The 115343-nt window shown below is 63.3% G+C and carries 87 protein-coding genes, 1 tRNA gene and 3 pseudogenes (2 of these 91 cut by a window edge); 39 read left to right on the plus strand and 52 right to left on the minus strand.

All coding sequences use genetic code 11. The annotated features are described in order from the left end of the window. The 7 genes from urtE to EWM63_RS09500 all read right to left on the minus strand — a co-directional run. Positions 1-679, minus strand: partial view of an urea ABC transporter ATP-binding subunit UrtE gene (urtE, locus tag EWM63_RS09470; protein ID WP_130186293.1) — the 5' portion only. It extends 20 nt beyond the left edge of the window; 679 of the gene's 699 nt are visible here — the first part of the coding sequence; it begins with the start codon at positions 677-679; its stop codon lies beyond the left edge, outside the window. 22 nt (positions 680-701) lie between these two features. Further along, complete coding sequence (gene urtD / locus EWM63_RS09475) at positions 702-1493, minus strand: urea ABC transporter ATP-binding protein UrtD (protein ID WP_130186294.1); 792 nt, start codon at positions 1491-1493, stop codon at positions 702-704. Further along, positions 1490-2635 carry an urea ABC transporter permease subunit UrtC gene (gene urtC, locus EWM63_RS09480; protein ID WP_130186295.1) on the minus strand — a complete coding sequence of 382 codons (1146 nt, stop codon included), beginning with the start codon at positions 2633-2635 and terminating at the stop codon, positions 1490-1492. The genes urtD and urtC overlap by 4 nt, the downstream gene beginning before the upstream one ends. Beyond that, positions 2632-4242 (minus strand): urea ABC transporter permease subunit UrtB, encoded by a 1611-nt coding sequence (urtB, locus tag EWM63_RS09485; RefSeq protein WP_130186296.1) that lies wholly within the window; start codon positions 4240-4242, stop codon positions 2632-2634. Before urtB ends, urtC begins: the two co-directional genes overlap by 4 nt. 132 nt (positions 4243-4374) lie before the next feature. Then, positions 4375-5622: an urea ABC transporter substrate-binding protein gene (gene urtA, locus EWM63_RS09490; RefSeq protein WP_130186297.1), complete on the minus strand. Its 1248-nt coding sequence runs from the start codon at positions 5620-5622 to the stop codon at positions 4375-4377. Positions 5623-5687: 65 nt separating this feature from the next. After that, positions 5688-6803: a porin gene (locus EWM63_RS09495; RefSeq protein ID WP_229487830.1), complete on the minus strand. Its 1116-nt coding sequence runs from the start codon at positions 6801-6803 to the stop codon at positions 5688-5690. A 159-nt stretch (positions 6804-6962) separates the two neighbouring features. Next, positions 6963-7874 (minus strand): MerR family transcriptional regulator, encoded by a 912-nt coding sequence (locus EWM63_RS09500; RefSeq protein ID WP_229487831.1) that lies wholly within the window; start codon positions 7872-7874, stop codon positions 6963-6965. Between the two features lie 177 nt (positions 7875-8051). Here EWM63_RS09500 and EWM63_RS09505 point away from each other — a divergent pair, with 177 nt between their 5' ends. After that, positions 8052-8507 carry a fasciclin domain-containing protein gene (locus EWM63_RS09505; protein ID WP_130186299.1) on the plus strand — a complete coding sequence of 152 codons (456 nt, stop codon included), beginning with the start codon at positions 8052-8054 and terminating at the stop codon, positions 8505-8507. A gap of 110 nt (positions 8508-8617) precedes the next feature. On the opposite strand, the gene EWM63_RS09510 is transcribed toward EWM63_RS09505, so the two are convergent. The 4 genes from EWM63_RS09510 to EWM63_RS09525 form a co-directional block, all read right to left on the minus strand. After that, positions 8618-9025: a type II TA system antitoxin MqsA family protein gene (locus EWM63_RS09510; RefSeq protein ID WP_130186300.1), complete on the minus strand. Its 408-nt coding sequence runs from the start codon at positions 9023-9025 to the stop codon at positions 8618-8620. Next, positions 9026-9328 carry a type II toxin-antitoxin system MqsR family toxin gene (locus EWM63_RS09515; RefSeq protein ID WP_130186301.1) on the minus strand — a complete coding sequence of 101 codons (303 nt, stop codon included), beginning with the start codon at positions 9326-9328 and terminating at the stop codon, positions 9026-9028. A 72-nt stretch (positions 9329-9400) separates the two neighbouring features. Continuing rightward, positions 9401-11716 carry a sensor domain-containing diguanylate cyclase gene (locus EWM63_RS09520; protein WP_130186302.1) on the minus strand — a complete coding sequence of 772 codons (2316 nt, stop codon included), beginning with the start codon at positions 11714-11716 and terminating at the stop codon, positions 9401-9403. Positions 11717-11851: 135 nt separating this feature from the next. Then, positions 11852-12391 carry a DUF2058 domain-containing protein gene (locus EWM63_RS09525; RefSeq protein ID WP_130186303.1) on the minus strand — a complete coding sequence of 180 codons (540 nt, stop codon included), beginning with the start codon at positions 12389-12391 and terminating at the stop codon, positions 11852-11854. Positions 12392-12463: 72 nt separating this feature from the next. Here EWM63_RS09525 and kefC point away from each other — a divergent pair, with 72 nt between their 5' ends. Together kefC and EWM63_RS09535 are read left to right on the plus strand one after the other, a co-directional pair. Continuing rightward, positions 12464-14299 carry a glutathione-regulated potassium-efflux system protein KefC gene (kefC, locus tag EWM63_RS09530; RefSeq protein WP_307720845.1) on the plus strand — a complete coding sequence of 612 codons (1836 nt, stop codon included), beginning with the start codon at positions 12464-12466 and terminating at the stop codon, positions 14297-14299. A gap of 94 nt (positions 14300-14393) precedes the next feature. Next, complete coding sequence (locus EWM63_RS09535) at positions 14394-16037, plus strand: M28 family metallopeptidase (protein WP_130186304.1); 1644 nt, start codon at positions 14394-14396, stop codon at positions 16035-16037. A 9-nt stretch (positions 16038-16046) separates the two neighbouring features. Here EWM63_RS09535 and EWM63_RS09540 read toward each other — a convergent pair whose 3' ends face one another. The 3 genes from EWM63_RS09540 to EWM63_RS09550 are packed head-to-tail and all read right to left on the minus strand — an operon-like array spanning position 16047 to position 19712. Beyond that, positions 16047-17000: a DMT family transporter gene (locus tag EWM63_RS09540; protein ID WP_130186305.1), complete on the minus strand. Its 954-nt coding sequence runs from the start codon at positions 16998-17000 to the stop codon at positions 16047-16049. A 39-nt stretch (positions 17001-17039) separates the two neighbouring features. Beyond that, positions 17040-17822 carry a helix-turn-helix transcriptional regulator gene (locus EWM63_RS09545; RefSeq protein ID WP_130186306.1) on the minus strand — a complete coding sequence of 261 codons (783 nt, stop codon included), beginning with the start codon at positions 17820-17822 and terminating at the stop codon, positions 17040-17042. Between the two features lie 48 nt (positions 17823-17870). Next, positions 17871-19712 (minus strand): SagB/ThcOx family dehydrogenase, encoded by a 1842-nt coding sequence (locus EWM63_RS09550; protein WP_165390788.1) that lies wholly within the window; start codon positions 19710-19712, stop codon positions 17871-17873. Between the two features lie 139 nt (positions 19713-19851). Between EWM63_RS09550 and EWM63_RS09555 the strand changes: the two genes are divergently transcribed. From EWM63_RS09555 to cphA, 5 genes are all read left to right on the plus strand, one after another. Further along, positions 19852-21645, plus strand: coding sequence for a tetratricopeptide repeat protein (locus EWM63_RS09555; RefSeq protein ID WP_130186308.1), 1794 nt, complete (start codon positions 19852-19854; stop codon positions 21643-21645). Between the two features lie 92 nt (positions 21646-21737). Next, positions 21738-23156, plus strand: coding sequence for a hypothetical protein (locus EWM63_RS09560; RefSeq protein ID WP_130186309.1), 1419 nt, complete (start codon positions 21738-21740; stop codon positions 23154-23156). Between the two features lie 154 nt (positions 23157-23310). After that, entirely contained in the window at positions 23311-25605 is a 2295-nt protein-coding gene (locus tag EWM63_RS09565) for a putative bifunctional diguanylate cyclase/phosphodiesterase (RefSeq protein WP_229487832.1), read from the plus strand. Between the two features lie 441 nt (positions 25606-26046). Then, entirely contained in the window at positions 26047-26946 is a 900-nt protein-coding gene (locus EWM63_RS09570; RefSeq protein WP_130186310.1) for a cyanophycinase, read from the plus strand. After that, complete coding sequence (gene cphA, locus EWM63_RS09575) at positions 26943-29582, plus strand: cyanophycin synthetase (RefSeq protein WP_130186311.1); 2640 nt, start codon at positions 26943-26945, stop codon at positions 29580-29582. The genes EWM63_RS09570 and cphA overlap by 4 nt, the downstream gene beginning before the upstream one ends. A 160-nt stretch (positions 29583-29742) precedes the next feature. Here cphA and EWM63_RS09580 read toward each other — a convergent pair whose 3' ends face one another. Together EWM63_RS09580 and EWM63_RS09585 are read right to left on the minus strand one after the other, a co-directional pair. Next, a complete protein-coding gene (locus tag EWM63_RS09580) occupies positions 29743-31026 on the minus strand; it encodes a hypothetical protein (protein ID WP_130186312.1) in 1284 nt (427 codons plus the stop codon). After that, entirely contained in the window at positions 31023-32144 is a 1122-nt protein-coding gene (locus EWM63_RS09585) for a mechanosensitive ion channel family protein (protein WP_130186313.1), read from the minus strand. Before EWM63_RS09585 ends, EWM63_RS09580 begins: the two co-directional genes overlap by 4 nt. Before the next feature lie 250 nt (positions 32145-32394). Between EWM63_RS09585 and EWM63_RS09590 the strand changes: the two genes are divergently transcribed. Further along, positions 32395-34575 carry a family 1 glycosylhydrolase gene (locus EWM63_RS09590; RefSeq protein ID WP_307720846.1) on the plus strand — a complete coding sequence of 727 codons (2181 nt, stop codon included), beginning with the start codon at positions 32395-32397 and terminating at the stop codon, positions 34573-34575. Positions 34576-34682: 107 nt separating this feature from the next. Here the strand turns inward: EWM63_RS09590 and EWM63_RS09595 are convergent, their stop codons facing one another. Continuing rightward, the gene (locus EWM63_RS09595) at positions 34683-36659 is read right to left on the minus strand and encodes a hybrid sensor histidine kinase/response regulator (RefSeq protein WP_130186314.1); all 1977 of its coding nucleotides are present in this window, start codon (positions 36657-36659) and stop codon (positions 34683-34685) included. 105 nt (positions 36660-36764) lie between these two features. Here EWM63_RS09595 and EWM63_RS09600 point away from each other — a divergent pair, with 105 nt between their 5' ends. After that, the gene (locus tag EWM63_RS09600) at positions 36765-37823 is read left to right on the plus strand and encodes a hypothetical protein (RefSeq protein ID WP_207221267.1); all 1059 of its coding nucleotides are present in this window, start codon (positions 36765-36767) and stop codon (positions 37821-37823) included. A gap of 69 nt (positions 37824-37892) precedes the next feature. Here EWM63_RS09600 and EWM63_RS09605 read toward each other — a convergent pair whose 3' ends face one another. Next, a complete protein-coding gene (locus EWM63_RS09605; protein ID WP_130186315.1) occupies positions 37893-38636 on the minus strand; it encodes a YoaK family protein in 744 nt (247 codons plus the stop codon). Positions 38637-38755: 119 nt separating this feature from the next. Here EWM63_RS09605 and EWM63_RS09610 point away from each other — a divergent pair. The 8 genes from EWM63_RS09610 (at position 38756) to EWM63_RS09645 (ending at position 49394) form a co-directional block, all read left to right on the plus strand. Then, positions 38756-38831, plus strand: a tRNA-Phe gene (locus tag EWM63_RS09610). A gap of 248 nt (positions 38832-39079) precedes the next feature. After that, positions 39080-39307: a helix-turn-helix domain-containing protein gene (locus tag EWM63_RS09615; protein ID WP_130186316.1), complete on the plus strand. Its 228-nt coding sequence runs from the start codon at positions 39080-39082 to the stop codon at positions 39305-39307. Beyond that, a complete protein-coding gene (hsdR, locus tag EWM63_RS09620) occupies positions 39308-41746 on the plus strand; it encodes an EcoAI/FtnUII family type I restriction enzme subunit R (RefSeq protein ID WP_130186317.1) in 2439 nt (812 codons plus the stop codon). It begins immediately after the preceding gene. Positions 41747-41768: 22 nt separating this feature from the next. After that, positions 41769-43547: an N-6 DNA methylase gene (locus EWM63_RS09625; protein ID WP_130186318.1), complete on the plus strand. Its 1779-nt coding sequence runs from the start codon at positions 41769-41771 to the stop codon at positions 43545-43547. After that, complete coding sequence (locus EWM63_RS09630) at positions 43547-45550, plus strand: restriction endonuclease subunit S (protein WP_130186319.1); 2004 nt, start codon at positions 43547-43549, stop codon at positions 45548-45550. The genes EWM63_RS09625 and EWM63_RS09630 overlap by 1 nt, the downstream gene beginning before the upstream one ends. A gap of 1 nt (position 45551) precedes the next feature. Beyond that, on the plus strand, positions 45552-47381 hold the full coding sequence (locus EWM63_RS09635) for an AAA family ATPase (protein ID WP_130186320.1): 1830 nt from the start codon (positions 45552-45554) through the stop codon (positions 47379-47381). Beyond that, on the plus strand, positions 47378-48235 hold the full coding sequence (locus EWM63_RS09640; RefSeq protein ID WP_130186321.1) for an HNH endonuclease family protein: 858 nt from the start codon (positions 47378-47380) through the stop codon (positions 48233-48235). The genes EWM63_RS09635 and EWM63_RS09640 overlap by 4 nt, the downstream gene beginning before the upstream one ends. Before the next feature lie 619 nt (positions 48236-48854). Next, a complete protein-coding gene (locus tag EWM63_RS09645) occupies positions 48855-49394 on the plus strand; it encodes a hypothetical protein (protein ID WP_130186322.1) in 540 nt (179 codons plus the stop codon). Between the two features lie 287 nt (positions 49395-49681). Here the strand turns inward: EWM63_RS09645 and EWM63_RS09650 are convergent, their stop codons facing one another. The 3 genes from EWM63_RS09650 to EWM63_RS09660 all read right to left on the minus strand — a co-directional run bounded on the left by EWM63_RS09650 (position 49682) and on the right by EWM63_RS09660 (position 53850). Continuing rightward, entirely contained in the window at positions 49682-50551 is an 870-nt protein-coding gene (locus EWM63_RS09650) for a hypothetical protein (protein ID WP_130186323.1), read from the minus strand. Then, positions 50548-52251 carry an AAA family ATPase gene (locus EWM63_RS09655; RefSeq protein ID WP_130186324.1) on the minus strand — a complete coding sequence of 568 codons (1704 nt, stop codon included), beginning with the start codon at positions 52249-52251 and terminating at the stop codon, positions 50548-50550. The genes EWM63_RS09650 and EWM63_RS09655 overlap by 4 nt, the downstream gene beginning before the upstream one ends. Positions 52252-52899: 648 nt before the next feature. Continuing rightward, on the minus strand, positions 52900-53850 hold the full coding sequence (locus EWM63_RS09660) for a GIY-YIG nuclease family protein (RefSeq protein ID WP_130186325.1): 951 nt from the start codon (positions 53848-53850) through the stop codon (positions 52900-52902). 488 nt (positions 53851-54338) lie between these two features. Between EWM63_RS09660 and EWM63_RS09665 the strand changes: the two genes are divergently transcribed. The 3 genes from EWM63_RS09665 (at position 54339) to EWM63_RS09675 (ending at position 56388) form a co-directional block, all read left to right on the plus strand. Beyond that, positions 54339-55262, plus strand: a complete 924-nt coding sequence (locus EWM63_RS09665; protein WP_130186326.1) for a restriction endonuclease — start codon at positions 54339-54341, stop codon at positions 55260-55262. Positions 55263-55520: 258 nt separating this feature from the next. Continuing rightward, complete coding sequence (locus EWM63_RS09670; protein WP_207221318.1) at positions 55521-56219, plus strand: SDR family oxidoreductase; 699 nt, start codon at positions 55521-55523, stop codon at positions 56217-56219. A gap of 10 nt (positions 56220-56229) precedes the next feature. Then, positions 56230-56388, plus strand: a complete 159-nt coding sequence (locus EWM63_RS09675) for a DUF2256 domain-containing protein (RefSeq protein WP_130186328.1) — start codon at positions 56230-56232, stop codon at positions 56386-56388. Between the two features lie 79 nt (positions 56389-56467). On the opposite strand, the gene EWM63_RS09680 is transcribed toward EWM63_RS09675, so the two are convergent. The 5 genes from EWM63_RS09680 to EWM63_RS09700 form a co-directional block, all read right to left on the minus strand. Next, positions 56468-57997, minus strand: a complete 1530-nt coding sequence (locus tag EWM63_RS09680; protein ID WP_130186329.1) for a carboxylesterase/lipase family protein — start codon at positions 57995-57997, stop codon at positions 56468-56470. A 131-nt stretch (positions 57998-58128) separates the two neighbouring features. Continuing rightward, complete coding sequence (locus EWM63_RS09685) at positions 58129-59082, minus strand: MYG1 family protein (protein ID WP_130186330.1); 954 nt, start codon at positions 59080-59082, stop codon at positions 58129-58131. 108 nt (positions 59083-59190) lie between these two features. Further along, positions 59191-59619, minus strand: a complete 429-nt coding sequence (locus EWM63_RS09690) for a YgiW/YdeI family stress tolerance OB fold protein (protein ID WP_130186331.1) — start codon at positions 59617-59619, stop codon at positions 59191-59193. An 81-nt stretch (positions 59620-59700) separates the two neighbouring features. After that, on the minus strand, positions 59701-61056 hold the full coding sequence (locus tag EWM63_RS09695; RefSeq protein ID WP_130186332.1) for an ATP-binding protein: 1356 nt from the start codon (positions 61054-61056) through the stop codon (positions 59701-59703). After that, positions 61046-61711, minus strand: a complete 666-nt coding sequence (locus tag EWM63_RS09700; RefSeq protein ID WP_130186333.1) for a response regulator transcription factor — start codon at positions 61709-61711, stop codon at positions 61046-61048. The genes EWM63_RS09695 and EWM63_RS09700 overlap by 11 nt, the downstream gene beginning before the upstream one ends. A 328-nt stretch (positions 61712-62039) precedes the next feature. Here EWM63_RS09700 and EWM63_RS09705 point away from each other — a divergent pair, with 328 nt between their 5' ends. From EWM63_RS09705 to EWM63_RS09715, 3 genes are all read left to right on the plus strand, one after another. Next, on the plus strand, positions 62040-62810 hold the full coding sequence (locus EWM63_RS09705) for an aldolase/citrate lyase family protein (protein ID WP_130186334.1): 771 nt from the start codon (positions 62040-62042) through the stop codon (positions 62808-62810). Positions 62811-62881: 71 nt separating this feature from the next. Continuing rightward, positions 62882-63778: a 2-hydroxy-3-oxopropionate reductase gene (gene glxR, locus EWM63_RS09710; RefSeq protein WP_130186335.1), complete on the plus strand. Its 897-nt coding sequence runs from the start codon at positions 62882-62884 to the stop codon at positions 63776-63778. Continuing rightward, on the plus strand, positions 63775-65061 hold the full coding sequence (locus EWM63_RS09715; RefSeq protein WP_130186336.1) for a glycerate kinase type-2 family protein: 1287 nt from the start codon (positions 63775-63777) through the stop codon (positions 65059-65061). Before glxR ends, EWM63_RS09715 begins: the two co-directional genes overlap by 4 nt. 3 nt (positions 65062-65064) lie before the next feature. Here the strand turns inward: EWM63_RS09715 and EWM63_RS09720 are convergent, their stop codons facing one another. Both EWM63_RS09720 and EWM63_RS09725 read right to left on the minus strand, forming a co-directional pair. Further along, entirely contained in the window at positions 65065-66378 is a 1314-nt protein-coding gene (locus EWM63_RS09720; RefSeq protein ID WP_130186337.1) for a GGDEF domain-containing protein, read from the minus strand. Between the two features lie 90 nt (positions 66379-66468). Further along, on the minus strand, positions 66469-66678 hold the full coding sequence (locus tag EWM63_RS09725; protein ID WP_130186338.1) for a hypervirulence associated TUDOR domain-containing protein: 210 nt from the start codon (positions 66676-66678) through the stop codon (positions 66469-66471). A gap of 153 nt (positions 66679-66831) precedes the next feature. Between EWM63_RS09725 and uvsE the strand changes: the two genes are divergently transcribed. Then, the gene (gene uvsE / locus EWM63_RS09730) at positions 66832-67719 is read left to right on the plus strand and encodes a UV DNA damage repair endonuclease UvsE (protein ID WP_130186339.1); all 888 of its coding nucleotides are present in this window, start codon (positions 66832-66834) and stop codon (positions 67717-67719) included. Between the two features lie 17 nt (positions 67720-67736). Here uvsE and EWM63_RS32025 read toward each other — a convergent pair whose 3' ends face one another. The 3 genes from EWM63_RS32025 to pepN form a co-directional block, all read right to left on the minus strand. Beyond that, complete coding sequence (locus EWM63_RS32025; protein WP_207221387.1) at positions 67737-68045, minus strand: hypothetical protein; 309 nt, start codon at positions 68043-68045, stop codon at positions 67737-67739. Positions 68046-68182: 137 nt separating this feature from the next. Beyond that, complete coding sequence (locus EWM63_RS09740) at positions 68183-69364, minus strand: hypothetical protein (protein WP_130186340.1); 1182 nt, start codon at positions 69362-69364, stop codon at positions 68183-68185. A gap of 337 nt (positions 69365-69701) precedes the next feature. Beyond that, a complete protein-coding gene (gene pepN, locus EWM63_RS09745) occupies positions 69702-72365 on the minus strand; it encodes an aminopeptidase N (RefSeq protein ID WP_130186341.1) in 2664 nt (887 codons plus the stop codon). 97 nt (positions 72366-72462) lie between these two features. On the opposite strand from pepN, the gene EWM63_RS09750 reads away from it, so the two are divergent. Then, positions 72463-72918 carry a GNAT family N-acetyltransferase gene (locus EWM63_RS09750; RefSeq protein WP_130186342.1) on the plus strand — a complete coding sequence of 152 codons (456 nt, stop codon included), beginning with the start codon at positions 72463-72465 and terminating at the stop codon, positions 72916-72918. Continuing rightward, on the plus strand, positions 72915-73289 hold the full coding sequence (locus EWM63_RS09755; protein ID WP_130186343.1) for a nucleotide pyrophosphohydrolase: 375 nt from the start codon (positions 72915-72917) through the stop codon (positions 73287-73289). Before EWM63_RS09750 ends, EWM63_RS09755 begins: the two co-directional genes overlap by 4 nt. A 57-nt stretch (positions 73290-73346) precedes the next feature. Here the strand turns inward: EWM63_RS09755 and EWM63_RS09760 are convergent, their stop codons facing one another. From EWM63_RS09760 to tssF, 8 genes and pseudogenes are all read right to left on the minus strand, one after another. Continuing rightward, positions 73347-73601, minus strand: a complete 255-nt coding sequence (locus EWM63_RS09760) for a PAAR domain-containing protein (RefSeq protein WP_130186344.1) — start codon at positions 73599-73601, stop codon at positions 73347-73349. Further along, positions 73598-74749 carry a T6SS immunity protein Tli4 family protein gene (locus EWM63_RS31730; protein ID WP_229487835.1) on the minus strand — a complete coding sequence of 384 codons (1152 nt, stop codon included), beginning with the start codon at positions 74747-74749 and terminating at the stop codon, positions 73598-73600. The genes EWM63_RS09760 and EWM63_RS31730 overlap by 4 nt, the downstream gene beginning before the upstream one ends. Next, a complete protein-coding gene (locus EWM63_RS09770) occupies positions 74740-76593 on the minus strand; it encodes an esterase/lipase family protein (protein ID WP_130186345.1) in 1854 nt (617 codons plus the stop codon). The genes EWM63_RS31730 and EWM63_RS09770 overlap by 10 nt, the downstream gene beginning before the upstream one ends. After that, positions 76590-77408 (minus strand): DUF2345 domain-containing protein, encoded by an 819-nt coding sequence (locus EWM63_RS32320; protein WP_229487940.1) that lies wholly within the window; start codon positions 77406-77408, stop codon positions 76590-76592. The genes EWM63_RS09770 and EWM63_RS32320 overlap by 4 nt, the downstream gene beginning before the upstream one ends. Continuing rightward, positions 77409-77600: pseudogene (locus EWM63_RS32325) on the minus strand (type VI secretion system Vgr family protein); the annotation flags it as partial. Between the two features lie 71 nt (positions 77601-77671). Beyond that, positions 77672-79198, minus strand: a pseudogene (locus EWM63_RS32330) (type VI secretion system Vgr family protein); the annotation flags it as partial. 91 nt (positions 79199-79289) lie between these two features. Further along, positions 79290-80210, minus strand: a pseudogene (gene tssG / locus EWM63_RS32335) (type VI secretion system baseplate subunit TssG); the annotation flags it as partial. Beyond that, positions 80174-81991 carry a type VI secretion system baseplate subunit TssF gene (gene tssF, locus EWM63_RS09785; protein ID WP_130186347.1) on the minus strand — a complete coding sequence of 606 codons (1818 nt, stop codon included), beginning with the start codon at positions 81989-81991 and terminating at the stop codon, positions 80174-80176. The gene tssF and the pseudogene tssG, both read right to left, overlap by 37 nt. A 125-nt stretch (positions 81992-82116) precedes the next feature. Here tssF and tssK point away from each other — a divergent pair, with 125 nt between their 5' ends. Continuing rightward, the gene (gene tssK, locus EWM63_RS09790) at positions 82117-83451 is read left to right on the plus strand and encodes a type VI secretion system baseplate subunit TssK (RefSeq protein WP_130186348.1); all 1335 of its coding nucleotides are present in this window, start codon (positions 82117-82119) and stop codon (positions 83449-83451) included. Between the two features lie 4 nt (positions 83452-83455). Here the strand turns inward: tssK and EWM63_RS09795 are convergent, their stop codons facing one another. The 7 genes from EWM63_RS09795 to EWM63_RS09825 form a co-directional block, all read right to left on the minus strand. Next, the gene (locus EWM63_RS09795; RefSeq protein ID WP_229487836.1) at positions 83456-84283 is read right to left on the minus strand and encodes an alpha/beta hydrolase family protein; all 828 of its coding nucleotides are present in this window, start codon (positions 84281-84283) and stop codon (positions 83456-83458) included. 88 nt (positions 84284-84371) lie between these two features. Next, positions 84372-86843, minus strand: coding sequence for a TonB-dependent receptor plug domain-containing protein (locus EWM63_RS09800; RefSeq protein ID WP_130186349.1), 2472 nt, complete (start codon positions 86841-86843; stop codon positions 84372-84374). 130 nt (positions 86844-86973) lie between these two features. Next, positions 86974-87480 carry a RidA family protein gene (locus tag EWM63_RS09805; protein ID WP_130186350.1) on the minus strand — a complete coding sequence of 169 codons (507 nt, stop codon included), beginning with the start codon at positions 87478-87480 and terminating at the stop codon, positions 86974-86976. 12 nt (positions 87481-87492) lie between these two features. After that, positions 87493-87891, minus strand: a complete 399-nt coding sequence (locus EWM63_RS09810; RefSeq protein WP_130186351.1) for a c-type cytochrome — start codon at positions 87889-87891, stop codon at positions 87493-87495. Then, positions 87888-89477, minus strand: coding sequence for a flavin monoamine oxidase family protein (locus EWM63_RS09815; RefSeq protein WP_130186352.1), 1590 nt, complete (start codon positions 89475-89477; stop codon positions 87888-87890). The genes EWM63_RS09810 and EWM63_RS09815 overlap by 4 nt, the downstream gene beginning before the upstream one ends. A 443-nt stretch (positions 89478-89920) precedes the next feature. Continuing rightward, on the minus strand, positions 89921-91702 hold the full coding sequence (locus EWM63_RS09820) for a TnsB C-terminal domain-containing protein (protein WP_130186353.1): 1782 nt from the start codon (positions 91700-91702) through the stop codon (positions 89921-89923). A gap of 188 nt (positions 91703-91890) precedes the next feature. Then, positions 91891-94140 carry a DEAD/DEAH box helicase gene (locus tag EWM63_RS09825; RefSeq protein ID WP_130186354.1) on the minus strand — a complete coding sequence of 750 codons (2250 nt, stop codon included), beginning with the start codon at positions 94138-94140 and terminating at the stop codon, positions 91891-91893. Between the two features lie 226 nt (positions 94141-94366). Here EWM63_RS09825 and EWM63_RS09830 point away from each other — a divergent pair, with 226 nt between their 5' ends. Next, positions 94367-95380 (plus strand): alpha/beta fold hydrolase, encoded by a 1014-nt coding sequence (locus EWM63_RS09830; protein WP_130186355.1) that lies wholly within the window; start codon positions 94367-94369, stop codon positions 95378-95380. An 85-nt stretch (positions 95381-95465) separates the two neighbouring features. On the opposite strand, the gene EWM63_RS09835 is transcribed toward EWM63_RS09830, so the two are convergent. After that, on the minus strand, positions 95466-98267 hold the full coding sequence (locus EWM63_RS09835; RefSeq protein ID WP_130186356.1) for a bifunctional diguanylate cyclase/phosphodiesterase: 2802 nt from the start codon (positions 98265-98267) through the stop codon (positions 95466-95468). A 213-nt stretch (positions 98268-98480) separates the two neighbouring features. On the opposite strand from EWM63_RS09835, the gene EWM63_RS09840 reads away from it, so the two are divergent. Continuing rightward, positions 98481-99176, plus strand: a complete 696-nt coding sequence (locus tag EWM63_RS09840) for a dienelactone hydrolase family protein (RefSeq protein ID WP_130186357.1) — start codon at positions 98481-98483, stop codon at positions 99174-99176. A gap of 64 nt (positions 99177-99240) precedes the next feature. After that, positions 99241-99684 (plus strand): thioesterase family protein, encoded by a 444-nt coding sequence (locus EWM63_RS09845; RefSeq protein ID WP_130186358.1) that lies wholly within the window; start codon positions 99241-99243, stop codon positions 99682-99684. A gap of 161 nt (positions 99685-99845) precedes the next feature. Here EWM63_RS09845 and EWM63_RS09850 read toward each other — a convergent pair whose 3' ends face one another. Then, complete coding sequence (locus EWM63_RS09850) at positions 99846-100340, minus strand: DUF3016 domain-containing protein (protein ID WP_130186359.1); 495 nt, start codon at positions 100338-100340, stop codon at positions 99846-99848. A gap of 347 nt (positions 100341-100687) precedes the next feature. Between EWM63_RS09850 and EWM63_RS09855 the strand changes: the two genes are divergently transcribed. Both EWM63_RS09855 and EWM63_RS09860 read left to right on the plus strand, forming a co-directional pair. Next, a complete protein-coding gene (locus EWM63_RS09855; protein WP_130186360.1) occupies positions 100688-101437 on the plus strand; it encodes a DNA-formamidopyrimidine glycosylase family protein in 750 nt (249 codons plus the stop codon). A gap of 111 nt (positions 101438-101548) precedes the next feature. Beyond that, complete coding sequence (locus EWM63_RS09860; protein ID WP_130186361.1) at positions 101549-103048, plus strand: HD domain-containing phosphohydrolase; 1500 nt, start codon at positions 101549-101551, stop codon at positions 103046-103048. Between the two features lie 221 nt (positions 103049-103269). Here the strand turns inward: EWM63_RS09860 and EWM63_RS09865 are convergent, their stop codons facing one another. Next, complete coding sequence (locus EWM63_RS09865; RefSeq protein WP_130186362.1) at positions 103270-104679, minus strand: sensor histidine kinase; 1410 nt, start codon at positions 104677-104679, stop codon at positions 103270-103272. Between the two features lie 86 nt (positions 104680-104765). Next, positions 104766-105296, minus strand: coding sequence for a hypothetical protein (locus EWM63_RS09870; RefSeq protein WP_130190297.1), 531 nt, complete (start codon positions 105294-105296; stop codon positions 104766-104768). Positions 105297-105451: 155 nt separating this feature from the next. Here EWM63_RS09870 and EWM63_RS09875 point away from each other — a divergent pair, with 155 nt between their 5' ends. Continuing rightward, complete coding sequence (locus EWM63_RS09875) at positions 105452-106531, plus strand: porin (RefSeq protein ID WP_130186363.1); 1080 nt, start codon at positions 105452-105454, stop codon at positions 106529-106531. A 198-nt stretch (positions 106532-106729) separates the two neighbouring features. Beyond that, positions 106730-107116 (plus strand): hypothetical protein, encoded by a 387-nt coding sequence (locus tag EWM63_RS09880; RefSeq protein WP_229487837.1) that lies wholly within the window; start codon positions 106730-106732, stop codon positions 107114-107116. A 46-nt stretch (positions 107117-107162) separates the two neighbouring features. Here EWM63_RS09880 and queC read toward each other — a convergent pair whose 3' ends face one another. Then, the gene (gene queC, locus EWM63_RS09885) at positions 107163-107873 is read right to left on the minus strand and encodes a 7-cyano-7-deazaguanine synthase QueC (RefSeq protein ID WP_130186364.1); all 711 of its coding nucleotides are present in this window, start codon (positions 107871-107873) and stop codon (positions 107163-107165) included. 133 nt (positions 107874-108006) lie between these two features. On the opposite strand from queC, the gene EWM63_RS09890 reads away from it, so the two are divergent. Together EWM63_RS09890 and EWM63_RS09895 are read left to right on the plus strand one after the other, a co-directional pair. After that, positions 108007-109788: an autotransporter assembly complex protein TamA gene (locus tag EWM63_RS09890; protein ID WP_130186365.1), complete on the plus strand. Its 1782-nt coding sequence runs from the start codon at positions 108007-108009 to the stop codon at positions 109786-109788. Continuing rightward, on the plus strand, positions 109788-114239 hold the full coding sequence (locus tag EWM63_RS09895; RefSeq protein ID WP_229487838.1) for a translocation/assembly module TamB domain-containing protein: 4452 nt from the start codon (positions 109788-109790) through the stop codon (positions 114237-114239). Before EWM63_RS09890 ends, EWM63_RS09895 begins: the two co-directional genes overlap by 1 nt. A gap of 96 nt (positions 114240-114335) precedes the next feature. Here EWM63_RS09895 and EWM63_RS31735 read toward each other — a convergent pair whose 3' ends face one another. After that, positions 114336-114503: a hypothetical protein gene (locus tag EWM63_RS31735; RefSeq protein ID WP_165390695.1), complete on the minus strand. Its 168-nt coding sequence runs from the start codon at positions 114501-114503 to the stop codon at positions 114336-114338. 92 nt (positions 114504-114595) lie between these two features. Here EWM63_RS31735 and EWM63_RS09900 point away from each other — a divergent pair, with 92 nt between their 5' ends. Both EWM63_RS09900 and EWM63_RS09905 read left to right on the plus strand, forming a co-directional pair. Further along, positions 114596-115120: a CcdC protein domain-containing protein gene (locus tag EWM63_RS09900; RefSeq protein ID WP_130186366.1), complete on the plus strand. Its 525-nt coding sequence runs from the start codon at positions 114596-114598 to the stop codon at positions 115118-115120. Next, positions 115117-115343 carry the 5' portion of a hypothetical protein gene (locus tag EWM63_RS09905; protein ID WP_130186367.1) on the plus strand. The gene runs 703 nt beyond the window's last position, so only the first 227 of its 930 coding nucleotides appear in the window; its start codon is at positions 115117-115119; its stop codon lies off the right edge, out of view. The genes EWM63_RS09900 and EWM63_RS09905 overlap by 4 nt, the downstream gene beginning before the upstream one ends.

Raw genomic sequence — 115343 nt, forward strand, 5'->3', positions numbered from 1 at the left:
GCACATGCTCCCCACCCATCTCGGCCGCATCCCCGCTGGCCACCACCTCCCCGCGTGACATGACGACGAACTTGTCCGCCAGCTCGTGCGCGAAATCGAAATACTGCTCGCACAGCAGGATGCCGATATCGCCCCGCTCGCGCAGCATCCGGATCACGCGCCCGATATCCTTGATGATCGATGGCTGGATGCCTTCGGTGGGCTCGTCCAGGATGATCAGCCCCGGCTTTTGCAGCATCGCCCGGGCGATCGCCAGCTGCTGCTGCTGCCCGCCGGACAGGTCGCCGCCGCGCCGGTGCTTCATTTCCTTCAGCACCGGGAACAGTTCATAGACTTCGCCGCTGATGACGGAAGCCTCGCGTGATGACAGCGTGGCCATCCCCATGGTCAGGTTTTCCTCCACGGTGAGCCTCGCGAAGATCTCGCGGCCCTGCGGCACGTAGGCGATGCCCGCCTTTGCCCGCTGGTGGGGTTTCAGCTTCGTGATGTCGCGCCCATTCCAGCTCACCTTGCCGCGCGCGACGGGCAGCACGCCCATCAGGCATTTCAGCAGCGTGGTCTTGCCGACGCCGTTGCGGCCCAGCAGCGCCATGCACTGGCCCTTTTCCACCGCCAGCGACACGCCCCGCAGCGTGTGCGAGGAGCCGTAGTACTGGTTCACATGTTCGACCTGCAGCATAGTTTTACCTTTACCTTCCCGCTTATCGTCCAAGATACACGTCGATCACGCGTTCGTCGGCCTGCACCTGGTCCATGCGGCCTTCGGCCAGCACCGAACCTTCATGCAGCACCGTGACCTTGCCCTGCTGGGCGATCTCGGTGACGAACCCCATGTCATGTTCGACGACCATGATCGAGTGCTTGCCGCGCAGTTCATTCAACAGCTCGGCCGTGCGGGCCGTCTCGGCATCGCTCATGCCGGCCACTGGTTCATCGAGCAGGATCAGCTGCGGTTCCTGCATCAGCAGCATGCCGATCTCCAGCCACTGCTTCTGGCCGTGCGACAGCAGGCCGGCCAGCCGGTCTTCCTGGCCGTTCAGGCGGATCAGCCGCAGCGTGGCGGCTATCCTGTCTTCCTGCTCCGACGTGAGCCGGGCAAACAGCGTGGGGCGCACGCGCTTGTCCATCTTCATCGCCAGTTCCAGGTTCTCGAACACCGTGTGCTGCTCGAACACGGTGGGGCGCTGGAACTTGCGGCCGATGCCGGCATGGGCGATCTCGTATTCCGTCATCGATGCCAGGTCGTAGTTCTGGCCGAAGAAGGCCGTGCCGGACGTCGGCCGCGTCTTGCCCGTGATGACATCCATCATCGTCGTCTTGCCGGCACCGTTCGGGCCGATGATGCAGCGCAGCTCGCCCACCGAGATGTCGAGATTGAGCTTGTTGATGGCCCGGAAGCCGTCGAACGACACGGTGATGTCGTTCAGATACAGGATCGCGCCGTGTGTGGTATCCAGTCCTTCCCGTTTCAGCGTACTTGTTTCCAATGTCATGCCGCCTCCTTTGATTTTTCCATGACCGGCGTTTCAACCGGCACCTTGCGCCCGATGCCTTGCAGCTTTTCAAACAGGCCGAGGATGCCCTTGCGCATGAACAGCGTGACGAGGATGAACAGCAGGCCCAGGGCGAACAGCCACAGGTCGGGGAACGTGGCGGTGAACCAGCTTTTCAGGCCGTTGACGGTGAACGCGCCGATGATCGGGCCGACGAGCGTGCCGCGCCCGCCGATCGCCACCCACACCACCATCTCGATCGAGTTGGCCGCCGACATCTCCGAAGGATTGATGATGCCCACCTGCGGCACGTACAGCGCGCCGGCGATCCCGCACAGCACGGCCGACAGGGTCCACACGAACAGCTTGAACCACAGCGGGTCGTAGCCGATGAACATCAGCCGCGATTCCGCATCGCGCACGCCCTGCAGCACGCGGCCCAGGCGCGACGTGACGATCCACCGGCACAGCAGCAGGGAGCCGACGAGGAAGGCCAGCGTGACGATGTAGAGCACCGCGCGGGTACCGGGCGCCGTGATGTCGAAGCCGAGGATGCGCTTGAAGTCTGTGAAACCGTTGTTCCCGCCGAAGCCGGTGTCGTTGCGGAAGAACAGCAGCATCGCCGCGTACGTAAGCGCCTGGGTGATGATCGAGAAGTAGACGCCCTTGATCCGCGAGCGGAAGGCAAAGTAGCCGAACACGAAGGCCAGCACGCCCGGCACCAGCACCACCAGCAGCATGCAGTACCAGAAGTTGTCCGTCATGGCCCAGTACCAGGGATATTCCTTCCAGTCGAGGAACACCATGAAGTCCGGCAGGCTGCTCTGGTAGACGCCATCGCGGCCGATCGCGCGCATCAGGTACATGCCGTGCGCATAGCCGCCCAGCGCGAAGAACAGGCCATGGCCCAGCGACAGGATGCCGGTATAGCCCCACACCAGGTCCAGCGCCAGCGCGGCCAGCGCGAAGCACATGAACTTGGCCACCAGGCCCATCGCGTAACCCGACACGTGCAGCGCATGCCCGGCCGGGAACACGAGGTTCAGCAGCGGCAGCATGGCGGCCACCACGGTGACGGCGGCCAGCGCGGTCCACGCGCGTGTCGAGAACAAAGATTTACGGGGAGTGATACCGGGTTTCATTCGACGCTCCTTCCCTTCAGCGCGAACATGCCCTGTGGCCGGCGCTGGATGAAGATGATGATGAAGACAAGGATCGCGATCTTGCCCAGCACGGCACCGGCCACGGGTTCCAGGAATTTGTTGATTTCGCCCAGCCCCAGCGCGCCGATCACGGTGCCGGCCAGCTGGCCCACGCCGCCCAGCACCACGACCATGAACGAGTCGATGATGTAGGCCTGCCCCAGGTCCGGCCCCACATTGCCGATCTGCGAGAGCGCCACGCCGCCGAGGCCGGCGATGCCGGATCCCAGGCCGAACGTCATCATGTCGATGCGGCTGGTGGGCACGCCCACGCAATCGGCCATGCGGCGGTTCTGCATCACGGCGCGCACGAACAGGCCGAGGCGCGTCTTGTTGAGGATCAGCCACACGGCGGCGACCACGAGGCCGGCGAAGACGATGATCGCGATGCGGCTGTAAGGCAGCACCAGCGAGCCGAGCACGGTCACGCCGCCGGCCATCCACGATGGATTCGCCACTTCCACGTTCTGCGCGCCGAACACGGTGCGCACCGCCTGCATCAGGATCAGGCTGATGCCCCACGTGGCCAGCAGCGTTTCCAGCGGGCGGCCGTACAGCCAGCGGATCACGGTGCGCTCGAGCAGCACGCCGACGGCGAAGGCCACGAAGAAGGCGCACGGCAACGCCGCCGCGAGGTACCAGTCCAGCGCGCCGGGGAAGTACTGGCGGAATGCCGCCTGCACCAGGTAAGTGGTGTAGGCGCCGATCATCAGCAGCTCGCCGTGCGCCATGTTGATGATGCCCATCAGGCCGAACGTGATCGCCAGGCCCAGCGCCGCCAGCAGCAGCACGCTGCCCAGCGACAGGCCGTAGAACAGGTTGCCGACGAACTCGGCGCGCGACACGCGGCTATCGATCGCGTTCAGCGTGTTGGCCGCGGCAAGGCGCAGGTCGCCGTCCGGCTCCGCGTAGCTGCCATCGGCGTTCTTTTCCAGCATCGCCTGCAACGGCGGCCGCAACGATGCGGTGCCGGTATCGGCCAGGGCGATCACGGCAGCCTTGCGCACGGCCACGTCGGGCGATTGCAGGTCGGCCACCGCCTTGGCCGATTGCAGCGTGGCCCTGATCCCGGCGTCGGTCTCGGCGGCCAGTGCCCTGGTCACCAGCGGCAACTGCTCCGGCGTCACACCGCGCTCCAGCAAGCCTCTCGCGGCGGCGTCGCGCTTTGCCACGTCCGGCGACAGCAGCGCCATGCCGGACAGCGCGCCATCGACCGCGCCACGCAGGCGGTTGTTGACGACAATGCCGTCGATCCCGTCCGGCATGGGGCCGGTGGCGCCCGTGGCCGGGTTCCATGCGCTGTCGTCGGTAACGACAAGCACGTCGCCCTCCGGCGTGGCATACAGGCTGTCATCCTTCAGCGCCTGCAGCACCTTGCGGGCATCGTCGTTCGCCAGCGCGGCAAGGCGGACGACGGCTTCGATGCGGGCATCGGGGTCGTCGCCCGCCAGGGGTTTCAGGAGAGTGGGATCGATGGCTGCGTGGGCTGAGAGGACTGTGAAGCCCAGCACCAGCAATGCAGCGATCGTTCGGAGGAAGTGCGCCATGTCGGAGTCTCGGTCGGAAAGGGGCTGGGAAAGCCAGGAACCACCCGGGATGCAAACCCCGGGGTCGGACCCGCCGGGTCCGACCCCGGCCTTTGCCGGTGGGTCTCGTCAAGGCTGCCGGGGAAGCAGACCTTACAGCTTCTGCTTGCCTTCATTCCCCTGGATGAACGGGCTCCACGGCTGTGCGCGCACCGGCTCCTTAGTTTTCCACACCACCGAGAACTGCCCGTCGCTCTTGATCTCGCCGATCATCACCGGCTTGTGCAGGTGGTGGTTCGTCATGTCCATCGTCAGCGTGTAACCGGAAGGCGCCTTGAACGTCTGGCCGGCCATGGCCGCGATCACCTTGTCGGTATCGGTGGATTTCGCCTTTTCCACGGCCTGGGCCCACATGTGGATGCCCACGTAGGTCGCTTCCATCGGATCGTTGGTCACGGCGGTGGCGGCGTTCGGCAGCTTCTTCGCCGTGGCGTACGCTTTCCACTTCTTGACGAACGCGGCGTTGGACGGGTTCTTCACGGATTCAAAGTAGTTCCAGGCAGCCAGGTGGCCCAGCAGCGGCTTCGTGTCCACGCCGCGCAGTTCTTCCTCGCCCACCGAGAACGCCACCACCGGCACGTCGGTCGCCTTCAGGCCCGCGTTGCCCAGTTCCTTGTAGAACGGCACGTTGGAGTCGCCGTTGATCGTGGAAACCACGGCCGTCTTGCCGCCGGCGGCGAATTTCTTGATGTTGGCGACGATGGTCTGGTAATCCGAGTGGCCGAACGGCGTGTAGATTTCCTGGATATCGCTGTCCTTCACGCCCTTCGATTTCAGGAAGGCGCGCAGGATCTTGTTCGTGGTGCGCGGGTACACGTAATCGGTGCCGAGCAGCACGAAGCGCTTCGCGCCACCGCCATCCTTGCTCATCAGGTATTCGACGGCGGGAATCGCCTGCTGGTTCGGCGCCGCGCCAGTATAGAACACGTTCTTTTCCAGTTCTTCACCCTCGTACTGCACCGGGTAGAACAGCAGGCTGTTGGTTTCCTTGAATACCGGCAGCACGGACTTGCGCGACACGGACGTCCAGCAGCCGAACACCGCGGCCACCTTGTCCCGGGAAACGAGCTGGCGCGCCTTTTCGGCGAACAGCGGCCAGTTCGATGCCGGGTCGACGACGACGGCTTCGAGCTTCTTGCCCATCACGCCGCCCTTGGCATTGATCTCCTCGATGGTCATCAGGGCAACATCCTTCAGCGACGTTTCCGAGATCGCCATCGTGCCGGACAGCGAGTGCAGGATGCCGACCTTGATCGTGTCGGCGGCATGGGCGGGCAGGCCGGCGGCGCACAGGGCGGCGGCGACGGCGATGGAGGTGACGAAATGGCGGCGGGTTTGCATGGTAGTCCTCATCAAGGATGGTGGTGATCAAGGGTGGTGATCAATGCGGAGCTCGAAACTGGAAATCAATACTGGAGCTGGAGGGCGACGACGAAGCGCGACTGGTCCTCGCCCCGGGTGACCTTGGTGCGCGAGTACACCGCGCCGATCTGGGCGTTGTAGCCGTCGAGGATCCAGTTCACGCCCACGTCTTCCTGGCGCGTGTCGATGCCGGTGTCGGCGTCGAATTTCTGGTAGCGCACATACGGTTGCAGGCTGCCGCGGGCGATCGGGAAGATGTAGCCGGCGCCGGCCGACCAGGCCTTGCCCTGCTCGGAAAGGATGACGTCGCCCGTGTCGTAGTCGTAATAGGCCGCTTCGACGGACACGGCGCCGGCCGTGCCGAGGCGCTTCTCGAGCAGGAAGTCGACGTTCCAGGACTGGTAGTCGCCGATGCCGCCCGTGGTCAGCACGCCGTCCTTCTGCTGGCGGCCGGCCAGGCCGATGGCGAGAATGTCCTTGCTGCCCAGGTAGGTGCCCGTGCCGTAGTAGCCCGGCTCGGCATCCCAGAAATCGTACTGCAGCCGGCCCGCGTACATGGGCTTGTCGGATGCCTTGATCCCGGCTGCCCTGGCCTGGTCGTCCGTCAGCGAGCCGATGCCGAACGTGTGGCCTTCGAATGCGCCGAACGAGTAGCCCAGCTTGCCGCCGGCAACATTGCCCCAGACGACGACGCCGTCATCGCGGCCCCGGAAGATGCCGCCGTTGTAGCCGTAGCGCGACGCCACGCCGGCCCAGTAGCCGCCGCCCAGCGAGTAGTACGGCCCGGCCATGTTGGCGCGGTCGCTCGGCGACAGCAGCCGGCCGGCCCACACGTTCAGCTCCGGGGAGATGGCGAACTGCGCCGCGGCATCGAGCACGCGGATGCGGTCGCCGTCCCACTCGGTGTTGAACATGCCCTTGATGTTCTTGTTCAGCGATGCGCCCAGGAAGATGCGGGCGCTGTCCAGGTTGAAGTCGCTGCCGTGCGAGCCGTCCGGCGCGCCGTTCTCGACGTTCGAGTAGCTGCCGCGCATGCCGAATCCCACGCTGACGGACTTGTCTTCGCCAAACGGAATCGTGGCGCCCGCCCGGGCGTCCGCGACGCCCAGCAACGTGGAGGCCAGCAGCACTCCCGTGCAGATCGTGGAAGATCCTTTCATGCGCATCCCTTTCGTTGTGTGATGTTGTGCATACATCATCACCAACCGGGAAGCGGAAGGACATACGTAAGGTGACGTAGTGGCGCGCAGCCGACACGCGCCGGGGAGGTCACCGAGGATCAGGAGGAAGACCAGCGCCAGGAGATCGGCGCCGGGAACTCAGCGCCGCGGGATCAGCGCCGGCATCGGCAAGCCTTCCGCCACCACGAGCCGCTCCATCGCCGTCTCGAGCACGCTGCGCGCCAGGCCGGCGGCGTGGCCCAGTTCGCGGTGCAGCTGCGCGTCGGCCGTGCTGCGCGATACGCATTGCGCGCTGTAGCGCTCGAAGCTGCCCACCATCAGCAGCAGGTCGGACAGGTGGCGCGGGCATTCGCACGCGATGCGGTTGCCCGCCGCGGTGATCGTGGCCAGCGCGGCTTCGTCGAAACGCACCGCCGGGACCGTGCCGGCAGGGCGGTCGACGGATGGCAACTGCCGCCCCGCCAGCGCCGCACGGCACAGCTGCGCCAGTTCACCCAGCTCCGACGGCATGCGCACGACCATGCAATCCTGCGCGCGCAACGCGCGGATCGTGGCACTGGCGCAGAACCGGTACAGCACCACCACCGCCGCGGCGCCTGCCGCCTCGCGCGCCGCGGCCACCAGCGGCACCATCGTCTCGTCGGGCTCGGGCAGCTCCACCAGCAACACGTCCACCGCCGCGCCCTGCAACGGGGCGAGATCGCCATCGAGGCGCGCCACGGCCCGCTGCACTTCCAGGCCATTGCCCGTGGCGGCGATCCGCCGTGCCAGGGTTTCCCCGACGAGCGCCACGCGCACCAGCGCCAGTGGCACGGCGGCGTGATCGGCACGCACGCCCGCCAGCTCTTCCAGTCGTTCCAGCGGCAACGTGGCCAGCGTGCCGATCGGATGGCCATTGTCCACCAGTTGCTTCAGCAGGCCGAGCCGGCGCACCTGCCCGGCCGTGTACAGGCGCTGGCCGCGCTCGGAGCGCAGCGTGTCCGACACGCCGTAGCGGCGCTCCCACACGCGCAGCGTCTCCACGCTCAAGCCCGCGAGACGCGCCGCCACACCGCTGCGATACAAAGCTTGTTGAGTAGTATTTTCCATAATTGAACCGAACTTGAACCAGTAATGTCCCCATGATAACGCGACAAGCCCTGTACATTCAATCGTGCGAACCGTAAATTTACGTCACCTGCCGCCACTAATGCGGTTCAATCATAGTTCGACCCAAGGAGCGTGAAAATGAAAAAGATCCTCTTCGCAGCAGCTTTCGGCATGGCTTTCAGCGCGGCACATGCAGCCGATATCGTCGATACCGCCAAGTCCGCCGGCACGTTCAACACGCTGGTTACCGCGGTGGAAGCTGCCGGCCTGGTGGACACGCTGAAGGGCCCGGGCCCGTTTACCGTGTTCGCGCCGACCGACGCGGCATTCGCCAAGGTGCCGAAGGCCAAGCTCGATGCGCTGCTGAAGGACAAGGCCGCCCTGACCAAGGTGCTGACCTACCACGTGGTACCGGGCAAGGTGATGGCCGCCGACGTGAAGCCCGGCGCCGTGAAGACGGTCGAAGGTGCCAGCCTGACCGTGACCGCCAAGGGCGGCAAGGTCATGGTCGACAAGGCCAACGTGGTGAAGACCGATATCGCGGCCGACAATGGCGTGATCCACGTGATCGACACGGTGGTAATGCCGAAGTGATCGGCTGACCGCCAACCATCGTTCCCCTGGCGGCATGCGCCCATGGCGTGCCGCCGGCTTGTGCCCGCGTATCGCGGGCTTTTTTTATGTCTGACGGTTGCGGGGAGTTGTTATGCCAGCACGCGCACTTCCGCCAGCAATTCGGGATGACGATCCAGGAGTTGCAGCAGCTTGAGAGTCGAGGGATGCGGCCGCGCCTTGCCGGTTTCATACCGCGAGAAACCGTTGACCCCGCCGCCGAAAAGTTCACCGGCCTCCCGCTGGCCCAGGTTCAATTTCTGGCGCACCGCCAGGATATAGGCCGGGTCGACCACTTCTCCATTGATCTTGCGGGCGAACTCCGCAATCGCCGTGCTGTAACGGTCACCGTCCTTGCGGGTGAATACCGCCTCGCCGCATGCACCGCAATAATCCCCCTCCAGCCCCTCGATGACAGTGGATCGCCCCTTGTAGGTGTATGAGACATCGCGAACTTCATGGACAGGAGACGGGGTGCCGCATTCTGGGCAATATTTCATTCACAACTCCTTGAAGGATACGATCAGCACATCGTCGATCACGGTCAGCTTTACGTACAACGGTATGCCATCAGCGGTGCTGCAATGGTAAACGTCTTGCCAGACCCGGTTATCGGCATGCGTTGTCATGCTCTTGTAGAAGTCCGTAGTCGTTAAACCCATGACAACGTCGCACATTCCCCGCAGATCATGGATGCCGACGAGGTTGGCACTATCGCGCGCGCTTCTGGTCGCGTTGACCTTATCGGCTGCGATCAGCGCTTTCACCACCGTCAGCTTGCAACTGGGCGTGCGTTTTTCCATCGATACAGGATAACCCAAAAGGTTAGAATAACCAAGTAGGTTAATCGCGTTACTGCGTAGCCCGTCGATTGACTAGGCCGCGCTCCGGTCCTGCGCCGGCGGCGCCAGCCGGAAGCAGTTCCGTCCCGAGCGCTTGGCATCGTACATGGCCTGGTCGGCCGCGCGGATCAGCGTGCGCGATGTCATGCCGGACTCGAACGACGCGATGCCGATGCTGGTGGTCACCGGCAGCGTAACGGTGCCTAGCTGGAATGGCGGCGCCATCGCCGCGATGATCTTGTGCGCGATCAGCGTGGCGGCCTGCGCCTCCTGCAGGCCTTCGGCGACGAGCACGAATTCGTCGCCGCCCAGGCGTGCCACGAAATCGGCCTCCCGCACCACGGCGCGCACGCGGCCGGCGAACATGCGGATCACGTCGTCGCCCACGTCATGGCCATGGGTGTCGTTGATGGCCTTGAAGCGGTCGATGTCGAAATACATCAGCGCCAGCGCGCCGTGGCGCTGGGCACGCGCGACGGCCTGCTCCAGGTGGCCGTTGAAGAAGCCGCGGTTCGGCAAGCCGGTCAGCGCATCGTGGTGGGCGCGGCGGAACAGCTCCTGTTCCATGTACTTGCGCGCCGTGATGTCCTCGGTGACCGCCAGCACGCCGGTCACATTGCCCGCCCCATCCTTCAGCGGGATCTTGCTGGTCTCGAACCACCGCTCGGTACCGTCGATGCTGCGATCCAGCGCCTGCATGCGCATGCGCGCGAGGCCGGATCGCATCACTTCCGCGTCGACCTGGTGATAGTGCGGCGCCTGGTCCCGCCAGTGCAGGTCGAAATCCGTCTTGCCGATCAGCTCCGCCTCGCTGTCCAGCCCCGCGTCGGCCAGCAGTGCCCGGTTGCCGCCCTCGTACACGCTGGCGGCGTTTTTCCAGAACACGCTTTGCGGAATATTGTCGAGGATGAGCTGCAGCATCTGCCGCGATGCATACAGTGCCCGCTCCGCTTCCTTGCGTCCGGTGATGTTCTCGGCAAAGCCCAGCACGTGGGTGACGTCGTCGCCGGTGCTCATCGGGATCAGCACGATCGACATGTCCACCATGCGGCCGGCCGCATCGGCGATGCGGGTCGTGTAGGCCACGACCTGCCCGGCCAGCGCCTCGTCCAGGTGCCGCCCCACCTCGACGCGGTCTTCGATGCCCACATAGGTGTCGGCCCGCGTGCCGAGCAGCGCGTGCCGCTCGACGCCCAGCTCCTTCAGCATCTGGTGGTTGGCATGCCGGAAGCGCCGCTGCCTGTCGATCGCGTACACGGCGAACGGGTGCTGTTCAAAGAAGCTGGCGAAGCGTTCGCTGAAATCGTGCATGGCGCGCCGGCGCGCACGGTAGCGGGGCCATGCCGCGATCGCCCATGCCGCCAGCAGCGACAGGACGATGCCGATCGAAACCGCCTGCGCCCCTGCGCGCAACGGCAGCGCATCGGCCGGGCCGGGCCGGGCATGGAAGTGGATCAGCCATGTCCGGTTGGCGAAGCGCACCTTCGCCTGCTGGACGAACGGCCCCCGGCGCAGGGCACTGGTGGCGGCGAAGATGTCATTGGCATCGAACAGGATGTGGCCCGGGGTCGCCGCGCCGTCGTAGGCCACCAGGTCGAACTGGCGCGCCATGCGGCCGTTATCGAAGCCGATAAACAGCGATTGCAGGTAGAGCGTCGTGAAGACATAACCTTTCAGTTCCGGCTGCCGCGTGGCCGGCGCGCCACTGCCCGGCATGCGCACGGGCGTGAGCAGCTGGATCACGGGTTCGGGCCGCGGATCGAACATGGCCGGCATGCGCCCGGTCGCCACGGGTTCGCCAAGCCGTGCCGCCTCCTGCATCGCTGTCCAGCGCTTCGGAAACGACGAGAAATCGAGTCCGCGCAGCGCATCCATGCGCGTGGTATCGAAGGCATGCCGGCCATACAGCAGCGGATAAAAATCCTGCGCGCCCGAACGGCGTTCGACAATGCGGTAACCGGGGAACCTGCGTTGCGCCTGTGCTTCGAAACCGGCGGCTTCGCCCGCGGGCACGCGCGGCACGTAGCCAAAGGCGCGAAGCCCGTCCAGCCGATCGAGCGCGCCGCTGGCGTCCACGAATCCGGAGAATTCCTCGGCCTCGATCGCGTTCGAGGCGCTGAACAGCGCCGCCAGGTCGCGGCTTGCGCCAACGTACAGGTCGAGCCGGTGGCGCAACAGGTACAGGTAATCCTCGACGGCATCCTGCTGCTCGACCAGGCGCGCCCGCCCGGCATGCTCGACGCTGGCCACCCCGGCGTACCCGGACAGGACCAGGCCGGCGGCGAATACGCCCGCTGGCAGCGCGCGCGCCGCCAGTGCCTTCCTGATCTGATGAAAAAGCGAACCCATGATGTCCTTGTGGCCGGGGAGCCGGAACTACATGGTAGCAGCCAACTAGTTTCCTAGTATCAATATCCATTGCCGAACCGGGCCCGATCGGCAGAAATGCAACACTACGTTTTCTTAATTACACGATTTCAGCGCTTACCACGTGAAATCGTCGGGGATCTTGTAGTCGGCGTAGGGATCGTCCTCTTCCACGGCGGGCGCCGCGGGCTTGCTGACGCGTACCACCAGCGCCGCGTCGCGCTCGGCGATCTTGTCCGCCACGATGCGCGGCACGAGCTCGAACGTTTCGCCCTGCCCCACGATGACCAGCCGCCCGGCCACGAGGTGGTCGCGCACGGCCGCCGACACGTGGATCCGCTCGACCTTCGTGCCATAGGTGAAGTTGTAGGCGATATCGCCATTGCCCCTGGGCTGGCGATTCTGCTTCACCAGCTGCGTGATCTGCGCCGCGACCGCCTTCTGCTGCGCCGCCGCATCGCGCTGCGCATTCAGTTCGCGCGCCCGTTCCGCGTTGCGGCGCTGCGTTTCCAGCGCGGCCGCGCGCGCTTCGTTCTCGGCCACCGTGCCGGTGCGCCGTTCATCCTTCTTTTGCTTGCTCTTGTCCTGCTGGACCTTGGCGGCCTTTTTCTTGTCGACCAGGCCGGCCTTCATCAGTTGTTCCTGCAACGAGACCATCTTCCACTCCGAAATTCATTGAACACCGCAGCATAGCAAATGCGCTGCGACCCGTGACAGGAAGACGTACCATTGCAATACCTTCAACTGCATCCGCCCGCCATGCACGACCTGCTGCTCACGCCCATCGTCTTCCTCGTTACCGCCGTGCTGCTGGTCCCGCTGGCGCAGCGCCTCGGCCTCGGCTCCGTGCTCGGCTACCTGATCGGCGGGGCGATCATCGGGCCATGGGGCCTGGCCCTGATCCACGACGTGGAAGCGATCGGCCACGTGGCGGAGATCGGCGTGGTGCTGATGCTGTTCCTGATCGGGCTCGAGCTGCAGCCGGCCAAGCTGGTGTCGATGCGCACGCTGGTGCTGGGCGGCGGCGCGCTGCAGATGGCCGCCTGCGGCATCGCGCTCGGCGCGGTGGCCTGGCTGCTCGGCATGCCGTGGGTCGGGGCACTGGTGGCGGGCGCCGCGCTGGCACTGTCGTCGACGGCGATCGCGGTGCAGAACATGAACGAACGGCACCTGGAGAACACGCCGGCCGGCAAGGCGGCATTCGCGATCCTGCTGTTCCAGGACATGGCCGCGATCCCGCTCCTGGTGGTTATCCCGCTGCTGGGCGGCGGTGGTGCCTCGACCTTCAACTGGCTGTATGCGATCGGCGCCGTGGCCTGCGTGCTGCTGGCGGGCCGCTACGCGATGCGCCCGGCGCTGCGGCTGATCGCCCGCACCAACCTGCGCGAGATCTTCACCGCGTTCGCGCTGCTGCTGGTGCTCGGCATCGCCCACCTGATGGAACTGGCCGACCTGTCGATGGGCCTGGGCGCCTTCCTGGCTGGTGTGCTGCTGGCCGGCTCGGAATATCGCAAGGCGCTGGAAACGGACCTGGAACCGTTCAAGGGCCTGCTGCTGGGGCTGTTCTTTACATCGGTCGGCATGTCCGTCAATTTCGGCCTGCTGGCCGATGCCCCGGTGCGCATCGCCGTGCTGACGATCGGCTACGTGCTGCTGAAGATGGTGCTGCTTGGCTTGACGGCCAGGGTACTGCCGGTGGCGCCGGTACAGCGATGGCCGTTCGCCGGCCTGCTTGCCCAGGGCAGCGAATTCGCCTTCGTGGTGCTGGCCGTGGCGCAGGATGCGGGCGTGATCGCGGCGCCGTGGCGCGAAACACTGGTACTGGTGGTGGCGGTGTCGATGGCGCTGACGCCGCTGGCGATGACGGTGGCCGAATGGGCGAGCCGGAAGATGTACGCGGTGCCGCCGAAGCCGGCCGACACCATCGAGCCCGATGGCGCGCGCGTGATCATCGCCGGCTTCGGCCGCGTGGGCCAGATCGCGGGCCGCATGCTGGCCGCTTCCGGCATCCGCATGACGGTGCTGGACAACGACCCGGACCTGATCGACATGCTGCGCCGCTTCGGACTGCGCGTCTTCTACGGCGATGCCACGCGCCTGGACCTGCTGCGCGCCGCCGAGGCGGACAAGGCGATCTTGCTGATCAACGCGATCGACGACATGGAATCGAGCCTGCGGCTGGCGGACCTGGTGCGCGAACATTTTCCGCACCTGAAGATGATCGGCCGGGCGCGCAACGTGACGCACCTGTTCGAACTGCGTGAAAGGGGCGTGGACCTGGTGGAGCGGGAAACCTTCGAAGCGGCGCTGCGCATCGGCGAGCACGCGATGCGCCAGTTGGGCATCGACGAAGCGAGCGCGCGGCTGGCGCGCACCAGGTTCCGCGAACACAACCTGGCCACGCTGGATACCATGTTCCCGCACTTCCGCGACGAATCGCAGAGGATCTCGATCGAGGAAGAGGCGCGGCAGGAACTGGCGCAGTCGTTCGAGCATGACAGGATCGGCCTGCGCAACAAGGCGGTGCTGCGCGAACCTGGCGCGAAGGAACCCGAACTGCCATAGGCGCCTGCGCGGCAGCGTATTTTCGCGGCACTTTACCGCCGCCGCCATTCGGACGATACTTGTCGCTTCATTGTTTTTCCCAAGGAGATCCCGAGTGAAAAAAACCCTGCTGGCCACGCTGCTGCTGGCCGCGTTCGCGGCGCATGCGGCCACCCCGACATTCGATCCGCAACGCCTGTCCCAGCACGTGAAAGTGCTCTCTTCCGATGCATTCGAAGGCCGCGAACCGCATACCGCGGGCGAAACGAAAACGGTCGACTACCTCGTCGAACAATTCAAGGCGGCCGGTGCGCAGCCGGGGGGCGACAAGGTCGGCGGCAAGCGCACCTGGACGCAGGAAGTGCCGCTGGGCCGCTTCCAGATCCAGGGCCCCGTCACGCTCACCGTCCATGCTGGCAAGGATGCCCTGACGTGGGCCCAGGGCGAGCAGATGGCCGTGCGCGCCGCGATGAACGGCAAGCCGCTGGTCGACTTCAAGAATGCGCCGCTCGTGTTCGCCGGCTATGGCGTGACCGCGCCGGAACGCAACTGGGACGACTTCAAGGGCCAGGACCTGAAAGGCAAGCTGGCGATCGTGCTGATCAACGACCCGGACTTCGAGACGGGTGCGGGCGAATTCGGCGGCAAGGCCATGACCTACTATGGCCGCTGGACGTACAAGTTCGAGGAAATGGCGCGCCGCGGCGCGCTGGGCACGATCATCGTGCATGAAACGGCGCCGGCTTCCTACGGCTGGGCCACCGTGAAGAACTCGAACACGAACGTGATGTACGACATCGTGCGCAAAGACCCGGCGAAGTCGCACGCGCCGATGGAAGCCTGGATCCAGCGCGACGCGGCCGCCGACCTGTTCAAGCGCGCCGGCCTCGACTTCGACACCGTCAAGAAAAGCGCGCAAAGCCGCGACTTCAAGCCCGTGCCCCTCGCCGGCGTAACGCTGTCGGCCCGCTACGCGGTCGATGCGCAGGTAATCAAGTCGCGCAACGTGGTGGCGCTCATTCCGGGCACCGAGCGCGCCGATGAAACCATCATCTACAGCGGCCACTGGGACCACCTGGGCGTGGGCGCTCCCGATGCGAAAGGCGACAAGATCTACAACGGCGCCGTCGACAATGGCACCGGCATGGCCGCGCTGATCGAGCTGGCGCGCGCCTATGCGAAATCGCCCGCGCCGAAACGCAGCGTGGTATTCCTGGCCGTGACGGCCGAAGAAAAGGGCTTGCTGGGTTCCGAGTACTACGCGGCCAATCCGCTCTACCCGCTGGAAAAGACTGTCGGCGTCATCAACGTCGATGCGCTGAGCCCCCATGGCCCGGCGCGCAACTTCACGATTTCGGGCAGCGCAAAGCTGGACCTGCTCGACCTGCTGGTCGACAAGGCACGCCAGCGCAACCAGGCCTACGCACCCGATCCGAAGCCGGAGGCGGGCTACTTCTTCCGCTCCGACCACTTCCCGTTTGCCAAGCGCGGCGTGCCGGCACTGTCGTTCGGCTCGGGCGAGGACTGGATTGCCGGCGGCACCGCGGCCGGCAAGGCCGAGGAAGAGAACTACACGAAGGACCGCTACCACCAGCCGGCCGACGAGTGGAATCCGAAGTGGCCGTTCACCGGCATGGCCAGCGACCTGGAACTGCTGTACGGCCTGGGCCGCGACCTGGCCGATTCGCGCACGTGGCCGAACTGGGGCAAGGATTCAGAGTTCCGCGTGCTGCGCGAAGCCAGCGCGAAGAGCCGCTAAGGAATCCTGCTATAGCGCCCGCGGTCGGGGCCTGGCGCGGCCTGCCCGCGCCGGTTCCGGCCGCTCCTTCCGGTGGGCGGCCGCGCAGGACACCACCCCGCCCACCAGCAGCGCTACCGCCGCGCTCTCGTACATCGTCGGCCAGCGCCCTTCCCACAGAAAGCCGTACAGCAGGCCGAACAGCGTCTCGAACACGATCATCTGCCCCGTCAATGCCAGCGGCAACGCGCGGCTGGCAAAATTCCACAGGGTATTGGCGAACACGGAACACAGCAGGCCGACGGCGCCGACGACGCCGATGAAGCGCCACCATGCAGCCGCCTCGTGCGTCCCTTCGGCCCACACGAAGGCCGGCACCGCCAGCACCAGCGCCTCGAGTCCCGTCACCACGCCGACCAGCAGGCTCCACTGGCCGCCCGACACCGAAGTGACCCGCGCCAGCACGCGGCTGTTCCACACCGTGTACAGCGTCCACGACACCAGCGCGCCGAGGGCGCACAGCAGGCCGGCCAGCGATCCGGGGCCGGCCAGCGCGTCGCGGCCGATGCAGGCCAGACCCGCAGCACTCAGCAGCAGCGACGGCGCCAGCCGCCGCAGCGGCACCGCATGCCGGTCGCGGCTGCCGGCCAGCGTGATGGCGATCGGCGCCAGCCCGATCACGAGCGATGCCATCGCCACGCCGCCGGCTTGCACGGCGGCGGCCAGCAGCACGTAATAGACGATGTTCCCGGCCAGGCCCAGGCCGGCCAGTGCGCGCCATTCGGCGGCACCCAGCCGCGCCGTCACGGCCCGCCACGAAGGCGCGAGCAGCAACGCGGCAATGACGCCATAGGCGAGGTAGCGGCCGGCGGACAGCTGCATGGGGGTGAAACCGGGCGCCAGCTCGGGCGCAATGAAGATCAGCCCCCAGACGGCACCGGCCGCGATGCCGGCGGCGACGCCGCGGCGGTGTTGTTCGACCATGCGACTCTCCTGAAAACCAGATTGTCGATGGCGGCGGCGCTATTTTCTTGGCGTTTCCTCGCGGTTCTTTGTGCCGTTCTCCTGGCTGGCGCGGCGATAGGCGGCGGGCGTGGTGTCGAACGCCGTGCGCATCGCCCGCGTCAGCGCGCTCTGGTCGGTAAAGCCGGCTGCCAGCGCTACATCGGCAATGGTGCGCCGGCCGGTGACCAGCCATTCGCATGCCCGGTCGAGCCGCCGTGCCATCAGCCATGCATGCGGACTGGCATCGAGTTCTTCGCGGAACAGCGCGTGCAGCCTGCTGACGCTGACGCCGGCGTGGCGCGCCATCGTGTCGGTGGTCCATGGCCGGCCCGGCTCCGCCTCGATATGCGCGCACAGTGCCGCAAGGCGCGAGGCGGCCTGCGGGGCCGCATCGGCCAGCGCGTCGAGCAGCAGCGGTATCCAGCCGTGCACGAGTTCTGCCCGAACGGGCCGGCCGGCGGTCATCAGCGCCATGTACTCGATGAGCTTGCGCGTCGCGGGACCGAGCGGCGTGAACGGCCGTTCCAGCAGCCGCTGCCAGTCGCCCCGCGCCAGAGCTTCGCTGTCCGCATCGATATCGACGACGATCGACTGGTTGGCGCCATCGCCGCATTGCGCATGCCACGCGCCCGGCGCCACCAGTGCCCCATGCAGCGGATCGAGCCGCCCTTCACTGCCCTCGATGTCGAGCAGCACGACGCCAGCCACCGGCAATACCAGCTGCGCGAACGCATGGCGATCGGCCTCGCGCTGCGCGCCATAGCTGCGCAGGTGGACATCGGTTGGCGGAAGGGCGAACATGGCGAAAAAAGCGACGAAGAAGCGGCGAAGAAGCGCCAAGTCTAGCAGTCATCGCGCCACGACGCCCAGCGCGGCGAAGTGCAGCACCCATTCCCGCCTGCCGTCCACGCCGATCAGCGCCGCGGCTTCATCGTCGTAGAACGCGCCGACCGGGCAGGCGCCGAGGCCCCGGGCGGTGGCGCCCAGCAACCACCTTTCGCCGATGAGGCCCGCTTCGATGAAGGCATGCCGGTAGCCGCGCGCACCGTCCGCAAGCGCCGTGCGGCGGTCGGCGGCGAGGACCAGCACGACGGCGGCATCGCCGATCACATCCTGCGCCAGCGCGGCCGAGCGCGCGGCGGCGGCAAATTCGCCATCCCGCACGCGCGCGAGCGAATGGCCGGGCGCATAGCGATAGACGCCTGGCGCCAGTCCCTTCACACGATTGACGACGAGGTGGATCGTGATGGCGCCGGACAGCTGCGCCGGCTGTCGCAGGTCGGCCAGCATCGATGCCAGTACCGGCAACGGCACCGCATCGTTCGTGAAGCGGCGCTTGCTGCGGCGCTCGATGATCGCGCGGCCGGCCGGCATCGCCGCCGGCCGCGGTGCCGGCAAGACGATGCCCCCACCGCCGCGCGCTTGCGGCAATTGCAGCGACGTGGCCTGCTGTATCCGGCTCGTGGCGCCCAGCCCGGCCGCCGTGGCCGCCACCGGGGCGAATACGGCCGGGGTTGATCCCGCCCTCGAGCCGGCTGCGGTGCGCAGTTCCATCACCGCCAGCGGTGCCTCGCGTACACCGTCGATGGCCAGTGCGTCGGCGAGCCTGCCTTCGTCGAAGCGCGGCGCCAGCACGGCGCCCACCCCGGCAGCATGGGCCGCCACGCGCAAGTTTTCCAGCAGGTGGCCGGCGTCCGCCACGGCATAGCGCCAGGCCCGCTCGCGGTACTTGTAGCCGGTGCGGTGGAAGATCGACGTGAGCACGATGGCGGCATCGGCATCGTGCGCCGAGGGCATGCCCGCGTTGCCGGGCAAGGCGCCCAGCAAGGCCAGCCTGGCATGCTCCGCATCGTAGTGATAAAGACCGGGCGCCAGCCCGCCGATCCGGCGCGCCACCACGTACAGCTCGCTGGGAAACAGCCCGCCGGACGATGGCGCGGCGCGCAGCGACTGGCCGCCGCGCCGCTGGGTGATCCCCGCCGCCAGGTGCAGCAAGGTGCCCAGTTCCGCCAGTTGCAACGGCCCGTTCCGGGGTGCCGGTGCCTGCAATGCGGCCGACAGGCCCATGTCCGCGACGGCAACGGTGCCGGCGGTTGTGCCAGGGCCGAGCGGAATCGACGGCGCATGCGGATACCGCTTGAACGGTGGCGGCGCATCGCCCCAGTCGATGCCGGGCGCGGTGCCGAACACGCCGGTGCGCGACAGCGACGAGTGCCGATGGAACGCCGCCACGGCGGCCAGATCTTCGTCCGGCGCGGCCGGCACCGCGGCGGAGGCGGGCACCGGCGAAGGTGCGCGTGCCGTGCCGGCCAGGTAGCCGGCTGCGAGCCCCAGCACGGCCACGGCGGCCAGCGCGGGCAATGACCGCGGTGTCGATGCGGGCCGGGCCGCTGCGCGACTACCGCCACCGCGCAGCGTGCGCCACACGACCTGCAGGTTGAACCACAGGTGCAGCGCCACCAGGACCAGCGTGCCGTAGCCAAACAGGTAGTGCCAGTCGAATACGGGCAGTTGCTGGTTGGCGACCCAAAAAATTCCCAGCCCGGCCGTGGCGAGCAGGTATACCATCAAGAGCACACTAAGCTGCACGTTCAGCGCGTGACGCGAGGGCGTCCGCCCGCGCACCCGCGCCGCGCCGAGCCACGCGCCATAGAGTGCCAGCGGCAACAGTACCCAGGCGAGCTTCGGCATCGCGCCTCCACAATGGTCCAGTCGATCGAAAATGGTTTCCTGAATTCTGGCTTGATTCCGCCTAGCCCGCAGCACGATCGCCGGAACCCGCGCCAAAGCCGTCACTCTAATCCGGGCGGATTCAAACAGGGGAATGATCATGAAGCGCAGAACGATCCTGGCGGTCGCGGCCGCCGTTGCCGCCGGCACGGCGGTCCTGGCGCCGTCGCTGGCCGAGCGGCGCGGTGGTTTCGATCCGGTACTGGCCGGCGCGCCCACGTGCATGCCGGCCCAGCCGGGCCGTCCGCCGCTGCTGGAGCGGCTGGTGCTGGCCCAGGCGGAAACGGCGCCGTTCCGGCCGTCCGGCAAGGCGGCGCCACCCCGGGCGGTGGATGCCACGCCGCCGCTGTATGACAACCTGGGCACGCTGGACGTGCCCGTCACCACGAAGCAGCCGAAGGCGCAGGCGTATTTCAACCAGGGCCTGCGGCTGACGTTCGCCTTCAACCATGCCGAAGCGGCGCGCGCATTCCGCGCGGCGCGCACGATCGACCCGGCCTGCGCCATGTGCTGGTGGGGCGAGGCGCTCGTGCTCGGCCCGAACATCAACGCGCCGATGTTTCCGCAGGCCGTGGTGCCGGCGTTCGCCGCGGCGCAGGCCGCCGCGAAACTGGCGCCCCGGGGCACGCCTGTCGAGCAGGCGCTGATCCGCGCCGTGGCGCGCCGCTACGATGCCTCGCCCACGGCGGACCGGGCGGTACTGGACAATGCGTACGCGGAGGCCATGACGGATGCCGCGCGCGCCTTCCCCAACGACGACACGGTGCAGGTGCTGTTCGCCGAATCGCTGATGGACCTGGCGCCCTGGGATTACTGGCAGGCGGCCGGCACGCGCCCGAAGGGCCGCACGGCCGAGATGGTCGACGCACTCGAGCGGGTCCTGGAACGCAACCCGCAGCACCCGGGCGCGGCCCACTACTACATCCACGCGGTGGAGGCATCGAGCCACCCGGAACGGGCGCTGCCCTTTGCCCGCCTGCTGGCGGCGCAGGCGCCCGGCGCGGGCCACCTGGTGCACATGCCGTCGCACATCTATTACCGGGTGGGCCTGTACCGCGAAGCGCTGCAGTCGAACCTGGACGCGATCGCGGCCGACGAAGCCTATTTCGGCAACGCCGCCAGCGATGCCGTCTACAAGGGTGCCTACTACCCGCACAACATCCATTTCGTGATGGTGTCCGCGCTGATGGGCGGTGACGGCCGCACCGCGCTGGACGCCGCGGCCAAGCTGGACCGCTCGCTGCCCGCGGAGCTCGTGAAGGAATTCGCGATGATGCAGCCGGTGAAGGCGGCGCCCTACTTCTCGCACGTGCAGTTCTCCAGCGCCGATACACTGCTCGCCCTGCCCGATCCCGGCAATGAACTCGTGCTGGTGAAGGCGATGTGGCATTACGCGCGCGCCGTCGGCCATGCCCGCAAAGGCGCCCAGGCGGCGGCGAACCGGGAGATCGCCGCCCTGGCGGCTCTGGAACGCACGGCCGATTTCCAGGCGATCGAGTCGGCGAACGTGCCGGCGCGCGACATCGTGCGCACGGCGCGGGCCGTGGCCACCGGCCGCGTGGCCGATGCGCGCGGCGACTTGCCGGCGGCGATGGCGGCTTACCAGGAAGCGGTCGACGTGCAGGACACGCTGCCCTACACGGAGCCGCCCTACTGGTACTACCCCGTGCGCCAGTCGCTGGGCGCGGCGCAGTTGCGCGCCGGCCGCCTCGACGCGGCCGAGGGCACGTTCCGCGCATCGCTGGCGCGCACGCCGAGCAATGGCTGGGCGCTGCGTGGCCTTGTCGAAGTCTACCGGCAGCGCGGCGACGAGGCGGCGCTGGCCGCGGCGCAGCGCCGCTTCGACACCACCTGGCTCGGCCGGGATGGGCCGCCGGCGCTGTCGCTGTTGTAGCTTGCGTGCAGGCACTGGCGCAAGGGCATTGCATTGACATTGAATTGTGCACGCCTTAGCCTGCATCCTCGTTCATCGTACGAGGATGCAGGATGCGGAAAACCCTTGCCGCCGCGGCCGCGGCCCTGCTGGCCGGCTGCTCAGGCCCGCTGGTCAAAAGCGCGATCACGTCGAACATCGTGCAGGAAGATGCCCACAACGCCTACCTCGTGCTGAACATCGCGCGCGCGCACGAACGCATGCCGATGCACTTCACCCAGGTGAACACGGTGCGCGCCACGCCGGGTGGCGGCGGGGTCGGCACGCCATTCTTGGGGCTGGACATTCCGTTCGGCGGCGCGGCGCCGGCCTACTATGCGCTGCGCCCATCGCTCGAATCCGCGTCGGCGGTCGATACCGTGAGCCTCGTTTCCCAGGAATTCATGAATGGCCTGACCACGCCGGTCGATGCGCGACTGATGGCGTATTTCGCCAGCCAGGGCTGGCCATTGCCGCTGCTGCTGTACATGTTCGTGGGGGCGGTCGAAACCTATGACAGCCACGGCACCCTGCTGCACAACCTCGTCAACAGCCCGCGCAACGAAACGTTCCCCGCGTTCAGCGCGCTGGTCGATGTGGTGGCCGGCTGCCGCCTTGTCCTGTCCGAATCCACATCGTACGAATTCCAGGGTGAGCCATTCCCCGCCGCGAAGCTGGCGGACATCGCCGTCGTCACCGCGGCCAGGACGGCCGGCCTGGTGCCGGTGGAAGTGGATGCGAACGGCAACCAGCTGGCCGGCGAGCCGGGCGCGCGCAAGGCCGGCGCAGCGCGCTACTACCGCCTGGCGCAGGTGGTGCGGGAAGCCGGGGTCAAGCTCGATTCCTATGGCTCGGGCAAGTCCGGCATTGCCGGCGCAGCCGACTGCGCGATCGATGGCAACATGTTGCAGGCCTCCGCGGCGCCTGCCGAGGTGCCTGCCAGCGGCGACGCCATGGCATCCGCCACTGGCGAACCGCCCGTTGCCGATACGCTGAAGCAGATCAGCAAGGCGCTGTCGACGCTGCCGATCTCGGTGGGCGGGCCGGGCGACAAACGCCGCCCGGCCGGCAATGCCGCGGGCAAGGCCGCCGGTCCGAAGATCGCTCCGCCAGACGGCGATGCCGGGCCAGCCATCGCCGAAGCCAGGCTGATACTGCGCTCGACGCAATCGATGATCTATTACCTGGGCGAACTCAGCCGCTACCAGAACGCATCGGACGCCACCCGCATCGACCCGGTGGCGATCCGCATCGGCAAGGAACGCACGGCGCACCTGTTCCGCATGCAATGCTGCCAGCCGGCACCCGGCGCCGCGGTCGCGGTCGCGGTGGACTACCGGGACAAGCACTTCAGCGTTGCGCCCTATTCGGACGCGGGCGGCATCGAAGACCGCAGCGTGCAGACATTGGCCCTGCTGTCGCTGGTGTACACCTTGCAGAACCGGTCGGCGGCGCCGCCGGCCATCAGCAACGTCCGCGTGCTGAATCGCTAGGCGTCAGTGGCGTCGACTGTTTTCATCCTTGCCACTTTTGTGAGCAACTCACAACAAAGTTGGCATCTGGTTTCCATCGCGCCATTTAATGGATGACTTGCCCAGCACCACACGCTATGATGTTTCCTATAGGAAACCTAACCCCGGCTGTATCGTGGCATTCAACGACATCGCGCATTGGCGCCTCCAGATCTTCACCCTGCTGCTTTCGATCGTTGCCGTCCTGGGCGTGATCATGGCGTTGCCGAGCATCGCCATTACGGCGTACCACGGCCGCTGGGATATCGTGGCCGTCGATACCGTTGCGCTGGCGTGGCTGCTGGCGCTGTGGCGCGCGCGCGGCGTGTCGTACCGCGTGCGTGTGTTTCATTTCCTGGCGATCCTGTATCTCGTCGGCGTGGCGATGATGCTCACCGTGGGGCCGATCAGCCAGGTCTACCTGCTGGCGCCGCCGGTACTGGCCGCGGTGCTGCTCGGCTCCGGCCCTGCGCTGGTGGCGCTGGCCCTGTCCGGCGCCACGATTGGCATGCTGGCGCTGACCGGCTACGCGCGCCTGTATGTGTCGGACATGCCGGGCCAGTCATCGGTGGCCACGCTGGTCGTCCTGCTGAACTACCTGGGTATCGGCATGCTGCTGACGCTGACGTGCAGCGTGCTGCTGCAACGCCTGTCTCGGTCGCTGGCGGACCTGCGCACGTTCACCGCCTCGCTGGAAGAAGGCCGCGGCCGGCTGCAGGCGGTGAACGCCGAACTGCGGCTCACGTCCGCCGCGGTTGCCCGCCTGAACGACATGGTCATGATCGCCAAGGCCAATCCGCTGCCGAACGTGGAGCAGCCGATCGTGTTCGTCAACGATGCACTGCTGCGGCGCAGCGGCTATGCCCGTGAGCAGGTGCTGGGGCAAAGCATGCGCATGCTGCACGGCCCCGAAACCGACCAGGAAGAAGTGGCACGGGTGGTCCGGGCCATGCGCAAGCTCGAACCGGTCACGGTGGAGCTGGTGAATTACACGCGCAGCGGCGAACCTTATTGGGTCGAAATGGAGATGGTGCCGTTCGCCGACGAGGAAGGCGTCAACACGCACTGGGTGCTGGTCGGGCGCGACGTGACCGAGCGCCGCAAGGCGGCCGATGCGATCCACCAGCTGGCGTTCTACGACGTGCTGACCGGCCTGCCGAACCGCCGCCTGCTGATGGACCGCCTGCAGGGGCTGCTGGATGCCGGCCCCGCCGGGCCACGCGCGGCCGTGATGTTCATCGACCTCGATCATTTCAAGAACGTCAACGACGCGCGCGGCCATGCCACCGGCGACCTGATGCTGCGCGCCGCCGCGCAGCGCCTGTCGCAACTGGCCGGTCCCGACGACACGGTGGCACGGCTGGGTGGCGACGAATTCGTGATGCTGCTGGTCACCGACGATGACGATGCCGCGTGCGGCGCACTGGCCATGGCCGCCCGCATCCGCGAGGTGCTGGCGCAGCCGTTCGACATCGGCGGCCAGTCATACCAGACGACCGCCAGTATCGGCATCACCCTGCTGCCGCGCGACGGCCAGACCGTCGACGACCTGCTGCGCGAGGCGGACATCGCCATGTACCGCGCCAAGGCTGGCGGTCGCGACGGCGTGGCGCTGTTCGAGGACACGATGCGCGCCGAAGTCGAGCATCGCCTGGCGATCGAGCGCGATCTTGGCCAGGCGCTGGCCAAGGGCGAATTGCAGATGCACGTGCAATTGCAGGTCGACCGCGACGAGCAGCCGGTGGGTGCCGAACTGCTGATGCGGTGGCGCCGGGCGGACGGCACGTCGGTACCGCCGGACGTGTTCATTCCGGCCGCCGAGGCCAGCGGCCTGATCGTCAAGCTCGGCTACTGGGCGCTGCGCCAGGCCTGCCTGGCATGGCTGCGCCTTTCCGCCGCCGGGCATGCGCTGCCGCTGTCGGTGAACGTGAGCCCCTCGCAGTTCCGCGAGCCCGATTTCGTGGCGCAGGTGCGCGCCATCCTGCTGGAGACGGGCGCACCGGCTTCGCAGCTGATCTTCGAGGTCACCGAAGGGCTGCTGATCGAAAACCTGGACGACACGATTGCCCGCATGCACGAACTGGCGCAGCTGGGCATCCGCTTCTCGATCGACGACTTCGGCACCGGCTACTCGAACCTTGCCTACCTGAAGCGCATGCCGCTGTATGAACTGAAGATCGACCGCAGCTTCATCCACGATACGCCGGGCGACGCCAACGGCACCGCGATCGTGCAGTCGATCCTGGCGATGGCGGCGCACCTGGGCCTGCGGGTGGTGGCCGAAGGCGTGGAAACGCACGACCAGGCCGCGTTCCTGGCCGCGCATGGCGGCCCCGGCATGCAGGGCTACCTGTTCGCCCGCCCGATGCCACTGCCCGACATGCTGGCACTGCTGGAAAGCCGCCCGCAGCCCGGCGCGAACGCCGCCTGACCCGGCGCGCACGCAGGCCCGGCGGCGTGCCAGCTCGTATCTGCTGAGCTCGTGTCCACCGTGGGGTCAGGCACCAAGGTGGACACGCACGCGGCCGTTATACGGATCAGCCCGTGTCCACTTTCGAGCCTGGCCCCAGGGTGGACACGGCCTCGGCACGGTGAACTCTGCAAGACGCCGTAAAAAACTGCCTCGCCTCGCCGCCATATAGCCCGTATGACACGCCTAGTTGTCCATGACATTAGCATTGTCACATCACTGTAACTTTCGCGTCATCCGAATCTTACAAATGCACGGGTTGAATACCACTGTTCCGCCGCCCCTCCGCCCGCCGATACTTGCACCAATACGTCACATGGCCGCACCGGCGGAGCGCACCCCGCACACGGGTGCACTACCGCGGTGCGGCGGCACGGCCGCCATACCAAGGAACGATTCATCATGACTACCCCCACCAAAGAGGACGGCTGCCTGCTGATCATCGGTGGCGACGAGCAGCGCCAGTGCCGGGAACGGATACTGGCCCGTTTCGTCGAACTTGCCGGTGGCCCGGGCCACCCAGACCCAAACGTGGTGCTGCTGACCAGTGCCAGCCAGGAACCGGAAGAGATGGCCCGCCCCTACCAGGAAGCGCTGGCTCGGCTGGGCGTGACGCGTTGCGACATCGTGCACGCGGCGAACCGCGAGCAGGCGAACGATCCTGCCGTCGCGGAACGCATTGCCCACGCGGACGGCATCCTGATCACGGGGGGCGACCAGAAGCGCCTGATGGCCACCATCGGCGGCACAGCCGTGGACCAGGCGCTGCATGAGGCGCTCAAGCGCCGCTGCGCCTGCGTGGCCGGCACCAGTGCCGGCGCCTCGGCCATGGCCGGCCACATGCTTGCCTCCGGCTCCGCCGAGTACGCGCCCGCGAAAGGCGCCGCCACGCTGGGCGCGGGCCTCGGCTTCGTGCAGCACATCGTGATCGACCAGCATTTCTCGCAGCGCCACCGGATCAACCGGCTGCTCAGTCTCATTGCGCAAAACCCTTACCTGTACGGCCTGGGCATCGACGAAGACACGGCGCTGGTCGTCGAGCGCGGCGTGGGCATCGAGGTGATCGGCGATGGCGGCGTCACGCTCGTCGATGGCCGCGCCATGATCACCAATGCCGCCGACATCGGCGAGGGCGAACAGGCGGAACTGATCGGCGTGCAATTGCACGTGCTGCCCGCCGGCTCCGGCTACCTGCTGCCCGGCGCGCAAGCTTCGACGCGACTGAAGCATATCGAGCGCGAGGCGCCCGCACCCATCCAAGCATTCATCAGCAATCTCACCAAGAGGAACCCGTTGTCATGAACATCATCGAGCAAAGGCTGCTGCGCGGCCGTAACCTGTATTCGCACCATTCCTGCCTGCTGACGGTGCTCGATACGGGCGACCTGAAGGATGCCCGCACCGATGCGCTGCCGGGTTTCAACGAGCGGCTGCTCAACCTGCTCCCGTCGCTGTACGACCACCGCTGCTCCGTCGGCAAGTACGCCGGCTTCGTGCAGACGCTGCATTCGGGTACCAACCTGGCCCACGTGGTGGAACACGTGACGCTGGCCCTGCAATGTCTGGCCGGCACCACGGTCAACACGGGCCGCACGCACGAGGCACCCGACTCGGGTAGCGGTATCTACCGCGTGGTCTGCGCCTATGAACTGGAACAGGTGGTGAGCGAGGCATTCGACGCCGCCGTGGCGCTGGTGACGGCGCTGGCGCGCGGCGAAGCGTTCGCGCTGGCCGACGCCTTGTCGGCACTGCGCGAAACGGCGGAAGACCATGCGATCGGCACCAGCACCGGCGCCATCGTCAAGGCGGCGAAGGCACGCGGCATTCCCGTGCTGCGGCTGACCGAGGAAGCCAACCTGTTCCTGCTGGGCTGGGGCGCGCGCCAGAAGCGCCTGCAAGCCACGATCACGGCCGATACGGGCCATATCGCCGTGGGCATCGCCAGCGACAAGCAACTGACGAAAGCCCTGTTGCAGGAAGCGGGCGTGCCGGTGCCGGAAGGCGTGACGGTGCGCACCCTGGAGCAGGCGCAGCGCGCCGCGCGCCGACTGGGCTGCACCGTGACCGTGAAGCCGCTGGACGGCAACCATGGCCGCGGCGTAACGACCCGGTGCAATACGCCGGAGGAACTGGCGGTGGCGTTCGAGCGGGCGCGCGAACACGGCCGCCGCGTGATCGTGGAACGCTACGTGACCGGCCATGACTACCGCGTGCTGGTGGCCGATGGCCGCGTGGCCGCCGCCGCGCTGCGCCGCCCGCCGGCCGTCATTGGCGATGGCGCCTTGACCGTGCGCCAGCTGGTGGAACGGGAAAACCTGAATCCCGCGCGCGGCGAAGGCCACACCAATATCCTGACGAAGATTCCGCTCGACGGCCATGCCGAAACCCTGCTGGCCGAACAGGGATTGACCTTCGACAGCGTGCCGGGCGCCGGCATTCCCGTGCAGTTGCGCGGCAACGCCAACCTGTCCACGGGCGGCACCGCCGAGGACGTGACCGACCTGCTGCCGCCCGAAACGCGCGCGCTGTGCGTGCGCGCCGCGCAAAAGATCGGGCTCGACGTGGCGGGCCTGGACATCGTCTGCGCCGACATCGCCCAGCCTTTGGCAGCACAGGGCGGCGCGATCATCGAAGTCAATGCCGCGCCGGGCATCCGCATGCACCAGTACCCGAGCGCCGGCACGCCGCGCAACGCCGGCGAGGCGATCGTCGACGGCATGTTCGGCAAGGGCGACGGCCGCATTCCCGTGATTGCCGTGACGGGCACGAACGGCAAGACGACCACCACCCTGATGCTCGAGCACAGCATCCGCCAGGCGGGCGTGCGCACCGGCTGTACCACGACCGAGGGCGTGTTCATCGACGGCACCTCCATTCGCAAGGGCGACTGCGCCGGCTACTGGTCGGCGCGCAGCGTGCTGACCGATCCGAACGTGGACTTCGCCGTGCTGGAAACCGCGCGTGGCGGCATTCTCAAGCGCGGCCTGGCGTTCGACCGCTGCGACGTTGCGGTGGTGCTGAACGTGTCGCACGACCACCTGGGCCTGGACGGCGTCAACACGCTGGACGACCTGGCCCGCGTGAAGGCGGTGGTGGCGAAGTCGGCATCGCGCGCCGTGGTGCTCAATGCCCAGGATACATATTGCGTGGCGATGGCGGGCGAGCTGGACGACCATGTGGAGCGGCTGTACTTCAGCTGCGATCCCGAGAACGCGCTGCTGCTGCGCCACCTGGAGAGCGGCGGCCGCGCCGCCTACCTGCAGGACGGCGCGCTGATCCTGGCCGACGGCACGCGCCGCCACCGCATCCTGTGGGCGGAAGAGATGCCGTCCGCGCTGGACGGCTGCGCGCGCCACAACATCGCCAACGCGCTGGCGGCAGGTGCCGCGATGCTGGCGGCCGGCCTGGAGATCGGCCAGATCGCCGACGGCCTGGCATCGTTCGTGTCCGACAACGTGCGCAATCCGCTGCGCACCAATGTGTACGACGTGCGCGGCGTGAAGGTGGTGGTCGACTATGCGCATAACCCGGCCGCCTATGCGGCGCTGGGGCAGACCGCCCGCGGCTTGAGCACCCGGCGCACGGTGGCCGTGATCACCGCGCCGGGCGACCGCCGCGACGACGACCTGGCGCTGGTGGGCGAAACCTGCGGCGCCGCGTTCGACGAGGTGATCGTCTACGAATCGCCCAGCGAACACCGCGGCCGCCGGCCGGGCGAGCGCGCGGCCCTGATGGCCGCCGGCGCTATCCGCGCATCCACCCGCGTGCACCTGGAACTCGATTCCGGCGCCGCCCTGCGCCTCGCCCTCACCCGCTGCCAGCCTGGCGACGTGATGCTGTTCGCCACCGGCACCTCGGTGTCCGAACTGGTCGACGCGCTGCGGGACTTCGACCCCGCCAGCGCGGCGAGCATCGCCCTCGCCGCCGCCGGCGGCTAAAAAACAGGGTCCGTCCTTAATGCCGTTCAGTTAGTGCTTGGCTGGCATAGTGATCCGCATGTAGACACCCCAAAAGCGAAGGGCTGGGGTCAGACCCGACGGGTCTGACCCCGGAATGTGCCTCTGGGTTTGACATACTTTAACGGATTTTTGGCAGCTTTTACCGTAGGTCGCTGGCCAGCCGGGGCGATGACAGCAAGGTCTTGAACGCGGCCCACCGCTGTGCCCGCGCCTGTTGCGGGTCGGTGGACGTCACCTGCTTCTCGACCCACGCCTTCACCAGGTCCTTGCCCAGGTTGTAGTTGATCACGTAGCCGCGCAGGGCGTCGTAGAACTGCACGCGCTGGCCGGCCTTTTCCGGCGGGTACAGCGCCACGTTGACGAGCCACTCGATTGCCTGCTCGCGTGTAAAACGGCCTTCCAGGTAGTGCATCGCATTGTCGTTGTCGGCATAGGACAGCTGCGCCAGCAGCTTTTGCAGCGCAGCGTACTGGCCCGCCAGGGCAGGATCGATACCGGCCAGCGGATACAGCACGTCGCGCTCGAAGGCCAACCGCTCCTCGTCCGGGAAAGCCATCTCGATGCCGTAGTTGGCGCTGCCCTCGGCTATCAGCGACATGGGCGAATACAGCGGGTAGACGCTGAACTCGACCCAGTTGCGGTCCTTCACCAGGTGCTGTTCCAGCAGCGCGTTGTAGACGTGGTGGCCGGGATAGCCCTCGTGACAGCCCAGGTCCACGGCACGCTCGATGTAGATGGGGAATTCGGTATTGATCTGGATGAGGCTGTGCGCGTCGCCCTTGTACCAGTTGTAGCCGGACCACGGCTTGCCGGTCACGAATTCCAGCACGAAGCTTTCGTTGGCGGGTAGCGCCAGGTGCGGTGCCGTGCGTTCGCGACAGGCGGCGATCGCCGCGTCGAAGACGGGTTTGAGCTTGTCCTTCGGGATGGCGAAGCGCGCGCGGAATGCCTGCACACGCTGCGGCAACGGCCCTTCGCCCGGCACCAGCGCATCGATCTTCTTCAGCAGCGCCTCGTAGTAGGCGCGGTCATGGTGCGGCGTAACGGCGTCGTACAGCAATGCCGTTTCCTCGTCGAAGCCGAATTTTTTACCATCGAGCATGTCCACGCGGGCACTGAGCGCCTTCAGCTGCTTGCGCAGGAAGGCGAGGCGCAGCGCCTCGTCCGGGCTGGCGGCGCGTTTGCCGGCCAGGTCGCCGAGCGCACCCGCGGCATCCTTGCGGATCGCGGCCAGGCTGCGTTTTTGCTTTTGCGCCTGCGCCTGCAGGGCCGGCGGGCCGTAATACGCATCGACATAGCTCGCATCATGCTGGCCCACGGCCAGCACCAGCTTGCGATAGCGCTCGGCCACGTCCTGCACCGAGGCGGCCAGCGCGCCGCCAGCCATCACCATTGCGAGTCCCCCCGCCACCAGTTTCTTCATGCGCCCGCCCCTTTATCCGCACCCTTGTCCATGGGGGGCCAGTGTAGGGCAGCATCCTGTGCGTTGTAAACTTCGGCGGGCCGCACATTGAGCTGGGTGGGGAAGGCGATGTCGATGCCCTGCTCCGCCAGGCCGCGCAGCACGTCGAGCAGCACGGCCTGGTTGGTATCCATGAAGACGAAATAGTCGTCGGTCTTGATCCAGTACACCACCTCGAATTCCACCGCCCACGTGGCCAGGTTGCGCAGGTGTGCGCGCTCGAACGATGCGGTTTTCTCCTGCCGTTCGATGATTTCCTTCACCATGGCCGGAATGGCTGCCAGCTGCTCCGGCGGCGTGCCGTAGCGCACCCTGAGCATGAAGGCGACACGGCGCGAAAACATGCGGGTCTGGTTGGCGATGCGCGACTTCAGCATGTCGCCATTGGCGAAGATGACCTGGTCGCCCCCGAGACCGCGCAGCCGCGTCGTCTTCAGGCCGATGTATTCGACCGTGCCGAGGTATTCGCCGACGATGATGAAGTCGCCGACGACGAAGGGTTTGTCCAGCACGATCGACAGCGAGGCCAGCAGGTCACCGAGGATGTTCTGCACCGCCAGCGCCACCGCGATGCCGCCAATGCCCAGGCTGGCCACCAGGGTCGTGATGTTGAAGCCCAGGTTATCCAGGATCATCAGCATGAACACGACCCACACGAACAGGCGCAGGATGAAATCGATGATCGCCGTTGATGCCACGCCGGCCGTACTGTCGGCGCCGCCGATGGCGGCCTGCCGGTAGCGCCGCCGCCAGACGCGCACGCCGGTGTCGGCCCAGATCGCGGTCTGCAGCAACATGGTCGTGACGGCGACGCGCCACAACGAGACTTCGTACTTCTTGGAGAACTCCAGCATCAGCGACCCCAGGTACAGCGCCAGGATCACGATGGAAAGGCTGTAGGTGTTGCGCAGCATGCGCAGGAACCAGTCATCGACCCGCGTTTCGGTACGCTCTGCCACGGCTTCGAGCCGGTGTATCAGGAATGCCCGCACAAGTATCATCAGTACCGCGGCGGCAAACGCCACGGCAAGCGCCGTAGCCCATTCCTGGATCGGATTACCCCACCAAACGTAACGCATGCACCCTCCTTTTCGCACGCGAGAGTGTACCGAAGCACCCTGTGCCGGCGCGCACACGAGGCACCCGCCAGCCCATCCATTGGCCCTGCTACCTGTTCAATGACGCCCGGCAATACGGCGACAGCGTTTTGATTTTTTCGCCATACTTCGACGCTCGTTCGACTAGCTCACCGACTATATGAAAAAAGATGACGCAATCCAAACCCGGGCGATCGAGCTTTGGGGCGGACTGGAAGGTACGGTCAACCGCGTGCGCGATCAATATTTCAGCCAGATGGATCAGAACGGGCACGGCCAGCGGATCAGCGACCTGGACCGCTTTGCGGCACTGGGCATCACGGCCATCCGCTACCCCGTGCTGTGGGAGCTGACCGCTCCCGATGGCATCGAGCAGGCCGACTGGAAGTGGGCCGACGAGCGCCTGCCGGCGCTGCGCGACCTGGGCGTGAACCCCATCGTGGGCCTCGTGCACCACGGCAGCGGCCCCCGCCACACCAGCCTCGTCGATCCCGAGTTCGGCCCCAAGCTGGCCGAATTCGCCGGCGCCGTGGCGCGCCGCTTTCCCTGGGTCGAGTACTACACGCCCGTCAACGAACCCTGCACCACGGCGCGCTTTGCCGGCTTGTACGGTGTGTGGTATCCCCACGGCCGCGACGACCTCACGTTCCTGCAGGCACTGATCAACCAGTGCAAGGGCGTGGTGCTGTCGATGCGGGCCATCCGCGAAGTCAACCCGAACGCCAAGCTGGTGCAGACGGACGACCTGGGCAAGACCTACAGCACGCCCGAGATGGCCGAGTGGGCCGACTTCTACAACGAGCGGCGCTGGCTCGCCTGGGACCTGCTGTGCGGCATGGTGGATGAAGAGCACACGCTGTTCAATTATTTCCTGAAGAGCGGCATCCCCGCCGAGGACGTGCTGTGGTTCCGCGACAACCCCTGCCCGCCGGACGTGATGGGACTGAACTACTACATCACCAGCGAGCGCTGGCTCGATCACCGCGGCGACCGCTACCCGGCCCAGTACGTGGGCCCGCATGGTTTCGCCGACATCGAAACGGCCCGTGCGCTGGCCACGCCCACCCCGGGCATCGGCCCGCTGCTGGAAGAAACATGGGAGCGTTACAGCCTGCCGATGGCGGTCACCGAGGCGCATATCGATGCCAACCGGGAAGACCAGCTGCGCTGGCTGTACGAGGTGTGGAACGCCGCGCACGACGTGCGCCGCAAGGGTGCCGACATGCGCGCCGTCACCGTCTGGTCGCTGCTCGGTTCCTATGACTGGAATTGCCTGGTCACGGAATGCCGCGGCTACTACGAGAATGGCGCCTACGACCTGCGTTCGCCGGAGCCGCGCCCCACCGCACTGGCGCGGCTGATGCGCGAACTGGCGAGCGGCCGCACGCCATCGGCGCCGGTGCTGCAGGGCCTGGGCTGGTGGCGCCGTCCGGGGCGCTTCCTGTGCCCGCCGGTGGCCACCAGCGCCACCGTGGCGGCACTGCCGGCCGAACGCAACAGCGTGAACCGCCCGGTGCAGCCGATCCTCATCAGCGGCGCCACCGGCACGCTGGGCAGCGCGTTTGCCCGCATCTGCGAAGAACGCAACCTGGCGTTCAAGGTGCTGACACGGCAGGAAATGGATATCGCCGATCCCGCTTCGGTGGAAGCGGCGATCCGCAAGCACCGGCCATGGGCGATCATCAATGCCGGTGGCTACGTGCGGGTGCACGATGCCGAGCAGGAGTCGGACCGCTGCCTGCGCGAGAATGCGCACGGGCCGGTGGTGCTGGCCAATGCCTGCGGGCGCCACGACATCCGCCTGCTGAGCTTCTCCAGCGACCTTGTCTTCGATGGCTCGAAAGGCAGCGCCTATGTGGAAAGCGATCCGGTCGCGCCGCTGAACGTGTATGGCCAGAGCAAGGCCGAAGCGGAACGCCGCGTGCTGGCCGTGAACCCGCACGTGCTGATGGTGCGCACCAGCGCGTTCTTCGGCCCGTGGGACCGCCACAACTTCGTCACGCTGGCATTGCAGGCGCTGCAGGAAGGCCGCACCTTCACGGCGGCCAGCGACCTGGTGGTGTCGCCCACCTATGTGCCTGACCTGGTGCAGACCTGCCTGGACCTGCTGATCGACCATGAGTGCGGTATCTGGCACCTGTCGAATGGCGAGGCCGTGTCGTGGGCCAGCCTGGCGCAGCGCGTGTGTTCGCTGGCAGGGCTGGACGACTCGCTGGTCGATGCGCAGCCGGCCACCGCGCTGGAAGGCCAGGCGCCGCAGCCGCGCTATTCGGCGCTGGGCAGCGAACGGGGCAAGCTGATGCCCACGCTCGACGATGCACTGGCACGCTACCTGAAGGCGGTGGAAGAAGTGCGGCGCCAGGGCGATACGCACGTGGGTGCCGCCCAGGAGGCGCATTACGGCAGCATCTGAACCCGGCGCTTGCCGCCCATGCAAAACGGCCCCGTTCGACGGGGCCGTTTTTTTATCAGGGCGTTTTTACCGTGGCTTCCTGGTGCGTACCTGGTTGGGTTGCCGGATCAGCCGGGCGCGCGCAGGTGCCGCGCCAGGTCGGCCAGGCGATAGGGCTTGCCGACGAAATCGAATTCGGACAGGTCGGCCGGCTCGCCCTGCAGTGCCTGTTGCGGATAGCCGGAAGCAATGATGATCTTCACGTGCGGCCAGCGCTCGCGCACCACGCGCGCCAGTTCCAGCCCCGTGACCCCGTTCGGCATCATCAGGTCGGTGAACAGCACGTCCACGCCGCCGTCCGGGCCATGCTGCTCCAGCAGGCGCAGCGCGGTCACGCCGTCGGGCGCGGACTGCACCTTGTAGCCCATCGTTTCGAACAGGTCGCACGCCACGGCCATCACCAGCTGGTCGTCTTCCACGATCAGCACACGCTCGGCATGCTCCTGCAAGTCGGCATCGGACTGGTTGGTATTCTCGTGCGCGGGCAGGTACAGACTGATCGCCGTACCCTTGCCAAGCTCGGTGCGGATCTGCACGTCGCCGCCCGATTGCGTGATGAAGCCATACACTTGCGACAGCCCCAGGCCGGTGCCTTTGCCGACCGGCTTCGTGGTGAAGAACGGCTCGAACGCACGCTGCACCACTTCGGGCGTCATGCCGGTGCCACTGTCGCGCACCGTCACGCGCACGTACTCGCCGGGCGGCAGCGTGCCCACTTCGTGCTCGCCCAGCCGCACGTTGCGCGTTTCCAGCGCCAGCGTGCCGCCGCCAGGCATGGCATCGCGCGCATTGACGACGAGGTTGAGCAGCGTGGCCTCGAAGCGGGCTTCGTCGACGACGATGCAGGCCAGCCGCGGCGCCAGGTCGAACACGAACGACACCTGCGGGCCGCTGGCACGCCGCAGCACCTGCTCGAAACTGCCGATCAGCGCATTGGCCTGGTGCAGCTCGGCGGACAGTGGCTGCTGGCGCGCGAACGACAGCAGCTGCTGTGTGAGCAGCGCGCCGCGGTCGATCGCGCGGCGCATGCTGTCCAGCACGCGGAGGGTGATGCTGCCGGGGCTCTGCGCATGCAGGATGTCGACACCGGACGACAGCACGGCCAGCAGGTTGTTGAAATCGTGCGCGACACCGCCGGTGAGCTGGCCGATCGCTTCCATCTTCTGCGCCTGGAACAAGGCATTGCGCGTTTGTTCGAGCGACTCGGCGGTGGCGCGCTGCTCGGTCACGTCACGCGTGATCTTGGCAAAGCCGATCAGCGTGCCCTCCTCGTCGTGGATCGCATCGAGCACGGCGTGGGCAAAGAAGCGCGTGCCGTCGCGGCGCATGCGCCAGCCTTCGCTTTCGAAGCGGCCTTCACGGGCGGCCGTTTCCAGCGCCCGCTGCGGCACGCCGGCGGCGCGGTCCTCGTCGGTGAAGAAGCGGCTGAAATGGGTGCCCAGTACCTCCTCCTGCGTATAGCCCTTGATGCGCTGCGCCCCCACGTTCCAGTTGGTGATCTCGCCCTGCGGCGACAGCATGTAGATCGCATAGTCGGTCACGCCCTGCACCAGCAGGCGGAAATGCTGCTCGCTCTGCCGCAGCGCTTCCTGCGCGTCGCGGCGATCGGTGATGTCGCGCGTGATCTTCGCGAAGCCCACGAGGACACCTTCGGCATTGCGGATCGGGTCGATGACGACGCTGGCCCAGAAGCGCGTGCCGTCATTGCGCACGCGCCAGCCCTCGCCTTCGAAACGGCCGTCATCGCGTGCCGCGGACAACGCCCGCTCGGGCAGGCCGGCAGCGCGGTCTTCGTCCGTGTAGAAACGGGAAAAGTGCGCGCCCATGATCTCGCCCGCCTTGTATCCCTTGAAACGCTCGGCGCCGGCGTTCCAGCTGCTGACGTAGCCTTCCGAATCCAGCATGTAGATCGCATAGTCGCTGATGCTGGCGACCAGCAGTTCATAGCGCTGCTGGAAGTCGGGCAGCGCCGGCTTGGTGCGGACAGGCGCAGATGCGGGCCCCGGGGCAGGCAGCGACGAACCAGGGGCTGAGGTATCGCTCATCGTGTCTTTCGCTGACGTTTATTATCCGGCGATTGTAACGCCAACCGTGCGGGCACACGGAACGGCTGCGCGTAGCATCGGGCTGTTCAGGACATGGAGGCTTTCATGTTGCTATTGACCAACATTTCGAAGCGCACGCTGGTGTTCCTGGCACTTTTCGGCATGGGTGGCACGCTTGCCGCCCCGCCGGTGCCACAGTCCGTGGCACCACCGGTGCCCAGCGTTGCGGTCACGGCAACGCGCGATCCGGTCGACAAATCCTACCGCCGCATGCTGCGCGGCATGGACCGCTTCGCGCGCGAGGCTCCGGCACTGGCGCCGGATGCATCGCTGCGCTTTCGCCTCCTGCCCCGGCTGCCGGAAACGCGCATGGAAGGCATCGAGATGAAGGTCGTCGGCGACACGCTGGCACTGCCAGTTCCTGTGGGCGCGGACAATGGCTTCACGCTGGATCGCAACGAGCGTGCATGGCGTGAGGATGCGGCGCTGGTGGCAAACCGCCGCACCGCCAGCATGACGTGGCGTGCGGACGTGCGCAGCCCGGGCGTGCCCGAGGGCATGCGCCGCCTGGGCGACCTGCGCCTGGAATGCCGGGTCGGCATGGAGGCGGAACTGGTCTCGAACAATGCCCACCTGTTCGCCTGGCTGGGCGACCTGCTGGCGAACCCGGACAAGGTGTGCGAGGACCCGGACGGCCGCTACCTGTTCTTCACCGAACGCCCGGTATTCGCGGTCACGCTGCATGCGCATGGCCGCAGCACGCCGGCACCGCTGCGCTTCCTGTATGCCGGTGGCCGCGTACAGGGGCCGGACCTGCCGTACTGCGACTGCCAGGTGCTGCTCGATCGCAGCTATCACGCGCCCATCTGGGACCGCGCATGGCCAGACGAGACGCTGCTGTCGTTCGAAGGCATGGACGACCCGCCACCGCCCGATGCGCCCACCGCGCCCGGCGTGGTCCCGGGCCACACCCGTGAGCAGGTGCGTGCCGCCCTCGGCCCGGGCACGGTGGTGGCGTTCCGCGATGGCCGGGAGGCATGGCTATATCCCCGCCTGGATGACCGCCGCGCCGCAGGCAAGCCCGAGTATCTCGTGCTGTTCGATGCCGGCGGGCGCGTTCTCAAGAGCCGTGCAGGCGCCCCGTCGGGTCCCCGCCGGGAATGACGTCCACGCGAATGCCACGAGTCGGGCGCACATGCTGGCGCACAGGGCGTGGACCTTGGCCAGGGGGCCCTAGCGCGTGTGCGGCCGGCGCAGGTCATCCACCACGGGCACGATCGCCAGTACCACGAGCACCATGGCCAGCGGCACCGTGGCCACGTAGCCCAGCCGCGTGAAGCCAACCGCGCCCGCGATGCCGCCAACGAAGAAGCACAGCGCCAGCATGGCGAGCAGCCGCAGGCGCGGCCTGTTGGCAACCACGGGCGCAGCCCCGGCATCGCGGTTCGGATACAGCGCCTTGCCCAGTTCGATGCCGATATCCGTCATGACACCGGTGATGTGCGTGGTGCGGATCTCGGCGTTCGACAGCTTCGTGATCACGGCGTTCTGCAATCCCATCATGAAGCACAGCAGCGCGATGGTGGCGGGCACGATCAGCACGTGGACCGACGCCAGCCACGTGCCCAGCACGCCGAACGACAGCAGCAGCACCGCCTCGAGCAGCAGCGGCAACGCGTACACGCTGTGCAGCGCCCGCCGGCGGCCATAGTTGACGATCAGCGCGCAGCAGGCGGCGCCGGCGACGAAGGCCACCAGCGCGGCCAGCCCCGCAGCGGCAACGTCGAAGGCGCCAATGGCGACATCATCGGCCATCGCCGACACGATGCCCGTCATGTGCGACGTGTACTGATGAACCGCGATGAAACCGCCCGCATTGGCGGCGCCGGCCACGAACGCGAGCACCATGCCAAGGTGCCGGTTGCCGCCGGCTTCGCGCTGGTGGCCCGTCAGGCGGCGGGCATAATTGAGGGGCATCGCGGCTCCCGGGCAAAAGCCCAAAGTACACCCATGCCGGGCGGCGGGTCAACGGATGAGCATTGCCTTCAAAAGGGGCTAGGCAAACGCGCAACAGGGCTGCTATAATTGCGCGCCTTGGCCTGGTAGCTCAGTTGGTAGAGCAGAGGATTGAAAATCCTTGTGTCGGTGGTTCGATTCCGCCCCGGGCCACCAAGAATATTCCTTACAAAACGCCAATCCACACGGATTGGCGTTTTTGTTTTCTGGACTGAAAGTCCTCGGCTCCGGTCCATTTCCGGATGCAGCAGGTGTTAGCAGGCGCTCCCGATCGACCAAATTGTCCAATCGTCCGCATGCACTAGACTACTCAACTCATGGTCGGAATAGTCCACTATAATTCACATTGTTAGACTGATAACGATTTTGAACGACTTTGAGGCTTTAAACAGAGCGCTAATGCTATGAATTCCGAGCCGTGGGTTACAGCAATCGATGTCGCTAAGCATTTGGGCGTCGTAAAGGACACCGTTTATCGCTGGCGGGAGCGCAAGGGTTTGCCAGCGCACAAGATAGGTCGGCTATGGAAGTTTCAGGTCTCCGAGGTTGATGAATGGGTGCGATCGGGAGGAGCCGACGAAGACGATGCGCACGACAAGCTAGATACCGACCGCCACACATCTGGGGGATAAATGGACAAGCACCAACTCAGTGAGCGTGATATCTGCACCAAGTTCATCACGCCTGCGATTGTGCGGGCGGGCTGGCAGCAGCATCAGTTTCGCGAGGAAGTAAATCTCACGGACGGTCGCGTCATGGTGCGCGGCAAACTTGCGGCACGCATTAAAAATCCCGATGCCAAAGGTGGCCCTAAGCGTGCAGACTTCGTTTTGTACGCCAGATCAAACGTACCGATTGCGGTAGTCGAGGCCAAGCAAGCGCGCTTTTCGGTCGGCCACGGTATGCAGCAGGCACTGGTCTATGCCGAGATGGTAGATGCCCCCTTTGCCATCAGCAGTAATGGCGACGGCTTTCTGCTGCACGACCGCACTGGCCTGACGCAGCCCAGCGAGCGCGAGCTATCACTCAGCGAGTTTCCATCATTAGACGATCTTTGGCCGCTTTATCAGCAATGGAAAGGTCTTGTTGAGCCTGCCGCCGTTAAGCTAATTGAGCAACCGTTCTATACCGACGGCAGCGGCAAGGAGCCACGCTATTACCAGCGCGTCGCCATTAACCGTGCCGTCGAGGCCATCGCCAAAGGACAGCAGCGCGTGCTGTTGGTCATGGCCACCGGCACCGGAAAAACCTACACCGCATTCCAGATCATCTGGCGTATGTGGAGAGCCAAAGCGAAAAAACGCATCTTGTTTTTGGCCGACCGCAATATCCTGGTCGATCAAACCATGCAGCAAGACTTCGCCCCCTTTGGCGAGGTCATGCACAAGGTCTCCAATCGCGAGATCAAGAAAAATTACGAGATCTATCTTGCCCTTTATCAGGCGGTCACCGGCAAGGAAGAATGGAAGCAAATTTACAAGCAGTTTCCGGCCGATTTCTTCGATCTTGTCGTTGTTGATGAATGCCACCGTGGCAGTGCCGCTGATGATTCAGCCTGGCGCGATGTGCTCGAGTATTTCAGCAGCGCCACACATTTAGGTCTGACGGCTACGCCGAAGGAAACCAAGGAGGTCAGCAACATCAGCTACTTTGGCGACCCAATCTACACCTACTCGCTGAAGCAAGGTATCGAAGACGGTTTCCTCGCGCCCTACAAAGTGATCCGAATCGCCACCGATGTCGATGCCGTGGGTTACACCCCCGAAAAAAACAAGATCGACAAATTCGGCCAGGCGGTGGAACAGCGCCAATACAACACGAAGGATTTTAACCGCACCCTGGTGCTAGAAAAACGCACTAAACTCGTGGCTAGCAAAGTATGGGAATACCTCAAGGCCACCGATCCAATGGCCAAAACCATCGTGTTTTGTGACGACCAGGACCAAGCCGAACGCATGCGGCAAGAGCTGGTTAAGCTCATCCCGGCAGCTGCCAGCAACCGCCGCTACGTCATGCGCATCACTGGCGACGACAACGAAGGCAAAACGCAGCTTTCCTACTTCATCGACAACGACGAGCCTTACCCCGTCATCGCGACCACCTCCAAACTGCTGACCACCGGTGTGGATGCCAAGACCTGCAAACTCATCGTACTGGACCAGAACATTAACTCGATGACCGAGTTTAAACAGATCATTGGCCGTGGCACCCGTTTGCGTGAAGACTACCAAAAGCTTTACTTCACCATCATGGATTTCAAGGGGGCGACGCGACTGTTCGCAGACCCAGATTTCGACGGTGAACCGGTGGTGATTTACGAGCCCACGCCCGACGAACCCATTGTGCCGCCGGACATTACCAACCCGCTTGGCATCGGCGAATCCGAGTCCCCACCCTATGGCCCAGATCTGAATGGTGGTGATGACACGCTACCCGGCGGCGATGCGGGTGGAGCCGGTAGCGGTGAAGGCCGCGTCAAATACGTGATCGACGATGTCAATGTGCGCGTGGCGGTGGAGCGCTCGCAGTACCTCGATGCCGATGGCAAGCTCATCACCGAGGATTACCGCGTTCTTTTGAAGGACGACATCAAAAAAGCGCTTCAGGCCCAGTTCGGCAGCATGACCGACTTCCTGCGCCGGTGGAACAGTGCTGAACGCAAGCAGGCCGTATTGGAAGAGCTCGCCGCTCAAGGTGTGCCGATCGAAATCCTGCAACAGGCCGTGGCCAACGGCAGCGAGTTGGATGTGTTTGATCTGGTCGCCCATGTTGCCTTCGACCAAAAACCGCTCACCCGTCGCGAGCGTGCGAACAACGTGAAGAAGCGGGATGTGTTTGGCAAATATGGCGAGAAGGCCCGTGCCGTGCTCGAAGCCCTGCTCGACAAGTTCGCCGACCACGGCGTGCAAGACATCGAAGACGCCAAGGTACTGGAACTGCCGCCGTTTGACCAGTTCGGCAGCAAAACCCAGATCCGGCGCGGTATCTTCGGCAGCGTCGAGCAATATACCCAGGCCGTACAAGAGCTTGAACAAGCGCTCTACGACCAGAATGAACTGAAACAGGCTTGAGCCAGAAATCGAGAACTACAAGATGAATCTTAGCAGCACAATCAAATCCATCCAGGACATCATGCGCAAGGATGACGGCGTCGACGGCGATGCCCAGCGCCTTGGTCAACTCACTTGGATGCTCTTTCTTAAAGTGTTTGATCAGCGTGAGGAAGAATGGGAAGACGATAACCTCGCCCACCAATCGCCTTTGCCAGAGCGTTTCCGCTGGCGCAACTGGGCGGCTTACAAGGCCGATGCCGACGGCAAGAAAAAGCCGCAGATCGCAGGCAGCGAATTGATCGGCTTCGTCAATAACGAACTGTTCCCCACGCTCAAGGATCAGATCGACGCGGACCGCAGTCCCCAGCACAAGGTCATCCGCGAAGTATTCCGCGATGCCAACAACTATATGAAATCCGGTCCGCAGATGCTGGCCGTGATCGAAAAGCTGGAAGAAGCCATCAACTTCCACGACTTCAAAACCCGTGCCAGTTTGGGCGATGTCTACGAGCAAATGCTCAATGACCTACGCGGTGCAGGCAATGCTGGCGAGTTCTACACCCCACGCGCCATCACCGCCTTCATGGCCGACCGCGTCAACCCGCGTCTGGATAAACGCGAAACCGTGATGGACCCTGCCTGCGGCACCGGCGGCTTTTTGACCGCCACAATTGACCACTTCCGTAATCAGCTCACCACCAAGTCCAGTGCCGAAGACAAGCGTGCCATCGAAGAGCTGATCCACGGCATCGAAAAGAAGCAACTCCCCCACCTGCTGTGTACCGCCAACATGCTGCTGCATGGCATCGACGTGCCCAGCCAGATCGAGCGCCGCAACACACTGGGCATAGGCTGGAATGAATGGAGTGCCAACGACAAGGTCGATTGCGTCATCACCAACCCGCCTTTCGGCGGTTATGAAGATGATGGCGTGGGCAGCGACTACCCGGCCGATTTGCGTACGCGCGAAACCGCCGACATGTTCATGGCGCTCATCATCAAAAAGCTGCTGAAAGATAACGGCCGTGCTGCCGTGGTGCTGCCTGATGGTTTTCTGTTTGGCGATGGTATCAAAGGCACGCTGAAAAAATTGCTGCTGCGCGACTGCAAGCTACACACCATCATCCGTCTGCCCAAAGGCGTGTTTGCGCCTTACACCACCATCAAGACCAACCTGCTTTTCTTCACCAAAGGCAGCACGGTCGATGACGGTACCGAACACTTCCACACCGACACCATCTGGTTTTACGAACATCCGTACCCACCGGGCTACAAGAGCTATTCCAAAACCAAACCCATCCGGCTGGAAGAGTTCAAGCCCGAGCAGGACTGGTGGGGCAGCGAGACCAACGACTTTGCCGACCGCGTGGAAAACGAATTCGCCTGGAAAGTGGATTTCAAAACTAAACGCGAACAGGCCGAAGCCGCCGCAAAGCCACACAGGCAACGTGCCGAAGAGCTGAACAACCAGGCCGCGGCATTGGAAGCGCAGGCCCGCGACCTGCGAAACAGCCTGGTAGGCAGCACCGACGCTGCCTACCGCGAAAAAATCGAAGCGCAGATTGCCGAACTGCGCGCCAAGGCCGAACCGCTGCGACTGCAAGCGCGGGATGCGCAGGCGGCAGGTGATCGCCTGTACTGGCCCATTTTCAACCTTGACCTCAAAAACCCCAACGCTCCGGAAGAAGAAACCCACGACCCGGATCTGCTGCTGGAGAAGTACAAAAAGCTGCTGGGCGAGATTGAAGAAACCGAAAACCAGCTCAAGAGCGAACTGGCCGCCGCACTGGCGCATCACTTTGTAGGTGAGGATGCCTGATGGATGCGCAACAGTTTTTGGCCGATTTTGGGCATATTGCGAATGCGCCAGGGGGCATTGGCAAACTCCGTAAGTTGATTCTTGAGTTGGCCATCAGAGGCGAGCTGCTCACCACACCCGATAGTGCTACGGACGCCCGAAACCTGCTTGCCGAAATCTCAAGCGTTCGGGCAGAGCTGGTTCACGCTGGCAAGCTTCGTAGACCTACGCCCCAGCCTGACATTGAAGCCTCTGAGCTAAGCTTTACGCTCCCGACAAACTGGGCCTTTGAACGATTAGGTAACGTCTGTGAAATTGTTCGAGGCGTCACTTTCCCTTCGTCGAAGAAACAGACAAGTCGAGCATCCGGCGCAGTGGCTTGCCTACGCACCAGCAATGTTCAGGCAGAGGTTGATTGGGATGATTTAATTTTTGTCGATGAAGAATTCGTTGGCAGAGAAGATCAATGGGTCCAAAAGGGTGACACCATGATCTCAATGGCCAACAGCTATGAGCTCGTTGGAAAAGTGGCTCTAGTGAGAGAGGTCAAAGAGCGCGCAACGTTTGGCGGATTTATCGCTGCGGTGCGTCCTCATGTTCTTGAGCCTGATTACCTCTATCTCGTGTTGCGCAGTCCATACATGCAGGCGCGAATGCGCGGCACTGCAAGTCAGACCACCAATATTGCAAACATTTCACTTGGAGGCATGCGGCCAATACCAACGCCAATTCCACCGAAGGAAGAACAATCCCGCATCGTCGCCAAGGTCGATGAGCTGATGGCTTTGTGTGACAAGCTGGATGTGCAACAACAAGAGCGGCGCAAACTGCAAAACAACCTGCGCCAATCCGCTTTGCAAGCCGTCGCTAGTGCCATCAGCCCGCACGAACTGCAAAACACCTGGGAGCGCCTGACCGACAATTTCGGTCGTCTGTTTCGGGTGCCGGAGGATGTGGATGAGCTTGTTGCAGCGCTCAAAAATATGGCTGTCCGTGGTTTGCTTTCGTTGCCGTCCACATCGACTTCGCCGGTGGATGAGGTCGTGGCCGATTGCGACAACTTGCGCGACCAATACATCGATTCTGGACTGATGCGACGACAGAAGCTCATCTCCGTTGCAGAGTCTGAAGTTGTGTACCCCAAGCATTGGGTAATTGCGCCATTTGACAAAGTGGCTGTCGTTATCGGCGGGGTGACTAAAGGCCGTGATCTGCGTGGGCGTGATGTCGTGACTTGTCCATATCTGGCGGTGGCTAATGTTCAACGCGGATTTTTTAAACTCGATACTCTCAAGACGATCCAGATTGAGAAAAAAGAGCTAAGCAAGTACCTCGTGAAAGAGGGCGATTTGCTGATCACCGAGGGTGGTGACTGGGACAAGGTTGGTCGAACAGCTATCTGGCAAGGTGGCGTGGAAGATTGTCTCCACCAAAACCATGTTTTTAAGGCACGCGTGCCGTCATCGGCATTGCTCAATGAATGGGTTGAGCTTGTATTCAATTCTGGTGTTGGCCGCGATTATTTCGCCGGAGCTTCAAAGCAAACAACTAATCTGGCGTCGATTAACATGAAGCAGCTTCGAAGCTTTCCAATGCCGATTCCACCGCTGGATGAACAGCAAGCAGTTTTGCCCAAGCTTGATGCGCTGATGAAGCAATCATTCGTTTGGCGAGAGCAGTTGGAGAGAAAGCAGCGCCTGGCTTCATTGCTCGCAGACGCAACTGTAGCAGCCTTCACTGGCATCGCCATCGAACAAGAAGAGGAATCTATGAAAGCCCCACAAACCGAATTGATTGCGCCGCTGCGGCTCGGAACCACGCCCGACATCAAAGCACAGGCGCCGCTGGCCACTATTCTGGCTCGTCACAACGGCGAAATAGGTGCCAAGGATTTGTGGCAGCGATTTGGTGGCGAGATCGATGCCTTTTACGCGCAATTAAAAGCCGAGGTAGCCCACGGTTGGATTCTGGAACCGGCTCCCGCCGAAATGCGAGAAAAGCCGGCCGATACAGTGAGCACCTGATATGCAACTGCTTCGTATCCGTATCCCGTCCTTTCGCAATCTGCGTGGTCTCGACATCGCTTTCGAGAAAAACTTGCAAGCCGCGGCGAGTGCGCATGCTGATGCACAGCCCAAGCCCATCCGCAGTCATGCGCTAATCGGCCAGAACGGCACCGGCAAATCCAACCTGATCGAGGCGCTGATCATCATTTTCCGCGATGTGGATCTGGACCGCGAGGCGGCATTCGACTACACGCTGGAATACAGCATTCGCGGACACGCTGTGCGCATTGAGGCGGACACCTCCAAGCAGAAGCGTCCTTATGTATGGGTGGATGGTGACCGTGTTAGCCAAGAGTACCTGACCAAAAACGACACGCCAGGCAAAGAACCGCTTGATCATCGTCGCGGCCCCCGCTTACTGCCAACACATATTTTTGCTTACTACTCGGGTCGCAACGAACGCATTGAGGTGTTGTTTCAGGAGCATCAGCGCCGTTTCAACCAGCGCCAAGAAATCACCACGGACGAAGTGCTTTCCGAGCAGTTGCTGGAAAACTTTACCGGCTCCGAGGCGGATATTCGTGCCGTCGAAGATGCCAAACGCCGCCGCGATGCGCGGCTGAAGCAAGCGGGCGACGACCGGCTGCGCCGACTGTTCTACTGCCGTGGCGGGCATAGCCAGTTGGTGCTGCTGGCGTGTTTATTGTCCGACGACCCGGTATTCAAAAAGGTACTAAAAAACCTGCACATCGAGTCACTAGAGTCGGCTTTGTTTGTGTTAAAAGAACCGCACCGTCTGCGTGAAAAGCGTCGTAACGGCAAGTTTGACGAACAAGAACTCAACGAAGGCGACCCGCGTTTCTGGTATGCACGTGGCAATGTGGTGAGCGAGTTTCTCGACAAATTGTGGCAGGTGACTTGGGCGCCGATTGAGCAAGAAGCCACGAAGCAAATCGACTTCCGTGGTCGTAGCGAAAAACAGAAGCAGCTTTACTTGTTCGTCCCCAGCCAGGAAAAACTCAGGGAGTTGGGCGAACTGGTCGGCGGCACCGATAGCTTCTTCCGCTACGCCGAGGGCGCCTACATTGGCGACCTGATCGACGAGGTGCGCATCACCGTTAAGAAGCGCGATGAGCATGGCGGCAAGGTGAGCTTTACCCAGCTCTCCGAAGGCGAGCTGCAAATGCTCACCGTGCTGGGCCTGATGCGCATCACCCGCGAAGACCATTGCCTGTTCCTGCTCGACGAACCGGACACCCACCTCAACCCGATTTGGAAGCTGCGGTACTTCGACGATATAGAAGGCGTATTGGGTGATAGTTATGTCGGTGGGCTCGACAGCGGTGCGTTTGATAGCAGTGCTTTTGATACATCCGCAGGGCAATCTCAAATCCTTATCACCACTCACGACCCGATGATGGTGGGCAGTCTCAAGCGAGAGCAGGTACACATCCTTCGCCGCGATAGTGGCCGAACAGTGGTGGATGTACCCGACGAACATCCGCAGGGCATGGGCGTGACTGGGCTACTTAAAAGTGAGCTGTTTGGCCTCTCGTCCACACTCGACATCGAAACCGAGCGACGCTTGTTCCGCCGAAATGAACTTTTTGTGAAATCACCGCGCACTCCAGAGGAGGATGTTGAGTTGAGCCGTCTGTCAGCCGAGTTGTCCGATCTCGGCTTTTCGACGGCGGACTTCCGCGACCCGGATTACGCCTTGTTCGTGCGAAAGATGGCGCAACACCGCCGCTTCCGCACACCCGTGCTCACGCCCGAGGAGCAGGCCGAACAAGATGCAATTGCCGATTCCATCATCGACGAAATCTTGCGAGAGGAGGATGGCCAGTGATCTGGATCGACCTGGAGCACAAGCGCCCTACCGATACCGACATCCCGAATTGGGTACCCTGGACACAAACGCAGTGGGATGCCTGGCTGGCGAAGTCTTCTCAACTGGTGGCCGAATTGTCTGCCCTCGAAGCGGCGGGAAAACGTGATGAACGCAATGCACTAATTGATGCCAACAGCGCTCACTGGGGTGCTTTGAAGGAATGGCTGCTAGCGTTGTCTGCGGGCAAATGCTGGTTCTCAGAAGTGCGCGAGCTGTACTCGCACTACGACGTGGAACACTTTCGCCCCAAGAAAGAAGCCAAGACACTGGATGCCAGCCTGCGCGACGGCTACTGGTGGCTGGCTTTCGACTACACGAATTTCCGCGTGTGCGGCAATGTGGGAAACCGCAAGAAGGGGGGCTGGTTTCCACTCAAAGATGGCTCACTGTGCTCCACCTACGCCGCGCCTTGTGAGGAATCCGAAACGCGCTACCTTCTTGATCCGATTGATGACGATGACGTCGCGCTGATCGCTTTCGACGAGGAAGGCAAGGTCATTCCCGTGCCCGGTTCCTCCCTTTGGGAACAGGAGCGTGTCATCGAGACGGTAAAGCGGCTCAAACTCAATGAGCACGCGCCTTTGGCAGAGGCTCGCCGCAAGGTATGGCAACAGGTGGACCGCTTGATCAACGACTTTGCGATGGCCAAAGCCCGTATTGGTGCAGGCAATAACCCGGCCGCCAAGGCTAAGTTGACCGAGGTCCGCGCGCGCATACGCGAAATGACCAATCCAACGGCTGAACTATCGGCAGTCGCTCGCTGGTGCTTATTGATGCGGAACGATCCGCAGCTTTTCCGGCTGGTTGGTTAATACTCTGACGTGAGTGAACTACAATCCCAATGCCATCCTCGGCACGCCGCCCCAAAGAGGCCACGCTTAGCTTTGTCGGCAATATCAACGTCTCTGTACAGCAGGTCGTAACTCCAACGAAGATGACCTGTTCAGCCGCCTTTACAGGAACTTGACCTAGCGATGAAGGATTGCTAGCACGTTCAACGGAAACAGAACTCGTTGCCTACGGCGTCGAAATTGATTGCTCATTCAATCAAATATTATGAAGAGGCTGACATCAAGCCAACACTCAAAGGCCAGAATTTACTTCGGGCCTTTTTTTATATTTAGAGCAAAGGCAAAAAAAAATTATGATGAAAGTAACTGCCTCACCCACATTGCAATTACCCGGACCAAACCGCGCCAGCGCACAGATGGTCCGATACCAATTACCGTCAACGGCGGGCCGCTGACGATTAAGCAGACGTTGCTTGCCGCAGTCTCGATGTGTTGTTCGAATGTGAATACCGACGCTAGCGACGATATCACTTCTCGCGGCACTCTATCCCGCTTCCGACAAGCCTAATGACATCAAATGTCATTGGGCTTTTTCATTTGCGCTTGCGGAACACGCGAGCAACCGACGAAAGAGACGAATATGAAGTCAATCCAAACAACGGCGGCGACTACCACGCCTACCCTGCAGTACATCACGTTGAAAAGTGACACTGCTTCCAAGCTCGGCAAATACGCCGAAGGAAGCATCAGCTACACCCTGCAGTGTGATCCTAGCCGTACAGCCCTATTTGTCGCGATATCGGACAACTCCAGCGGTGGGTACTTCAGCCGCGAATACGTCCCGGTCGATCGCATTCAAGAGCTTGTCGGCAACCCCAATAAATCAGCCTTTCCCTCAAAGGCGCTGAAGATCGCCTTCACCGGCAAGAGCAGCAACAACGCCGGCTTTCTTGCAGCGATTCTTCATGCCGAGGGTTTGCTGGCGCGTGCTACAGACAATGAAGCCAAGCACGTCCCGACAGGTGATTGGGTCAACTGGAAAACCGCGCTGCTTGCGCTGGAAAGCAATCCGGCGGACACTAGTCCACCATCAGCACAGTCGGCCGATGTGTCAGCAGGGCCGGAAAAGCGCAAGACCCTCACGCTTAAGCGCGCCAAGCCAGCCAGCCTTACTGAATAACGACGGAGTACACATGCATGACTCACACCCGAACTACACCATTTTGGTCAACTGGGGCGTCGGCATCGAAACCTTGACGCAAGCGACTCAGTACTCAAGGTGCTCGCCATCCAGCGCAAAGACGTGCATTTGACCAACCCATCGTCGCTGGTCTAGCGCTACTGCTGCAAGCCCAGTGCCACATCCCTGAATGCAGCTATCGCTGCCTCCAAATACTCAATTATTTCTTGCTGAAGTATATCTGGCGGGAAGGTCCTTCAAATAAAACAAGTTTTAGTGATAGGTACCTAGTCGCTTATAAAAAGCGCACGAATCTTCACCAACGGACGAGGGGGGCCGTATGGTTCATGTTTTTGAAGATTTTCTACCGCTTGAGGATTATTAAGTACACCTTGATAAAATGCAATTCCCCAATTTGTCGCGTATGGATCTGAATCTCCTTCCTTTAAACGTCTTTCGAAGGATGCGCGCACGTTGCATCCTCTCGCGCCAACGATGCGAGTCCACCGTTGGTACTGCTCATCGCAATACTCTTCTATCCGCCTTTTAACTTGAAGGGATTTAAGGTGCAGCCTTATGCGCTGCTCATCCTCAACGCTTACATATTCCAAAATACTAAATTTTGCACAAAAAATAGCCCTATTCCCAACCAGTGAGACGTCAACGTGAAAACGCACCGTTGACAAGGCGGAGCTGTACATTGGATGCAGGAAAAGCGCTTGCTTGTCGGTGTCACAGTAGTAGCGTTGCCCTTTGATAGGGGCGCAATCGCTACATTGCGGCACTAAATTGTTGGAAAATATCGCGTATTCAGGCCAATCTTCTTTGGGTAAAAAATGATCAAGCGTCCGCGGCTTTAGTGGATAGCCACAATACGGGCATTCGTCCAGTTCATGTTTGCGACGGCGCATAAGCACTATCTCGTGCAAGTCTTTTGGAGGCGCTCCGTAAAATTCTCTTAGTACAGACGCAATCAGTTTGACACGCGAAACCGGCGGGCGATCTTTGAATTTATCAACAATCCCGTCAAACTCTTTATAGCAATCTAATAATGCGAACTTCGCATATTGTAGGAGGCCTGCATTTTCTTTTTTAGAAGTAATAGCGAGATCTAGCCACCCGCACTTGCTGGTGCGCATATGGAAAAGGTACTTCATTCGGACCGCCTCGTAATCTCAATTTCGTCATCTTCCTTGACAATCTTTGAGGACAGGTAGGCCAGTGCTTCGTCTCCAATATTGGATCCAAACTTTTCTAAAGCGACTGCGGGAGAACTACAGGTTTCAACAGCCTGATCAATGGAATTCTCGTAAGGTTTCCGAACATCGTAGTCGTCAAATGCTAGCCCCATGATGACCTCGACGGTCTGCCCAAAAGTCTCAAAACCCGGTTTTGAGACCTCAGTACGATCGCCAACTCTTCGAAGAACGGAAATACCGGACTGATCTACTTCACGGGCTAAGATCGATGAATGTGTGGCGATAATCGCGTTAGATTTAGTTGCAGCAAGAAGTTGCTTCAACATATCAAGCAGACCTATCTCCATCGTGGGATGCAAATAGAGCTCTGGTTCGTCGACAATAATCAAACTCTCATCGTCAACCTCGGCCACTAGATTTGGTAGCATGTAAGAATAGATGGTTTGACCAGAACTTAATGCCAAATGCTTTCCTTCCTTCAGGAAGTGAAGGCCGGACGCGTACATAAACCCATTACCCTTCGCTGCGGCATTCCTTAACGCAGCGTCATCTCGACTGAAAACAACTGACTGCCCGTCCATGCCAGTAAGCTCGATTGCATCGAAGTCAATCGATCTTTTTAAAGTATCAAAGAGAAGATTAAAACGGCTGGTTTCCGTAAGCCATTCATTCTCGCGGTCATACTGAAATATACGATGCAATGCACGTGCGCTACTTTCCTTCGGCCAATTGAGAGAGAAAACGCCTTCAGGCTCACGAAATCCCAAATATACGTATTCATTGACAAGCAACCTACGACGGTCGTGGATGTCTTTGGCGGTAACGCCATTTTCTTCCGACGCTTCCGCTGCCAACGATTTAGCTGACCTTCCAAGCGCTCTAGATAGCTCAACTTCTGTTTTAAAGGACTCGAAAGGGGAGTATGCCGAGACGATTACTTTGTGGAAGAAGGGCAAGTTATCTGCGTCACCTAATCCGCCTGTCAAGGTATCGACTAGATGACGTAGCACATGACTTTTTCCGACACCATTGCGCCCTATTAAGAGGTTGACATTGGTCTGGCCAAGTGACCTCTTGTTATCGAAATTGAATTGAACTGGGTCAATATAGTGCGGGAGCCCTTCGAGCGTAAAGGAGAATATTCCCTGAGGCTCATAGCGTCCACAGGCAATTTGATGGCCTTTGTTGAGTATAGCCTTTGCCATACTACTGCGGAACAGTGACGATCCAAACCCAGCCCACTGAGTGAATGTATGTTTTTTATTATAATAATAACTGCCATCGCATAGTTGGCGTAGGTATTGGGAAGCACGGGCTCCTAGTTTAGAGCCAATTCGGCGATAGTAATCTATTTCCGACGCTAGAGATACAACTTTATTTGGTGATAAGAAATGTGTAATGCGACGGCTGTTTCCTACTAACTCGCTAGATTCGAGGAAATACTTGGACGTGTCTTTGTAACCGTTTACTAGAATCTTTGTACGACCAAAGAAATCTAGCTTACCGTTTTCCACGCGGTAGATCTGAAATGTAACCACATAATCATAATCGTCCCATGGGCGAGTGTACTGCGTCCCAATATGGTCTTGAAGGAGATGAAAACCGCTAATCGAATTAAAATCTAAATTCGTAGAGTAAAAAAAATCGAAAATGGGCATCAGACTCTCCGCTCAAGTTGCGCTGGTTTTTCTTTGCAGTTTGCGTGAAGAGGCGCGCTGGCAATCAAGTTTGATAAGGCAAAAAGTGAAATAGAGCGAGTAAAAATAGAGCGCATGTGAAACCTTTTAAGAATAGTCGATGGTCATGATCGTTATAGAATCTATACTACATGAATTCGCGACCCTTTTCTACTTGGCAACAATATTGCTCCCTATATCACACATACAGACCAAAGCACTCGCTGGAATACTTGAAGGAGGAACCTATCTAATCAAGTAGAGCTGTAGTCATCAGATGTTAGCGGATTTCAAAGCGGGCTAAGCCGTAACAACGCTGAATACTGGCCAAAGGGTTGATCCGACCCAGCGGTCATTACCGGATCGACGGCGATTTCCCGCATATATTATTCTGATGGTTGACCCCAGCCAAAGCCCGACGCCTCTACGGCCCGGGCTTTTTACATTTGGGCGTACAAAAAGAAATCCTATACATGAATATCACCGCAAAACCGACCTGTGAATGGTCGGGCAAGAACAACCCGACACGTTCGCTCAAGGCACGACCCGACAGGGGCAGCTCGGCCCTCAAGCAAGCGTTGATGCCACGGAGCCTAGATCGCTCAAGTCGTTGCATATCTTCAAATGGAACTAGGCGTCATTGATATGGATTGTTGTCGGTCCAAGAATTGATACCTTCACATGACTCATCGGCCTTCGCTTTTGGAACCATTGACGTAGAGGGATAGCGCCCATGATTCGTGGAGTGCCGTTCGTGTTGGCTGTGCGGTTGATGTGAGCCGTAACAGCAAGCTTCTCTCGTCCACAATAGATCGTAATGTTCGCTGTGTCAGGGCCGAAGTACCTGTCGAAGTTGAGCGGGACGTTGAAGAAGCCGGTCCGGTGATAGGTGTTCTGTAGGGTTAGAACGAAGTAGGGAGCAGCTTCCAGGGTCTTCGATTCAGGGTTTGCCGTGTTCTTGTGCGGACGAGTCTCCGCTACAGGCGTCAGCAGGTGAACCGTCGGCTCTGGTGTAGTCTGAATTGCCTGTGCTGCTGGGTTGGCTTCCGTGCTGGTCACTACAAAAGTATCCTGCCTTGGCGGATTCAGCTCGGCAAGCTGCTGGGCTACCTCATGTACTTGCGCCTCAAGCTTGGCCTTCCCGCTTGTATCGGGGGGACTCGCCTCCGTCGGAGCCTCGATCGCTGCACTCGTGCGGCCTCCATTCCACTCGGGCTTGAGGGTTTGGATAATGCTGTCTTCCAGTCCTGCCGCAAGGTTGAGATAAAAGCTCCCATAGCGAAGTAGCCCGGCGTCGGCTAGGGCAAGAATCTCTACAGGCTGACCTCGCTTAAGAAGGTCAACGATTGCGATGCGATTCCGCCAGTTCGTGCGCTGATCTACATTAGGCTTCTGGTAGCCGAACATCCGACGCTGAAGGGTCTGAGTAGTCTTACCCACATATTTGAGGGTGTTACCAGTGACGAACGCATACAGGACGTTTTGGCGATCTGCCAAATTCTCGAGCTGAAGAAAAAGCTCGTCACCTTTCAGTGACCACCGTCCTGCTCGTTGAAAGCCGATCTCGTAAAGCCGTTGCATCGCTATCTCCACCAATGTAGATCTCAAAATAGCATTTTACTATCTTATTTTAATTGATTGACGAAAAATCGTCGATTAGTTTTTAGAGCTTATCGTTAGCCCGTTTATCATGATTACTTATTCGCTACCATGACAAACGAAGTTAATTATGATAATCATTGGCAGTGTAAGATTTTTAGGATTCCCCGATGGGCGCTTCCGATGTAAATGCTTTTAATTCTTTAAAATCGAAAATACGACAAAGAGATATCATGGCATATTCTATGCGAGGGATACTACGACATCACCCTCAGCCATATCAGGCATGTCGCTTTTTTGTATTTTCAATCGTATAACCATCAACAATATGGAATCTATGACCGCTCAAGAAAATAACTTTGCATGTGACTGGTCTGTCGTTCATCACCTGCTGAAGTATAGCCCGAAAGCGTGGCAACTGGGTTATAGTTGTGCCGACAACAAACCATCCGGAACTGAGCAAGACAGACATGCCCATCCCTGACTATCAAACTTTAATGCTGCCCTTACTTCGGCTCGCATCAGACGGAGCCGACCATACCACCCGCGAAGCAGTCGAAAAACTGTCGGTCGAATTTCAGCTTACGCAAGATGAGCGAGGCCACCTTTTGGCTAGTGGGCAACAAGCGGTGATCAATAACCGGATCGGTTGGGCAAATTCGTACCTAAAGAAAGCCGGGCTACTTGAGTCACCCCGACGTGGCGTCCTCAAAATCACGAAACGTGGCCGACAAATTCTCGAAGAAAATCCGCAGAAAATTGACGTCAAATTTCTCGACCGTTTCCCCGAGTTTGTTGAATTTCGCGATGCGGCAAAACTTAATAAAGAGAGCACGGTTGCAGAGTCAATAGCGCCGCCTTCGCAGCAGACCCCAGAGGAAGCTCTCGAGCTGGCAAACCAAAGTATTCGTGCAAGCTTGGCGCAAGATATCCTTAGCCGCGTCCTCCTATGTTCACCGGCCTTCTTCGAACATTTGGTTGTCGAGTTGCTGGTAAAGATGGGCTACGGGGGCTCTCGCAAAGATGCTGGCGAACGTATCGGCAAAAGTGGCGATGGCGGAATTGATGGGATTATCAAAGAAGATCTCCTTGGACTGGACACTATCTACCTACAAGCTAAGCGCTGGCAGGGCACCGTCGGCCGACCTGAAATCCAAAAATTCGTCGGCGCCCTTCAAGGCCAACGTGCGCGAAAGGGAGTATTCATTACGACCTCATCGTACACATCAGAAGCGACCGAGTATGCGTCTAGGATCGACACCAAAGTCGTGCTCATCGATGGGCAGCAGCTTGCAAGTCTAATGATCGACTTCGATGTGGGCGTTTCTGTTGTGACGACGTACCTGGTCAAGCGCATCGACTCTGATTATTTCGAGGACAGCGACGGCTTGTAGGGGTACCGAAGAGGCCTCGAAACTTTGGTTGGTGGTCCTAAGGTGGGCGGGGTTTCGCATGGGTAGCCTCATTGGAGTTCTCCAGGCTTGAACGAACAGCGCCATAGGAAATGCCACCCTCGGGTGGCGTTTGTTTGCGGAACAGGAATAGTCGTGCCTGGTGTGTAGACTGCCCGGTGATGCGCGCGGAAACGGCGGCCTGGCGCAGCGACTCATGGCGCCCTTCAATGTCTGCCGACGACGGAGCACGACATCATGATGAACAGCCTTCCCGACCAATTCAATGCCCTGGTCATCGGTGCCTCGGGCACGATCGGCACGGCATTCGCCGACCTGCTCAGGGATTCGCTACGCTGCGCGTCTGTAGATGGCCTGCACCGCCACTCGGCGCCGCCCATCGATTTCGCCGACGAACACAGCATCGCCGAGGCGGCGCGCATCCTCGGTGCCGGCGGCCGGCGCTACCACCTGGTCATCAATGCGGCAGGCCTGCTGCACACCGAAGCATTCATGCCGGAGAAGCGGCTGGCCGACCTGAGTTACCAGCAGATGCAGGCGACGTTCCAGGCAAATACCTTCGGCCCCGCGCTGGTGCTGCGCCATTTCGTGCCGCTGCTGGCGAGCGAGCGCGCCATCATGGCCATGCTGTCGGCGAAGGTGGGCAGCATCGGCGACAACCGGCTGGGCGGCTGGTACAGCTATCGCGCTTCCAAGGCTGCCCTCAACATGCTCGTCAGGACAGCGGCCATCGAAGTCGCCCGCAACCAGAAAAACAGCGTGCTGGTGGCACTGCACCCGGGCACCGTCAATTCGCGCCTGTCACAACCGTTTCGCGGCGAGACCATCGGGCGACAGCCACGGGACGCCGCCACCGACATGCTGCAGGTCCTCGACACGCTGACGCCAGCCGACAGCGGCTCCTTCCGGTCGTACAACGGCGCGGAACTGCCCTGGTAGGCGTGCGGCCATGAAGATGCGCAAGAAATCCGAGTTGCCATCCAAGCTGTGTGCCCACTGCCAGCTTCCCTTCAGCTGGCGCAAGAAATGGGAACGCGACTGGGACCAGGTCAAGTACTGCTCGGAGCGCTGCCGCCGTGCCGGCCGGCCGGCGACGGAAAAGCACTGAAAACAGGGTGCGGGAATTCTTGTCGGCAGTTGCCTCGGCAGGCTGACCGACAATCCATCGATGCCGCCCAACCCCAGGATCAGGGTTCGCGCCGCGAAAAAAGCGAAAAGTCCGGCAGGGCCACGTTTCCACTACCGCCAATGCGCAATATCGTTTCGTTGCCACCATCGAACGCCGGCCACGCCGGCAAACCATCCCCCTCCGGCTTGCCTATCCGGGCAAACGCCACCCACGTCCTGGCCAGCCGCGTCGCCAGTTGCCGGTCGGCCGCCGTCCACGCACGCGCATCGAGATGCAGATTGTCGAACACGTACTGGATTTCCGCGCCGTGCCCTGCCCCGCAGCCATAACCGCAGGGCGTTGCCGGCTCCGCGGGGCGGTGGGCGAAGAAGTACGCATACGAAGGCGAGCGGCCGTGCTTCGCCTGCAGCCCCGCCCAGTGCACCATGCGCCAGCCCCACCAGTCGTTGGTCAGCCGGTCGATCGATGCCCGGGCCTGCGCATCGGTGGTGCCGGGATAGGCGGCCAGCACGGCGGCCGGCGGGGCGTGGCCCAGTAGCTTCGTCACCAGCTCGCGATGACTGGCGGCGGTGAACTTGTCCGTGCCGAGGATTTCCGGTGCCAGATCCTTGCCCTCCTCGGCGTTCCAGCCGACCAGCAGCGGCACGTCGTTCTGGCGCTGTGCGCGGTAGGTCGTCGTGAGGTCTTCTCGCAGCAGGTGGCCGTCGACGAACGTGCGCGGAAGCCAGGCCGGCTTCAGCAACGCTTCGGCGCTCATCGCGCGCAGGCCGGCCAGGCTGTTCGCGCCGGCGGCCATGGCGAACGCCGCGCCCTTGGCCTCGGCGGCGGCAAGGTTGTCGAAGCGGTGGTTTTCGCCCGCCTCCATCGGCAGGCCGTCGTTGCCGCTCTGGGCAATGGCGCGCTGGAACAGCCCGTTTGCCAGTGGCGATGCAACGAGGATCGCGACCGATTCGCCGCCCGCCGATTCACCCATGATCGTCACGCGTCCAGGGTCGCCACCGAAGGCGGCGATATTGTCCTTTACCCAGCGCAGCGCGGCGACCTGGTCGAGGATGCCCTGGTTGCCGGATGCGCGGGCCGGCGATTCCGCCGTCAGTTCAGGATGCGCGAAGAAGCCGAGGATGCCGAGCCGGTAATTGACCGTGACGACGACGGCGCCGTGTTTCGCCAGGTTGCCGCCGTCATACAGGGGCTGCGCGGCCGTGCCGCCGTAGAACCCGCCGCCATGCAGCCAGACAAGGACCGGCAGCTTTTCCGCGCGGTCGGGCGCCCACACGTTCAGGTACAGGCAATCTTCGCTTTTCGGGTGCGTGATCCACGCCGCGGCCTGGGCGCAGGCGGCGGAAAAGCTGCGCGTTTGCCGGGTGCCCTGCCATGGCACGACAGGTTGCGGGGCGCGCCAGCGCAGATTGCCGACGGGAGGTGCCGCGAAAGGAATACCCAGCCACGAGCGCATCGCGCCGGCTTGCGAACCGGCGATCTCGCCGCCAGTAACTTGCACCAGGGCCGCCGGTTGCGCGGCATGGGCTGCGGTGGACGAAAGAATTGCCAGGCATGCCGCGGCCAGCGGGATCGCGCGAGATCGCATCGGGATCGTTCCTCCATGTGAACTTCGCCGGCGGATGCGCGGCGGTGAAGAATGCTACCCCGCTTTATTTATCGGCAATAGAACAAATTCGGCGACTTTCGATGTGGTGTTCCAGCGGCCGGGCCAAAGCCCTATCGGTCGCCGCTATCGACCGCTTCCAGTGCCAGCAGCGCCATCGCATGCGCGCCTTCGAACGACCTGGCGGCGGCGATGAAGCGGCCGTTGTGGCAGAACGTGGCATCGGGCACGCCCGTGACGGCCGCCAGCTCGGCATCGCGCAGACCCGCCCACGGCGCCGGCAGGTCGGCCCTCGCCGTGAAGTTTTCCGGGCTGACCGGCACGGTGTGCAGCATGTAGCGGTTCTCGGCGATGCTGTGGCTGAGGACGAACAGCACCTTCGGCATTTCCTTGCGCACCACCTGGGTCCAGGGCAGCGCGCTGTTGCGCAGGAAGAGCAGCCGGCCGTTTTCCAGCACTTCCGAATCACGCACCTGGTCCAGCGCAAGCAAGGCGCCGACGCGGTACTTGACGGCGTTGACGAGGATATCGGTCAGCAGGGCCATCGCGCGCCGGAACTGTTCCAGCCGGTAGTCATCCGCCGCGCCGTCGTAGCCCAGCCTTTGCTCGTCGAGCCAGTTCGGATTGAAGCCGGAGATCACCGCCGAGAGCCCGTAGCCGCCCGGCGCGTTCTTCGCCGCGCCGACATCGGAGAGGTCGAGGTATTGCACGATGTCGGCATCGATCGCATAAGCGATCTCGCGCGCGGTATTGTCCGGCAGGCGATGCCCCATATGGGTACTTGCCAGCGCGCTTACGCAACGGGCGCCATATTCGCGCCACACCAGGCCCGCACTCGCGTAGGGCACGCCGCTTTGCCGGGCCCCGTCGAAACCTTTCTGGTGGTGATCGAAGCGCCCCGTGGCCGGGTGCCAGATGCCGCCGACATCGACCGCGAAGTCGGCCGCCTCGATGACGGCCGGGTCGCGCGTGCGGATCAGTTCCGAATCCGGGAACAGGACAAAGAGGACGGCGGTGGCCCACGCGTCGTCCGCGTGGAATTTGCCGTTGTGGGTGACGATCACCATGGATATCTCCGGTAGCGTGGCCGCACCGGTGCGGCCTTTCCTGGAATGATACCGGGTCGGCGCTCCTGCCCGTGCCGGGCAGGGGCATGGCCGCTTATTTGCCGACGCTTATTTGCCGACGACTTTCAGCTGGTCGACGTCGAGCTTCGATTCGCCGATCAGGTCCTTGTCGAACTCGCCGTACAGTTCCACCTCGGTGGTGTGGTCGACCTTCACGCCGGCCGGGAAGCGCTTGTCGTCGATTTCCACGATGATCTTGCCGCTGGCGTCGGCGAACTCGTATTCCTCGTCGCCCTTGTGGCTCAGCAGCTTGCCTTTCAGGCGCACTTTCTGGTCGTCCTTGCCGTTGGCGAGCAAGTCCTTCGCCGTCATCAGCGGCACGCTCGATGGGCCGGTGTAGCCACCCGGCGCAGCCTTGGCGGTGGCGGCAGGTGCCGCGGCGGCGGACGGGCCGGAATAGCCGCCCGTCTGGGCAACGGCGACAGCCGAAGCTGCGAGTACGGCGGTCATGCAGGACAGTTGGATGAAGCGTTTCATGGTGGATCCTCCGATTGGTTGATGGAGCCGCCGTTCTCGGCGGGCATGGACGCATTACACCGGGCGGACATGAACCGAATCTTAAGATGCCGGCAAATCCAACGTCGCACCCAGGCCCCGCCCATCCAGCCCCGGACCGAATGCCAGCGAACCGCCATGCAGCTCGGCGATCCGCCGCACGATCGACAGCCCCAGCCCGCTGCCGCCCTGCCCCTGGCCCAGTACGCGGAAGAAGCGTTCCGACAGGCGCTGGCGGCTGGCTTCATCGACGCCCGGGCCATCGTCGCGCACGGAAATGCGCGCATGCCCGCCGGTACGGGAGGCATCGACTTCGATCCGGCTGCCGTCCGGGCAATAGCGCAGCGCGTTGTCGACCAGGTTGCGCAGCGCGATCTCGATCATTTGCGGATTCGCCTCCAGCGCCTCCAGCTCGCAGCGCACGGTGAGCGCGATATTGCGCCGTTGCGCTTCTTGCGCATGCGTGGCGCGCACCCGCTCCAGCAGCGGCGCCAGCGCCACGGGCTCGCGCACCAGCTGTTCGCGCGACAGCGGGTCCATGCGGGCCAGCGCGAGCAGGCTGTCCACCAGCGCCGTCACGCGGCCGATATCGTCGCGCAGCTTGCGAAACGGGCCGGCCAGGTCGGGGTGCTGGCGCTGCAGCAGTTGCACGTGCATGTGCAGGCCGGCCAGCGGCGTGCGCAGTTCATGCGCGGCATCGGCGGTAAAGCGCCGCTCGGCCTGCAGTGCCGCATCCAGCCGCGCCAGCACGCCATTCAGTGCCTGTACGATGGGCAGCAACTCGCGTGGCTGGCCGGCAAGCGGCACTTGCGCCAGGTCGTCCGGCGTCTTGGCGGCGATGGCCGACGCGGTGCGCCGCAACGGTTGCAGCACGCGGCCCGTGAGCAGCCAGCACACGAGCGCCAGTAAAGCGAGGAACCCCAGTACGGGCAGCCACAAATGGTCAGCCAGTTCTTCCAGGATGTCGTAGCGCTTGGAATGCTTCTGGCCGACCTGCACCTCGACATTGCGGGCCGTGTCGCGCACCACGAAGACGCGCCAGCGGCGTTCTTCCAGCGCCACGTCGGCAAAGCCGTCGTCGTCGTCGAAGCCGGCCACGAACGGCTGTGCCGGCGCGCCGCCGGTGCGCTGGATCACGCGGCCGGCAACGATGACCTGATATTGCATGTCCACCTTGCGGTCCTGCGCACTGCCGGGCCGCGCCGGCGCCAGCAGACCGCGCTCGTCCCAGTCGGTGGTGGCGGCCATCAGCATGTAGCCGGATTCCTCCAGCGCGTCGTCGAACACGTCATTGGTTTCCTGCCAGGCGATCACGGTGACGATGCCCAGGCTGGCCAGCCACAGCACGGTGCTGGCCGCAACGATCGCCGCCAGCAGGCGCCGGCGCAGTGACCATGGTTGCGTGGCTTCAGCTGCCATCGTTCTTCAGGCGGTAGCCGAGGCCCCGCACGGTCACGATGCTGTCGCTGCCCAGCTTCTTGCGCAGGTTGTAGATGTAGACCTCGATCGCATTGCTCTCCACTTCGTCGCCCCAGCCATACAGCGTTTCCTCGATCTGCGCGCGGGTGACGATGCTGTTCTTGCGCAGCAGCAGCGCATACAGCACGTGGTATTCGCGCGCCGTGAGCGCGACCGGCTGCCCGGCCAATGTGGCCTGCCGGCTTTCGAGGTTCAGGGCGATGTCGCCGTGGACCAGCGTGTTGCTGACCTGGTCGGCGCCGCGGCGCACGGCGGCCCGGATACGCGCCGACATCTCTTCGAGCTCGAACGGCTTGACGAGGTAATCGTCGGCTCCCAGGTCCAGCCCTTCCACCCGGTCCGCCAGCGCGTTGAAGGCGGTGATCAGGATCACCGGCATGCGGTTGCCTGCCGTGCGCAGGCTCGCCAGCAACGCATCGCCGGTCAGGCCGGGCAGGCCGCGGTCGAGCAGCACGCAATCGTAGCGGTGCGTCATCAGCGCAGTTTGCGCCGAATCGCCGCGCTGCACCCAGTCGACCGCGTGCTGGTCCATGCGCAGCCACGCCTGGATGGTGTCGCCAAGGGAAGTATCGTCTTCGACCAGCAGGATGCGCATGATGGGCAGGAAAGTAGGAGGCGTCGCGATTATGCCGAAAGTGCCCACTCTGCGGCGGTTTGGTGAAGCGGATCTTAAGGTGGAAAAAGCACACAAAAATCGCAGCCCGTTATTGAGCGAGATCAAATTATCGATAAAATAAGTTGTACGACGTCGTACAAATGCATGGTATCGTATGATTGATATTGCATTTCCGCACTACCGCATGCCACGCGACTTTTCGTTAGCCCTTGTTTATTAAGTATCTTATGTCTTATAGATGACTTTACACAACGACCAGCCAATACGGTAGTTGTATGATGTCATACCACATTTAATGGAGATGAACATGAATGTCCCTGTCAACCCGTTCAAGCAGGCGCTGCGCAATCGCCAGATGCAACTGGGGCTGTGGTCCGGCCTGTCGAGCCATGTGACCGTCGAGGTGCTGGCCAACGCCGGCTTCGACTGGCTGCTGATCGACACCGAGCATTCGCCCAACGAATTGCCGATGGTGCATTCGCAGTTGCAGGCGGTGGCGCGGGGTACCTCGCACCCGATCGTGCGGCCCACGTGGAACGACACCGTCGTCATCAAGCGGCTGCTCGACATCGGCGCGCAAACCCTGCTGATCCCGTTCGTGGAAAACGCGGATGAAGCGCGCAATGCCGTGGCGGCCACGCGTTATCCGCCGCTGGGCGTGCGCGGCTATGCCGCCGCGGCACGCGCCTCGGACTTCGGCCGCATCAAGGATTACCCGCACGCCTGCGAAGCGCAATTGTGCGTGCTGCTGCAGGTGGAAACGCCCACTGCCCTCGCCAACATCGAAGCCATCGCCGCGGTGGAGGGTGTCGATGGCATCTTCATCGGCCCGGGCGACCTGGCCGCCAGCATGGGCCATATCGGCCAGATCGGCCATCCCGACGTGGTGGCCGCGATCGACGACGCGCTGGCCCGCATCCGCGCCACCGGCGTGCCGGCCGGCATCCTGGCATCCGACGAGAAGCTGGCGCGCCGATGGATCGAGCAAGGCGTGGACTTCATCGCCGTCGGCAGCGATACGGGCCTGCTGGCACGCGGTGCCGAGCAGCTGGCTGCCAAATTCAGGAACGCCGCCTGATCAATCAATTTTGATCCATCAACCTTGACCTAGCAACTTTGACCAATCAATTTTCAACGAAGGAAAGCATCATGAGCAAAATCGGATTCATTGGCCTGGGAATCATGGGCACGCCAATGGCGGGCCACCTGCTGCGCGGCGGCCATGAACTGTTCGTGCACGACGTGAAGCCGATCCCGGCCGAACTGCTGGAAGCGGGCGCGCAAGCGCGCGGTTCGGGCCGCGAAGTGGCCGAGCAGGCCGAGATCGTGATCGTAATGGTGCCCGATACGCCGCACGTGGCCGCCGTGCTGTTCGACGAAGGCGGCGTGGCACAGGGCCTGTCGGCCGGCAAGGTAGTGGTCGACATGAGCTCGATCTCGCCGATCGAAACAAAGCAGTTCGCGGCCCGCATCAATGCCCTCGGCTGCGACTACCTCGATGCGCCGGTATCGGGCGGCGAAGTGGGTGCCCGCGCAGGCAGCCTGACGATCATGGTAGGCGGCACGCCCGAGGCATTTTCCAGGGTCAAGCCGCTGTTCGAACTGATGGGCAAGAACATTACGCTGGTGGGCGGCAATGGCGATGGCCAGACGACCAAGGTAGCCAACCAGATCATCGTGGCGCTGAACATCGAGGCGGTTGGCGAGGCGCTGCTGTTCGCGGCCCGCATGGGCGCCGATGCCGGCAAGGTGCGCGAGGCGCTGATGGGCGGCTTCGCCGCTTCCCGCGTGCTGGAAGTGCATGGTGACCGGATGGTCAAGCGCACCTTCGATCCGGGCTTCCGCATCGAGCTGCACCAGAAGGACCTGAACCTGGCGCTGGCCAGCGCTCGCCAGCTGGGTCTTTCGCTGCCGAACACCGCCACGGCGCAACAGCTGTTCAGCGCCTGTGCCGCCCACGGCGGCAAGGCCTGGGATCATTCGGCGCTGGTGCGCGCGCTGGAAACGATGGCCAATTTCCAGATCGGCGACACGGTACCGCAATGACCGGGCAGCCCCTGACACAAGGTCTCGAACCTCGCGCCTTGCTGCGCGCGATGTTCGATGCGGCGGTGGCGGCGGCGCAGCCGGCCCTTTGCCTGCCGCCGCACCTGCCCCCGCCACCCCGCGGGCGCACGCTGGTGATCGGCGCGGGCAAGGCATCCGCCGAAATGGCGCGCGTGCTGGAGCGGCACTGGCAGGGCGAGCTCACCGGCCTGGTCGTCACGCGTTACGGCTATGCCGTGCCGTGCGAGCGCATCGAGATCGTGGAAGCGGCGCACCCGGTGCCGGATGAGGCGGGGCTTGCCGCCGCGCAGCGCATGCTGGACTTCGTGGCCGATCTGACCGCCGACGACCTGGTGATCTGCCTGATTTCGGGCGGTGGCTCGGCGCTGCTGCCGCTGCCGGCCGAAGGGCTCACACTGGCCGACAAGCAGCGCCTGAACAGCGCGCTGCTGGCCAGCGGCGCCACGATCAGCGAGATGAACTGCGTGCGGCGCCACCTCTCAGGCATCAAGGGTGGCCGGCTGGCGGCGGCGTGCCACCCGGCGCGCGTGCTCACGCTGCTCATTTCAGACGTGCCGGGCGACGATCCGGTCGATATCGCCAGCGGCCCCACCTGCGCCGATGCAACCACCTGCGAGGATGCGCTGGCCGTGCTGCGGCGCCACGGCATCGACGTGCCGGCCCACGTGCGCGCCGTGCTGGAAAGCGGCCGTGGCGAATCCGTGAAGCCGGGCGACCCGCGCCTTGCGGGTAATGAAATCCGTTTTATCGCCACGCCGCAGATGGCACTGGAAGCCGCCGCCGCGGTGGCCGCCGAAGCGGGCGTGCCGGCGCACATCCTGGGTGATGGCATCGAGGGCGAGGCGCGCGAGGTGGGCATCGTGCTGGCGGGGATCACGCGGCAGGTGGCGTCGCGCGGCCAGCCGTTTGCGCCGCCGTGCATCCTGCTGTCCGGCGGTGAAACCACGGTCACGGTGCGCGGTACCGGGCGCGGTGGGCGCAACGTGGAATTCCTGCTGTCGCTCGCGCTGGCCCTGAACGGGCTCGAAGGCGTGCATGCCATGTCCTGCGATACCGACGGCGTGGACGGGCAGGAGGAAATCGCCGGCGCCTATGCCGGCCCCGCCACGCTGGAGCGCGCGCGCCGCTTGGGCATCCGCCCGCGCGACAGCCTGGCCAACAACGATGGTCACGGCTTTTTCGGCGCGCTGGACGATGCGGTGGTGTGCGGCCCCACGCTCACCAACGTCAACGATTTCCGGGCGATCTTCGTGGAAGGCTGACGCTTACCGGGCGGGCGCGATACGGATCTGGTTGCGCCCGGCCTGCTTTGCTTCGTAGAGCATGGCATCGGCACGCAGGAACAGCTCGTTGCCCGTCTTGTATTCCGGGTAGGCCGCCACGCCACCACTGAACGAGAAGTGGCGCACCGTGCCGGGCGTGACCTCGAACGGGATCGCGCCGAACGCCTGGCGCATCGCATCGAGCTTGCGCGCGCCCTCTTCGAGCGAACAGTCCCAGAACACGACAACGAATTCCTCGCCGCCGAAGCGGCTCAGCAAGTCGTGCTCGCCGACGTGCGACGATAGTGTGAGCGACAGTCGCTTGATGACGATGTCGCCGAAGTAGTGGCCCCACGTGTCGTTGATGGTCTTGAACTTGTCGATGTCGACGACACCCAGCGCCAGCGGCCGCCCTTCGCGGCCGGCGTTGCAGATCAGTTCCTGCGTTTTCTTTTGCAAGCCCACCTTGTTCAACAAACCGGTTGCGCGGTCCTTGCCGATCAGGTCCTTGCTGACGCGGATCTTGTTGGCGCGGTTGACCAGCTGCGCCGTGAGCAGTTCGCGGCTGATCAGCGGGATAATGCCGTCGAAGCCGCTGGCCAGCGCATTGCGGGTCAGGTCGACGTCGATGCGCCGCTGCAGCATCATGATCTCGCGCACCGGGTCGGCCTCGATGTTCTTTTTCAGTACACGCACGATCGCCTCGGTGCGTTCGTATTCCGCTTCGCCGATCATCACCATGTCCGGCTGCAGCTCCTTGACGCGCAGGTGCAGCGTATTGACGTCGTCATAGCGGATCAGCTCGACGCGCTGCTCCTGCAGCGCCGCCTCGTCGACGTGCGTGGCGTCGCCCAGGAACATGAGGCGCACCACGTCGCCACGCTTCTTTTGCACGAACAGGTTGAAGAGCTTGTCGACCAGCACGTCGTTGGCGATCGGCTTTTCCGCATAGGCCAGGCAATCGCTGTCCACCAGGCGCTGCTGCAGCAGGAAGCGGCCGCCCTGGCGCGCCGACTGCAGGTACACATAGCTGTGGCCACCCGGCAGCCGCGCCAGCAATTCGCTCAGCAGCAGCGTCTTGCGGGAGGACTGCATATCGGCCTGCATATTGTGCAGCGCATCGAGATCGATCACGAACAGGTTGTTGTCGCCGCTGGCCTCGACGGCCTGCGCGAACGCGCTGACTTCGCTGAAGAAAGCAATGTCGAAGTCGTATTTGTGCGCGTGCAGCAGCAACTCTGCCTTGTTGTCCTTGATGAAGAAGCTCTGCGTCAGCAGCAGTGCGCGGTTTTTGTAGAGCAGCGCCTCGGTGGCCATGTTCCGTTGTGTGCGTCGTGGTCGATAGGCATCACCTTACACAAGAACCGCCCACCTGGTCGCAAAAATCGGCCGCTTCACCCACAATTTTCAGGCTTTTTTCAGCGCGCTGCCTTTATGCGCCGCCTCGGCGCCGGTTTTGTCGCTGACAACGAGATACTCCGGGTTTTCCTTCGACGCTGCGACATGGTGGCCCTTGATGTCGGTGGGCGCAGTGAGTTTTTTCTTGATCGTTCCATGCACGGTGCCTTGCGATGATTGCCACTGCACCTTGTCGCCCGCCTTGAAGTCGTCTGCCATGATGAAATCCTCCAGTTTGCACAGGACAGGCATTTGACCATGGATTGTCACGGGTTTATCGCACGTTTCTCGCGCGTTACATGCTGCGGGGCGCCGTGCGGCGCGGCGGCCGGGCTAGAATCCGGGACTTCCGTCCACTTCCCATTCCCGGCCATGCCTCCACATCTGGGCCTCGTCTGCATCACCGTCTCGAATGCCGTACGCTATCGCATCGTCACGCGCAAGCGGCTGCTGGAACAGTCCTCCGATGGCCAGCGCAAGCTGCTCGACGACCTGTACCGCAGCAATATCCAGGTCCTGGACAACGCGCTGCGCTACTGCGAGCAGGAGAACATCCGGCTGTACCGCATGCCTTCCTCGCTGTTCCCGTTTTCGGACGAGGACATCGGCCGCGAAGTACTGGCGCCGTTCGCGGCAACGCTGGCGCGCACGGGTGCACGGGCCCTGGAACGGGGCATCCGGCTCGTGATGCACCCCGACCAGTTCGTGGTGCTCAGTTCCGATTCGGCCAGCGTGGTGGAGAACAGCATCAAGATCCTGCAGATGCATGCGGACATCATGGACTTGCTGGGGCAGCCGCGCACGCCATGGGCGCTGCTGGAAATCCACGGCGGCAAGGCCGACCGCGACGATACGCTGGTGGCGAACATCGCCCGCCTGCCGGACACGATCCGCTGCCGCCTGGGCCTGGAAAACGACGAATATGCATACAGCGCCAGCGAGATCCATGACATCTGCCTGCGCACCGGCGTGCCGATGGTGTTCGACGCCCACCACCACATCGTGCATGAAAAGCTCGACAGCTACGAGCACCCCAGCGTGGGCGAGATGCTGGACAAGGCGCGCACCACGTGGGCCGTGCCGGAGCACCAGCTGGTGCATATCTCGAACGGCCGCGCGTCGTTCAACGACCGGCAGCATTCGGACCTGATCACCACGATGCCCTCCGCGTATGCGCGCGCGCCGTGGATCGAGATCGAGGCGAAGTCGAAGGAAGACGCGATCAACGGCCTGGCCGGCTGGCGGGCCGCCGCCGGCTAACCGCGTTTCGTACTGCCTTACTCCTGGGGCTTCGCCGGCCCCTTGGCGGCGAGCCTGGCCACGGGCTTGGCCGGGCTCTTTGCTGCAGGCTTGGCCGCGGGTTTTGCAGCCCCTTTCGCCGCGGGCTTGGTGCTGGCGGCTTCGAACAGCGTCTTGGCATCCTTGTGCGCCTGGTCGACATTGCGCAGCTTGGCGCTTTTGTCGTGCGGTACAAAGAATTCCTTGTCCTGCGCGGCCATCACGATCTTGACGGCATCGTTCTCGGGTATATCGTACTTTTCGAAAATCAGCGTGGTGACTTCGTCCAGGTATTCTTCGTAGGTCATGAGGGGCTCCAGTGAAGGCGGCATTGTAGCGCGCCCCGGAGCCCTGCCGACTCTTGCCTAGAAGTAAATCACCTCCCCTTCCCGCCTTGCCTGCGCTTTCGAATAACTGACCCGGTGCGCCACCTTGCCATCGGGTGTCAGCAGCGTGATCTCGCCCCCTTGTTCGACAGCTGCATCGACCCGCGCGGCAGGTTCACCGTGACGGCGCCACGGGCGGGCACGGTGCCGAATTCATCGGGGACCGCAAGGCGTTTGCGGTTCGCATCGCGCAGCACGAAGCCGGCCAGCGACACATCCTGCGCGCCGCCGTTGGCCAGCATCACGCGCTCGCCGCCGGGATCGTCGCCCTGTGGATTGACCAGCGCGGCGAGGATGCGCAGCTTGCCGGGCTCAATCGGATCGGGCACGGGGACATCCGGCGGCGTCACGTCCGACGCGGGGCCCAGGTAGACGGGATAGAAGGTGCGGATGTGCTGGTTGTTCTCGCTGCGGAATACCTTCAGTTCGTAGCGCGCGCCATTGATGACGGCCTCCTTCGGCGCACGGGCACCGAGATGGGCGCGCACCGTGCCGAGCGCCATCAGGCCCTCCACGCTGCAGCCGACGAAGAAGCCGCCGGTGGGCTTCGTCAGCGGACGCAGCACCTTCGCATCGTAGTCCGGCGCCATCCATTTATACGAGATCGTGACGGATTCCGCGAACCGCTCCTGGCCATCCTTGTACTGGCCGCGCAGGTAGACGATGCGGTCGTCGTCCAGCCCCGGGAACGCGGCCCGGTTGCCCTCGCGCTGCACCATGCCATCGTCGAGGTAGTACTTGTACCAGAAGTGGTAGCCCTGCACCTTCGGCCCCTGCTGCTCGCCGACGAACACGTGCTCGAAGCCCGACAGTGCCGGATCGCCGCCGCCGCGGAACGTACGGAACCACATCTCCAGCAAGGTCGCATACCAGCGGGCGCTGCTGATGGAAGTGCCCGTGGCTTCCTCCAGGTACTGGCGGGCCACCAGCATTGGCGCGCTGTCGACCACCGCGTCGAGCAGGTCGTGGATCTCTTCGCGCTCCTCGGGTGTTTCGGCCTCGGCGTGCTGCTCATCCAGCGCATAGTTGTCGAACAGCGCCTGGGCCAGGTCATACGTGGTGCGTTTGTGCTGCGGGAGCGACAGGTCGAACAGGATGTTCGGGTCGCGCAGCGTTTCGGTCTTGGTCAGGACGCGGATGAAGCCGTGTTCTTCGTGCCCTGCCGCGTCGGACGTGGCCAGCAGGGGTTTGATGCCGTTGCCGGTCTGGTCCGCATTCCAGATTGCCTGGTAAATGTTCATTGCCTTCCCCTTTTCGGATGATCCCTTCCGCTGCCAGTGGGCGCTTGTTCATGGTTTGCAGCTGTAATACCCGCCGGTGGTGGAAGGGATGCAACAGGCGGGTGGAAGTGGTGGCGAATACCGTGTGTGGAATCGCTTGTGCATGCCACTGATGAAATGGTGACACCGGAAAATGACAGGCGTATGTGAACCCAAAAAATATATCGCCGCACGCGAAGCGGCGTCAATCGCCTGGGGCAGTAACTTGCAAATTTATAGTTCTTGACTTTGCGTGGCACAAAGCAGCCTCGCCAGTAAAAACGCCGGCTTGCGCCGGCGTTCTTTGATGCATGCCGCCTTAACCGAGCGGCACCGTCATGGCCTTGCGGATGGCCACGCAGCGTGCATCTTCCTGCTGCGTTTCCAGCAGCGCGCGGCGGGTGCCGGCGGCCAGGTCCTTGTACTGCGTGGCCGCCTCACCCAGCCGTTGCACGCTTTGCGGCGTGCACGTGGCCGGGATCATCGTGGCTCCGAAGCTGCGCATGTAGACGGGGCCTGCGGCCTTGTCCAGCTCCGGCAACTGCGTGAGCCGCTGGGCGGCGCTTTGCTCGCTGAGCGTGGTTTGCGCGGCCGGGTACAGGTTTTCCATCACCGTGCGGATGCGCGAGAACGGCAGGTCGGTGCGCAGGTCGGCGATCTTCGCCAGCCATTGGGCCTTTACGCCCGGATCGGGCCGCGCCACCTGCGCGGCCAGCGCGGCAGCCTGGCCGGAATCGGACTTGTCGCGCGCCGCCTCGGCAGCCAGCAGCTTGTCCGCGCCCGGGTAGTCCCGCTCGGAGAGTTGCTGGACGATGGCCCAGCGCACGTCCTGGTTGATCGTCACGCCCTTCGGCACGCCGCGGTTCTGCAGCAGGCCGGCAAGGCGGTCCAGTGCATGCTTGCTGCCGGCGAATTCCACGTAGGCGCCGAGCCAGCGACGGCGGAAGTTCTCGTCCTTGCCATCGGCGATGCCCTGCCACGCCATCTTCTCCAGCGCCTGCACCGTCTTGCCCGTGTAAGCGACATCGGGTGCCATCTTCTGCAGGTAGCCAACGCCCGCGCGCACATTGCCGAGCACATTGCCGAGCAGCGCGTAGTCGCTCTCGCGCGGTGCGTTGTTCAGCGCCGTTTGCATGAAGTCGTTGAGCGGCAGTTCGCCATCGCGCACGCCATCCCACATGCTTTGCCACAGCATGCCGCGCAGCAGTGGCTCATCCACCTTGCTGACGCTCGTGCGCGCCGTGCCGAACGAACGCGCATCCAGCTTCACCTTGGCATAGCCCCAGTCTTCGTAGTTCGGATAGACGAGATCCGGGCACGCCGCCCCCCGCAGCTCCGGCACTGGCGTGCTGGCGCCCTTGTAGGTGACGGCCAGCTTGCGGTCCAGGTCCAGCGCCTTGCCCTTGCTGCGGAATAGTGCCACCTGCACGCGCTGTTCGCGCAGCACCGGGTGCTCGGCCGGCGCGGTCTGCGCCAGGCTGAAGGCATCGATCTTGCCGCCCTTGCAGGTGTAGTTCGCGGTGACCGTGTTCACGCCGGGCTGGTACAGCCAATCCTGCGTCCACTGCGACAGGTCGCGGCCGGCCGCTTCGCCCAGGCTGCCGATGAAGTCATCGAGCTTGGCGTTCTGGAACTGGTACTTGACGAGGTAGTTGTGCACGCCCCGGCGGAACGTTTCCTCGCCCAGCAAATGACGCAGCTGCTTGAGCGTGGATGCGCCCTTCGAGTAGGTAATCGCATCGATGTTGTCGAACGCATTCGCCGTGGTGGCCACCGGCACCTCGATCGGGTGCGTGCCGAGCGACTGGTCCTGCCGGTAGGCGGCCGTCTTGCCCTGCGCGTAAAAATACTGCCAGGCGTTCTTGAATTCGGTGGATTCCGCGGTGCCCAGCGTGCCCATGAACGATGCGAAGCTTTCGTTCAGCCACAGGCCGTTCCACCATTTCATGGTGACGAGATCGCCGAACCACTGGTGCGCCATCTCGTGCATGATGACCGAGGCCAGCGAGTGGCGCTGGTCCGTCGTCATCTTGTCCTTGTGGAGGAAGCGGCCCTCGGCGAACGTGATCGCGCCGGCGTTTTCCATGGCCCCGTACAGGAAATCCGGCACGAGCAGCTGGTCGTATTTTTCGAACTGGTACGGGATGCCGAAGTAATCGTCGAAGAAGGCCAGGCCCTGCTTCGTGAACGTGAACCAGTCTTTCGGATCGACCTGCGCGGCCACGGACTGGCGCGCGAACAGGCGCATCGGATACTTGGCGCCGTTGTCTTCCCAGATCTTATATGGGCCGGCATGCAGTGAGAAGTTATACGGCGACAGCTTCTTCGACACGGGGAACGTCCAGCGCTTGCCGCCTTGCGCCTCCTCCACTTTCGATTCGCGCGTGGTGGACACGACCACCCAATCCGCCGGCGCGATGACGTTGACCTGGTAGGTGGCCTTCAGGTCCGGCTGGTCGAACAGCGCGAACATCTGCTGCGCGGCAGCGGGTTCGAAGTGCGAATAGGTATAGACGCGGCCATCGACGGGGTCGACCATGCGGTGCAGGCCCTCGCCATTCGTGCTGTGCAGGCGCTCGAAGCTGACGACGACGGTATTGCGGCCCTGCTTCAGGTCCGCCGCGGCGATGGTGAGAAACCAGTTATTGTATTGCGGCGTGACGGTCTTGCCGTTGACGGTCAGCGATTTGACGGTAGCCTTGTTCAGGTCGACCGTCAGCGGTGCCGAGGCATCCTTGAGATCGAAATTCACCGTGGTCGTGTTGGCGAAGGTTTCCTTGCCCGTGAGCGTGAAGTCGAGCTGGTAGGCGACGTTCGAGACGCGTGCGGAACGCGCTTCGGCGTCGGCTTGCGACAGCCATTCTTTTTCTGCGCGCGGCGCGCTCGCTGCCAGCACGGCAGGCGCGGCCAGCAGTAGGGAGGAACCAAGAAGGGTCGAGCCGAACGTCAAGGCGACAGCTTTTGATAGAAGCGGTTTCATCATTATCCTTGTGAGATGTCGTGCGCCCAGTCGACCACCGATCGGGCGGCGCGGGAATGATAACATCACCGTTTCCCTCAAAACACCGTCGAATTAATCCATGCAAGTCACCTTTGAAACCCCGGATCAGCCGGACGTGCACGCGCTGATCGCCGAACTGGATGATTACCTGTATTCGCTGTATCCGCCCGAGAATGTGTATGCGCTGGACATTGCTTCTTTACTCGCGCCGAACGTGGTGTTTGCCGTGGCGCGCGATCCTTCCTCTGGCTCGGCGCTGGGCTGCGCGGCTGTCGTGGTGACCCCGGAATATGGCGAGATCAAGCGGATGTATGTGCGGCCTGCGGCACGTGGGAAGGGTTTGGCGCGGCGGCTGATTTCCACGCTTGAAGAGGCAGCCGCTGCGCGCGGGTGCTCCGTGTTCATGCTGGAAACGGGGCCGACCATGCCGGAAGCCCTGGCCTTGTATGAACGCATGGGGTACCGGCATCGCGGGGCATTCGGGGATTATCCGGAGGATCCGTTGTCGGTATTCATGCAGAAGGAATTGGCGTGAGTTCTTCTCTTCCCTCTCCCTCGCTCGATACGTTGATCGAACTGCGCGAGCTTACACGGGCATTCGCTGCCGAGCGGGATTGGGAACAGTTTCATACGCCGAAGAATCTGGCCATGGCCTTGTCGGTCGAGGTGGCCGAGCTGGTGGAGCATTTTCAATGGCTGCGTACCGGTTCGCCTGATGAGCTCGATGAGCGCAAGCTGGAGGGGATTCGGCATGAGCTGGCCGATGTGCTTTTGTATCTGGTGCAGCTGGCTGATGCTACCGGGGTGGATTTGCGGGCGGCGGCGCTGGAGAAGGTGCGGCTGAATGGGGAGAAGTATCCAGCCGCTGTCGTGAAAGGCGATGCGCGGAAGTATGATGAGTATTGAAGTGATTTAGCTGCCGGTCCGTTGGGCTGGCTTGGACCGACAGGTTTTCAAACGTCTTCACAAGGATGCGATCAGCTTCGCACCGCATTCCGTTATATCGCCGTCGTATGCGTAGGGTTTGCCCTTGTGTCTAGCGCCCTTGCCGTCCGGCTTGATGGCGAAGCTCCCCTTGCACTGCGGGCAGAACGTCATATCTCCCTCCAGCGCGGCAGGCTTGCCCATCGCGATCGTGGTCGACGTGGCGGTCAATACCTGGCCGCCGTGATCGGTCTTGTCGCCAATGCGGATGACTCCTCGGCTTTCGTGCTTCATGGTTTTGCTCTTGCATCCGTTTTCGCGCCGGGCAGGAAGTAATAAGAGCCTTCCGGGGCACCTGGGACTTTGACGCGGAACTTCAGGCCAGCGAGCAGTCTGTCCCATAGTGCTACAGCTTGCTCGTCCGTGAGAGAAGCCTTGTCGGCCGCACCAACGGTGTTGTAGGCGACTTTGGTAAACATTTTTATACGATACTCGGATGGATTGGCGACGTCTTTTGGGTTTCCAACGAAAGCCCACTCAAAGTCATGCGTACCATCCTCGCGACGGAAGAGCGACTCCTCGCCTTGCCAATGCTGGACGGTTCGTTTTCCCTCCCGAAGAACCGTGCGAGAGGGATAATTGTCACCCTGGATTTCCTTTGCCTGCTTAATTCTCGCCAGTAAAGGCAGTCCATCACGTCTTGCCTTCTGAAAGTCTGATTGCGATAGATCTGCATAAGCGTCCTTGTTCGAACTTAAAGAAAATGTGACGTCCGGATATTCAGGAAAATGAATTCCAACTGCTATCATTTCCTGGTGCCCATAATTTGCTTCCGCGATAAATGCTTTTTCCAAGCAAAATCCGGGATCAGTAGGAATTTCTGAGGAAGCTAGCAATCTCAATTTTTCAGAAAGTCGAGCCTGTCGATCGATGACTAGTGCCTCGCTCTCACCTGATGACACCGCATCTCCGATGATGAAAGTAAATTCGCCTTTCGCAATAAAGGTATTAAATAACATTAAATTTCTTTTTTTAGTATATTTATCTGAGAAATAACGAATTTGCCAGCTATCGCTTACTGGGCCGATGCCACTATATTTCACTTCTGCCGAGTCGCTTTCTCTTGCAATACGCTCCATTTTTCTTGAAATTTTCATACTCATATCAACGAATCCGCCTGCAACCATCTCGATGTCATCTGGGAACCAAGCGCCTCCAACTATGATCTCAGCTTCGCTTGGAATTTCCATAGCATATCGACCAAAACAAGTTAGCTTACTCTTTCTGAATAAATCTCCCAACCATGCCTTTTTCAATGAATCGTTATTCATATAATTTCCCCTATGATCGTTATTTTGAAAAAAAATTAAAATAAAAATTGCAAGCAATAGCAGAATGCCAATCAATTTTATTGAAATATTTTTATTCATTTTCAGTTCCATTTCGCCGTTTTCGCGATTTGAACTATAGAGTAGAGAAGTGAGGCCTGCACCTCATTATCTGAATAACTGTTTTGATGTTCATACCCTTTACCTTCCACTCGTCCATGGACGAAATGATTCCCGGGCAGTTGTGAAGCCGACCTTTTTCCTGGAACAGTTTCATCACCTTCAGAATTCGGTTGAATCAATCGCAAAGTTAATTTGCGACCACCTGCCTGAACTGTTAGCGTACCAATTTTGTTATCATTCTCAAGCTTCCAAGCCTCAATTGGCGGTAAATTTTTCAAAAGCAATCCTTGCGGATCGGAATCTAATACTCTAAATATTACTTCTCCGTAGCATGGCCGCTCTACCGATGTGCAATAACTGGCAAAAGTTTTGGGATGAAAAGTATCTTTTATGGACTCAACAAAATTGAAGGCTCGCTCTAAGCGAGCTTGAGCATGTTCGATCCCTCCGCCTTTTGATTTGGGGACACGGGCTGGGTTGATCCAATCTGGATTAACAAGCCTCCACCAAGCTGCGTGTGGCTTGAGATATATGCTATCGAGCGCGGTATCGTTTTTACGAGGCCAACTCCACAATACTTCATTCTTCCAATTTACAACCTTAAGCCACTCTTTACCGTAAGCTTCACCTGGGAGTAATTCCAAAGGTCCAGAAGCATTCGCCAACACTGCTGTTGCGTGTTCCCCATCAACACCAAAAATACTTGCTCCAGTCTCTCCAAGCAATGCCCAGCTTTCTTGAAAACCGAAACGCATCCGTTTATATGTAGCTCCAGCACCTGTAGTGGGCATAGCACTATGATAAATCCCCAAAATCTTGAAAGATTTTTCGTTAATCAAATTTCCATATTCTGGGTGAAGCACTGCTCTCGCCAATATCCCGCCCATACTATGAGTAATGATAATTACCTCATCACAATTAAAATGTCGATTTCGATAACCATTCACTAACCCACGTATTCGTTCAGCTATTACCTTTGCTGACTCACCATTACTCTTCAAAAAATTGTAGCCCATAGCATGCACTGGGTACCAGCATGCGCCTATTTTTCGAATATCATCCGGATTCAATTCCTCGCCAGTAATTGCACCGAATTTGCTGGGCGGCTGCTGAAGAAGTGTGTTCATTACGTCGCGGTGCGGGACCCCAAGCAGTATTGTCCCATCAAAATGCTTGGGATTTTTTTGCCAACATGGATGAATATCATTATTAAGCAGAATATTATTCAAGAGAAATTCAATCTTTTTTAGCATATTTCCATAAGCGCCGCCGAACATGATCTCGCTCCAGCCACGCCAACGAGCAATTTGTGCCGGCTTGGTTTTCTTTCCTTCTGCAGAAGAACCAAGCACCAATGGAGGAATAGGACCCAGACCATCTGGAACATTAGAATGACGCTTATCGGACTCTTTTGTTTCCGTGCCATCTGGATCGAATCTCGCCTTATCTTCCGTGTAGTGATAGTAATCAATCTCGGTTTCATTAGGATCGAAGTTCAATTGTCGCTCAGAAGCTGTTGCCGATGAAAAAAATCCTCCACGCTTTCCACCAAACAGTATGCTAGCCCCTCCCCTGGCACTTGTTAGATCATCGGGACGCCAAGCCTTATTATCGGGCCGTTTCAATTCTTGCTGCCTCGTTTTTGTCATTCTTAAATTGCTGCCCATGATACCCGGCAAGAATATGATTGGGATTACCTTCTTGGGAGGAGCCTTAACGTCGTGCCTGATCTTATCGGGCACTTCAGTCATAAGCACTTGATACTCCGCCCACCCACCTACCCCTTGAGAAAACTGTCCTTGATAGTTACCACGCTCATTAATATTTTTAGTCATGGGAGTTCCCCTTTCCATCTAACCGTATAAGCTGTGATTTCTGTCGAGTTTTGCACCCCGGTACTTCCGCTTTCTGTACTGGCGCCTTTCAGAACTGCCCCATCCTCGCGAAAGATCTCATAATTAATCTTCGACGCTGGCGCCCCATCGGAATGTATAAAATTCACTTCTTGATCAAACTTGCACTGTCCGGGCCTTTCATTAAACGATTGCGATAGGCTTTTCGCAGCTAAAGTCTCAAGATTTCCATTAAAAAGCACCGGAGATGAGGTGAAAAATTCTACTTTCTCACCGATTTCCAGAACGTTATTAATCCCGTGGAGTCTTATTCCCTTTTTCCCACGAATTTCGACCCAATCTGTTTCGCTGAGTAACTTGAGAACTTTATTCGCAATGATCTCCACTTCATTACTCTGAGCTTCGACAGTGACTTTCCCGGCGGCAGCGATCAGCTTCATCCCAGCGTTATGAACAAATAATCGAAAGCTCTTCCCAACTGAGGCAAACAAGCTATCGACGCTCGCCATTGACAAGCTCTTCCCGCTACTGATAGCCGTGTGCCGTTCGCTGGCAATGTGCGTAGACGCTCCCGAAGCAAGCGCTATCCCTACGGGGCTCGACATCACCAAGTGCGGCTGCGCTAACCCACGACCTCCACCTTTCCGGTTTTGTTGGATGCCGGCGTTCTGTGCCTCCAGCTCTGCGGCCACTTCGTCTTGCTGTGATTTCTCTTGCGCGCCATAGTGTTGCGATAACGAAGCCAATTGTTCTTGTATCTCTGCAGCGCGCAATAATCGTTGTGTGGTCTCAGCCATTTCCGTAGTGGTACCAGCCGCGGCTACTCGAGCTTCTGTAGTAACCAGTAATCCCTGCGCGGCACGAACAGCGCCATGCCCATCCGAGCGCAACTCAAAGCCCTCACCCCTGGGCTCGCTATGTCCCTCATTCCCCTCCAGCCGATGTATCCGCCCCAACGACAACTGACTATCCAAATGATCACTCCGCAACTGCGCCTGAATCTCCCCTTGGTATCGTCCAGCACCAGCTGATTCCCCCGCACATCTCCCACCTCACGCGACCGCAACCCGGATAAAGCCCGCTGCGAAGACAACTCCCAGGGCACCCCATGCGCCGCGTTATAGACCACGCCGGTGACAATCGGCCGATCCGGGTTATCGCCCAAAAATTGCACGACAACTTCCTGCCCCACCCGTGGCAACCCGATCTGCCCAAACTGTTTACCCGCCATCGGCATCGCCACCCTCACCCACGCCGAACTGTGTTCATCACGCTTGCCCAGTCGGTCCCAATGAAACTGGATCGTGATGCGCCCCAGCCCATCGGTATGGATCTCCTCGCCCTGCGGTCCCGTAACGATCGCGGTCTGCACGCCCGGTGCAGGCGGCGGCGAGCTATGGAAGCCCCGCCCCGGGCGCCAGGGAGTCGTCTTGCGCAGGCAAGTGAACGAGTTCCTGTAGTACGAAGGTTCGCGCTTGGTGGAATCGAGATTGTTGGCAGCCGAATGGCAGACCGCCACGACCAGGTATTCGCGATTGCCGATCGGCTCGCTGATCATCGCCTGCTGGAACGGCCACTTCATCGACGCGCTGTGGTGATCGGCCAGCACGAAGCTGCGGCCCGGCATGGCACTGCGGTCGTTGCCCTCCGCCTCGAAGAACTGCACCGTTCGGTCCGATTCCTCCATCCGGCGCCGGGCCAGCGGTTCGCCATCGTTCCAGTCGCGGTAGCCGTAGGCGCCCAGGTTTTCGTAGACGCCATGGGACGGCGCGTCGCCTTGCTGGGTCATCGACTCGTACGTCGCTGCCTGCGGCAACGGGTTCTTGTAATCGAAACTGCCCAAGGTCACGCTAGCCGGGCCCACGCGGCGCACCGCCTGCCATTGCAAGATGCCGTCGCCTTCGGCGGAGCCGGCATAGGCGCGATACGGCATCGTTCCCGGTTCGACATCGCGTGTGCCGCAGGCGTCGATGACGTCGGCGTTCGTGCTGTCATCCGACAGCCAGAGCGTGTGACCATCAAGGCGATGCTCATACCAGTAGTGCAGCCCGGCCGCTTCCCACCGGCGATGCAGGTGGTTGTAGTCCGTCTCGTTGTACTGGTTCATGCAGGTGACCTTCGGGTCTTCACCCCGCATGCGCAGTTTCCAGTCATGCTCCTTGTAGTGGGCAAAGGTCTTTTCGGTCATTTCCAGCACGCTGCTGGCCAGGAAAGACACGCAGTCCTCGCGCAGCTTCGCGAATGCCAGCCAGGGTTCGAGCACCGCGCGGTAATACACGAAGCCACCATCGGTTTTCAGGAAACGGAACTCGGTGACATAGCCGTTGAAGTAGCGCTCGGTGCCGTTGTCGCGGACCAGCGAGACCGTCATCATCCTGCCGACCATGGATTTGAGCGGGATCGACACGTCGTCCGACAGCAGTTCCACTTCGAAGCGAAAACCGCGCGACAGCTCTTCCTCGGCATGCAGCATGTTGACCACGAGCGTGGCGTCGGGCCCGTCGCCGTTCGGGAAATGGGAGCGCAGCAGGCGGCCCGTCTGCTGCAGGCGGTCGAGCGACACGGCCAATGGCGGTAATAGGGTCATGGATTGTCTCCGTAGAGTTTTGGTTTGAGCAGGTAGCGGATCTCGCGCTGGCGGGTGCGGCCGGGCGCGTCCGGCATGAAGTGTCCCAGCCCAGCCGGAGTTGCTTGCCCGGCTTCGCCGAGAGCACGAGCGGCCGGATGCATTCCGGGCCGGGCAGCAGGCAGACCTCGTATTCGAGCAGCGCCTGTGCCATCACGGTCGCCACCAGCCGGGACAGCAAACGTGCGCCCTCGCCGCGCGGCAGCAGCCAGTCGTACTGCGCGCGCTTCAGGGGTCCGATCACGATGCGGAGCCGGTGGTCCACCCGCCACAGGCGCCGGCCGACCATGGTGCTGGTGCCGAGCTTCGGTTTCGTCACGCCCAGGATGGTGCGCTGCGCAGGGTTGACGACCTGCCAGCAGCCCACCATCGAGTCGACACGCACCGGCAGCCCCAGCTCGCCGGCGAGGATGCATTCCAGCGTGGCCGCGGAAACGGGACGCACGCGCAGCAGGCCGGCGTACCATGCCTCCGTATCGAGCCCCGATTCCTCCTTGCCTGCGAGCGCCTGCAGGCGCGCACGCCAGGCATCCCGGCCCTGCGTATCAGCCATCACTTCCTGCCGGTTCATCGCCCACGATTTCCAGAACAACCCCACCATGCGCGTCGACAGGAAGTCCAGGAAGGCACGGGTACCCGTTTCGGTGGCCGCAGCGCGGGCGAAGCGATCCGTATCGTGCATGGGCAGCGTGCCGGCGGTACCCAGCAGGCCGATGCAGGTCGGCGTCATGACAACGCACGGGCCGTCCGGCTGGTCTTCCGTGCGTATCGCTTCGATCTCGCTGGCCGGGAATGCCAGCGACATGCTGTTCTCGAAGCGCAGCGATTTCACCAGTGCCTCATCGGCCGGCACGCCGCGCCGCGCGAACCAGCGCAGCACCTGCGTCACGGCGGGCAGGAAACCGAACCGCCAGGGTTCGGCGAACAATTGCCCGATCAGGCCGGGCTCGCGTTGCCGCTGCGGCGTTTGCATCGCAGGATCTCCTTTTGATTGCGCTGCGACAGCAGCACCAGTTCCACGTAGTGATTGACCTGCACGTACATGGCCAGGAAGTGGTCCATCACCTGGGCGAAGAGGTGGATGCCGCTGCCGACGAAGGCTTCCTCGTCCACCGTGATGCGCACTTCGAGGCCATTGACCAGCGAGGATCCGCGCTTGTGCTTGACCCATGCCGTGGTGATCTCGTGGTCGAGGCTCACGATGCCGTCGATCATTCGCTGCGTCACCGGCGTGGCGGGCAGGTCGTGAAGCTTGAGCAATTCCTTGAATTTGCCCAGCCCTCCCGGCACCAGCGCGTGGTGGTTCAGCGTCAGGTGCGAAATCAGGCGCCAGTGGTTCTGCCCATTCTTGAAACGATGCGTCAGGCTCGGCTTGGCCAGCAAGCGCACGGCCGGACCGCCCGCCGTGCCAGGCAACGCCAGGTCGCCGGTGGCGGCGCCGTACCCGAGCTGGTGCGGCAGGTCGCGGTTGGTGCAGGTGACACCGACGGACAGCGAGCTGCGCTCCACCTTCAACGCTTCCGCATCGAGGTCCACCAGCGTCAGGCGTTTTTCATGACCGAGGCTGATCGCGGCCAGCACGTCGTCATGGCGCAAGACCCAATGGCGGCCGCGGCCCGATGCGGCATGCCCTCTCGCGTACAGCGGCGTGAATTCGACCGGCTCCGCATTCTTCGCATGCTGGCGCACGGCATCGACGGAATACACCTCATAGGCTTGCGGGCGAGGCGCGTCCGCCACCAGCGAGTACTCCGATGCCATGCCGGTCACGGCAACCGGCCTGACGGGATGCCTGAACAGGTTAACGGCCGGTGTGCAGAACAGGCGCAGGTTCGCCGGCTCCAGCAAGCGCAGCATGCGCGCCGCGTTGCCGTCCGCCGGCATGCGCGACAACGCAAGATGCAGGGTGACGCCCCTGGCATCCATTGGCACGAGCGTGCGCAGCGCAGCCAGGTCGATGTCGAAAAAGCGGAATTTTTCGGGAAAGCAGAAATACTCCGTCAATATGCGCCATGCCCGGTGCGAGCGGTCGCCGAACGGGATCAGCGCCTCGTCCTCCGCGTAGCCGGCCGGGGACAGGGGTACTGCCGGCAATGGTAGCCACTTGCCGCCCGGCGCTTCGACATAGGCGCCGCTGACGTGCATGAACAACGTGTCGTGCAATGCGGCGCAAAACGACGGATCGCCGTCGGCCAGCACGCGCAGCGTGTCCAGCGCTATCTGCGGCAGCGCGAGGCGGGGCGAAACGGAAGCGATCGTGATCGACAGCGATGCGGTTGCATCCACCGGGAGCCGCGTACCCGAAGGTGCCTGGATCAACGGTTCGAAGCGTGCGCCGGTGATCGAAAGCGGCGCCACCTTTACGGCCGCCGACGTGCGGAATTTGCATCGCGTACCTTGCACGGGCTGGGATTCGAGGACCGTTCCCCGCTCGATGATCCCCACGCCCGACAGCTCCGCCAGCTCCTTTTCCAGGTAGGCGAAACTGATCGTTGCGCAAGAAGGAAAGCGCCGCAGGTAATGGGGGAACAGCGAGTCCAGCAGGGCTTCCGTAAATTGCGGAAAACCGTCGTCGATCCGCTTCACGACGCGCGCCGCCAGCAGGGCCTGCGCCTGGATCAGCCGCTCGGCTTGCGAATCCCTGTCGCCAATGCCCAACCGGTCGGCCAGACGGGGAAACCGGGCGCAAAATTCGGCAGCATAGCCGCGAATGACCACCAGTTCGCGTTCAAAGTAGGGAAGCACATCTTTCATGATCGGGCACGGTAGTGGCGGGAAGGCTCATTATTCGTGAGCTTTCCAACGGGCAATTTGCGCCGACTCAAGGAAATGCTGCTCAGAAACATTCATGCTTCTCCCATTCTTACGAGAGGAGAACCATGAGCATTCATTCGAAAGTCCTGTGGGGCGAAGGCCTCACTTTCGGTCCGCAGCAGATGCAGCGGGCGGACCTGTACCACGAGACGCGCCTGCAGCAACTGGCGCTGACGATCAGCCCATCGCTGTGGGGCGTACGCAAGGCGGAGTGGAACCTGGACATGCTCGGCAACAGCACCCTGAAGGCCGACGAGCTGTCGCTGCTGTTCCAGGATGGCGAGATCTTCGATGCGCCGATCTCGGATCCGGCGCCGCCTGCCGTCGACCTGTCGACGCTGGACGCCGAGGAACAGGTATTCACGTTCCATGCAGCGCTGCCACACCTGAATGAACACGGCGGTAATCTCGCATCGTCCGGCCGCTACATCCGGAAGGACGTGGAAATCGCCGACCTGTTCACCAGCGACTTGTCGCTCGACGTCGAGTTCCTGACGAAAAACCTGAAGCTGATGCCGCACACGGAGGCGCGGACGGCCTACCTCTCCTTCCCCGTCGTGCGCATCAAGCGCTCGCCCACCGGGGGCTTCGAACTCGACCCCACCTTCATGCCGCCATCGGTCACGCTGGCCACGGCCGCGGCCCTGCCCGGCATGCTCGACGCCCTGCTGGCGAAACTGAACGCCAAGATCGCCGCACTGTATGAGCGCCACCGCCTGAACGGCCGCCAGGCGTTCGAGGTGCATACGGGCGATGCATCATCGTTCTGGATGCTCAACGTGATCTGCACGGCAGCGGCGCCCCTCACCCACTGCGCGCGCTATCGGCAACACCACCCAGAATACGTGTTCGACAAGCTGACGGCGCTGGCCGGCGGCCTGATGACGTTCTCGCCGAAATATGCGCTGTCCGACCTGCCGGCGTACCAGCACGACGACCCGGGTCCGGGCTTCCAGCGGCTCGACATGATGATCCGCGACCTGATCGACACGGTGATTTCCTCGCGCTATTTCACGGTGCCGCTTGCTCCCGACCACGTGAAGACCACGCTGCACCATGGCATGCTCGATCCCGCGCGCGTGGAGCGCCGCACGGAACTGTGCCTCGCGGTGAGTGCCGACATGCCGGCGCTGGAACTGGTGGCGGCCGTGCCGCTGCGCTTCAAGATCGGCTCGCCGGACGACGTGGAACGCCTGATCGGCATCTCGCTGCCGGGCGTGGAGCTGGTGCACATGGCGCAGGTGCCCGGCGAGGTGCCGGTGCGGCCGAACACCTACTACTTCTCGCTCACGGCAAAGGGCAACCTGTATGAAAACATGCTGACGGCGCAGGCGATCACGATCTATGCGCCGACCGGCATGAAGGGCTTGCGGATGGAGCTGTTCGGCATTGCGCCGTAGCGTTCTACGGCGCTTCCAGCGCGCCCAGGATGGCGCGTTCGACGAGCGGCCAGCAGGGCGAGTTGGGCGCCACTTCATCGTAATGGCTGGCGCCGGGCAGCACGATCACCTCGGCCGCGTCGCCGGCGGCGCGGGCGCGGTGGGCGTAGGCTTCGGCCACCGAAGGGGGCGACACGGTATCGAATTCGCCGTGGACCAGCACCGTGCGGATCCCGGCCGGCAGCATCTCGGCCGGGGACGTGTCGGCAAACACGTCCGGCCGCGCGGCACTTGGCAGTCCGGCCAGCTGCGCCGTATCGCGCTCGCAGCTGGAGTGGATCAATGAAGCCTGCAGGCGCAGGTCGGCGAGGCCGCCCAGGCTGATCGCGGCGGGAATGCGCACCGGATCGGCCGTCCATGCCGGGCTCCATTGCGGCAGCCGGTGGCGCGATGCGGCCCATTGGGCCAGGTGGCCGCCGGCGGAATGGCCGACGATGGCGATGCGCTGCATGTCGAACCGCGGCTCCTTGCGCAGCAGGTCGATGGCGGTGGCAACGTCCTGGTACATGCCGGGATAGCCGCCGCCCTCCTCGTCGTGCCGGCGGTATTCCACGTTCCACACGGCGATGCCCTGTGCGCGCAATGCGCCGGCCATGCTGCGCAGTTGCGTGATGCCGCCATACTGCACGGTCCAGCACCCGCCATGGATCAGTACCACCACCGGAAAAGGACCTGCACCGTCGGGACGGAACAGTTCCACGAACTGCGACGGCGCACTGCCGTAGTCGATTCGTGCATCGGGGACGGGGCCAGTCAGCGCCAGGTAATCCTGCAAGGTCATCGGAGAAATCATGGGCGGCCAATGAAAAACGGGGCAGCGCGCAGTATAGCGCCCTGCCCCGCCCGTGCCACCCACGTTACTTCATGTCACTTCGCTTCCGTCAGAACTTGAAGCTGGCGCGCGCGTAGTAGTAGCCGCCGTTGATGCCGAATGGCGAGAACGACGGATACTTCGTCACACCCGCGTTATCCAGGTTCGCACGGTACACGGCCATCAGCTCGGCGTTCACCTCGTCCGGATACTCGTTGAACAGGTTGTTGGCACCGGCCGACACCGTCCAGTTCGGCGTCAGCTTGTAGCTTACTTCCAGGTCCGTGATCGCCGTGGTGCCGATCTCGTTCTTGTAGTACGTGCCACCGTTCGGCGAATCCCACGTGTGGGACTTGCCATAGATCGCTTCACGCAGGTTGACCGTCCATGCACCCGAGCGCCACAGCGCGCCGATGTTCACACGGGTCTTCGGCGAGGCGGTTTCCAGGTTCGATATCGCCGTGCGATCCAGCAGCGTTTGCGGCTGCAGCTGCGCCGGGGCCTGGTTGATCTTCGTGACCCGCACCTGGTTCCAGTTGGCCGCCAGCGACCAGTCCACCCTGCCGTACTGGCCGTAGTTGCTGTTCAGCGTGGCCACCAGTTCGAGCCCGCGCGAGCGGGTATTGACGGCGTTGGTGAAGATGTTGATGCCGGTCTCGCTTACCGTCGGGTCCAGGATGTTGCCATTGGCGAGGATCGCCTCTACCACGGCCGGCGAGTTCACCGCGCCGCCCGAACCGTAGACCGAACCCGAACCCACGATGCGGTCGCGGATCTTGATCTGGTAGGCGTCGACCGTGATCGACACGTTGTTCGCCGGATTGAGCACGATGCCGGCCGAGAGGTTGGTCGACGCTTCGGGCTTCAGGCCATCCACGCCCACCAGCTTCGCACCTGCCGAATTCGGCGCCAGCTGCACGAAGGCGCTGGTCGGGCCCACGTTGGTGGCGGAGTAGTACGACTCGGCCAGCGTCGGCGCGCGGAAGCCGTTCGAGTACGTGCCACGCAACGCGAACGTCGGCGAGAAGTCATAGCGGCTGGTCAGCTTGCCCACCTTTGCATTGCCGAAATCGCTGAAGTGTTCATAGCGCGCCGCCAGGTCGACCGTCAGGCCGGCGATCGGGAACGTGATGAAGTTCGCGTAGATCGCCTTGTTGTTGCGGTCATGCTTGCCGGCGTCCGTCAGCGAAAAACCGGGGTAGGACTGCGAGCCCTCCTTGTAGCGCGAGAACTCGTCGCCCGCCTGGATCTCGTACTCGTCCACGCGGTGCTCGAAGCCCATCGCGAACGTCGACGGTTTCGCCCAGCCCATGTCGATCTCGCGGGAGACATCGAAGTTATTGGTCCACTGGCTGGCGATGAAGGTGCCGGCATGGAACACGGTCGGCGTGAAGCCGGTGTCGCGATACAGTGAAACGTTGGCCGAGTCCACCACGCCGATTTCCGCCTTGTCGCGGCCATACGTGCTCGATACTTCCCAGTTCCATGCGCTACCGAACTTGCCGCGCGCACCTGCCGTGAAGGCGTAATCGATCTCCTTCATCGTTTCCTTGGGGCTGAAGCCGAGCGGATAGACCTCCGGCAGTCGGTTCGGCATGCGGTAGTTCTCGTAAGCCCGCGCTTCCTTCTTGCCCCAGGTGGCGAAGGCATACAGCGACGTGTCGTCGTCGATGTCGTAGCCCGCGTTCAGGGCCAGCGTGTTCAGGTGATACTGCGCATCACCGGCGATCTTGTTCAGGTGCGGGTAACCCGGCGCCTGCAGCAGCGGCATGCTGGCCAGGTTCTGCGGCGCCGTCACGCGCGGGTCGATGTTGCCGCGATCGCTGTAGCCGTGATAGCGCGATTCGCCGGTGAGGCTGAGGAAGCCCTTGTCGGTCAGCTTGAAGCCGATGTTGGCGGTACCGTCGCCCGTGTGGCCGCCGCCGTCGACGTAGGCGCCACCGTTCACGTTGCCGGAGATGCCCTGGTTGTTCGACTTCAGGATGATGTTGACCACGCCGGCAATGGCATCGGTGCCGTACTGCGCGGCCGCGCCATCCTGCAGCACTTCGATATGGTCGATCGCGGCCACGGGGATGTAGTTCAGGTCGGCCGCGGCACCGCCCTGGTATGGGCCGCCCAGCACGGCCAGGTTGGCGGTGCCGTGGCGCCGCTTGCCGTTCACCAGCACCAGCGTGTTGTTCGGCGACAGGCCACGCAGCCGGGCCGACAGCGTGAGGTTGGCCGTGTCGCCGCCGAACGCCTGGGCGGTAAACGACGGGATGTTCTGCGCGATGGCCTGGATCAGGTCCGGCTGGCCGGTGCGCTGCAGCGAGGCCGCGTCCAGCACCTGGATCGGCGACGCGCTGTTTTCCGCTTTCAGGCCGCTGGCGCGGGTGCCGGTGACGATCACGGCACTCATCGAGACAGGTGCGCCAGCGGCGCCGGCCATGTTTTCCGCTTGCGGTTCGGGCTCCGGTGCGCCGCCCGGCTCGGCGGCAAGCGCCAGTCCGGTGTGCAGCAGCATGGCGGCGGCGCCCGATTTGATGATGGCCTTGTGCATGGTGATTCCTTTTCTTGTAGTGAAGATGGAAAAACGGGTGCAGCGAAAAACGGGCGTAAAGGGTCCCCCTGCCGGCGCGGATGCCGGCAGTTTCCCCGGGCCCTTCAGCCCTCAGGGCAAGTCCGGTTGCTTATTTCTTGGCGGCGACGACCTCGATCTCGACCAGCCAGCCGGCGGAGTTCAGCCCCGCCACCTGCATCACCGCGCGGGCGGGCAGGTTCGGCTGGGGGCCGCCGAAGAATTGCGTGTAGCCTTCCATGAAGCCCTTCGTGTCGGCCCTGCCGCCCTTCGACGGATCGCCCACCAGGAACACCTGCATCTTGACCACGTCGCCCATCGTGAGGTTCATGCCTTTCAGGATTTCCTCGATCTTCTTCAGTACGCCCACGGTCTGCGTCTTCGTATCGCCATAGGCGGCGATCGTGTCGGGGTTGGCGGACTTGTCGATCATCGGCGGCACCTGGCCGCTGATGAAGTGGATCGTGGCCGACGGCGGGATCGTCACGGCTTGCGCGATCGGGAAATCTGAGCCGGGAATCTTGTGGCGGACGATGTCCTGCGCCGTGGCCGCATTGGTAGCGAAAGTGGTGGCGATGGCGGCGGCCATCAGGAGAACGTTGGCGAAGTGCTGTTTCATGAGTGCTCTCTTTCAGTGTTTGTTGGACAGTTGACCGGCTGAAAACAGCTCGGCCGAAATCTCGGTGCGCAGCGCGGCCACGTCCTTGTCGGACAGGCCCTCGGCCTTGTTGCCCCAGCTGGAGCGGGCATACGTGAGCACGGCGGCGATGTCGCCATCGGTGAGGCTCTGCGAAAAGTCCGGCATGCCGCCGCGGCCTTTCAGCAGCACCGCGGCGGGATCTTTCGCCGGGCCCTGCACGAACGTGTTCCCGGCCAGGGCGGGAAACGCGCCTGGGATACCCTTGCCGGTAGCCATGTGGCAGGCCGCGCAATTTTTCTGGTAGATGGCCTTGCCGTCGGCGGCGGCATGCGACGGCATGGCTGCCACGAAGCCGGCCAGCGCCATCAGGGCGGAAAAATTCCGGCTCATGCCATGGCCCTTTCATGGATGCGCGCCATCTGCTGCCACGCCGATTCGATCGCGCCCGCCTGCCAGCCGGTCAGGTAGGACAGGTGTTCGCCGGCCAGCAGCACGCGCCCCTCGCCTTCGAGCAGCGCCGGGTAGGCATTCTTGCGGCTCTCGTCGTTCCACTCGGCCCAGCCGCCCAGGTTGTACTGCACGCGGTGCCAGGCCACGGAGAAGGCGCTGTCGAACGCATCGCGGTAGGCCGGGAAGATCTTTTCGCCGGCGGCCAGCGCGAACTCGGCGCGCTCTGCCGGGCTCAGGCCGCTCACTTCGATCGCGGCGGTCTGGTAGTTGTAGTAGCCCAGCACCACACCTTTCTTCTTTTGCCAGCTGGTCGAAGGCAGCGAGATCGTGTTGATGCCCTTCATGTCGGTCAGCACGTGGCCGCCATAGATGTGGTCATCCTCTTCCCAGAAGCGGCGCTTCATCTGCAGGCCGATCTTGCCGACGGGCGCATAGGCCACCGACTTGATCGCGGTCTTGAAGCTTTCGGAAAAGTCGGTGTCGACCATGCGCAGCGTGGAGAGCGGCATCGTGCACAGGCAGAAGTCGGCCGTGACCGCGCTTTCCTTGCCCGTCTTCGTATCCTTGAAGGCGACAGTGACATTGTTTTCGCCATGGCGGATCTTCTGCACTTCGGCGTTGTAGCGGATGTGTTTTCCCACGCGTTTTTCAAAGGCCTTCGCGATCGCATCCATGCCGCCCACCGGCTGGAACATGGTGTTCTGCATCGGGTAGTCCTGCACCGCGCTGTACACCTTGCCCACGCCCGATGCGAGCAGGTCGTGGAAGGCCAGCGGATCGGAAAACGCGCCTGGCCCCGGGCTCACGCCGGCCCCCGGATTAACGGAGAAGCCACGGCCGCTGCGGCCCTTGTAGCTGAGGTCTCCCGCTTCCAGGTGACCTTCGTGCTTCAGGTAGTCGAGCAGCGCACGCTGGTCGTCGCTGGAGAGGGTCTTGTCGAGCTGGCGGTCCTGCACGGACTTGGCCAGCAGCTCGGCCACGTGGCCGCGCATGTCGGCCTTGATCTGTGCGGGGCGCAGCCGCTGCTTCGCCAGCGGGCCGCCATTTTCCAGGTAGACGAACGCATGGTCGTTATCGTTGACCATCACTTCGAGCGGTACTTCGAACTGGCGCGTGTAGTGCAGCGTGGACTGATGGTGCAGCGGAATGCGCCACGGACCGTGGTTGATGTAGTGGCCCTTGTCGAACGTGCAGCGCTGCGTTTCGCCGCCCAGCTCCGTCAGCTCGAAACCGCCGCGGGCTGTCTGGCAGCGGCCGCCGGCGAAGCCGCGCGCTTCCAATACCTGCACGCGGTAGCCCAACTTCGCCATCTCGTAGGCGGCCGTCATGCCGGCCAGGCCCGCGCCGAGGATCACCACCGACTTGCCCTTGGCGCTGCCGCTCAGCGCCGGCGGGCCGGACATCGTCGACGCGATGCCCATGCCCCAGGCATTCATCGCGTTCAGCAGCAGCCCTGTGCCGCCCACCGCGGCCGCACGGTACAGGAAATCGCGCCGCGTCAGGGCTTTCGTCAATCCACTCTTCATCGCTGCTCCTTGTTTCGTTGATGAACATGCTTGCACATCGGTATCTAGCAATCGGTATGCCATTGCCTGTTTGGTAAGCACTCTTTTTGACGACACGAATGAAGTGGTTTCGGGGAGGGGACCATCGCCATCGGCCGGTGCGCCAGGCCGGGGAGGATGGCGGTGCCGGCGTCACACATTGTTTGATGCGGGAAATCGCGGCAAAGTCCTTGCGGCATTGCGCAGTGCACCATGGCGACGCACGGGAAATCAGCTGCCGCACGGCACTGCAGCAATGGTTGAGCTCCTGGTACCATGCGCGCCCTCGTCCCTGGCGATCCACGCACGACTTGTACCGCCAGGGACAAGGAACAAGGGACCAGGGACCAGGGCCAGGCAATGACGAGGGCAAAAAAAAAGCGCGCCGGGCGGCGCGCTAAAAATACAACGAGGGTTGAAGGAACTCAGGTGGCGAAGCCGGCGACGATGCGCTCGAAGCTGGCGTACTGGCCAGTGGGCTGCGTGCGGCGTGCCGGGGTTTCGGCGCGCGTGAACGGCTGCGCCGCGGCGGGCCCGCGCAGCACCGGCTGGCAGGCATGGAAACGCATCGGCGCGGCTGGATCGGGCAGGTACACACGGTCGCCCATGTGCTCACCGTGTTCGTCATAGGCCAGGCGAACGACCCAGCGGCCGCGCTGGCGGGCGCGCTCGAACCAGCGCTCGTCCACCGCCTTGGCGCAGGTGTACAGTTGGCCGTCCAGGCTGATGCCTTCCTCGGTCACCAGCGCGTCGTGCAACGGCAGCAGCGCGCAGCGCACCACCTCCTCGGCATACTGCTTGAGCGCCGCGCCCCGTTCGCGCGCGCCCCAGTCCCACAACTGCAGCGGCGCCGGACCATCGCCCGTGCCCTGCAGGTTGTGTTCAAGGATCGCGTCGATGACGAGACGGCGGAACTGGTGGATGTCGAGCGCACCGTCCAGTGGGGCCAGCTCCGCGGACATGGCCGGGGCATCGGCGCGCAGCAGGCCGAAGCGGCGTTCCAGCGCGGCCCGTGCCGGTACCTCGGCCGGGATGCCGGTCAGGCAGCGCACGCCGAAATTGTCCTGCAGCGCGCGACCGCCGTCACCGCCGGCCAGCGCACCGGGCACCAGCAGGCGTTCGGGCAGGTGGCGGCAGGGCCAGTCCTGCGCAGCGATCGGGCGACCATGACGCAAGGCCTGGCGCGGCTTGTCCGCGGCGCAGTTGGCAAGCGCCATCAGCGCATGCCGCCATGCCGGCGCTTCGAGGCTGACGTGAAAGCCCGTGACCATGCCGCTGAACATGTCGCTGACGAGATAGATGACGGGCCGGCCGGCCAGCCGGCGCCGTTCGCCGCCGGCCAGCAACTGCACGTCGGCCCGCACGGCGGCCACCTGGAACGCGGCACCCGGGCGGCCCTCGGCTTCCACCAGTGCGTGCGGCGGCAGCGGCAGCGGGCGTGGCGCGGGGCGCAGGATGCGGCCCTGGTCGAGCCAGTAGCTGAATTGCCCGAAGCTGGGGACCGCGTCGCTGGCGCTGGCCCGCACCACGTGCAGCGTTTCCGGCATCACGCGGCGTTCGCAGAAAAACTCGCGCAGCATCGCCTCGTAGGCGCCGCGCCGTGAGAAGCGCGTGCCGGTATAGGTGGCGGCCGCCACGCGGAATACGCGGCGCATCGGTTCATCGACATTGATGCCCGGCGGCGCGCCGTCGCGACGGGGCCGGCCGCGCTTGATGCCGGCGGTGGACGAGCGTGTCTTGCCGCGCGCGCCGCTGTTCGAGTAATCCGGCAGCAGCGCATTGGGCGTCTGCCCGCGCTGCCAGTAGCGGCGCAGGTAGCGGTAGATGGTGGGATGAGACACGCCGTGGCGCGCCGTGTATTCGGCGATCATCTGGCCGCGCCGGCGCGGTTCGTAGATGCCGGGTTCGTCGCCGGTCAGCGCCGCCACGATGGCCCAGGCCCGCTCGCGCAGGGCGAGGTGGCCCGGCTTGATGGTTTCCTGGTCGGCCACCACGAGCCACGGGTCGTCGGCCAGGCGGCACGCGCGGCCCGCGGCCAGGTCCGATTCCAGTTCCGCCATCCGTGCCTGCTCCACGTCGCAGCCCTTGCCATCCATGTCGAACAGCCAGGCCAGCGTGCGTGCGGGATCGATCCACAGCACGCGCAACGTGCGCCGGCGCGGTGCGGCGTATTGGAGTAAATCGTTTCGCAGTAAGGTATGCAACATCCGCCCTCCCTGGTCAAGAGAAGTAAATACGGATGTCTATGCAATTACCGGGCCAGCCTGATGACTGGCGATTGGAAGCATTTCAGCCCTGAAATGCACGCCATGCGGTGCAGCAGCGCACCGCATGGCCTTCTTGTGGTGCATGCACGGCACCGCGGCCGTGCATGGCCTCCCCGCCGGCTGGCAGGTCAGCGCTTGGCTTTGGGCTTGGCGGCCTTGGCGGCGGGCTTCTTCGGTGGCGTGTGCTTGGTCGACAGCGGCGGCATCGCATCGGCCTTGCTGATCTTCAGCTGCTGGCCGCCGACCCACACCTTGCCCAGGTGCTTGAAGATCTCGTCCGGCATACCGTCCGGCATTTCCAGCACCGTGTGGTCTTCGAAGATCTCGATGCGGCCGATGTAGCGCGCTTCCAGCCCGCTTTCATTGGCGATCGCGCCAACGATGTTCGATGGCGTGGCCTCGTGCTGGCTGCCCACTTCGATCCGGTACGCACGCATGGCCAGGCCATCCTGCGCCCGCTCGCGCTTCTTCTTCTTCGGGGTTTCGTCCTCGCTGACGGCATCGGCCACCACGGCATCCAGGCCTTTCGGTGCCACGGGCCGTTCCTCGCGCGGGGCTTTCGGCGCCACCGGCCGTTCCTCGCGCTCCACTTTGGCTTTTGGCGCGGGTTTCGCTGCCGGGGCGGCAGCCTGGGCAGCCGGTTCGCCGTCGCGGCGGATGCGCATCGGCCGGCCTGCCACGCGCACCTGGGTCAGCGTGTCCAGCACGTCCGGCGCCAGGTCGGCGGGCATGTCGAGCACCGTGTAGTCCTCGAAAATCTCGATGCGGCCGATGAATTTCGAGTCGACGCCGCCTTCGTTGGCAATCGCGCCAACGATATTGCCCGGCTTGACGCCATCCTCGTAGCCCACTTCGATGCGGTACGTGGCCATGCCCGGCTCGGGTTCGCGGGCAATGCGCTCCTTTTTCGGGTAAGCCGGGCGTTCGCCGCGTTCCGGGCGTTCGAACCGTTCGCCGCGATCGCCGCGATCGCCGCGATCGCCACGATCGGCGCGTGGTGCGCGTTCCTCGCGCTGTGGGGCGGCTGGCCGGCCATCTTCGTGCCAGCCCTTTTCGGCCTTCTTGTCCAGCAGCAGCGGCGAATTCCCGCGTGCCATCATGGCCAGCGCGGCGGCGATCTCGTTGGCCGGCACATCGTGCTCGCGTTCGTAATCGGCGATCAGCGACTGGAATTGTTCCAGGCCGCCTTCGGCCAGGGTGGCCGTGATCTGGTCCTTGAACCGCGAGATGCGCACGTCGTTGACCGCCTGCAGCGTGGGCAGGTCCATCTGCTTGATCGGCTGGCGCGTGGCACGTTCGATGGTCTTGAGCAGGTTGCGCTCGCGCGGCGTGATGAACAGGATCGCCTCGCCGCTGCGCCCGGCCCGGCCGGTGCGGCCGATACGGTGCGTGTAGCTTTCGGCATCGTACGGCACGTCATAGTTGACGACGTGGCTGATGCGTTCCACGTCCAGGCCGCGCGCGGCCACGTCGGTGGCCACCAGGATGTCGATCTTGCCTTCCTTGAGCATGCCGATGGTGCGCTCGCGCGCGGCCTGCTGCATGTCGCCGTTGATCGCGGCGGCCGAGAAGCCGCGGGCGCACAGGCGCTCGGCCAGTTCCTCGGTGCCCAGCTTCGTGCGGTTGAAGATGATCATGCCGTCGAACGGCTCGGCCTCGAGGATGCGGGTCAGCGCATCGAGCTTGTGCATGCCGGAAACGAGCCAGTAGCGCTGGGTGATGTTTTCGGACGTTGTGGTCTTCGCGGCCACGGTGATTTCGGCCGGGTCGCGCAGGTAGGTGTTGGCGATGCGGCGGATCGCGGACGGCATCGTGGCCGAGAACAGCGCGGTCTGGCGCGATGCGGGCGTTTCCTTCAGGATGCGCTCGACATCGTCGATGAAGCCCATGCGCAGCATCTCGTCGGCCTCGTCCAGCACCAGCGTCTTCAGCTTCGACAGGTCGAGCGAGCCCTTGTCCAGGTGATCGATCACGCGGCCTGGCGTGCCGACGACGACGTGCACGCCGCGGCGCAGCGCGGACAGCTGCGGGCCGTAGCTTTGCCCGCCGTAGATCGGCAGCACGTGGAAGTTGGGGATGTTGGCGGCATAGCGCTGGAATGCTTCGGCCACCTGGATCGCCAGTTCGCGCGTGGGCGCCAGCACCAGCGCCTGGGGCGTGGTCTGGCGGATATCGAGGCGCGACAGGATCGGCAGCGCGAACGCGGCCGTCTTGCCGGTGCCGGTTTGCGCGGTGCCGAGCACGTCGCGGTTGGCCATCAGGTGGGGGATCGTCTGCGCCTGGATCGGCGAAGGCGCTTCGTAACCCACGTCGCTCAAGACTTTGAGCAGGGGGGCAGACAGGTTCAGGTCGGAAAATAGCAGGGGTGTAGCGGTCATTGCGGCACTCGCGATAAGTTATTGTTCGAATCGCCCAATGCGACAGGAAAGGGCGTAGTTTACCCTGTCCGCGCGACAGGCGCCTCACGACAGGCTGCGGACCGGCGTCAGCTCAGCCGTTTTTCCGCTATATTGACCGGTTGCCGGCCCCTGCCAGCAGCAGCGGCCCGGCTCCGTCCAATCTTTATTTTGCAGCTTATTTGCAGCTTATTTGCAGGAATTACGCATGTCCAAAACGTCGACTTCGATTCTCCTGGCGCTGGCGCTCGGCGCCAGCATCGCATCCGGTACCGCCGGGGCCGCGGGGGCCGCCTATGGCCCCGAACTGCAGGGCTTCCGCTACCCGTATCCGGTGCAGCATTTCCGCTTCAATTCGCAGGGCCAGACGATGCAGATGGCCTACATGGACGTCAAGCCCGCGGGCAAGGCGAACGGCCGCACGGCGGTGCTCATGCACGGCAAGAATTTCTGCGGCGCCACGTGGGAAAGCACGATCGCCGCGCTATCGCAGGCCGGCTACCGCGTGGTGGTACCGGACCAGGTGGGCTTCTGCGCCTCCACCAAGCCGCCCCACTACCAGTACAGCTTCCAGCAGCTGGCCGCCAACACGATGGAACTGCTGAAGAAGGTCAACATCGACAAGGTGGTGCTGGTGGGCCACTCGACCGGCGGCATGCTGGCCACCCGCTTCGCGCTGATGTACCCGCAGAACGTGTCGCACCTGGTGATGGTCAATCCGATCGGGCTGGAAGACTGGAAGCAGCTCGGCGTGCCCTACCGCACCGTCGACCAGTGGTTCGAGCGTGAACTGAAGCTGACGGCCGACGGCGTGCGCACGTATGAAAAGAACACCTACTACATGGGCCGCTGGAAGCCCGAGTATGAAAAATGGGTGGACATGCTGGCCGGCCTGAATGCCGGTTCCGGCCAGCGCCTGGTCGCGTGGAATTCGGCGCTGATCTACGACATGATCTACACGCAGCCGGTGGTCCACGAGTTCCCGCAGCTGAAGGTTCCCACGATCCTGATGAACGGCGACGGCGACACCACCGCCATCGGCAGCGACATCGCGCCACCGGAAGTGAAATCAAAGATCGGCAACTACAAGGTGCTGGGCAAGGAAACCGTCAAGCGCATCCCGGGGGCGAAACTGATCGAGTTCCCCGGCATGGGGCATGCGCCGCAGATCGAGGACCCGGCCGGGTTCCACAAGGCGTTGCTGGGGGCGCTTTCCCAATAAATAAACCGGGGGACGTACCGGAACGCCGGACCGCCTAGCTTCCAGGAAATAATTGCTTGGAAACCAGGGTACGTCCCCAGTTTTGTCATGTGGTAACGCCCAGCGGGGCGCCGCTGCCGGCGGCAAGCTGGGCTTCGTTTTCGTCCAGCACGGTGCTGATGGCAGTGGCCGGCACGGGGCGGCTGAAGTAGTAGCCCTGCATCTGCGAGCAGCCATGCTCGCGCAGGAACGACAGCTGGTCGAGCGTTTCCACGCCTTCGGAAATCACCTGCAGGTTCAGGTTCGCGGCCAGCGCGATGATCGTGGTCACGATCGCGGCATCGTCCGGGTCGATCGTGAGGTCGCGCACGAAGGCCTGGTCGATCTTCAGCACGTCCACCGCGAAGCGTTTCAGGTGCGCCAGGCTTGAATAGCCGGTGCCGAAATCGTCGATCGCCAGCTTGACGCCCAGGCCCTTCAGCGCGCGCATCACCTCGATCGCATGCTCGACATCGTTCATCACGGCGCTTTCCGTCAGCTCCAGTTCAAGCGATATCGGATCCAGCCCCGTTTGCTCCAGCACGCGCGCCACGCTCTGCACGAAATCCTGCTCGGCCATCTGCCGGGCCGACACGTTGACGGCCACGCGCAGGTATTCCCGGCCTTCGCTCTGCCACTCCACGAGCTGGCGGCAGGCGCTCTCCAGCACCCATGCCCCGAGCGGCAGGATCATGCCCGTTTCCTCGGCCAGCGGAATGAAGCGGGCCGGGGCCACCATGCCCAGTTCCGGGTGCTGCCAGCGCACCAGCGCCTCCATCGCCACGATACGGCCGGTGGCAATGTCCACCTGCGGCTGGTAGTACAGCACGAATTCGCCGCGTTCCAGCGCGCGGCGCATCGCCGTTTCCATCTGCACCCGTTCGCCCAGCCGTTCGCGCATGGCCGTGGTGTAGAACTGGTAGTTGTTGCCGCCCATTTCCTTGGCGCGGAACATGGCGATGTCGGCACGTTCGATCAGCACGGCCGCATCGGTGCCGTCCTCCGGGCAGACGGCCACGCCGGCGCTGCCGGAAATGAACTGCTCCTTGTCGTCGAGCACGAGCGGTGCGGCCAGCGCGGCCAGCAGCCGCTGCACCTGCTCCGGTCGCGGGCGCCGCTCGCCCCGCTCCGGCAGCAGGGTCAGCGCGAACTCGTCGCCGCCCAGCCGGGCCAGCGTGTCGCCGGGCCGCAGCGCCGCCTGCAGCCGGTTCGCCACCACCTGCAGCAGGCGGTCGCCGCCCCGGTGGCCCACGCGGCTGTTGGTGAACTTGAAGCGGTCGAGGTCCAGCGACACGACCCACAGCGCGTGGCCCTCGTGCATTGCCTGTCCGATCGCCTCGTGCAGGCGCTCGACCAGCAACTGGCGGTTCGGCAGGCCGGTCAGCGCATCATGCGTGGACTGGTGCTGCAGCTCCGTCTCATAGGCCTTCATGGCCGTGATGTCGTAGTGGATCGACACGAAGTGCGTGACCACGCCGTGCTCGTCGCGCACCGGCGACACATAGGTTTCAACCCAAAACAGCGTGCCATCCTTGCGGTAATTGCGCAGCACCGCGTGGCCGTCGCGCTGTTCGCGCAGGGCGGCGCTGATCGACAGCACGCCGGGCTGGCCCATGTCGTCGCGGCACAGCAGGCGCGGAGGCTGGCCCAGCACTTCTTCGCGTGTGTAGCCGGTCTGGTGCTCGAATGCGGGGTTGACATACACGATCGGATGGCTGGCACTGGCCTCCACGATCATGATCATGTTGGTGGAGGATTCGATCGCCCGGTCGCGCAGCAGCAGCGAGCGGTTCGCCTCGGCCAGCTGGCTGGTGCGTTCCTGCACCTGGACCCGGATCGTGCGGTTGCGCGTGGCCAGCGTGTGCACCCAGGCGGTGCCCAGCAGCGTCATCACCACGCCCAGCGCCAGCGCGGACAGCGATGCCAGGTGGTCGGTCACCCCCACCGTGCCATCCATGTCGGCTACCACCAGCCAGGTGCGGCCAGCCACGTCGATCGGGACTTTCAGCGGTGCCGGCGCGCGCGGATACAGCCAGGAAAGCGGTGGGGGCACGACGGGCTGGTCGAGTTCCGGTGGTGCCATCTGGTGCACGAGGTTTTCCGGCGCCTCGTGGGCATCCGCGTACACATGCAGCCCCACCCGCTGCAGGCGCTGGTCGCGTGCGCGCAGCGCGTTGGTTAGTCCGGAGGGCTGCAATACGTGTGCCACCATCGCGCCGGGGTTGATGGCGACCGACGTTTCGCCCACCAGTGCCGCGCGCCGGGCGGCCACGCTGCCCAGCGGCACATCGAAGCGGTACACGGGCATCGACACCACCATGCCGGACATCGACTTGGGCAACTGCGCCAGCGGGGTCAGGCGGCCGGCCACGGGTTCACCGGTATCGTAGGCGCGCCAGCGGCTGGGTTCATCGCCGGAATACATCGTGTCCAGGCCCAGCGCGGGCGCGTTGGCACCAAACGGCTCGACATACTCGATCACGCGGTACCGTGGGCGCTGCGCGGCCGGGGCCGTGCGATCGCCGCGTAGTTCCGTTACTTGCGCGCCCGGCAGGACTTGCCGCAATTGCGCTTCGAACGCGGGGCGCTCGGCATCGTCGATGAAACGCAGGAAGCTGATGCCCACCACAAACGGAAAGCGCTTGCCCAGGGGTTCGACGAAGCGCCTGAATTCATCGCGGGAAACGACTGGCTGGCTGGCGAACAGCTGGTTCACGCTGCGCAGGCTGTCGATGACGTTGGTGATGCCTTCGGAGAGCGCGAACACCCTCACGTGCGCGCGTTGCGTAAACGTGAGCACGAGGCGGTCCTGCTCGAGCCGGCTGATACCGGTGAAAAGCAGGCCCGTCAGGCCGAGTCCACACAGCAACGCCAGCAGTGCTGGTGCATGTCGCCGTGCAATCCTGACCCGCGAAAGAACAGTCCTGTCACTAATTCGGGCCACCTCAGGAAACAGGTTGGACGGGCTACAAGAGTAGCACGGTTACAGTCACCCCTACGCCCGGCTGTAGCGCGCCATGCAAGTATTGCCCGACTTATACTCATTGGCTGGACAGCATGCAACCCATCACAGGAGAAAAGATTGGACAGCGATACGAGATGGATCGACATTCAGGGCGATGACGGCACCTTCCAGGCTTACCAGGCGTTGCCGCGCGGCGGCACCGGCCCCGGCATCGTGCTGATCCAGGAAATCTTCGGCGTCAACGCGCACATCCGCAGCGTGGCCGAGCAATACGCGGCTGACGGCTACGTGGTGCTGGCGCCGGACCTGTTCTGGCGCCAGGGCGCGCACATCGAGCTGACCTATGACGAAACGGACTGGAAAAAAGCCGTGGCGCTGAAGGGCGCGACCGACACGCAAAAGGCGGTGGCGGATGTGGCCGCGACGATCCATGCCCTGCGCGCCATGGCTGGCGTGCAGAGAGTGGCATCGATCGGCTACTGCTTCGGGGGCTTGCTGTCCTACCTGAGCGCGGCGGCCGGCAATGTCGACGCGGCCGTGGCTTATTACGGCGGCGGCATCCAGAACGCGCTGGACAAGGCCGACCATGTCACGGTACCGCTGCTGATGCACTTCGGCGGCAAGGACAGCCATATCCCCGCCGATGCCGTGAAAAGCATCGCGGAACGCTTCGGCGACCGCGACAACGTGGAAATCCATGTCTATCCCGAAGCCGAACACGGCTTCAACTGCTCGCACCGGGGCAGCTATCACCAGCGCTCGGCCGTGGAAGCGCACGGGAACACGCTGCTGTTCCTTTCCGAGAACCTGTGAGCGCCCCATTGGGCGCGCTACAATAAATCTTTACCTCCGGGCGCCCGCGCGGGCGCCATTCACCATGGCCAGACTCAAGCTCGCATTCCCCGAAGACCAGTTCGACTACTCGACACAGATGTCGGTGCGCGTCACCGACATCAACCACGGCAACCACCTCTCCAACGACTCGATGATCTCGATGATTTCCGAGGCGCGGGCGCGGTTCCTGTATGAACACGGCGTGCGCGAAACGGAGAGCGACGGCAGCGGCATCATCGTGACCGACCTGGCCACCACCTACCGCGCCGAAGCCCATGCCCGCGACCAGTTGCTGTTCGAAGTGGGCGTGATGGACTTCAACAAGTATGGCGGCGACATCATTTTCCGTATCACCCGCCCGGTCGACGGCACGCTGATCGCGATGGCGAAGTACGGCTTTGTGTTCTTCAACTACCGGCTGAAGGAAGTGGTGCCGATGCCGGACGATTTCCGGGCCAAGTTCCCGCGCGTAAACTGGGTGGATTGAAACGTGGGTGGATTGAAACGTGGGTGGATTGAACAGGATGGACGGGACCGGGCTGACCGCCCGGTCCGGCCGCGGCTGGCCGGGCGGCCTTGCAGTCTGCTGCTTCTTGCCTGCTGCTGATCTGCTTCTTGCCTGCCGCTCATCTGCTGCTTATCTGCTTCTTATCTGCTGCTGACCTGCGATCCCACGATCGACTTGTGGAACCAGTCGTCGATCATCTGCTTTTCATAACGCAACGCGTCGCTGGAAAAATGCCGGTTGATGCGTTGCTGGTACATCATGTTCTTCAGCGACTCCTCGCCGCTGCGCACGACCTGCCCGCCCTGCTCCAGCGTATAGCTGAGCTTCATTGTCGGCCAGTCGGCACCGCCGCGCATGATGCGGATATCATCCATCGCCCAGCGGCGTGGTTCTTCGCGGCCGGCCAGGTCGATGTCGGTCACGGTCACTTTCAGGTTTTGCCCGGCCGGCAGCTCTTCCGCCAGCTTGTTGAAGTGCCGGGTCATTTCCTTCAGGACGTGCTCGCGATCCTGCGGCGAGCGCGGCATGTCAAGGAATTCGTCCGGCTTCACGTAATCGACCGTGACGCCGGCAGTGGCGGCGCCCGCCGCCGCCAGCAGCGCCGCGGCCAGCCAGGTGCCTGCTTGCAATCGCATGATGTCTTCCTTTCAAAGATAAGCCTTGACTATACGCCGATGGGTGTAACTGGATCGTTTCACCTGTCACGACCTTGTAACAGATCGAAACTACCATGCTGACATCCCTCGCCATGTGGCGACCGTCTCCTGATGGGGGCCCGCGGGCGGCAAGCCCGCACAACGGAGTCCTGATGCGTCGTGCTCACGGCGCCATCCTTCACCGCACCCGGCTCGCGCCGCGTGCGGTTTTTTTTATTGTCCCTGTTTTCGCCCCGGACATCGACTACTGCTTTCTGTGCGTCGCCTAACGGCGTTTCCGCCGCGCCGGGCGCACACTGGACGCCTGACATCACGTGGAGCGCAGCATGCCTGAAGGCCCTTCCCTCGTCATCCTGAAAGAACTGGCGCAGCCGTTCGAAGGCCGCACGATCGCGGCGGCGCATGGCAACAGCAAGGCGGTGCCGTTCGACGAATTGCCCGGCCAGCCGATCCTGTCGCTGCGCACCTGGGGCAAGCACTTCCTGATCGAACTGCCGCTATTCACCATTCGCATCCACTTCCTCATGTTCGGCAGTTACCGGATCGACGAGCGCAAGGAAAACAGCCCCGAACGGCTGGGACTGGCATTCGACGAAGGCGGCGAGCTCAATTTCTATACGTGCGCGGTGCAACTGATCGAGGGTGATCTCGACAAGGTTTACGAGTGGCAGGCCGACGTGATGGCCGACGCATGGAAGCCGGCTGCCGCGCTGAAGAAATTGCGCGCGATGCCCGACACCCTCGTCTGCGACGCGCTGCTCGACCAAACGATCTTTTCGGGCGTGGGCAACATCATCAAGAACGAAGTGCTGTTCCGGCTGAAAATCCATCCGGCGTCCACGGTGGGGGCATTGCCGGCCGCGAAATTGCGCGAACTCGTGAAGCAGGCGCGCCAGTACAGCTTCGAATTCCTCGAATGGAAAAAGGCCTTCGTGCTGAAGCAGCACTGGCTCGCCCACACCAAGCGGATCTGCCCACGCTGCAATATTGCATTGCACAAAGCGCATCTCGGCAAAACAAAGCGACGCACCTTCTGGTGCGAACGGTGCCAGAAGCGGTATGGCCCGGTGTTGTAAAGCCGTAGCGCAAATTCTATTTCCTGTTGTTAATAAGGAAGGCGACGCATACAATCGGCATGCCTGCGCCCCAGTCTTGCGCGGAACTTTTCTTTATCGCGAATAGTGCCAATGTCCTTTCTGTCTACAGCAACGCCGAAGCTGCCGCCCTGGAAAATCCTGCTGGTCGACGACGAGCCAGACATCCACGACATCACGAAGCTGACCCTTGCGCGCTTTCGCCTCGATGGCCGCGCCCTGGTCTTCCTGCATGCCTACAGCGGCCAGGAAGCCAAGCAAGTGCTGTCGCGTGAAAGCGATATCGCCCTGGTGTTCCTGGATGTGGTGATGGAGCGCGAGGACAGCGGCCTGGAAGTGGCGCGCTGGATGCGGCAGGAGCTGGACAACCAGTTCACCCGCATCGTGCTGCGCACCGGCCAGCCGGGCCAGGCGCCGGAAGAACGCGTGATCGTCGATTACGACATCAACGACTACAAGGAAAAAACGGAACTGGACCGCACCAAGCTGTTCACGACCACCTTCGCTGCGCTGCGCGCCTACCGCGACATCATGAAAGTGGAAGAAGCGCGCCAGCAGCAGGTGCACTACCGCGAAGGCCTGGAACGGGTCATTGCGGCATCGACCCACATCTTCAAGCAGCGCAACCTGAAGGACTTTGCCAGCGGCCTGCTGCAACAGGTGGTGGCACTGTTGCGCCTGGAGCACAGCATGCTGCTGCGCCTGCGCGGCGCCACCGCGATCGCCGGCGAAGGCGATTTCGAGGTCCTGGCGCAGATCGGCGAGGAAACGCTGCTGACCCCGGACCTGATCGCCCAGCTGCAGGCCGCCGAGCGCAACCGCATTTCAAGGCTCGAAGGCGACACCTATGTCGGCTACTTCCCGAACCACAGCGGCAAGGCGTCGCTGCTGGTGCTGAAAGGCGTCGACGAGATTTCCGAGATCGACACGAAGCTGCTGGAAATCTTTTGCAGCGACGTGGCGATCGCCTTCGACAATATCCTGCTGAGCCAGGAAATCACCGATACCCAGGCTGAATTGATCATGCGGCTCGGCGACGTCGTGGAATCCCGTTCGCACGAAGCGGGCAACCACGTGCGCCGCATGGCCGAAGTGTGCCACCTGCTGGCCACGGCGGCCGGCATGCCGGAAGAAGAAACGGCGGTGCTCAAGCACGCCGCGCCGATGCACGACATCGGCAAGATCGCCACGCCCGACGCCGTGCTGCTGAAACCCGGCAAGCTCGATGCGGACGAGTGGGAAATCATGAAACAGCACCCGGCCGTGGGCGCATCGATCCTCGACGGCTCGCAGCGCCCGATCCTGAAAGCCGCCGCCGTCATCGCCCACCAGCACCACGAAAAATACGACGGCACCGGCTACCCGCAAGGGCTGAAAGGGGAAGACATCCACCTGTACGCCCGCATCGTCGCCGTGGCCGACGTGTTCGACGCGCTGATGCACAAGCGCGTCTACAAGGATGCATGGCCGGTCGACCGCGTGATCGACCACCTGCGCGAAGTGGCCGGCAAGCACCTCGATCCGCGCTTTGTCGAGCTGCTGGTCGAGAACGTGGACGAAGCGCTGGCGATCACGGCCAGGCTGCCGGACTGACGACGGCCCAGCCCGTGTCCACCGTGGGGTCAACCCCAAAAGTGGACACGGGCTCGGCCGCATCCCTCCCCTTCCATACGGTTGAGTCCGTGTCCACCTTGGGTCAACCCTGAAAGTGGACACGAGCTCAGCCGCATCCAGCCTTGGTACGGTTCAGCCCGTGTCCGCAAATGGGGTTGACCCCAAGGTGGACACGAGCTCATGCGTAGTTGTTGCAGGAATCAACGCTTGCGCTGGTCGCGCGGGAACCGCAACTTGTAGTGCAGCCCCATGCCTGGCGCGCTGCTGACCTTGATGGTGCCGCCCAGCGGGCCGGTGGCGAGGTTGTACAGGATGTGCGCGCCCAGCCCGGAGCCGCCGCTGCCGCGCTTGGTGGTGAAGAACGGGTCGAACAGCTGGGCCAGCAGGCCTTGGTCCATGCCGATGCCGTCGTCGCTGTAGTCGAACGCGACGTGGTCGCCATCGGCCCGGCCGGTAATGCGGATCGTGCCCGGCTGGTCTTCGCCGAAGCCGTGCACGAGCGAATTCTCGATCATGTTGGTAACGATCTGCGATACGGCGCCGGGGAAGCTGTCCAGGTGGATGTCCGCCGGGCAGTCCACTTCCACCTTCACGGGCTTGCCCTTCAGCTTGGGCTGCAGCGACAGCAGCACTTCGGCCACGTATTTCGCCAGGTTGAAGTGGCGGATATTTTCCGACGACTGGTCCACCGCCACCTGCTTGAAGCTGCGCACCAGCGCCGCGGCGCGCTGGGTGTTGGACGTCATGATCCGCAGCGACTGGTCGACCGTGTCGAAGAACGTGTTCAAGCCTTCCTCGTCCAGCCGGCCTTCGGCCAGGTCTTCCCGCGTCAGTTTCAGCTCCTGCACCAGGTGCGACGTGGCCGTCACGCAGATGCCCAGCGGCGTGTTGATTTCATGCGCGACGCCGGCCACCAGCCGGCCGAGCGACGCCAGCTTTTCCTGCCGCACCAGTTCCGATTGCGCCTCCCGCAACTGCGTCAGCGCATCGTTCAGCGCCGCGTTCTGCCGTTCCAGCGACGCCTTGGCCTGGTCCAGCCGCAGCGTGCGCTCCTGCACGGCACGTTCCAGCCGGTCCATGCTTTGCAGCCCCTGCAGCGCGGACGACACCTGGTTTGCGACCAGCGCGAACAGCGCCTGGTCTTCCTCGCTGTAGGTATGCCTGCTGTCATAGCTCTGGATCACGATCGCGCCCAGCGGCTGGTGATTCTGGTCCATCAGCGGGCAGCCGATCCAGTGCTCGGCGACGGTGCCTTCGCCAAAGGCGGCCACCCGCCGGCGCGAGAGATGCTCGGCCGCCGTCATCACGAGGGGGCGGCGGTTCAGGATCACCCACGCGGTGGGCGATTCGTCCGGCGACGCCAGGTGCGTTACTTCATCGGGATCGGGTGACGCATCGGCTTCGTCGACGTAATACACGAAGCGCACCGCGTTCGGTTCGCCATCGCGGTCGTTCAGCGCCACATAGAAATTGGCCGCATACATGATGCGGCCCAGCGCACCGTGCACGGCGCGCAGGAACTGGACGATATCGGTGCAGCGGGTGGACAGCTGGCCGATTTCCAGCAGCACGGCCTGGACGGCTTCAAGGCGGCGAAGGCGGTCTTCCATCAAATTTCCCGAGGTAAATAAATGCAATCAGGAAATATAACAGGCGCTCCCGCCGCAGGCCAGTGCCGGCGCCAAAATGCAACAGATCAGGCGCCGGACGGTTTCCGGTACCCGCCCTCGATCCAGTCGGTGGCGCTGGTGACGGACAGCCGGAAATCCGGCCGCGTGCGCACCGAGGCCAGTTCCTCGCCGTATTCGTCGACGGCGGTCAGCGTGGCGAATGGATCATCCTCATCCGGCGTGATGACCAGCTTCACGGTGATTGCCGCACCTTCCTCCGTGGTGACGCGCACGGCTTTGTGCAGCCGGGCATGCAGCTGCTGCTCGTGACGGCGGATCACCTCGTTGGCAGTCTTGACCAGCGTGTGAAAGGCGGAAATATCGAGCGGCTTGGGATTTTTCTTGTCCCGACCCATCGTCCACGGGCCCACCAGCGCCGGTTCCGGTTCGCCATCCTTGATCATCGCAACGGCCCAGCCTTCATCGTCATCGTTCTTGATGACGCGGGCGGTCCAGCCCTGGCCCTGCCAGACACGGGCTTCCTGGATCAGCGCATCCTCGGGTTCCTCGTGCTCGTCGTGCTGCCCGGGTTGTTCCTCGTGTTCCTGTTGTTCCATCAACTTTTCCTCGATCAGATCTTCCATGGGTCCTCTCAGGCAAATTACTGTATGAATACCCAGTACTATAGCAGTTCCGGAGAGGAAAATGGGAGCCCTTGGGCCGCCACATATGGGGGATGGCGGTCCCGTTGCGTCGCCGGACAATGGCGGGCATGAAGACATCCACCCTGATACGCCTTTTTACCCTGTCCGCCTGTGCCGCGGCCACACCTTTCGTCCATGCCCAGGTGCAGGTCTACGGCCGCCTCAACGTGTCGCTGGAATCGGCGCGCGCGCCTGGCACCCGGATTGAACGCATGGCCAACAACCGCTCGGTGCTGGGTTTCAAGGGGAGCGAAGACCTGGGCGGCGGTTTGAAGGCGCTGTTCCAGATCGAAGGCACGCTGGCGCCCGATACCGGTGCCGGCGAGATTGCCCGGCGCGACACGCGCGTGGGCCTCGAAGGCGCGTTCGGCACCGTGTTCGCAGGCCACTGGACCACGGCCTACAACGGCGCCACATCCAGCCTCGATCCGTTCTATCCGACCACGGCGGGCTACATGAGCATCCTGGCCAACGGCGCGGCATCGTCGACGGACAACGTGGCCGACGTGGCATCGTTCGACCGCCGCCAGGCCAACAGCGTGCACTGGTGGTCGCCCCGCTGGCGCGGCTGGACGCTGCGCGCCTCGCACGGCCTGGCCGAAGAACGCCCGGCAAACGGCACAAAGCCTTCGCTGCTGTCGCTGGCGCTGATCCATGACGCGGGCCCGCTGTACGTGGCGCTGGCGCATGAGCGGCACCACGAATACCACGGCCCGGGCACCGTCGATACGGGCAGCAAGGCGGCCGTCGGCTACCTGTTCGGCACCACGCGGCTGGCACTCATAGCCGAGCGGCTAGTCTACGAACTGCCGGCCAGCCGGCTGTCGCGCAATGCGCTGTACCTGTCGCTGAGCCACCAGGCCGGGCGGCATGGCCTGCGCGCCAGCGTGGGCAAGGCCGGCGACGGCCATGGCGGCGGCACCGTCGGCTTCGTGCGCGGCGGCGCGGACACGGGCGCCGTGCACGCCACGGCCGGCTACGAATACACGTTCTCGCCGCGCACCACCGTCTACGCTTACCACACGCGGCTGCGCAACGACGGCAATGCCGCATATGACTTCGCGATCAACGGCGTGAAGGGGCTGACGGAATCGCTGACGGGGGCGCATGTTTCGGCCACGTCGTTCGGCATGCGGCACAGTTTTTAACCTGGCTGGCCGCAGCAAACCGGTGACAAACCGGTCACAGACACCAGTTTCCGGGAAATGTTTCAGCAAAACCGGTGTCTGTCACCGGTTCTTTTCACTTTACCCCGCAATTCCTACCGTTCGTCGCTTTCAACCAGCATCTCCAGGCATGGCCGCGTAAAGTCCCTTCATCGCCACTGCCCTCCCCTGGAGCACACCATGAAGAAGCTTCTCACCGTCACCATCGTCGTACTGCTGTTCATCGCAGCCTGCAATGCCTTCGATTCCCCGTGGGGCCACGACTTTTACGTGGATGTCGACGGCGAGGAATTCGGCGGGCCGTTCGGCTGGGTGCTGGGCGTGCTGCTGGCGGGTGGCGGACTGCTTGTCGGCGCCGTGGTCGTGGTCTGCGTGGCCATCCTGGTGGGGCTGCTGTTTGCCGGGTTGGGCATGCTGGTCGTGTTCGGCCTGGCCGCGGTGGGGGTGGCGCTGGCCGCCGCGCTGTCGCCACTGCTGCTGCCGCTGGCGATCGTCATCGGCCTGGTGTGGTACTTCAACCGCCGCGGCAGGCAGCGCGCGGCGGCCATGAAGGAAGCGGCGGTCTGAGCCGCAGTGCATCATAAACAAGGGCCGCGATCGCGGCCCTTGTCATTTACGCCGCCTTGCCGGCAACGTAGTTGTGGTATCCCCGCGCCCGCAGCGCGCAGGCCGGGCACTCGCCGCAGCCGTAGCCCCAGTCGTGCAGCGCGCCACGCTCGCCCTTGTAGCACGTGTGCGTGTCGGCGCGGATCAGGTCCACCAGCGGCTGGCCGCCCAGGTCCTCGGCCAGTTCCCATGTTTGTGCCTTGTCCAGCCACATCAGGGGCGTTTCCAGCTTGTTGCGGGTATCCATGCCCAGGTTCAGCGCCACCTGCAAGGCCTTCATCGTGTCGTCGCGGCAGTCCGGATAGCCGGAGAAATCCGTCTCGCACATGCCGCCCACCAGCACGTTCATGCCGCGGCGATACGCCAGCGTGGCTGCCACCATCATGAACATCAGGTTGCGGCCGGGGACGAAGGTATTCGGCAAGCCGTTGGCCTGCATCGTGATCTCGATCTCCTCCGTCATGGCCGTGTGCGACAGTTGCGAAATCAGCCCGAGGTCGATCATGTGATCCTCGCCCAGCTTCGCATCCCAGTCCGGCCGCAGCGTGCGCAGTTTTGCCAGCAATTGCGGGCGCATCGTCAGTTCGATCGCGTGGCGCTGGCCATAGTCGAAGCCGATCGTTTCGACCCGTTCGTAGCGGTCCAGGGCCCAGGCCAGGCAGGTGGTGGAATCCTGTCCGCCGGAGAACAACACCAGGGCGGCATCGCTTGTCATCATCACATCCTTTTCAAAACCATTCAAAATCTTATTAGTACGCCATCTTTTTTACCAATCCGGTAACATCGGCGCGATAACAACCATCACTCCATTACCGGGATCACGAATTTTGGCACAACTCGTCACAAATGTAATGCGGCTGGCCTGCGTGGCGGCGCTGGCGGCGCCGCTGGCGCTCTATGCGGCGGAGGGGCTGCAATACAACGTCCGGGTCAATGCGCCGGGCGACCTCGACGATCTGCTGGAAGAAAACCTCGATCTCCTGAAATACCGCGGCAATCCGCGCACGGACATCGAACAGCTGCGCCGCATGGTGCGCACCACCCCGGCACAGGCCAACACGCTGCTCGCCACCGAGGGCTATTACTCCCCCACCGTCAACGTGCAGCTGGACGAAAGCGGTACGTCGCCGCAGGTGACGGTGGACGTGACGCCTGGTGAACCCGTGCTGGTGGGCGCCGTGGAGATCGTGCTGAACGGCTTTGCATCGAACCCGGAATCGCCGTTCGACAAGGAAGCGCTGAAGGCAAGCTGGCCGCTCGCCGAAGGCCAGGTGTTCCGCCAGGCCGACTGGGAAGGCGCCAAGCGCGCGATCCTGCGCGCCGTGGTGCAGACCCGCTACCCGCGCGCGCAAATGACGGAAAGCGTGGCCACCGTCGATCCCGACACGAAACGCGCGTTGCTGCGCGTGGCGCTGGACAGCGGCCCGGAGATGCGCTTCGGCGAGATCAAAATCGAGGGCTTGAAGCGCTATCCGGAAGAAATCGTCCGTAACCTCAACAAGATCCAGCCGGGCGACCTGTACAGCGAGGCGGCGCTGCAGGCATTCCAGTCGAAACTGCAGGACACCGGCTATTTTTCGTATGTGGAAGTCACGGCGGACCTGAACACGCTGATCGGCGAACGGCAGGAAGCGCAGGCCGAGCAAAGCGCCGGCGCGCCGCAACCGGCCACGCTGCCACCGGTGCCGCTGCTGGTACAAGTGGTGGAGAACAAGCGCAAGAATGTCAGCGTGGGTGTCGGCTTTTCCACCAACACGGGCGGGCGCACGTCGCTTGCCTATGACGACCTGGCGATCTGGGGACTGCGCCTGAAAAGCGCGCTGACGGTGGAGCAGAAGAAGCAGAAGGCCAACGGCGACTTCTATTTCCCCACCACCGAGGATGGCTACAACGACAGCTTCGGCGCCGCGCTCGAACGCAACGATATCGAAGGCGAGATCACGCGCACCGCTTCCGTGTACGCCAAGCGCGCCTGGGGCACGCCGCTGCTCGAACGCAGCATCTCCGCCGAGTACCTGAACGAAAGCCGCACGATCGCCGGGGCCGAACCTACGCACGCGATGAGCCTGCCGATCACGTATGCCGTCACGTGGCGCAAGCTGGACAACCTGATCTTCCCCACCAGGGGCTACGTACTGAACGCCACGGCCGGCGGCGCGCTGCTGCCGATCCTGACCGATGAGAAATTCATCCGCGTCACGGCCCGAGGCATCACCTACCGGCCACTCGATGCGAAAAACCTGCTGATCTTCCGTGGCGAGATCGGCGCGCTGCGCTCGGGCAGCAAGGATGGCGTACCCGCCACCTACCTGTTCCGTGCCGGCGGCGACAACTCCGTGCGCGGCTACGCGTACCAGGAGCTGGGCGTGCAGGAAGGCGATGCCACCGTGGGCGGCCGCTACCTGGCCACGGCCAGCGCCGAATACCAGTACTGGTTCCGCCCCACGTGGGGCGCCGCCGTGTTCTACGACGCCGGCAACGCCGCCGATTCGCTGTCCGAGATTCATCCGAAATCCGGCTATGGCGTCGGCGCCCGCTACAAGAGCCCCGTGGGCCCGATCAATGTCGACGTGGCCTTCGGTCACGCGACGCGCAAGGCGCGCCTGCACTTCTCACTTGGATTCACGTTCTGATGGCCGACGATACCAACACCCCAGGCACCCCGGCCGAGCAATCGAACGACGGCACGCCCATGCCGCGCAAGGAGCGCCGCTGGCTGCGCCGCACGCTGATCGGCACCGGCATCACCGTCGTCATCCTGGGCGGCGCGATCTGGCTGCTGGGCCGCGAAACCACGCTGCAGCAGATCGCCGAACGCGTGGCGAAGGCCAGCGGCGGCGCGATCACGATCACCGGGGTCACCGGCTCGCTGTACAACCACATGCACATCGGCCGCGTCGTCTACAAGGGCAAGACCAGCACGATCACGGCCGACAACATCGACATCGACTGGTCGCCGCTGCAGTTCTTCTCGTCCGGCATCGAGATCAGCCAGTTGCGCGTGCAGTCCGTGCTGATGCAGACCACGGGCGAAGACGATGAGCCCACGACGCTGCCGGCAACGCTGGCGCCGCCCTTCCGCATCGCGGTCGACGACGCGCAATTGCTGAAGCTGACCATGGTCGGCCTGACCGGCGCCCGCACCGAGATCACCGACGTGCGCGCGAAGCTGTATGGCGACAAGACGCAATGGCAGCTCACCAGCGCCAGCGCCGTGACGCCGTTCGGCCGCGTGGCGGCCGATGGCACGATCGGCGCGCAAAAACCGTTCAAGCTCCAGGCCAAGGCCGCGCTGACCGAAGTGCACATCGCCCCGGGCCAGCCCTCCGCGCAACTGGCGGTGGCCGCCACCGGCAACCTGTCGCTGATGACGCTGGGGATCAAGGGCACGTCGCCGAACGCCAACGGCGACGGCACGGTCACGCTGACGCCCTTCGAGAAAATCCCGCTGCGGGCGGCGGATATCCGCGCCTACGGCGTCGATCCATCGCGCTTCCAGTCGGCGTGGCCGAAGGCCAGCCTCGATCTGCGCGTAAAAGCCGATATCGGCACGCAGCAGCAGGTGAGCGGCGTGCTCGAACTGACGAATACCGCCGCCCCCGGCCCGATCGACCAGCAACTGCTGCCGTTGAAGGCCGTAACGGCGCGCCTGGGCGGCAACCTCACCAATGCCACGCTGGACAACCTGCTGATCGACCTGGGCAACGCCGGCCGCTTCACCGGCACGGGCCGGGTGGAACGCACGGGGCCGGACGGCGGCATCGAAACGGCCGACATCCGGCTGCACACGGACCGCATCGACCTGCGCCATATCCACAGCGCCGCCAACCCCACGGCGATCGCCGGCGACGTGTCGGCCAAGAGTTCGGGCAGCGGCGCCGGCACCGTGCAGACATTCGACGTGGCGCTGGCCGAAAAGAACATGCGCCTCGATGCCCACGCGAACCTGAAAGATACGCTGGTCACGATCGAGCGCGCCCGCCTGCAGGCCGGCCGCGGCAGCATCGGCGTGACGGGCCAGGCCAGCCTGGCGGACGACCGAGCCTTCAAGGCGGCGGCCACGGTCGATCATTTCGATCCGGCGGCGCTGGGCGACTTCCCCAAGGCGGACCTGAACGCCGTGGCGAACGTGGCCGGCAAGCTGGTACCGGAGCTGAATGCCGCCGTCGGGTTCACGATCCGGCCGTCGACCTTCGCCGGCCAGAAGCTCTCGGGCAGCGGCAAGCTGAACGCCGATGCGCAGCACCTGACGAACATCGCCGCCAACGTGGCGATGGGCCGCAACACGATCGATGCGCGTGGCGACTTCGGCCTGCCGGCCGAAAAGCTGAACTGGAAAATCGACGCGAAGGACCTCGCCGCCTTACGCAGCGACCTGGCCGGCGCGATCGCCGGCAGCGGCGTCGCCACCGGTGGCTATGCCGCGCCGCGCACCAGCTTCGATGTCGAAGCACGCGGCCTCGGCCTGACGGGCGCGAAAGTGCGCGCACTGGACAGCGTGATCCGCGCCGCCGGCCAGTTCGCGCTGGCGGGCAAGGACAAGTCGCCGGAAGTGACCATGTCCGGCAGCGCGCGGCGCGTGAACCCGGCGGCCTTCGCGGCCTCCGCGCCGGCGGGCAACCTGAACGCCACGTTCTCCGGCAATGCGCGGCTGGCCGCCGACTGGCGCGCCAACATGAACCTGGACTTCGCGCCGTCGACACTGGTCGACGCGCCGCTGACCGGCCATGCAAAGCTGACGGCGGACCACCGCCACGTGGACAACGCCGACGTGGACCTGCGCCTGGGGCCGAATAGCCTGCAGGCGAAGGGCGCGTTCGGCGCACCGGCGGACCGGCTGAACTGGAAGCTCGATGCGCCGCAACTGTCCAGCCTGGGCGCCGGCTTCGGCGGCGTGCTGCGCGGTACCGGCACGCTGGGCGGCACGATGCAGAAACCCATGCTGTCGTTCGGCATCGAGGGCAATTCGTTGCGCCTGATGACCCAGCACCAGGTGCGCGCGATCAAGGCCACCGGCACGCTCGGCAATGCCGATGCACTGGTGGCGGATGTGAACGTGACCGGCTACAGCTCGCCGGCGATCGCCATCGACCGCGCGCGGCTGCAAAGCAGCGGTACCAGCGCGGCGCACACGATCCAGCTTTCCGCCGCCAATCCGGATTTCGACGCGGCGCTGCGCATCAAGGGCGGCTGGGCCAACGACACGTGGACCGGCAGCATCGATACGCTGCAGAACCGCGGCCGCTTCGCGCTCACCCTGCAATCGCCTGCCCCTTTGATGATCGCGGCACCGAAAGGCAGCGGCGTGACGGGCTTGGCGTCGCCGGAACGCATCGCACTCTCCAGCGCCGTGATCGGCCTGCCGGAAGGCAGCCTGCGCGTGGAAAACCTGGAAAAGAACGGCCCCCGCTGGCGCAGCCGCGGCACGGCGGCCGGCGTGCCCGCCACGTATCTCGCGCAGCTGTCCGACGCCTGGCGCGGCCGCGTCGTCAGCGACCTGACGCTGGGTGCGAACTGGGGCATCGACATGACCTTGCCTGCCACGGCCGCTGGTGCCACACCTTCTGCACCGGCACTGGACGGTTCGGTACGGGTCTTCCGCGAAAAAGGCGACATCACGGTGACGGGCGGCGCCAAGCCGCTGCCGCTGGGGCTCTCGCAGCTCCAGGCCGGCGTCAATGTCTCCGGCAACACCCTGAAAGTGCAGGCCGGGATGACCGGCACGCGCGCCGGCCGCATCGCACTGGACGCCACCGCGCAACTGCGCAACGGCCGCATCCCGGGCGACAGCCCGCTGGCCGTTACGGCCAGCGTGGACGTGCCGTCGATCGCGTGGATGTCGCCACTGGCCGGCATGGATGGCCTGGAACTGGAAGGCGCGCTGAAGGCGGCGATCGCCGGCAGCGGCACGGTCGCCAATCCCGCCCTGAACGGCGACGTGAGCGGCACCGGCCTCGTGATCAACCTGGCCGACCAGGGTGTCCGCCTGCGCAACGGCCAGTTGCAGGCGCAGGTGGCCGGCGACCGGCTCACGCTGCAGAAGCTGCACCTGGAAGGCCGCACCGGCCGCGCCGATGCCGAGGGCTGGGCGCGCCTGGCCGGCAACGAGATGACGATGAACCTGAAGCTGACGGCCGACAAGCTCGAGGCGCTGTCGCGGCCGGACCGCACGCTGGTGCTGTCCGGTACCAGCGAGGTGATACGCGATGCGAAGCGCTTCCAGCTGAACGGCAAGTTCAAGGCCGACCGCGCCGACATCGAGCTGCCCGACGAGAACTCGCCGACGATCAGCGACGACGTGGTGATCCTCGGCCGCACCAAGCCCACGATCAAGGAAACGGCGCAGGCAATGCCGCTGAACGTGGACCTGGAAGCGGACCTGGGCAACGATTTCCGCCTGAAGGGCAAGGGGCTCGACGCCTACCTGGCGGGCGGCGTGCATGTGCGGATCGCCGATCGCCGCCCGCCGCGCATCAACGGCAGCATCCGCGTGGAAAGCGGCACCTATGCCGCCTATGGCCAGAAGCTGGCGATCGAGCGCGGCGTCATCAATTTCACGGGTGCATACGACAACCCGGGCCTGAACATCCTGGCCGTGCGCAAGCGGCCGGAAGGCACGGAGCTGTCGGATACCAACGTGGAAGCCGGCGTCGAGGTGCGCGGCACTGCGCTGTCGCCGACCGCGCGGCTCGTCTCCACGCCTTCGGTGCCGGACAGCGAAAAGCTGTCCTGGCTCGTGCTGGGCCACGGCATGGATGACATGCAGGGCAACGAGATGGGCCTGCTCGGCACGGCCGCCGGCGCACTGTTCGGCGGCAAGGGCGGCGGCAGCTTCGCCAACAAGATCGGCCTGGACGAACTGGGCGTTTCGCAGGGCAGCGGCACCGCCACCGGCCTGGAAAACACCGTGGTCACCGTGGGCAAGAAGCTGTCGTCACGCGCCTACCTCGGCTTCGAGCAGGGGGCCGGCAGTGCCACGTCGCTGGTCAAGCTGCGCTATAAACTGAACCAGCGGATCACGTTGCAGTTCCAGACCGGGACCAACAACGCGCTGGATGTGCTGTATACCTGGGCGTTCGATTGAATCGGCGACGTTGATGCCATTGGTGTCAGACATCATTTTCAAGGAAGATGGTGTCTGACACCGGTTCTTGCCAGCTTTGCACGGCGCCCGGTTCTTCTACTCCGGATTCCGGTCCGGCACCGGATCATCCTGCTCCACCGGCGCGTCCGGATGATGCGGGTGATTCGGCTGCGGATCGGGCATCGGTTCGTCGACGGGTACCGGCAGATCCGGCGCCCGGTGCGCGTGGGCCGGCACGGCCGCACGCTCCATGAATCGGTCCATGATTCCTCCTGTTGTCTGGAAGATCACCCTATCACGCCCCCCGGAATCGCGCCGCAGCGTTACAATTTCCGTTTTCCCGACCCGAACGTTCCATGCAACTGACCACCCTGGCCCTGTTGATCCTGATTCCGCTGCTGATCTGGCGGGTCTACCTGCGCCTGCGGCCGTTCTTCGCCCGGCAGGAATCGCTGATGTGGAAGCACTGGACCGGCGCGGTGCTGTTCCCGTTGATGCTGCTGGGCGCCGCCGCCTCGCTGCACGACGACGCGCCGGCCCTGGCGTCGCTGAGCGCCGGCGTGCTGGGTGGTGGCTGGCTGGGCTTCTTCACGCTGAAGAAAACACGCCTCGAAACCATCGGCCGGCGCTACTACTTCAAGCCCTACGAACGCTTCGGCATCCTCGTCTGCATGCTGTTCGCCGCACGCGTGCTGCAGATCGGCGTCGAACTGTACATGAACCGCCAATCCGATATCCCGCAATTGATCACGCGCGAAATGGTGCTGCGCCATCCATTGTCGTGCATTGCGTTCGGCCTGCTGGCCGGTTACCTTGCCACCTTTTCCATCGGCATGCTGCGCTGGCGCCGCGCGCAGCCGCCACTGCCGGAGCTTGAATGAACCTGCTGCACGATTTACCCGTTCCTCCCCTGCTACCGAACGAGCCCCGCATCGCCGACGCGCTTCAGCAAACCCTGACCGAACGATTCCTGATGCCGGCGCTGCCGGCGCTGCAAACCCTGTTCGAAGACCTGCGTGCCCTGGCCGACCCGGTGCTCGCCGCCAGCGTGCCCGCCCCGATGGGCCGGCCGTATCCGCAAGACCAGAGCATGGCGATCACGGC

It is taken from the genome of Pseudoduganella lutea (assembly GCF_004209755.1).
GTDB classification, from domain to species: Bacteria; Pseudomonadota; Gammaproteobacteria; order Burkholderiales; family Burkholderiaceae_D; genus Rugamonas; species Rugamonas lutea.

Excerpts from the sequence above, each read along its gene's own strand:
- urtD (WP_130186294.1), bottom strand. The coding sequence starts at position 1,493 with ATGACATTGGAAACAAGTACGCTGAAACGGGAAGGACTGGATACCACA.
- urtC (WP_130186295.1), bottom strand. The coding sequence starts at position 2,635 with ATGAAACCCGGTATCACTCCCCGTAAATCTTTGTTCTCGACACGCGCG.
- urtB (WP_130186296.1), bottom strand. The coding sequence starts at position 4,242 with ATGGCGCACTTCCTCCGAACGATCGCTGCATTGCTGGTGCTGGGCTTC.
- urtA (WP_130186297.1), bottom strand. The coding sequence starts at position 5,622 with ATGCAAACCCGCCGCCATTTCGTCACCTCCATCGCCGTCGCCGCCGCC.
- EWM63_RS09495 (WP_229487830.1), bottom strand. The coding sequence starts at position 6,803 with ATGAAAGGATCTTCCACGATCTGCACGGGAGTGCTGCTGGCCTCCACG.
- EWM63_RS09505 (WP_130186299.1), top strand. The coding sequence starts at position 8,052 with ATGAAAAAGATCCTCTTCGCAGCAGCTTTCGGCATGGCTTTCAGCGCG.
- EWM63_RS09510 (WP_130186300.1), bottom strand. The coding sequence starts at position 9,025 with ATGAAATATTGCCCAGAATGCGGCACCCCGTCTCCTGTCCATGAAGTT.
- EWM63_RS09515 (WP_130186301.1), bottom strand. The coding sequence starts at position 9,328 with ATGGAAAAACGCACGCCCAGTTGCAAGCTGACGGTGGTGAAAGCGCTG.
- EWM63_RS09520 (WP_130186302.1), bottom strand. The coding sequence starts at position 11,716 with ATGGGTTCGCTTTTTCATCAGATCAGGAAGGCACTGGCGGCGCGCGCG.
- EWM63_RS09525 (WP_130186303.1), bottom strand. The coding sequence starts at position 12,391 with ATGGTCTCGTTGCAGGAACAACTGATGAAGGCCGGCCTGGTCGACAAG.
- EWM63_RS09540 (WP_130186305.1), bottom strand. The coding sequence starts at position 17,000 with ATGGTCGAACAACACCGCCGCGGCGTCGCCGCCGGCATCGCGGCCGGT.
- EWM63_RS09545 (WP_130186306.1), bottom strand. The coding sequence starts at position 17,822 with ATGTTCGCCCTTCCGCCAACCGATGTCCACCTGCGCAGCTATGGCGCG.
- EWM63_RS09550 (WP_165390788.1), bottom strand. The coding sequence starts at position 19,712 with ATGCCGAAGCTCGCCTGGGTACTGTTGCCGCTGGCACTCTATGGCGCG.
- EWM63_RS09555 (WP_130186308.1), top strand. The coding sequence starts at position 19,852 with ATGAAGCGCAGAACGATCCTGGCGGTCGCGGCCGCCGTTGCCGCCGGC.
- EWM63_RS09560 (WP_130186309.1), top strand. The coding sequence starts at position 21,738 with ATGCGGAAAACCCTTGCCGCCGCGGCCGCGGCCCTGCTGGCCGGCTGC.
- EWM63_RS09570 (WP_130186310.1), top strand. The coding sequence starts at position 26,047 with ATGACTACCCCCACCAAAGAGGACGGCTGCCTGCTGATCATCGGTGGC.
- cphA (WP_130186311.1), top strand. The coding sequence starts at position 26,943 with ATGAACATCATCGAGCAAAGGCTGCTGCGCGGCCGTAACCTGTATTCG.
- EWM63_RS09580 (WP_130186312.1), bottom strand. The coding sequence starts at position 31,026 with ATGAAGAAACTGGTGGCGGGGGGACTCGCAATGGTGATGGCTGGCGGC.
- EWM63_RS09585 (WP_130186313.1), bottom strand. The coding sequence starts at position 32,144 with ATGCGTTACGTTTGGTGGGGTAATCCGATCCAGGAATGGGCTACGGCG.
- EWM63_RS09595 (WP_130186314.1), bottom strand. The coding sequence starts at position 36,659 with ATGAGCGATACCTCAGCCCCTGGTTCGTCGCTGCCTGCCCCGGGGCCC.
- EWM63_RS09600 (WP_207221267.1), top strand. The coding sequence starts at position 36,765 with ATGTTGCTATTGACCAACATTTCGAAGCGCACGCTGGTGTTCCTGGCA.
- EWM63_RS09605 (WP_130186315.1), bottom strand. The coding sequence starts at position 38,636 with ATGCCCCTCAATTATGCCCGCCGCCTGACGGGCCACCAGCGCGAAGCC.
- EWM63_RS09615 (WP_130186316.1), top strand. The coding sequence starts at position 39,080 with ATGAATTCCGAGCCGTGGGTTACAGCAATCGATGTCGCTAAGCATTTG.
- hsdR (WP_130186317.1), top strand. The coding sequence starts at position 39,308 with ATGGACAAGCACCAACTCAGTGAGCGTGATATCTGCACCAAGTTCATC.
- EWM63_RS09625 (WP_130186318.1), top strand. The coding sequence starts at position 41,769 with ATGAATCTTAGCAGCACAATCAAATCCATCCAGGACATCATGCGCAAG.
- EWM63_RS09630 (WP_130186319.1), top strand. The coding sequence starts at position 43,547 with ATGGATGCGCAACAGTTTTTGGCCGATTTTGGGCATATTGCGAATGCG.
- EWM63_RS09635 (WP_130186320.1), top strand. The coding sequence starts at position 45,552 with ATGCAACTGCTTCGTATCCGTATCCCGTCCTTTCGCAATCTGCGTGGT.
- EWM63_RS09645 (WP_130186322.1), top strand. The coding sequence starts at position 48,855 with ATGAAGTCAATCCAAACAACGGCGGCGACTACCACGCCTACCCTGCAG.
- EWM63_RS09650 (WP_130186323.1), bottom strand. The coding sequence starts at position 50,551 with ATGAAGTACCTTTTCCATATGCGCACCAGCAAGTGCGGGTGGCTAGAT.
- EWM63_RS09655 (WP_130186324.1), bottom strand. The coding sequence starts at position 52,251 with ATGCCCATTTTCGATTTTTTTTACTCTACGAATTTAGATTTTAATTCG.
- EWM63_RS09660 (WP_130186325.1), bottom strand. The coding sequence starts at position 53,850 with ATGCAACGGCTTTACGAGATCGGCTTTCAACGAGCAGGACGGTGGTCA.
- EWM63_RS09665 (WP_130186326.1), top strand. The coding sequence starts at position 54,339 with ATGCCCATCCCTGACTATCAAACTTTAATGCTGCCCTTACTTCGGCTC.
- EWM63_RS09670 (WP_207221318.1), top strand. The coding sequence starts at position 55,521 with ATGAACAGCCTTCCCGACCAATTCAATGCCCTGGTCATCGGTGCCTCG.
- EWM63_RS09675 (WP_130186328.1), top strand. The coding sequence starts at position 56,230 with ATGAAGATGCGCAAGAAATCCGAGTTGCCATCCAAGCTGTGTGCCCAC.
- EWM63_RS09680 (WP_130186329.1), bottom strand. The coding sequence starts at position 57,997 with ATGCGATCTCGCGCGATCCCGCTGGCCGCGGCATGCCTGGCAATTCTT.
- EWM63_RS09685 (WP_130186330.1), bottom strand. The coding sequence starts at position 59,082 with ATGGTGATCGTCACCCACAACGGCAAATTCCACGCGGACGACGCGTGG.
- EWM63_RS09690 (WP_130186331.1), bottom strand. The coding sequence starts at position 59,619 with ATGAAACGCTTCATCCAACTGTCCTGCATGACCGCCGTACTCGCAGCT.
- EWM63_RS09695 (WP_130186332.1), bottom strand. The coding sequence starts at position 61,056 with ATGGCAGCTGAAGCCACGCAACCATGGTCACTGCGCCGGCGCCTGCTG.
- EWM63_RS09700 (WP_130186333.1), bottom strand. The coding sequence starts at position 61,711 with ATGCGCATCCTGCTGGTCGAAGACGATACTTCCCTTGGCGACACCATC.
- EWM63_RS09705 (WP_130186334.1), top strand. The coding sequence starts at position 62,040 with ATGAATGTCCCTGTCAACCCGTTCAAGCAGGCGCTGCGCAATCGCCAG.
- glxR (WP_130186335.1), top strand. The coding sequence starts at position 62,882 with ATGAGCAAAATCGGATTCATTGGCCTGGGAATCATGGGCACGCCAATG.
- EWM63_RS09715 (WP_130186336.1), top strand. The coding sequence starts at position 63,775 with ATGACCGGGCAGCCCCTGACACAAGGTCTCGAACCTCGCGCCTTGCTG.
- EWM63_RS09720 (WP_130186337.1), bottom strand. The coding sequence starts at position 66,378 with ATGGCCACCGAGGCGCTGCTCTACAAAAACCGCGCACTGCTGCTGACG.
- EWM63_RS09725 (WP_130186338.1), bottom strand. The coding sequence starts at position 66,678 with ATGGCAGACGACTTCAAGGCGGGCGACAAGGTGCAGTGGCAATCATCG.
- uvsE (WP_130186339.1), top strand. The coding sequence starts at position 66,832 with ATGCCTCCACATCTGGGCCTCGTCTGCATCACCGTCTCGAATGCCGTA.
- EWM63_RS32025 (WP_207221387.1), bottom strand. The coding sequence starts at position 68,045 with ATGACCTACGAAGAATACCTGGACGAAGTCACCACGCTGATTTTCGAA.
- EWM63_RS09740 (WP_130186340.1), bottom strand. The coding sequence starts at position 69,364 with ATGAACATTTACCAGGCAATCTGGAATGCGGACCAGACCGGCAACGGC.
- pepN (WP_130186341.1), bottom strand. The coding sequence starts at position 72,365 with ATGATGAAACCGCTTCTATCAAAAGCTGTCGCCTTGACGTTCGGCTCG.
- EWM63_RS09750 (WP_130186342.1), top strand. The coding sequence starts at position 72,463 with ATGCAAGTCACCTTTGAAACCCCGGATCAGCCGGACGTGCACGCGCTG.
- EWM63_RS09760 (WP_130186344.1), bottom strand. The coding sequence starts at position 73,601 with ATGAAGCACGAAAGCCGAGGAGTCATCCGCATTGGCGACAAGACCGAT.
- EWM63_RS31730 (WP_229487835.1), bottom strand. The coding sequence starts at position 74,749 with ATGGAACTGAAAATGAATAAAAATATTTCAATAAAATTGATTGGCATT.
- EWM63_RS09770 (WP_130186345.1), bottom strand. The coding sequence starts at position 76,593 with ATGACTAAAAATATTAATGAGCGTGGTAACTATCAAGGACAGTTTTCT.
- EWM63_RS32320 (WP_229487940.1), bottom strand. The coding sequence starts at position 77,408 with ATGGCTGAGACCACACAACGATTATTGCGCGCTGCAGAGATACAAGAA.
- tssF (WP_130186347.1), bottom strand. The coding sequence starts at position 81,991 with ATGAAAGATGTGCTTCCCTACTTTGAACGCGAACTGGTGGTCATTCGC.
- tssK (WP_130186348.1), top strand. The coding sequence starts at position 82,117 with ATGAGCATTCATTCGAAAGTCCTGTGGGGCGAAGGCCTCACTTTCGGT.
- EWM63_RS09795 (WP_229487836.1), bottom strand. The coding sequence starts at position 84,283 with ATGATTTCTCCGATGACCTTGCAGGATTACCTGGCGCTGACTGGCCCC.
- EWM63_RS09800 (WP_130186349.1), bottom strand. The coding sequence starts at position 86,843 with ATGCACAAGGCCATCATCAAATCGGGCGCCGCCGCCATGCTGCTGCAC.
- EWM63_RS09805 (WP_130186350.1), bottom strand. The coding sequence starts at position 87,480 with ATGAAACAGCACTTCGCCAACGTTCTCCTGATGGCCGCCGCCATCGCC.
- EWM63_RS09810 (WP_130186351.1), bottom strand. The coding sequence starts at position 87,891 with ATGAGCCGGAATTTTTCCGCCCTGATGGCGCTGGCCGGCTTCGTGGCA.
- EWM63_RS09815 (WP_130186352.1), bottom strand. The coding sequence starts at position 89,477 with ATGAAGAGTGGATTGACGAAAGCCCTGACGCGGCGCGATTTCCTGTAC.
- EWM63_RS09820 (WP_130186353.1), bottom strand. The coding sequence starts at position 91,702 with ATGTTGCATACCTTACTGCGAAACGATTTACTCCAATACGCCGCACCG.
- EWM63_RS09825 (WP_130186354.1), bottom strand. The coding sequence starts at position 94,140 with ATGACCGCTACACCCCTGCTATTTTCCGACCTGAACCTGTCTGCCCCC.
- EWM63_RS09830 (WP_130186355.1), top strand. The coding sequence starts at position 94,367 with ATGTCCAAAACGTCGACTTCGATTCTCCTGGCGCTGGCGCTCGGCGCC.
- EWM63_RS09845 (WP_130186358.1), top strand. The coding sequence starts at position 99,241 with ATGGCCAGACTCAAGCTCGCATTCCCCGAAGACCAGTTCGACTACTCG.
- EWM63_RS09850 (WP_130186359.1), bottom strand. The coding sequence starts at position 100,340 with ATGCGATTGCAAGCAGGCACCTGGCTGGCCGCGGCGCTGCTGGCGGCG.
- EWM63_RS09855 (WP_130186360.1), top strand. The coding sequence starts at position 100,688 with ATGCCTGAAGGCCCTTCCCTCGTCATCCTGAAAGAACTGGCGCAGCCG.
- EWM63_RS09860 (WP_130186361.1), top strand. The coding sequence starts at position 101,549 with ATGTCCTTTCTGTCTACAGCAACGCCGAAGCTGCCGCCCTGGAAAATC.
- EWM63_RS09865 (WP_130186362.1), bottom strand. The coding sequence starts at position 104,679 with ATGGAAGACCGCCTTCGCCGCCTTGAAGCCGTCCAGGCCGTGCTGCTG.
- EWM63_RS09870 (WP_130190297.1), bottom strand. The coding sequence starts at position 105,296 with ATGGAACAACAGGAACACGAGGAACAACCCGGGCAGCACGACGAGCAC.
- EWM63_RS09875 (WP_130186363.1), top strand. The coding sequence starts at position 105,452 with ATGAAGACATCCACCCTGATACGCCTTTTTACCCTGTCCGCCTGTGCC.
- EWM63_RS09880 (WP_229487837.1), top strand. The coding sequence starts at position 106,730 with ATGAAGAAGCTTCTCACCGTCACCATCGTCGTACTGCTGTTCATCGCA.
- queC (WP_130186364.1), bottom strand. The coding sequence starts at position 107,873 with ATGATGACAAGCGATGCCGCCCTGGTGTTGTTCTCCGGCGGACAGGAT.
- EWM63_RS09890 (WP_130186365.1), top strand. The coding sequence starts at position 108,007 with ATGCGGCTGGCCTGCGTGGCGGCGCTGGCGGCGCCGCTGGCGCTCTAT.
- EWM63_RS09895 (WP_229487838.1), top strand. The coding sequence starts at position 109,788 with ATGGCCGACGATACCAACACCCCAGGCACCCCGGCCGAGCAATCGAAC.
- EWM63_RS31735 (WP_165390695.1), bottom strand. The coding sequence starts at position 114,503 with ATGGACCGATTCATGGAGCGTGCGGCCGTGCCGGCCCACGCGCACCGG.
- EWM63_RS09900 (WP_130186366.1), top strand. The coding sequence starts at position 114,596 with ATGCAACTGACCACCCTGGCCCTGTTGATCCTGATTCCGCTGCTGATC.